A 113,009-nucleotide genomic window follows, 5' to 3' on the forward strand; every position below is an offset into this window, starting at 1 on the left:
CCACCACCGACGCGAACTCAACGAGAATGCCATCGCCCAGCAGCTTGATCAACACACCATGGTGCTCTGCGAGGAGCGGTGCGATGGCATCTTGCTGGATATCCCTCAGCGCATGGAGTGTACCGACCTCGTCCTGTTCGACGAGGTGAGAATAACCGACGACATCGGCCATCAGTATCGCAGCAAGCCGTCGCTCGACGCGCGCTGTTGCCATTGCAAGTGTTCCCCCGATCGAGAGCCGGCACCTTGCCGCAACACACCAAGGCACAAGGGTCGCCCGCTAGTCTGCACTCTAGCACCAGCAGGTTGTAATCGCGAGATTTGTTGATGTGGGGGTGCGCTGCGTGGGCATCGGGTGTGCTCATGCTGCTGCAGCCTGCTGGGCATCTCTCGATGCAGTCACATGTGTCAGTGAATAGAGCCGGAGAAGTCGAGGCCCTGTTCCACCGGTGGAACTCCGACAGAGCAAATCGATAGCCAGAGCAGCGTCAAGCACGCCCCTCGGTCGGAAATAGAGCCTGCGCTCCCGCGCATAATAGCGCAGCGAGGCCGGTCGGGCTGCATTGGGCCACTGCGGAGAGATTGAGAGGCAGTGGCACAGGCACAACAAGGCCTGGTGCCATTGCGGATTTTTTTTGGAGTGGGGGTGCGCCGGCGGACGGGTCCTAGGAGGACGATGCCAACTTGGACGCCGCCCGCTTCTTCTTCGCGGGGGCGGCGGCCGGTGGTGCTTCGGCTTCCTGCTGCAAACGCAGGGCCTTCAGCTTTTCCGTTTTCTTTTCGCGAGCGGCAGTCTCGGCCGTCACAATTGCTCTGGCCGTTGTGTCAGTGGCAGCCGCCTTGTCGCGCGATGAGAGCTTGGCTGGATTGAAGAATTCATTTTTTGAAGTCATCTGCACTCTCTCTATCTAGACGAATCCTGCCAGATGGCAGGTCAGCGCGCCGGGCGTACGGCCTTCTTGGGAGCCGGCAGCAGGCCTTCGCGCTGAAGCTTCTTGCGCGCGAGCTTGCGTTGGCGGCGCACGGCTTCGGCTTTTTCGCGAACGCGCTTCTCGGATGGCTTCTCATAGGCGCTACGCGCCTTGAACTCGCGGAAGAGACCTTCGCGCTGCATCTTCTTCTTCAGAACGCGGAGCGCCTGATCGACATTGTTATCCCTGACGAGAACCTGCAAACTCTTTCCTTTCATGCGGCAATCAGATTGCCAGTTGGGTGACGACGGAGCCGGAGACTATTTCCTGACCCTGATGCTAGAAGACTTGAGCCAAGACCCGGTCTCGACACTCGTCACGGTTTCGTTGTTTGGCACCGATGATGCCGACTGAGTCACGTCGATATCGCTTTCGATAATTCGACGGTCAAAATTTTCGGTCTCGAAGCGGACCCGGTATTGCGCACGGCTGCCATCGAACGGAAGAACGCCCGAAATCGTGCATGTTCTTCCTGCGCTGTCCGTCCGGACGAATCCATCCTTCAGAACGATCTTGTCTCCGACAGCAAATCTGGGACTGCGTGCCATAATGTTTTCACCGAGCCATCGTCGTGGTTTTTGAAAAGCACAAAAGGCCGGGCGTAACCCCGACCTCTTACGTCACTGCCCGCGGCCGCCGGTGAACCCGTGGTCAGCCAAGGCGAATGACAATTATGCCGCGCGCAGATTGTCTGCAGAATTCTTGCCCGACTTCTGGTCGCGGACGAGGTCATAGGTAATCTTCTGACCGTCGGCCAAACCGCGCATACCAGCACGCTCGACCGCCGAAATATGGACGAAAACGTCGGCTGCACCATCATCCGGCTGGATGAAGCCAAAACCCTTGGTGCTGTCGAACCACTTTACGGTACCTGAAGTCATAACGATCGCCTTTCAATGCTCGTTATTACCCGGCGAGTATTCGCTGAGCTTGATCGATTTTGAGAGGAGATCTGACGGAGCGATAGGCTCTTTGACAAAGGTCACAAGCAATAGTCGATACCGTCACTATAACGCAAAAGGCCGCGGATGCAAGGAATGAACCGGAAATAACGGGGATACTCTGGGCAAGCTGGCCCCAGGCCCAAGCGCTTTCCTGGCCAGTTTGCGCGGTAACACGGCGAATGCGCATGGCGACCAATTGAACCGGCACCCAGAATTTTGCCGTCAAACCCGCCAGCCTATATGGACTTTTACCACATGATCTGTTATCCGCACACCAATCGCAAGGCTGCGGCCGCGCGAACGTGTATTTTTTTGCCTCTGGCGCCATGCTGAAACAAGCTTCAACCAAACCAAAGGAACGTGACACTCGTGCAGGTACTTGTCCGCGATAACAATGTTGACCAGGCTCTCCGCGCTCTCAAGAAGAAGATGCAGCGCGAGGGTATTTTCCGCGAAATGAAGATGCGTGACTTCTACGAAAAGCCTTCGGAGAAGCGCGTTCGCGAAAGGGCCGAGGCTGTTCGTCGCGTTCGCAAGTTGGCTCGCAAGCGGGCCCAGCGCGAAGGTGTTGTGGCGCACTAAGCGCTGCGGTCGTTATTTCGACGTTTTCAGATGCATTTTGGCGGGGGCGATCTGGTCGCCACCGCCTTTTTCATTTGCTACTGAAGCTTGCCCGTCCGCGGTTGGAACGGGCTGCACTGGGGGAAAACGAGCCCGCATGGCTGATATCATGTTGAACATCCATTCCTTGCGCCCGCCAAAAATTGCCGTTCTACCGGTATTGGCGTTTGTTGCAGCACTCGGCCTTGCCGGCTGCACCACCAGCAACACCTCCGATGCCGTCATAAGTATCGACAAGGCACAAGGCTCGCAGGAAAACATCGCCTCGCTGACATCGGTGATCAATGCCAATCCGAAAGATCCGGAAGGCTATAACGTGCGCGGTTCGGCCTACGGTCGCGGCGGCGATTTCCGACAGGCGCTGAACGATTTCAACACGGCGATCCAACTCGACCCGAAGTTCTATCAGGCTTACGCCAACCGCGCGTTGGTGTATCGCAACATGGGCCAGCAGCAGCAGGCGGTTCAGGACTACAACGCCGCGCTGCAGATCAATCCCAACTACGACGTCGCCCTTATCGGCCGCGGAAACGTCTACCGCACCGCCGGCCAGGACGATGCCGCCTTGAACGATTTCAACAAGGCGATCCAGAACGGCACGACCGACGGCCGCGCCTATCATAACCGTGGCCTGATCTATCAGAAGCGCAATCAGCAGGACAAGGCGATCGACGACTTCTCGAAGGCGATCTCGCTCGCGCCGAATTCGCCTGAGCCTTACAACGGCCGCGGCATCTCCTATATCGCGCTGAACGATGACGACAACGCCTTTGCCGATTTCAACCATGCAATCGAGCTGAACGGAAACATTGCCGAATCATGGGCCAACCAGGCTCTGGTGTATGAGCGCAAGGGTGACAAGCAGAAGGCCGCCCGCTCCTATCGTCATGCGATCGGCCTGGACGCGAAATACCAGCCGGCGAAAGACGGCCTGGCGCGCGTCGGTGTCCCCACTGCCGGTTAAGAGCAACCGGATGTCAGCCGAGCCGCAGGCACTGTTGTCGTGCGGCTCCGGGATATGTTCGCGAATGCTTACGGCTTGCGGATAGATCACCCGCGATCGGCTATCGTCGCATCCCGCAGGATGGCTTTCCGGTAATCGGCAATGTCGGATAGCAGTGCCTCCACGTCGCCGTCATGCGTTCGGGCGCACCGCTCGCGCCTCTTGCGGAGCTACTCGCGTCATGCGAGATTCTGAACGGTGAGCAGGATCCGCTCCTCGTGCCGTTTCGACCATCCAGATTCGGCCAATTTTTCCAGCGAGCAGAAATATCCAAAATGCCGACAACATGTTTTAGTGTGTTGCAAGCGGGAAAAGCTGCCCCTAACATGGCAGCGCTTCGATAGCAGGCTATCAGGAAATCCGGGAGCGCGTGAGGGCAAGTGCGGTGATCCAGATTTTTGCTTTCGTGTCAGTTGGTTGTAATCGCGCCGGCTTAAGCGGTGGCGCGCGTGTGCGAAACACGCGCCCATGAGGTTTCGGCTGTTCCCGAAGGCATCGATCGGCACCTATCTGATCGCGATGGCGGTGGCGATAGCCCTGCCGATTTTCGCCTTGGTGGCACTTCTGCTGGCGCAGCTCGAGGACAATCAACGGTCCATACTCAAGCGTGAAACAGCGCAGGATGCCACGGCGCTTGCCCGCTCCGTCGATCGCCAGCTTCAGGACATGGCCACAACCTTGAGGTTGCTTTCCACGTCGCCCGAACTGGAAAACAATGACTTTGCTTCCTTCCACGAGCGTACGGCGACGGCTCTGCGGGCAAACACGTTGTACATCATCGCGGTCGATGGGACGGGCCAGCAGCTTGTCAACACCCGAGTCGATTACGGCACCCCTCTGGGCAAGGCGGGAAACATGTCCGCGGTTGAATCGGCATTCCGATCCGGCCGTATTGAGGCATCGGATGTGTTCATGGGCAGGACCAGCGGCGAATGGGTCTACAACGTCACAATGCCACTCGACCTCGTGCGCGTCAAAGCGCTGATCGTGACGCAAAGCGCCAAGGATCTTGTAAGGCTTGTGACGATCGACAGCCTTCCGATGGGCTGGTCGGCGGCCATCATCGACCAGAGCGGCCATGTCGTCGCCTCTGCCGGCGCCACCAGTATCGGATTTGGCGAGGCATTCGATCCGCGCATCCTGCCAACGCTTGTCGATTCGAGCGGTGTCTACGAAAACCGGACGGCTCTTCCCAACGCCATGCTGGGCTACGCGCAGATCCCGGGGTGGTCCTGGAAAGCCGTCATCTGGGGGCCGGTCGCCAATGCGCAGGCATCGATTCTAACAACGTGGCGCTTCCTGATCATCGGCGGCATTGCCCTGATGCTCGTGGCGATCCTCGCGGCCTACGCGGTGGCGCGACAAGTCCGCACCACCATCCGCTCCATTGCGGATATGGCGAACAGGATGGGCGAAGGCCATATCGTTGCCCCGATCGAGACCAGTGTCATCGAGGCTAACCAGGTGGCGGTCGCCCTTTCGAACGCCTCCTTCGACCGCAGCCAGACCGAGGACCGCCTGCATTTCGTCATGAACGAACTGGTACATAGAACCAAGAACCTGCTGACACTCGCACAGGCGATGACGCGTCAGCTCGTAAAGCAGAGCCGAACGGTCGAGGAATTTCAGGCCGCTGTCGCTGACCGGCTAGACGGTTTGTCGCGTTCGATCGATCTTCTGACCAGCGAGCAATGGGCAGGCGCCTCGTTTCGGCGTGTGATCAGCACGCATTTTGAATCCTTCCCTCAGGCGGCCGAGCAGATCGAGATCAGTGGTAACGATTTTACGCTCAAGCCTGATGCCGTTCAGAATCTCGGCCTGGCGCTGCATGAGCTGGCGACCAACTCGGTCAAGTACGGCGCGCTATCGGTGCCGCAAGGCCGCGTGCTCTTCAGTTGGTGCAACGTGCAGGAAGAAGGACACGTCGAGACAATGCTCCGGATCACATGGGAAGAACATGACGGTCCGGCGGTGATAGAACCGCTCCGCGCCGGCTTCGGCACCACCGTGATCAAGTATCATGCCGCAGCGGCCTTCAGCGGAAACGTCCAGGTCGATTTCCGACCCGGCGGGCTCTATTGGGTGCTCACCGCGCCACGTCGGATCCTGGAACGCGCATAGAGCACTGGAACAATCGCAGTGACCGTCCGTTTCGAAAGGTATTCGAAAGGAGAGCACTATGTTCAGGAAAACGATGATCGCCGCGGCAGCGGCAACAACGGCGGCTCTGGCGAGCCCTGTCGGAGCGGCAGACTATATCACGCTCGGCCGACTTGTCTGCGGGTCGGATGGCGGCCAGGGGCTTATCGTGACATCGCAAAAGAATCTGTCCTGCACCTTCACCTCCGCGGCAGGTGGGCCGAAGGTGGTTTACGCCGGGAAGATACAAAAGTTTGGGCTTGATCTTGGCGAGACCGGCAAGAGCGTGATGATCTGGCAGGTGCTGGCAAAGACAGGCACGAATATCCCCGATTACGCGCTGGCCGGCGAATATTACGGCATCGGCGCCGACGCGAGCATTGGCGCGGGTGGTGGGGCCAAAGTCATTGCCGGCGGCACAAACAAATCCTTCATGCTGCAGCCTCTGAACCTGCAGGCCCAGGAGGGCCTCAATCTGGCGGTAGGCGTCGAGAAAATGACGCTGGCGCCGGCCGCGATCTGAGACCAGCTCGCGCCCGACGGAAAAGGCTCGCCTCAGGCGGGCCTTTTCTTTGCGCCATGGAGCCGCTCGATGCGGGCGATCGCCGATACGTCAGTGGTTTATCGCCTTGTTGATTTCTTCCGTTACCTTCTTGGCATCGCCGAGCAGCATCATCGTGCCATCCTTGTAAAACAGCGTGTTGTCGATGCCGGCATAGCCGGAGCCAAGCGATCGCTTCACGAAGATGCAGGTCTTGGCCTTGTCGACGTCGAGGATCGGCATGCCGTAGATCGGCGAGGTCTTGTCGTCGCGCGCCGCCGGGTTGGTGACGTCGTTGGCGCCGATGACGTATGCGACGTCCGCCTGGGCGAACTCCGAGTTGATGTCTTCGAGCTCGAAGACCTCGTCGTAGGGGACGTTCGCCTCGGCCAGCAGGACGTTCATGTGACCCGGCATGCGGCCGGCGACAGGATGGATCGCATATTTCACTTCGACGCCGTTCTTCTTCAGATTGTCGGCCAGTTCGCGAAGCGCGTGCTGCGCCTGCGCAACGGCCATGCCGTAGCCGGGAACGATGATGACCTTCGACGCATTGGCCATCAGATAGGCGGCATCCTCCGCCGAACCCAGCTTCACGGTCTTGTCCGAATTGTCGGCCCCGCCTGAGACCGTCTCGCCGCCGAAGCCGCCGAGGATGACCGAGACGAAGGAGCGGTTCATGCCCTTGCACATGATGTAGGACAGGATCGCGCCGGATGAACCGACCAGGGCGCCGGTGATGATCAGCGCCAGATTGCCGAGCGTGAAGCCGATGCCTGCGGCCGCCCAGCCCGAATAGGAGTTCAGCATCGAGACCACCACCGGCATGTCGGCACCGCCGATCGGCACGATCAGCAACACGCCAAGCACCAGCGACAGGGCGATGATCGCCCAGAAATCGAAGTGGCTTTCAGTCACCGCAAGGCCGATCACAAACAGGACGATCAGCACCAGGAGCGCGGCATTGATGAAGTGCCGGAAGGGCAGCATGATCGGCTTGCCGGACATGCGTCCGTCGAGCTTGAGGAAGGCGATGATCGAACCGGTGAAGGTGAGCGCGCCGATCGCCGCACCTATCGCCATCTCGACACGTGCTTCCGCGTGGATCGAACCGACATTGCCGATGCCAAAGGAAAGCGGCGTGTAGAGAGCCGAGGCCGCGACCAGCACGGCCGCGAGGCCAACCAGCGAATGGAAGCCTGCCACCAGCTGCGGCATCGAGGTCATCGGGATGACACGAGCGATATAGGCGCCCGCACCTCCCCCGATCGCAAGACCGAGGACAATCAGCGCGAAGCCGAAAAGGGATGGCGTGGCCAGCACCAGCGTCGTGAGGATGGCAATCCCCATGCCGACCATGCCGTAGAGGTTGCCCTTGCGGCTGGTGGAGGGATGAGACAGGCCGCGAAGCGCCAGGATGAAGAGCACACCGGAAACAAGATAGAGTAGAGCTGCGATACTGTGCATGCGGTCCTCACCTGTCCTTCTTTTTGTACATCGCCAGCATGCGCTGGGTGACAAGGAAGCCGCCGAATATGTTCACCGACACGAGCACCAGCGCGACGAAGCCAAAGCCGGTTGCCAGGCCGCTCGTGGAGATGCCGACGGCAAGCAGCGCGCCGACGACGATGACCGAGGAAATCGCGTTGGTGACGGCCATCAGCGGCGTATGCAGCGCCGGCGTGACCGACCAGACGACGTAGTACCCGACGAAGATCGCCAGCACGAAGATCGCGAACTGGAAGACGAAGGGATCGATCACGCCGCCTGTCGCAACGCTCGCTGCCTCCGGGGCGTTCGCGGCGGCAGCGACCACGGCACTGACGGCCTGGTCCAGCTGGTCGAGCGCCTTGTCCATTGCTTCACTGGCCATCAGTTGTCCCCCTTGCTGGCGCCGCCGAACGCCGGATGCACGACCGCGCCGGCATGGGTCAGGATCGTCGCCTTGATGAGCTCGTCGTCGAGGTTGACCATGATCGCCTTCGTTTCCTTGTCGATCATGGTCTCCAAAAAGGTGACTATGTTCTTGGCATAAAGCGCAGATGCGCTCGCCGCGATCCGGCCAGCCATATTGGCGAAACCGATCACGCGGACACCATCGACATCGGCCACCTTGCCGGGCTTGACACCCTCGATGTTGCCGCCGCGTTCGACCGCCAGATCTACGGCGACGGCGCCCGGCTTCATCGACTTCAGCATGTCACGCGACACCAGCCTGGGCGCCGGGCGCCCCGGGATCAAGGCCGTGGTGATCACGATGTCCTGCTTGGCGATATGTTCGGCCACAAGTGCCGCCTGCTTGGCTTGATATTCGCCGGACATTTCCTTCGCATAACCGCCCGCGGTCTCGGCCGCCCTGAACTCGTCGTCCTCCACGGCGATGAACTTCGCGCCGAGCGAGGCGACCTGTTCCTTGGCGGCGGGACGAACGTCGGTCGCCGAAACCGCAGCGCCGAGACGCCTTGCGGTGGCAATCGCCTGAAGGCCAGCGACGCCGGCGCCCATCACGAAGACCTTGGCGGCCGGAACGGTGCCGGCGGCTGTCATCATCATAGGCATGGCGCGGTCGTAGACCACGGCCGCCTCGATAACGGCCTGATAACCGGCGAGGTTGGCTTGCGAGGACAGGACGTCCATCGATTGCGCGCGGGTAATGCGCGGCATCAGTTCCATCGCGAAGGTGGATAGACCGGCCTTCGCCATGCCGGCGATCGGCTCGTCGTTCCCATAGGGGTCCATGATGGCGATGACGACGGCGCCGCTCCTGTAGGCTGATATCTCTGCCTCGGTCGGACGCCGCACCTTCAGCACGATATCGGCAGATGCAGCGGCATCGACAGGTCCGATCCGTGCGCCGACCGCCTGGTATTCGCTGTCCGGTATGCGGGAAAGCTTGCCGGCATCCGTCTCGACGATAACGTCGAGACCAAAGCTCCTCATCTTCTTCACGGTTTCAACGGACGCGGCAACGCGCGTCTCGTTTCCCGTGGTTTCCTTGGCCACGAAAACAATATTGCCCAACCGCCCCCTCCTCCGGGTCAGCAAGACCGCAGCAGATCTCCCTGCTCGCTCAAGCGTTCATTCAAAAGCTTTTGAAAACCGTCTTTCGCGTTCGCTCAGCGAAGCAGGACGAGACCGGCGATAAAGATAATGAGGAGAACGACGAGGCCGCCGAGCAGCCCGGCACCGGCGAAGAAACCTGCAGCCATGCCGAACAGCAGCGCCACCAGGAAAAGCGTGCCGTATTTCGCGGCCGCCAGGAACATGTTGTACGTATGTTCATGTTCCTTGTAGTCCATCTGCGCGCCAACTTCGGCAGGCCCGGTGTGGTGCTCGGCCATGATTTTCGTCTCCCTCATAAATGCCCGGCCGGCTTGATATGCGGCCGTTCGACTGCCGTGATTCCCTCGATCCCACGATGGGAATTCCCTCAGGAGGCTTACACAAACGCTGGCAAAAGCGCAATGCACGAGAACGCCGCGGCCCGGCGGCGTTCTCGTGCCAGAATCGGCAATCAGATCAAAGCGGCAGGTCGGTTCCAAGCTGCCCCACGGGCACGAACCGCGCGGTCGGGATGATGGTGAGCGGTGGCAGGGTATCCGACGGATCGCTGCGCGAATACATCATGCGCTGCTCGCTGGCGCTGGAGATGAAGAACGGATAGCGCGTCAGAAGCTTGCGCCCCACCTCGATGACATTGGTTGCCATCAGCGTCAGGTCAAACCCGTAGGTCTCGGTCATTCGGCTTTCGACGACCGTATCCGCATAAAAGACTCGCTTGTAGAAAGCCGCATGCGCTGGGCGTACGTGCTGCATCACACGGTCCGCGCGAAAATGAGCAGCGGCGACGATGTTCGGACGCAGCGTGAGATAGGGAATCCACGGCATCTCGCCACTGAGTTCCGGGTCGACCGCAAATCGGGCTGGGTCGATCAGGCTGAGGCCGGCATCCAGGAATGCATCCATTTCGACCGGAAAAATTCCGCCGGACTGGGAAACGCGGTGATCCGGCGTCACGTGGTGGATGCGAATCGTGCTGACGAGCTGTTCATAATAATACAGCCCGAAAACATAGGCCTGACTGTCGAAATCCTCCTCGTCAATCATGCTTTTGGCGGCAACAGGCAGGACTTCGCGAGCCTTGTAGGCCTTGTAGCGCAGGCGTTCCACCGCTTCCATGTCTTCGCCGTTCTCGATCCGACGGTATTCCACGTGATCCATTATTTCGAGAATTTTAGTGCTGAAATCACTCGTCTTTAAAGGGTTGTCCGCCATTGTTTCCCGGCCCGCTTGTTAACGATTCATTAATCATATGAAACCGGCGGGAGGGCAAGACGATTAGAAAATTTGCCTTGGATTTTAGTTGTTAAGGTTAATGATCGGAAGTTTTCGCAGGGTCGATCGCGGCCCATTGAACGGCAAGTCGACGGCTTGGGAACTACGCAACCTTCGGTCGACGGCGGGGCGGAGTGCGGCCTGCGAGGCTCTGCGACAGGATGGCGATGTTCTGCGACGGTACGGCCGGTGAGAAGACATAGCCCTGCACGAGATCCGTCGCCTTGTACTTGTTGAGAAGGGCCAACTGCTCCATCGTCTCGACGCCTTCGGTCACGATCTTCAGACCGAGCTCGCGCGCAAGGTTGACGGTGCCGCGCAACAGCTTCAGGCGACGTCCGTCCTCGACAATGTTGCGCAGGAACGAACGATCGATCTTGACGATATCGAGCGGCAGCGTGTCGAGGTAACTGAGGCTCGAGAAGCCGGTGCCGAAGTCGTCGATGGCGATCGTGATCCCGCGGGCACGCAGTTCCGCAAGGATTGCGCGCACGGCAGCCGGCTCGTCGATCAGGCAGCTTTCGGTGATTTCCAGATGCAGCCTGGAGGGCGCGAGCCTGGATGCCTGAAGTGCTTCCGACACGACGGCAAGAATGTCCGCATCGCGCAGATCGCGGGCGGAGAGATTGACCGAAACCGCAATGTGCTCGGGCCAGGTCATGCAGTCCGCGCAGGCCTTCATCAGAATGAAGCGGGTGATGTCGGAGATGATCCCCATCTCCTCCGCGAGCCTGATGAAGACATCCGGTGGAATGGCGCCCTTCTCGCGATGAACCCACCGCGACAATGCTTCCGCGCATTCGATCCGCGAGCCGTCGGCCTTGAACATGGGCTGGTAGGCGACGCTCAGGCCCTTGCTGCTTACTGCCTCGCGCAGGTCCGCCTTCAGCTTCTGCTGTTCGATATAGCGGCCATCCATCTCCCGCTCGAAGCCCGAAATGCCGCCGCGCTCCTTGGACTTGCTTTCGGAAAGGGCGAGATCGGCCTTGATGCTCCACTCCTCCATCGCGAAAGCGTCGCTCTCCAGAAGCGCAAAACCCGCGCTCAGCGAAACGAGGAACGTCACGTCGTCTGCTTCGTAGTTGCCCTGTATCGCTTCATGCACGCGGCGGATTTCGGCATCCAGCGCGGTCATGTCTTTCGCATGGGGGAAGAACAGAATGAACTGGTCGCCCATCAACCGGCCGACAATGGCCTTGCCTGCCTCCTCTTCCACTCGCGCGGCAATCGCGCAAAGCAGGCGGTCGCCCGTGATGTGACCGCGCATGTCGTTGACATGCTTGAACTCGTCGATATCGAGGACCATAAAGCCGACCGGGCCGCGTCTCTTTGGATGACGGGTCAGATAGTCCTGAACGAGATGGCTGAAGTAGTCGCGGTTTGGAAGCCCGGTCAGCGAATCGAAACGGACCATGTGCAGGATCTTCTGCTCGGCCTTCACGCGGCTCGATACATCTTCGAAAATCAGCACCGCACCGCCATCTGCACGACGGCTGGCGGAAAACTCGAGCGACAGATCCTCCGGAAAGTGAATGAGCGTTCGCGAGAGTTTCCCTTCGGCCACGTGCGTCATCTGGCGCAAGATCAGCTCCGGCTGGGTCGAATCCATAAAACTGTAGCGCGCGCCGTAGCGCAGCACGGCGCCGAGATCGCGATCCTTGAGCCGCTCGGGATCCCCTATCTTCAGCAGGTCGCACGCCTTGCGATTGATGACCTGGATGCGATTGTCCGGATCGACCATCACCAGCCCGTGCGGCATGTTGTTGAGGGCGGTATCGAAGCGGTCGGCGATCAGCGAGATCTGCCGGTGTGCGATGACATTCTCATAGAGAAACTCGCGCACGCCGTTCGCCATTGCCCGCGTGGTGAGGCCGAAGGGAATCAAGAACGCCGACAACACCGCGCGATAGAGATCCAGCGCCATCAGGCTGCAGATGATCATCGGCAGGCAACAGGCAAGCGTCTGCAGATCTATCGCCTTCTGCGAACCGTAGTTGCGGCCGACGACGGAAACCATGGATGCCATGGTAACTGCGATACAGGCGAGTTCGGCAAACGGGTCCTGCAGCATGAAGATGGCATAGCCGCTGCCGATACCGAGAATCCCGGCCGTGGAGGCCGCTCCAATGACGTAGACCGTTTCCCAGTGTTCGATCCGTTCGCGCGTCAGGTTCCGCTTGTCGACCCTGTCGAACATGCGGAATGTGACCATCCGGCCGGCAAAGACAGCGAGAAAGCAGATCGAGAGAAAAACATAGAACGGAGAACCGGCCTTTGCCGCGACGGCAAGGAAGGCAACCACATGCACGACGACGCCCGCGACGAGAGTCATGCGATTCCCGAAGAGGGAACTGACAAACGACAGATAAACGTCGGTAGGGACCCTTGTCGGGTTATGTGGCTTCATCCATACTTTCCCTGTGCGGCGAAACCTTAACGCCAACCCTTTAAAAATTGATTTCAGGCAAACCATACATTTGGTGTAATTTTCTAAAACCCAGGGATGAATTTGAAGAATTATAAGGGCTTATGCAGCCTGACAGGAAGCCTTTCCTACGTTTTTCGACATCCATGGGTTGTTTCCGGCAGGCAACCGCGAACAGCGGATCGGATAATCTTTACATGTCATAAGGGTCGCAGCGGCATGTCCATGAAGACGATATGCGGCATGAGATCGGCCGGATACTGATGGTAAGGCGAACAGTTGCCAAAGCCGACGGATCGGTAAAGCGAGATCGCTTCGATGAAAAGTGCCGCAGTATCGAGGCGCATCAGTCGAAAGCCGTCGCCGCGCGCGGCATCGATCAATGTCGAGCAAAGGTGTCTTCCGGTGCCGCGCCCATGGCCAGCCTTTCGCACGAACAGCCGCTTCATCTCGCATATCGTATCGGACTGCCTGCGGAAGGCGCCGCATCCGACGACTGCACCATCCGCCAGGGCAAGAAACGCACGCCCGCGCGGCGATCCATATGATGACGAAAGCGCGGCCAACTCCTGTTCAAGCAACTGCGTCCCGAACACAGCGTCGACAAACCAGCCGAGTTCGGAATAACGCTCGCGGGACCACTCCACATATTCGCGAACCATCGACGCGAAATGCCGATAATGCTCATCCGTGGTTACCGAAATAATGGTCACCATTGCTATCCGGCCCCCCTTCGGAGTCTCCACCTGTCCCCCGCATATAAGACTATAATCCAAGGCGGAGCCATTATCCTTTCAATTTGAAAACCCCTAGTCTACACCGGTTGCAAAGCAAAACGCGCCGCAAAGACGCGACAATACGGGGGAAAGGCATGCCGGTATTTCTGACCGTCAGCCGGTTGATCGATGCGGTCAGCCAATTCATGGGCAAGCTGTCCGAATACATGGTGCTGTTCTGCTGCCTGATCAGCGCCGCCAACGCGCTGATCCGATATTCGTTCAACTACAGTTCGAACGGCTGGCTCGAGATCCAATGGTATCTCTTTGCCTTCGTCGTCTTGCTCGGGGCCGCCCATACGCTGCGCATGAACGAACACGTGCGCGTCGACCTGATTTACGGGGCCGTGTCGAACAGGGCGAAGATCTGGATCGACACCGTGGGCCTCGTCGTCTTCCTCATCCCGGCCTGCATCTTCCTGACGTGGCTCTGCTGGCCATTCTTCCTGCTGTCATTCCAGCAGCAGGAAGTATCGGCCAATGCCGGCGGCCTGATCCGCTGGCCCGTCAAGCTCATCCTTCTCCTGGGTTTCGGTCTTCTCACCCTGCAAGGCATCTCGGAGTTGATCAAGCGGATCGCGGCGCTGACCGGCCATATCCAGATCGACTCGACATACGAAAAGCCGCTTCAGTAAGCCGCCCCCGGAGGAAACCCTTTGTTTGATTTCGGTATCATTCCGCCGGCAATGTTCGTGGGCATGGTTATCTTCATGCTCTACGGCTTCCCGGTCGCCTTCTCGCTCGCCGCCGTCGGCCTGTTCTTTGCGATTATTGGCATTGCCACCGGCCATTTCAGCGAAGCCTTCCTGCAAGCCCTGCCGCTGCGGTTCTTCGGCATCGTCTCAAACGATCTGCTGCTTGCCATTCCCTTCTTCACCTTCATGGGCGCGATTCTCGAGCGATGCGGCCTTGCGGAGGATCTGCTCGAAGGAATGGGCAAGCTTTTCGGTCGCATCCCCGGCGGCCTCGCCTATGCGGTCATTCTGGTGGGTGCCGTTCTCGGCGCCATCACCGGCACAGTCGCTGCCTCTGTCATCACCATGGGTGTGATCTCATTGCCGATCATGCTGCGCTACGGCTACAGCCCGAGGCTGGCAACCGGCGTCATCGCTGCCTCGGGCACGATCACCCAGGTCATTCCGCCCTCGCTGGTGCTCGTTGTGCTTGCCGACCAGCTCGGCAAATCGGTCGGGGACATGTACCTCGGCGCGATCGGGCCATCGATCCTGCAGGTCGCGATCTTCATGCTCTACATCCTCACCCTGTCGATCGTGAAGCCGAGCTCGGTGCCGCCGCTGCCCAAGGACGTGCGCGGCGACTTCACCTGGGCGCTTCTGTTCCGGGTACTGGCGGGCATGGTGCCGTCGATCGTGCTGATCTTCCTCGTGCTCGGCACGATCTTCATGGGCCTTGCGACCCCCACGGAGGCTGGCGCGCTGGGCGTCGTCGGCGCCATGGTACTTGCCGCGATGAATCGTCGCCTGACCTGGCCGCTTGTGCAGCAAGCGATGCGCTCGACCATGCACATCACCTCCATGGTGGTGATGATCCTGATCGGCTCGACCTGCTTCAGCCTCGTCTTTCAGGGCATGGATGGATCACGCTGGATCGAGCACATGCTGTCCGGAATTCCCGGCGGCCCGGTCGGCTTCCTGATCTTCGTCAATATCTTCATCTTCGTGCTGGCCTTCTTCCTCGATTTCTTCGAGATCGCCTTCATCGTCATTCCGATGCTGGCGCCGGTGGCATCCGCACTCGGCATCGATCTCATCTGGTTCGGCGTTCTGATCTGCGTCAACATGCAGACGAGCTTCATGCACCCGCCCTTCGGCTTCGCACTGTTCTATCTGCGTTCGATTGCTAGCCGGGACGTCAAGACCTCCGACATCTACATGGGCGCCCTGCCCTGGGTCGGGATGCAGCTGATCCTCGTCGCGATCGTGATCTTCTGGCCGCAATCGGTCACCTACTGGCTCGACAAGGGTCCGCAGGTCGATCCGAACTCAATCAAGATCGAAGTCCCCGGCTTCGGCAACAACGGCTTGTCACTGCCGCCCATGAGCGCGCCGGGCGGTGCCTCGCCGCAAATCCCCGGCCTCACCCTACCGCCGATGAACGGGTTGCCCGAGCAACCGCCCGCGTCGGCACCGCCGGACCTGAGCAAGCCACCGGAGATCAAATAGAAATGCCGAAAAGTCGCCGAGAGACACCTGTGGGCTCGCCGGCTGGCTTCCAGCCAACGCTTCGAGCGGCCACCTCCCCGGTTCGCGAACCTGCGTCCGAAGGCTCCCAAGGTCAATCCGGGCGGCTGTGCATGACCAAGGAACTGTGGCATAACTGAGCCATGGCAATCAATGTCTTGGCGGTCCATCGCGACACGGTCGGGACGGAACAGGCGGCGGGCAATTCGCTTGCGGCCGCCTATTCCGTGGGAGTTCTGTGCTGGCTCCTATCGGCCGGTGTCTACATCGCTGCGAAATGGGTCTCCGCCGAGATGCCGCCCTGGGCGCTCTGCTTCTGGCGCGTCCTGATCGCCTGGGCGATCCTGATGCCGATCGTGCACCGGCATTTCGGCGACATGATCGCTCTGATGCGTACGCGCGGCCTCGAACTGCTCGCCATTGGCGGTATCGGGCTAGCGATCTGCCAAGGCATGATTTTTGTCGGCCTCGAACATGCCGATGCCACCACCGCCGGCATCATCATCGCCTTGATCCCGATTATCACGATGATCCTCGCCCGTTTGATTTTGGCTGAGCCGATGGGACGCTGGCAGGTGATCGGTTCGATCGCGGCCTTTCTCGGGATCGTAGTTATCATCGTCAAGGGAAGCCCGACCGCACTGATGCGTCTCGATCTCAATCCCGGTGAACTGTGGATCGTCGCCGGAGCGTTCTGTTTCGGCCTTTATACGGTGTTGCTCCGCCGGGCAAAATTCGACGCGAACCGCCTTTCGCTCCTGGTGTTGCTGCTCGGTGCGGCGGTGCTGACGGCGCTTCCCTTCTACCCGTTTGAGCTTTTCTCCGACGAGCGCTCGACACTCAACCGCCGTGGGTTGATCGCCCTCGCCTATGTCGCAATCCCAGGCGGAGCGGTTATGTACTACCTCTTCAATCGCAGCATCGAGGCCCTGGGTGCGGGCCGGGCCGGCATGCTGCTGTACGTCCAGACGATCTTTATCGCGGTACTCGCCTATCTGATCCTCGGCGAGCAGCTGCAGACTTATCACCTCGAGGGTGCGGCACTCATCATTGCCGGGTTGCTTCTGACCATTCTGCTGAAGCCGAAGGTGACGGCAAAAGGCTGACGGCGTCTGGGGCTTTCCCGTTGGGTGGCTGGAGCCGGCCGTATCTTCGTCCTGCTGCCGTCACTTTTTCTCGGTCGGGAAAGGCACTCGTCGAGGCCGGGCACGCTGGAGGGTCTGCCGCTTCATCGCGCAACTTGCGTGCATCGTCCGCTTGATTCACGGCGACAAGCTCGCTTCCCTGACGGCCTCTTCAAATGAAATTCGAGCCAGATAGGTGGGTAACCAACTCCGCAAGACGTCGTTGCAGGTTTGCACTGCAGTTCTAAACGCCGGTCCATCGCTCGGCCATTTATTGGCGAGCAATGCGGCCGCTCGTCTCGTCGTCCCGACGAATTCGAGGCCGCCTGATGCGCCCGTCCTCGCAAGCACGCACTCGTTCCACGGTCCAGGGCTGTTCGGCTGATCCATGTCCGCCACCATTCGTAGGGTGGCCGCCTCGGCCACCCGGCTTCGTCGTCGAATTCAGTTGTGCTCTCGCCCTCAATGAGGGGTGGGGTGAGGAGCAGCACGGCACAACGTGCCGGTCGCCCCGCACCCAAGCCGCTTAGATCTTGCCCGCCCGCTGCTGGATCATCATGAAGGTGTCGAAGGTGTATTCCGACAGCTGCATCCAGAGATACGCATCGCGCTTGAACGCCGTCTGGTCCTCGTAGATCTTCTTGAAATACGGATTGGACGCCGAGATCTCGCCGTAGATCGACAGAGATGCCTGGAAGCACGCTTCCATGATCTCCTGGCTGAAGGGACGCAGCGTGGCGCCTTCGGCCACCAACTGCTTCAACGCCGGCGGGTTCTTGATGTCATACTTTGCCAGCATGTTGGTGTTGGCAAAGGCGCAGGCATCGTTCAGCGCTGCCTGGTAGTGTTTCGGCAGGCTGTTCCACTTCTCCAGATTGAAGAAGGCGTGGACGGTTGGGCCACCTTCCCACCAGCCCGGATAGTAATAGTACTTGGCAACCTTGTGAAGCCCGAGCTTCAGGTCGTCATAGGGACCGACGAATTCCGACGCATCGATGGTACCCTTTTCCAGCGCCGGATAGATGTCGCCACCGGCGATCTGCTGCGGGATGACGCCAACCTTGCTGATAACCTGTCCGGCAAGGCCGGCAATGCGCATCTTGACGCCCTTGAGGTCGTCCAGCGTGTTGATTTCCTTGCGGAACCAGCCACCCATCTGAGCGCCGGTGTTGCCAGCCGGCAGACCGTAGATGCCCTGCGTGGCATAGAATTCGTTCATCAGCGTATTGCCGTTGCCCTGGTAGAACCAGGCATTGGTCAGGCGGCCGTTGAGACCGAAGGGGATCGCCGTGCCGATCGCATAGGTCGGATCCTTGCCGACGAAATAATAGGAACAGGTATGCGCTGCCTCGACCGTACCGGCGCTCACCGCGTCTGCGGCCTGCAGGCCCGGAATAATTTCGCCGGCGGCAAAGGGCTGGATGGTGAAATTTCCGTCCGTAGCGGCAGCAATATGCTTGGAGATATCCTCCGCACCGCCATAGATGGTATCGAGGCTCTTCGGAAACGACGACGTCATGCGCCATGCTATCTTCGGATTTTCCTGTGCGATGGCGGGGGCCGCCAACGCCGTTGCCGCAACCGCACCTGCACCTGCAGTTCCTGCCTTCTTTATGAACGAACGACGATCCATCAAAAACCTCCCAATAGATGGCGCTGCGCGGCAAAACCCTCGTCCCTACCCCGCAGATTAGGTGGAGCTAAGCACGCGGACGCACCCGTTTCAAGCGTCATGCCATTAGTCTTTGGCATCAAGACGCCAATATGGTGGCAGGAGCATTTCCATCAAAATCAGCGTCTTAGGGAAGTGGACCCGACCGACGGACAGAACCTCGCCGCAATTCCGCCCACGATTGCACCGAAACGTTGACTTCTAACTCGTTCTGGTCTCTCAGAATAGAAGCTCGCACAGATTTCGGAACAGACATGACAAAGCCGATCGTCGCCATCCCCGCCGATATCCGCGCCTTCGATGGCGCTACCTGGCACGCCGTTCAGCATCAATATCTGCGCGCGGCGCTGAACGCCGCCGGCGTTATGGCCCTTATCGTTCCCGCCTTCGAGGAAGGCTACGATACCGACGCGATCCTCGATCGGGTCGACGGCGTGCTGGTCTCCGGCTCGGCAAGCAACGTGCACCCCGCCTTGTACGGCAACCAGGCAACGGAAGCGGATGGCCCATTCGACGTCGCCCGCGATGCAACCAGCCTGCCGTTGATCCGGCGCGCGATTGACCGTGCGATACCGCTGCTGGCCATTTGCCGCGGCATTCAGGAACTGAACGTTGCGCTCGGCGGCACGCTTGCCAGCGAGATCCAGGAACAGCCCGGCATCTGGGACCACCGCAAGCCCGCCGACGTCGACCGCGACGGAATGTACGCGATCCGGCAGAGCGTCTTCGTCCGGGAGGGCTCCTGCATCGCCGGAATCATCGGCACCGGTGAAGTGCAGGTGAATTCCCTGCACCGCCAGGCGATCGCGCAAACGGCGCCTCGGTTGCAAGTTGAAGCCGTGGCCGAAGACTGGACTGTCGAGGCGGTCTCGGTCATCGACGCCGCCGCTTTCGCTGTCGGCGTGCAATGGCATCCCGAATATTGGGCGGAGACAGACAAGCCTTCCAACCAGATCTTCGCCGCCTTTGGCGATGCGGTCCGCGATTATGCGGCAGGCAGATCGCCGCGGGTCCGGACACAGGCATTTGCCTGACCGATGGCCTGCAATGCGCTTGCATTTTTCGGGGCGATCGCGGATCACTTCGTCATGACGAAATGCGCATGCCGGCCCCGGTTGCCGCGTCACCGATCCCAGGTGTTCGCGGGGTAAAGCCTCGGTTTCCGGCGAAGGAGCGATAGCATGAGCCACACCTTCGCCATCGGCGATATCCACGGCTGTATCGAACCGCTGAACCGCCTGCTTGATCGCATTGACGCCTACGCATCCGGCGGCACCGTCGTCTTTCTTGGCGACTATGTGGACCGGGGGCCAGATAGCCGGGCCGTCGTTGCCAGACTGATCGCCGGTTCGAAGTCACCCGGCTGGCGATGGCTGGCGCTCAAAGGCAACCACGAAGACATGATGGTTCGGGCAAGCAACGGCGAATGCGACGAATCCTGGTGGCTCGAAAACGGCGGAGCCCAGACCCTGCAGTCCTATGGCTCCGAGATACCTGAAGCACATCTGCATTGGGCACGAGATCTTCCGCTCATCCATATAGACGATTACCGGATCTTCGTGCATGCGGGGGTCAGGGAAGGTGTCTATCTTGAGGACCAGAAACCCCGGGATATGATGTGGACGCGCGTAGAGCCGGACCATTCCGGCACCTACTGGGGCAAGCACCTCTGTCATGGGCACACACCCTCGCCCAAGAACCCGGTCACGGTCGGCGACCGCACCAATATCGACAGCGCCTGCGTGTTCGGCGGCAAACTCTCCTGCGCAGTATTCGATGATAGTGTCCCGGGCGGACCGATCGAATTCCTTGAGGTGCGCGCCTAGTCAACGATCGCGCAAGGCGCGGAGGAATTTCATGAACTCACTCTTCGATCTCAAGGGCCGGCGTGCACTGGTTACCGGTTCGACGCAAGGCATCGGCTATGCGATGGCCAAGGGGCTTGCTGAACACGGCGCCTCGATTGTCCTGAACGGCCGCGATCCGGAAAGGCTCGAAGAAGCCGGTGCGCGCCTGCGCGACCTCGGCCATGACGTTTCAACCGCCGCTTTCGATGTTACAGATGCTGCTGCGGTTGCAACGGCCGTCGCGCGGACGGAAGACGATGTCGGGCCGATCGACATCCTCGTCAACAATGCCGGAATGCAGTTCCGCACACCGCTGGAGGATTTTCCGGTCTCGAAGTGGGAGCAACTTCTGGCAACCAACATCACAAGCGTGTTTCTCGTGGGGCAGGCCGTTGCCCGCCACATGATCAAGCGCGGCAAGGGAAAAATCATCAATATTGCCTCGGTGCAGAGCGAGCTCGCCCGCCCCGGCATCGCGCCATACACGGCCACCAAGGGCGCGGTGAAGAACCTGACACGCGGCATGTGTGCCGATTGGGCGAAGCATGGGTTGCAGATAAACGCCATTGCACCGGGGTATTTCAAGACGCCGCTCAACCAGGCGCTCGTCGACAACGCGGATTTTTCGCATTGGCTGGAACAGCGTACGCCCGCCGCCCGCTGGGGCGAAGTGGACGAACTCATCGGCGCAGCCGTTTTCCTTGCGAGCGACGCGTCCTCTTTCGTCAACGGACACACCCTCTACGTGGACGGCGGCATCTCCACCTCGCTTTGATAGTGGTTCGGACCGTCTCGCCGCTCACGAAGAAGGGATTAGCGGATCCTGCACCAGATAGAACTCGGCGACCGGCGTAACGTCGGTGACGAAAAAACCGAATGCGGTCCGATCGAGCGGATCGGCGTGGCCGCTTTCGAAAGCCAGTCTGTCAAAGCTCTCGAAGTGACTTTCGAAACGGGAAAACCGATCGGACGAAATGTAATCCGGATTGGGATTGGTCTGACCGAATGAGAGGCCGTCACCGAAGTCGCTCGGTTTGCCGCGTGTCTCCTGCAGCTCGAATTCGAACCCGATCCAGGCCAATCCGCTCTTGTTCACAGCGATAACCCGCACGTGGAATGCGCCGCCTGGAAACCTCTGCGACTGCTCTGGCCTTGCAGCCCTGATTACCAAAGTGACTGGGGTGGCCAAGTCGAGTTCCTCACTGATCTCGATCGGATCGGCCCGTGTACCGGAGCCTTTGACGGACAGGATGCGGAAACCGCCAAGTTCATCGGAGAAGGAATAATCCCCCGCATACCAGCGCCCATCGTCGGTCAGCCCGGCGCTGATGAGCGACAGAGACAGCAACGCAGCGAATATCCGCAAATGGCGCATCATCGTCGTCGTTCCTCCGCGGCTTCGCGCGAACCTTCCGGTGCATCGATCGTCCGCACGCCGGGAACCATCATTTTCGGCGGATCGAGCTGCCGTTTTGCGCGTTCGCCCTTCACCAACAGATCGCGGATCGGCCAGACAGTCTCCGTTGTGCTCTCTCGCTCCGCTCGTTCTTCTTAATAACTACATGGGCGATCGTTATTGAATCCGAGGGCGCAAGCCGTGTTCAGTTGAAAATTCGGATCCGCTTTATAGCTGGTCGAAGTGCAGCCCGTTGCGATCATTGCAAGGCCGACAAGCGCACCAGCCAGTACAGATGTACGAATATGACGCATTTGAAGGTCTCCTTCGGAGGCTGCGCGATAAGTTGGCGCCGAGCCGAACATACACCGTCCCGATGATCATCGTTCTATGCCTGTTATACCCGACCCAAGGCGATTGCGCACCGGCCTTGATCGGCAGGTACCGTTTACCTTTTCGCACAGGCGGACCACTGGCCGGCGCCGGAAAAGGACAGTGCGCCGTCTTGCCTCAGAAGCCTAGCTCTCAGATGGACCGTGGCTCGGTTGCAGCTCCGGCGGAGTGGCCAGCCTGGCATGCACTGGAGAAATGCCGAACTGTGCTTTGAAGGCCCTGCTGAATGCCGCGTCGGAAAAGTAGCCGACCTGTCGCGCCACGTCGCTGACCCTTGAATCGGCCTGGCGCAACATGCCGAGCGCGAGGGTCAGCCGCCACCGGCTCTGATATGAAAGCGGCGCTTCCTTGACCAACGCGGAGAACCGTTCGGCAAAGCTCGAGCGCGACATGCACGCCACATGCGCAAGCTCGACCACGCTCCAGCGTCGGAACGGCTCGTCGTGAATGGCTTTCAGCGCTCGGCTGATGCGCGGATCGGCCAGCGCCCCCAGCCAGCCGGTATCACCCGCTTTTTCCGTCTGCACCCAGGTGCGCAAGATGCGGATCACCAGCACGTCGATGAGCCGCGAGATCATGATCGACGACCCGGGATGGACCTCCTGCGCCTCGACCATCATGAAATGCGCGAGACCCTCCACCCACCTTGCCGTCTGGCCGCCCGCTTTTGGAATGTGGATCACCGCCGGCAGCGATGAGACGGCCCATGGCATGGACTCGTTCTCGAAATGAAAGGCCCCCGCGATAAGTTTGGTTCGGACACCATCGCCGCCGTGCCGCACGCTCAGGCGCTCGGCCGTAAATTGCTCCTTCATCAGTTCGCTCACCGCCGCCGCGGCTGAACCGCCGCCGTCGTTCAGGAGATGCCCGACGCCGCGCGGCAGCATGACCAGATCACCGGTCACGGCGCGGACCGGTGGCCCGTCAGCGGCCAGAACGGTCAGCTCGCCCTCGAGAACGACAAAAAAATAGGCCGATCCGGGCTCGAAGCGCAACGCCCAAGGGCAGGTCAGCTCCGCCGAGAACACCAGCTCGCCCTCAAGCCTGATCAGCGTCAGCATCTGCGACAAGAGATCGACTCGAGCCGCAAGCATCGCCACATTTCCGGACGATGGAGCATGACTTGCGGGGTTCGGATCATGGCGGGCCATCGCTGAAAATCCTATCTCTAGGGTGTGTTCAGCGAATAAAATGCTGAACATACAGATGCTTATGAACGATTGTCGGATGGCTCTGTCAGAACGGCTGCTTGGCCGGAATATTGCAGATTATCCAAGCCGAAATCAACCCGCTGCCAATACAACCCCATGGAGCCTCAGATGAAAAACCTCTTTTTCTCCGCCCTCATGCTGTCCACCGCCGTTTTCGGTGCTGCGCCAGCTTCCGCCCAGCCGACGCTTCCCGCCGGCGTCGTCAAGAACATCGTGCTGGTTCACGGCGCCTTCGTCGACGAGACCAGCTGGAACGGCGTCGCCGATATTCTCACGGCCAAGGGCTATAACGTGACCGCCGTCAAGAATCCGCTGACCTCGCTTGCCGACGATGTGGCCGCCACGAATGCTGTACTGGATGCGCAGGATGGGCCGACCGTTCTGGTTGGTCATTCCTGGGGTGGCGTGGTGATCGGCGAAGCCGGCGTCAATGCCAAGGTCTCGTCGCTGGTCTATGTCTCGGCCTTCGCGCCTGACAAGGGTGAAACGGTTTCGGCCCTGGCGGCAAGCGGACCGGCGACCGCGGGCGTCAAGGCGATCCGGGCCGACGCCAAGGGCTATCTGACCATCGACCCGGCAGTCTTCCCGGCGGCGGTGGCGCCCGACCTGCCCGAGGATGTCGGGGAGTATCTCGCAGCCCATCAGATGCCGCTCAATCACACCGCCTTCGATGAGGTCACCAAGATCGCCGCATGGCATGTCAAGCCGAGCTGGTACGTCCTTAGTGCACAGGACCAACTCCTTGATCCGCACGCTCAGGCCTTCTTTGCCGAACGGATGAAAGCCAAGGTCACGACCGTCGATGGCAGTCATGCCTCGCTGGCGTCGCACGCCGAAGAGGTGGCTGCGGTCATCGAATCCGCTGCGGGCGCGAAATAGGCCCACCGCATTGCGACGCTGTCGGTTACCGATAGCGTCGTCGGCGTTCCGGCAATTACCGCATCGACCGCAAGACCGGTTCCCCCGGTGCGAAAGCCTTCAATCCCGGACAATAGGTCCTGAGGCTAGCTGCGCATTGCCCATCGAATGCCGGCCACAACGGCAATGGCGAGAACCGGCCAGATCGCCCAGAAGATCCCGTGCCATGACAGAAGGTTGATGCCGACGAATCCCAGTGCGACGACGGCGAGCGAGGCAATGCGTTTGTCGATGCGCGCCTGGCTTCGAGCCCAGCCGATCCCCGAGAGAACCGCAAGCACGAGCAGCGGCCACGCTGCCCAGAACTCCCCTTCCCAGGACAGGGCGTTGATAGCGACAAGGGTAAGCGTAACCACGGCTAGGAGACCAAGTTTCCTGCGCCTGCCCCGGGCAGGTTGCTGCGCGACGCCTGCCACCGCAGCGGCGGCACGCGGCACCTCGGTCGGCGGCGGCGGCAAACCGTCAATGTTCTCGCCGATGCGCACGGCATAGCTCGGCACCGCGTCTGTGACATTCTTTACCGTCAGAGGTCCGAGGAAATCGAAGCTCACGGCTACCTTGTTGCGCACTTGATCGTAGACAGTGTTCGATATGACGACCCCTCCGGCAGGCGCCGACGCCTGCAGCCGCGCCGCAATATTGACGCCGTCGCCATAAATGTCGTCGCCATCGACGATCACATCCCCGAGATTGATCCCGATCCGGAACAGCATGCGCCCATCCGTGGGTCGCGTGGCATTGAGGCCGGCAAGCTCGTTCTGGACGTCCACCGCCGTACGCACCGCCTCGACAACGCTCGGGAACTCGGCGATCAATCCATCGCCCCATGTGTTGATCACCCGTCCGCCATGCGAAGCGATCAGCCGCGACATCGCATCGCGATAGCGCTTCAGCGTCGCAAGCGTGCCCTCCTCGTCGGCTCCCATCAGGCGGGTATAGTCCTGAACATCGGCCGAGAAGATGGTCGTCAGCTTCCGCTGCGTTTCATTCATGATCCCTCGCCCCCGGCCCGAGAACCCATCTGCCTACCAGCAGCAATCTAACGCAGAAATTTCTCCATACGAAAGTTCTGCAATACCTGCCCGCGCTTTTCAACGATCTGGCGCGCCAGGACGACAAAGCCCCGTCCCTCAAAGAACAGCCGGGCGGTCAGGCTCGCGTCGGTCGACAGGCGCGAGAGACCTTTCTCCTTTGCTGCTGCCTCCACCTTGGCCAGAAGCAAAGTGGCGGCGCCGACGCCTTGATGGTCAGGACACACGAACATCATGTCCAGGTTCCCCTTGGGCTCCAGATCAGCGAAGCCCACCGGCCCGGTCTTGTTCTCGACGATCCAGGTCGGCCTGCTCGATCGCCGTGCGGCCCAGGCACGATGGTCCTCGACCGTCGCCCATGCATCCACCTGCGCCGGACTGTAGTCCTTCGATGCAACTTCCCGGATCGCCCTCAGGAAGATCTCGACGGTAGCCTCGGAGTCCGCTGGAGAATACGGCCTGATGGTGAACGCGGTTCTGGAATGCCTGCCATCATCGCTGTTCACGCATCCCTCCGCTCTACGTCTTGACCGGCGTTTCCGGAACTGGCGTCAATGCCCTTCCCTTTGCAAACCATTCTGTGAGGTTATCCACGACGAGGTCCGCCATCGCATTGCGTGTCGGCACCGAGCCCGAGGCGATGTGCGGCAAGAGGACTGCATTCGGCAGCGCCAAAAGCGCTGGCGGGATGTTCGGCTCGTCGTAGAAAACATCGAGGCCCGCGGCGCCGAGGACGCCGGAGGCCAACGCCGCGACAAGCGCATCCTGATCCACCGACCATCCGCGCCCGACGTTGATGAAGACGCCCTCAGGACCCAGTGCCGCGAGAATATCGGCATTGATCGTCTTGTGGGTCTGCGGCGTCTTCGGAACGATGGCGATCAGCGTATCGACGGCTTCGGCGAGATCCTTGAGTGTTGGGTAGTAGTCGTAAGACACATCGGCGTTGCGCGACCGGGTGTGATAACTGACCTTCACCTTAAAGGGTTCCAGCCGCAGGGCGATCTCCTGGCCGATGCGGCCAAGGCCATAGATGCCGACGTGCCGCCCCTTGAGCGAAAACCGCGACAGCGGATAATTCTGCCCCGGCTTCCAGTTACCGGCACGCAGCCAGTTTTCTGCGCGCGGAAGCTCTCGGATCGCGTTGAGAAGCAAACCGATCGCGGTGTCCGCGACTTCGTCGTTGAGCACGTCGGGCGTGTTGGTGACGACGATCCCGGTGGACGCCGCATGCTTGGCATCGACTCCGTCATAGCCTACCCCGAAGCTCGAAATCACCTCGACGTTCGGCAACGCGTCGATCGCCGCCGCGCCAAACCCACCGGAAACCGCTACACCGCGAATACGCCCGGCGGTCTCGGCATCGAGCGTCGAGACGTCGGCCTGGATGACATCGAAGGTTTCCTTCAGGCGCGCGAGAACGCGCTCGTGTATCTTCCCCGGGACGAGAATAGCGATGCGGGACATGGGCATTTCCTCTGTGATCTACAGGCGTGCCCTATAGGGGCTGGTGGATTGGCGGATGCGCATCTCGGGCTTGATGAGATGGATACCGTCGGGCTCGTGACTGCCGGCCAGGCGGTCGAGCAGGGCGCGGGCAGCAAGCCGCCCGACCTCGGCCTGACCGTTCCAGACGGTTGTCAGCGCCGGCATCGAGATCGAGGCTTCCTCGAGGTCATCGTAGCCGGTGACGGAAATATCGGTGCCCGGCACCAGGCCGGCGCGGGCGATGCCATTCATCAGGCCGATCGCCACCAGATCGTTCCAGCACACTGCCGCCGTGGGTTTCTGCGGCAATGACAGGAAATGCACCGCGGCCTCGAAGCCGCCCTGCATCGAGCGCGGGCCGGGAAGGCGCAGCCCCGGATCGACTTCGATCTCTGCCTTGCGCAGTGCGTTTACGTAACCCTGGTAACGATCGCGACCGGTCGAGGTCTGATCGGTCCCGCCGATCATCGCAATGGAACGATGGCCGAGCCCGATCAGGTGATTGGTCGCAAGCGAGATGCCGTAGCTGTCGTCGCCACGAAAGGTCGGCAAGTCCGAGCCCTCCAGCGAGCGCGCGACCAGGATCGCCGGCATGCCGTTATCCTCGGCAAGCTGCATGTCCTCGGGAGGCGTGCCGATTGCCGGCGACATGATAACGCCGTCGCCGCCGAGCTGCAGCAGCGTCTCGATGAACGTCCGCTGCTTTTCGACGGAGTCGTAGTGATTGGACAGAATGAAGGTGTGTCGGCTGCGGTCGAGCTCGCTCTCGATGGCCTTGAGGATTTCCCCGTAGAACGGGTTCATGATGTCGTGCACGACGACGCCGATAATGCCTGATCGGGAGGTCCGAAGGCTGGCGGCGCGGCGATTATAGATATAACCGAGGGCGCGCGCCTGCTCCTTGATCTTGTCACGCGTAGCACCGGCAACGAGCGGGCTGTCGCGTAAGGCCAGGGATACGGTTGCTGTGGAAATACCGAGTGTTTCGGCAATGGTAGAAAGCTTGATCTTCTGAGCCACGTGTCCTCCCCAGGCAACGCGCAGTCTTCACCCGGCCATGGAAAAACCAGACGCATTAAAATGTTTAATTAAAAGATTAAACGCAGGGAGGCAATTCGTAATTTCACAAATCCGTCAGATTTCGTCGGGTTCTTCGAGTTGAATGGCCTCTGCCTGAAGGTTGCCGTCCATCGCCTTCAGCAGGCGGACGAGATTGCGGATTTCCTTTTCTGAAAACTCCTGCGTTGCCAGCCGGTCGCAGGCTGAAGCGGCCATCTCGATCGCCTGGACGCTGCCACGCCCCAATTCGGTGAGATAGACCTTGGTCAGCCGCGCATCGTCGGCATCCGCCTTGCGCTCGAGGAAGCCCTGCGCCTCCATCCGTCCGATGGTGCGGGTCATTGTCGGCGCCTTGACGCCGAGTTTCTGGGCGAGACCGCCGGCGGTCATGCCGTCACTTTCGGCGAGCAGAAGGATCACCCCGTCCTGACCGGCATAGAGGCCGCTCTCGAGAAGGTTGCGCGACAGCACGGTGCGCATGGACCGGGCAGCCTGGATCAAAGCCGGCGAAAGATCGACAACCGTGTATTCGGTGTGGTCCTTCTTCTTGGATTTCTGCTTCTTCCCGTCCTTGCTCTTCTTTCCCATCGCCATCCCTTTGATCTTTAAGCTTTGAGAGCGCTACGTTATGACATTGCGCATGATCTCGTCATAAACAAGGGGCATTAGCCGGATGATTGTGCCTTCACCAGACTTCGAAGACAACGACCCGAGCCTCGTACCCGCCGACCGCAACCGGTGGATCGCCGTCCTGCCGCTCGGCGCCCACGAACAGCACGGTCCGCACCTGCCCTTCGACACCGACACCCTGATAGCCGAAGGCATCGTTGCCCGGCTTAAATCCGCGCTGCCGGCCGGACTGCCTGTGACGTTTCTATCGGCGGAAACGACCGGTTATTCCATCGAGCATATGGACGTGGCAGGCACGCGAACGCTGGGCTTCCACGAGGCCGCCGATCGCTGGTTGGCTATTGCCCAGAGGCTATCCGCGCAGGGCATTCGCAAGCTCGTGTTGCTCAACGCGCACGGCGGCAACTCTCCGCTGATGACCATCGTTGCAACCGAAGCCCGCGTCCGGTTCGACATGCTGGTCGTTGCCACCAGTTGGACCCGATTTGGCCTGCCGCCGGGCATCATCTCGCCAGAGGCCAAGGCAATCGACATCCACGGCGGCGATATCGAGACGTCGGTGATGCTGGCCCTGCATGCCGACAAGGTGGACATGGATAAGGCCGCGAATTTTCCGTCACGGCAATCCGAGTTTGCCGCCCGCTTCACGCACTTGCGTGCCTACGGCCCGCATGCGTTCGGATGGAAGATGTCCGACCTCAACCCCCAGGGTGTCGCAGGCAATGCAGCAGCAGCCACAGCGGCAAAAGGCGAAGCGTTAATCGCCCACTCCGTGAAGGGGCTCGTGGAATTGCTGCAGGATGTGGATGCATTTGATGCATCCGAGCTCGGCCGGAGCGAACCAGGCGCAATGTGATCTTATAACATACAAAACCCTTTGAACTGCCGCGCTCAACTCCTTATATGTGACCGACGAATTTTTGCCCGGGTTCCCCTGGACAAGCCCCCATCCTTCGAGGTTCTCATGACCGACGCAATCGCCACGCAGCAGAAGCCTATCCCCGTTACCGTCCTCACCGGCTACCTCGGTGCCGGCAAGACGACGTTGCTCAACCGCATCCTGTCGGAAAACCACGGCAAGAAATATGCGGTCATCGTCAATGAATTCGGCGAGATCGGCATCGACAACGACCTGATCGTCGAGTCCGACGAAGAGATCTACGAGATGAACAACGGCTGCGTCTGCTGCACCGTGCGCGGTGACCTGATCCGCGTCGTCGAAGGCCTGATGCGGCGCCCGGGCCGTTTCGACGGCATCATTGTCGAAACGACCGGCCTTGCCGATCCTGTGCCGGTCGCCCAGACCTTCTTCATGGATGACGACGTGCGCGCCAAGACAGAGCTGGACGCCGTTGTCGCCCTCGTCGACGCAAAGCACCTGCCGCTGCGCCTGAAGGACAGCCGCGAGGCGGAAGACCAGATCGCCTTCGCCGACGTCGTGCTCATCAACAAGACCGACCTCGTCACGCCTGAAGAGTTGGCGCAGATCGAGGATATCGTCCGTGCCATCAACCCATCGGCCCGCGTCTACAAGACCAGTCGCTCCGGCGTCGATCTTGCCCGGGTGCTCGATCAGGGCGCCTTCAATCTGGAGCGCGCGCTGGAGAACGACCCGCATTTCCTCGATCATGACCATGACGACCATATCTGCGGTCCAGATTGCGATCACGACCACCATCACCACGCACATGGTCACGATCATGACCATGATCATCACGACCATGAGCATGACCACCATCACCACGGCGCCGTGTCGCCGATCCATGACGTGACGGTACAGTCAGTATCGCTGCGCGGCGGCGAGATGAATCCGGAACGTTTCTTCCCCTGGATCCAGAAGATCACCCAGACGCAGGGCCCGAACATCCTACGCCTCAAGGGCATCATCGCGTTCAAGGACGATCCCGAGCGCTATGTCGTTCAGGGCGTGCATATGATCGTCGAAGGCGATCACCAGCGTCCATGGAAAGAGGGCGAGAAGCACGATACGCGCCTCGTCTTCATTGGTCGCGAACTCGACCGAGAAAAGCTTGAGGCATCCTTCAAGGCATGCGAGGCCGCCGCCTGATGCCGACAGTTGCCCCGTTCGATCTCGACGGCCATATCCTGGCCGTCGAATTTTTAGGTGATGTCCCCTTCTTCGCCAATGCCACCGGCAGCTTTCACCGGCTGGACGGCACCGAGAAGGTCACGGAAGCCCATCGGGGCATGATCGCCTGCATTCGAGATCCCTATAGCGAAAGCCTGATTTCAGGCGGAGAAGACGGCAAGGTGCTGCGTGTCTCGGCTGATGGTGGCGTGACCGAGCTTGCCAACGCCCCGCGCAAATGGATTTCCCAACTTGCCGCAGGCCCGCAGGGCGCGGTCGCCTACTCGTATGGCAAGAGCTCCATCGTCCGTCTCGCCGACGGCACGACAAAGGAATTTGCGGAAGAACGCACCGTCGAAGGTCTCGCCTTCGCGCCGAAGGGCATGCGGATCGCCGCCGCCCGTTACAACGGCGTGTCGATGCACTGGGTCGGAACGGATGCAAAGCCGGTCGACCTCGAATGGAAAGGCGCACATACCGGCGTCACGTTCTCGCCGGATGGCAACTTCCTGGTGACGACGATGCAGGAAAACGCCCTGCACGGCTGGAAGCTCGACGCCAAGGCCGGTGCCGACGCCCGCCACATGCGCATGACCGGCTACCCCTCCAAGGTGAAGTCGCTCTCCTGGTCCGCCAAGGGCAAGTGGCTCGCCTCGTCTGGCGCGCCGGCGGCGATCGTCTGGCCGTTCCAGGGGAAGGATGGCCCGATGGGCAAAGCCCCGCTCGAACTCGGCACCCGCGCCAACATCATGGCAACCGCCGTGAAATTCCATCCGGCCGAGGACATCCTCGCCATCGGCTTCATCGACGGCATGATCCTTGCGGTCCGGATCGCGGACAAAAAGGAGGCCCTGCTCCGCCGTCCCGGCAAGGGCGCGATCACGTCGATGAGCTGGAGCAAGAACGGCAAGCTGCTCGCCTTCGCCTCCGAAGCGGGCGATTGCGGGGTCGTCGACATCGCGGCTTAGCCACAACGGACGGCGGGATGCGGCAGCCCGACATCATAAGGCTTGAGATGGAACATATGCGAGACGCCGCAATGCTGCGACGTCTCGCTCTTTGGGCGCGGCTCCCTTGGCTGTCGGACGTTCACACTCCGGAAGAAGACAAGGACTACTGGCGCACGCAGCTCCTGCCCCGCCGCACCATACTCGGCGCTATCTTGGACCACCGGCTCGTCGGTGTTATCGCCTATGGCGAAAACGAAATCGAACAGCTCTATGTCCTCCCCGACTTTCAGGCGAAGGGCATTGGCACGCTGCTCCTTCAGCGGGCTCAGGAAGATATGGACGAGATAACGCTCTGGACGTTTCAAAGGAACGCCACCGCGCGACGCTTCTACGAGCGCCACGGCTTTGTCGCCCAGAAAGAGACGGACGGTGCCCGCAACGAGGAGCGGGAGCCAGATGTTCTCTATCACTGGCGCCGGCTGCCGTAGATGTAACGACATCGCCCGACGCTTGGGCGGCCTTACGCCGCTTGCTCGCGCCCTGACCACGCTTCGACACGGTTCCTGCCCTGGCGTTTGGAATAATAGAGGGCCTCATCGGCTTTCTGCAGAAGCCGCTCGAAACCGCCGTCGTCGGGTGTAGAGATAGCGACGCCGATGCTAAGCGTGGGAATGATCGTCAACCCAGGCACTTGCGATGCGGCCGACGCAAAAGCCAAACGTATGCGTTCCGCGGCGCCCACGGCACCATCGTCTGCTACATCTTTCAGGACCGCCAGGAATTCGTCGCCCCCGAGGCGGGCGAGCAGATCGCCGGGGCGCAGCGCACTCTCCGCCACCTGGACAAGGAGTTTGAGCATCTGGTCGCCGACCACATGGCCATGAAGGTCGTTCAGCTGTTTGAAATGGTCGATGTCGATGGCCAGCAATGCCAGCGATTGCGTCTTCCTCTCCGACAGACGCTGCGCCAGGCCGCCGCGGTTCAGTGCGCCGGTCAGCGAATCGTAGTGCGCCAGGCCAATTAGCTGGTTTCTACTGCGCTCCGCCGCCATTAGCACGATCACCATGCTACGCAGCGCCATGAAGACCACGGCAGTAGCGGCCATCCAGCCATGCGCCATGCTACTTCCGAACGGATTGGGTCCACCGATTTCGCCCGTGGCCGCAAGAAGACCGCGAACGAAAAAGATCGCCGCCGTTGGTACGTAGAGCCATGCGAGAAGGCCGGCTGAGAACAGTTTCTCGCGCCGAAAAATGCCCACGCCCTCTCGCAGGACGGCGAGGTCACAGACACAGCAAACGATGGAAACATAGAGAAGCCGTTCCGACACGGCGCTCGGATCGATCGTGAACATCAAAACGGGTAAGCTGATACAAGCAACGACAAGCGCGCAATAGCGCTTTTCGACCGGGCGGTCCGCAAAGACCCGGACGGCAAAGACCATCAGCACATAGCCCACGATCGTCATGACGTTACCGGCATCCACCGAGATGAAGGAAGGAGCCACCTCTCGCAAGGCGACGCAAAACGAACCGATACCGACTAGGAGATTGCTCGCACCCCACCAGGCCGGCCAGCGTCCGAAACGCCCAGTATGATGGGCCGCCAGGTGAACGCTGCCGAGGACCAGGCATGTCATAGCAGAAACGACGTAAATCGTCCGCAGATCCAGAATCATCACGCCCCTCAAGATAGATGATTCGGGTCATACACCAGGTCGTTTGCAATTTGATTTGGGCAGTGACTAAAATTTTAGGTGCCTATCAAAAGCCCGGGCGGAAGCCATTTCCACCAGTCATTGTCGCACGCACTCGCGCTTCATTTGGCTTCTTCTTTGTGCCTTGGTGAACTTCGCAATCATGCCGGCGGGGCACTTCTTGTCGTTATAGAAAACCGATTCGCCGGGAGCCAGCGTCGACAAGCTCGGCGGCGCGGTGACCACCTTCGTCGCCGCGCCTGCTGACGGGATGTCGAAAGCCACGCAAAGAAACGCAGCCGAAACGAGAATTGCGATCGCACGCGCCATTGGAACACCCATCAATTATAGGTTGCTGATACATTGTGCTACAGGGCGCCAACGCACGCAAGCCGGCGTCGACTGGAATCACCGGTCCAAGCACCTGCCGTTTGAGCTCTGCCTGAGCGATAGGGAAGCTGCATTCATTTCGCTGAACAGCACCAGATACCGCGCTGGAGGAGTCTCCGCGACGGTCTCCGCAAGGTGGGAGCGGGCAGGTGGCTGCATGCCGGGATGGTAGATGTCAGGCGGTTCCGCCTGCCCGATCGCCTCAGGCTTTCCAGCTTGCCCAGATCGGCAGGAGCGTCTCCCGATCTGGTTTCGCGGGACAATCATCCGCCCTGACGGCGTCTGGTTGACCTTCCACGACCGCCATCGAGCGCCGAAATATGAACCGAAGGCGTACCGGTTCATGAACCCGGCTCCCTGCTCGATGACGAGCCAACCATAACAAGCAAAGCGCCAGCGAGGAAAATTTCTGCTGAAATTTTCAGCCAAATGATTGAATTTGTTGCAATTTGATACGAACAAACCATGAAAATCATCCTCACACGCCAACATCTCAGGTGTTGCTAAAATATCATTAATATTTGGTCTCACAGTTTTTTGTTCATCTGGCGTTCAGAAAACTCTTGGGAAAGCCAGTTTTTGAGCCCACATTGAAGGCCTGAGAATAGGAGTGCATGAATGATTCTAAAGGCCACTGCCGCAGCGACTATCTTCGCGGTCTATGCTTTCACGATGTTTTTCATCGCCGCTATACCCGAAAATGTCGTCCAGACTGCTGAGACACACCTGATCGACGCAAGCGTCGTCAAATAACCGGGTACCTAGGGGATAGGCACCGGTAAAACCTGAGGGACTTTTGTCCGCCGGCTCTCCCGGCGCCCATTGGATCTGATTTTCCCAAGATGGAAATGCAAAAAAGCCTCCCCCCTGCGGGGAGAGGCTTTTCCCATCACGCTGCCTTGCGGACCGGCACGCTGGCCAGCGCCCGTCCCGAGGGGACGATCATGCCGGCAGCGCCGTCAAGCCAGCCCTCGACCAGTTCCAGCGCCAGAAAGCGCGAACGTTCGAAGGGACCCGGCATGACGAGATGTTGAGCCTTCTGCGCAAAAAAACCGAAGCGTTCGTAGTAAGAGGCATCGCCGACAAGCAAGATCGCGCCGTGGCCCCGGTTCTTCGCTTCCAGAACGGCGGCGCGCATCAGCGCCGAGCCAACGCCCTTGCCCTCGAAACTGGAATCGACCGCCAGCGGACCGAGCAACAGCGCATTGATCGCCGTCGCGTCCGCATTGACGCCAGCCTCGACGTTCCAGAGACGCACGGTGCCGATGACATGGCCGTCGCGATCGCGCGCGACCAGCGCCAGGCCTTGGGCCGGAACGCGACCGCGCCGGATCTTTTCCGACGACTTCTTGCGGCGGTTCGGACCCATGGCACGGTCGAGCAAATTCTCGCGTGCCACGACATCGCCGGGGTTCTCGGCGTCGATGGTGAAAACAGACGGCGCAAAATATGCGCGGACAGAATCAAGAACAGCGGCCATCTTGGCCTCCCGTACCCAAAACCGTTATGAGCGGCGATTGATATGAATTGTGAAGGTGCCGCCCCGGCTGGCTACGGGGCGAGCTCTCTTAGATAACGTAGGCCTTCAGCGGATCGAAGCCGTTGAAGGCGACCGCCGAGTAGGTGGTCGTGTAGGCGCCGGTGCCTTCGATCAGGATCTCGTCGCCGATCGAAAGGGTGATCGGCAGCGGGTAGAGATTCTTCTCGTAGAGCACGTCGGCCGAATCGCAGGTCGGGCCGGCAATCACGCAAGGCTCCATTTCGTCGCCGTCGCGCTCGGTGCGGATCGGGTAGCGAATGGCTTCGTCCATCGTCTCGGCGAGACCGCCGAACTTGCCGATGTCCAGGAACACCCAGCGGGCATCGTCATTGTCCGACTTCTTCGAGATCAGCACGACTTCCGTCTTGATGACACCGGCATTGCCGACCATGCCGCGGCCCGGCTCGATGATCGTCTTCGGAATCTGGTTGCCGAAATGATCGCGAAGGCTCTGGTAGATCGAACGACCGTAAGCTTCCGCCGACGGAACGTCGCGCAGGTACTTGGTCGGGAAGCCGCCGCCCATGTTGACCATCTGCAGGTGAATGCCCTGCTTGGCCAGCTGAACGAAGACGCGCTTGGCATCGGCAAGAGCCGAATCCCAGGCATCGACCTTGGTCATCTGCGAACCGACGTGGAACGAAACTCCATAGGACTCGAGGCCGAGCTGATGCGCGTAAACGAGAACGTCGACAGCCATCTGCGGCACGCAACCGAACTTGCGCGACAGGGGCCATTCGGCGCCTTCGCCATCGGTCAGGACGCGGCAGAACACGCGGGCGCCGGGAGCGGCACGCGAGATCTTCTCGACTTCCTCGTGGCTGTCGACCGCAAAGAGGCTGACGCCGAGCGCATGCGCGCGGGCAACGTCGCGTTCCTTCTTGATCGTGTTGCCGTAGGAGATACGGGCAGCGGTCGCACCGGCATTCAGCGCCATTTCGATTTCAGCGACACCCGCGCAATCGAAGTTGGAGCCCATGTCGGCGAGCAGCTTGAGGACCTCAGGAGCCGGGTTTGCCTTGACGGCATAGTAGATGGCGCTGTCCGGCATTGCATGACGGAAGGCGGAGAAGTTGTCGCGCACGACGTCGAGGTCAACCACGAGGCAGGGACCATCGGGACGTCGGGTTGCGAGAAAGTCGCGGATGCGCTGGGTGGTCATATCGATTCCCTCTTCCAATTCCAGAGCTCCGGCAAAAACCGGAGGACAAAGGGCAATCAATCACTCGCATAGGAACCAGCCGGTGGAGACCCCGGAACCTTAGCAAGCGCTTGATGGCGCGAATGATGGATCAACGCCGCGTGAGCGACATCAATCCGGCTTTGTCTGCCATGGATTGGAGGGAATTCCCTACCGCACTTCCGGCAATGAAGGTGTGCCTCTTCAGTAACCCCCGCTGATGGAAAGCAGGGAGAGAACAAAAAGGCCCGCACCGTCGTTGCTTCAGGCGTCCTCGCATTTCTCAGAAGGCCGAGATAGCGACTGGAGGGGTTAGTTCCAGGTACCTTACCGTTTCCTCACCAATTAGAGGGACGGCGGACACCCATGGGCACGTGCGACTTTGGGCTGAAAACGAGATAAGAATATTCGCGGTCATAATCAAGAATTTTTTTCTTCGTGGCCAAAAAATAAATTGAACAAGCAGGCCAGATTTGTTCAATATTCCTCAACAGTGGAGGAAAGCCATGGACACCCTGACCCGCATACGCGCCTTCATCGATGTTGTTGAGGCGGAAGGCTTTTCGGCGGCGGCCCGACGCACCGGCCGCTCCAAGGCGCTACTGTCCAAGTATGTGCGCGAGCTGGAAGACGAATTGGGTGCCCTGCTGCTCAACCGCACCACGCGCCAGTTCTCGATGACGGAAGCCGGGCACACCTATTATCGCACTGCTTCAGACATCCTGAAGGAGATCGACAACCTTGCCGACCTGGTGCGCGAGAACAACGCGCAGCTCAAGGGGCGACTGAAAATCTCGGTCCCGCGCACCTTCGTCGATGCAGAGGTCGGCCAGTCGCTGATCGACTTCGCCAGGGAAAATCCCGACCTCGCACTGGAGATCGCCGCCGACGACCGGTTCGTCGATCTGATCGAGGAGGGCTTCGACGTGGCGATCCGCGTCACCAAGCTCGAGGATTCCGGAATGATCGCCCGCAAGATCTCCGATTTCCGCGTCCATATCTGCGCAACGCCGGAATTTTTGGAGCGCCACCCGAACATCGCCCATCCATCCGATATTGCCGACGTGCCCTTCATCATCGACACCAATTCGCGCAGCCAGGGCAGCATCCGATTTTACAATCCGGACAGTACATTCTTCTCGGTCAACGTTTCCGGCCCCATGGAAGTCAACAGCCCGCACGCAACGTTGCGGGCGGCGCTGGCGGGGATCGGCATCGCGCTGATCCCCGATTTCATAGCACGCAAGCCAATCGAGGGCGGTGAACTCGTGACGCTGTTCAACGACTATCTCCCGACCGATCGCGGCATCTATGCCGTCTATCCGCACCGGCGCTATCTGCCCGCAAAGGTGCGGATCTTTGTCGATTACCTCCATAACTGGTTCAAGAAGCACCCCTGATTCAGTTTGTCGCCTTGAGTCCGGTCCCAATTCCGTCCCATTTTCTGGCATGATCACGGCAACCGATTTGGGCAGCGCGGTAAGCGGATACATGAAGACAACGACTTTCCTGATGGCCGGGCTTTTCGCGCTCGCGCCCGCCGCGGCTTTCGCGCATCCGCATATTTTCGTGGAGGCCCGCCTCGAGGTGGTCGCCGGCGACGACGGAAGTATCGCGGAGTTTCGCAACGTCTGGCGCTTCGACGAGGTCTTCACCTCGTCGGTGGTGATGGATTTCGACAAGAACACCGATCTGAAGCTGGAACCGAACGAACTCGCCGAAGTCGGCAAGACAGTGCGGGATTCGCTCGTCGATTACGACTACTACATGAACCTGACCATGAACGGGAAGAACATCACCGTTCAGAAGCCCGACATCATTCACGTCGACTACCGCGACGGCCAGTTGCTGATGTTCTTTGCGGTCAAGCCGGCGGAGCCAATGCCACTCAAGGGCAATCTCACCTTCGGCGTCTATGACCCTACGCTCTACACCTCCGTTGACTTTCCAACCGACAACGAGCTTCTCCTGGTTGGCGACGCTTTCAAGGCCTGCAAGCATCAGGTCGTGCGTCCCGATGCCGACCAGGTGATCTCGCAGAACAAGCAGTCGCTGACAGACGCCTTCTTCAACGACCCGACCGGCACCAACATGTCGAAACTCTTCGCCACCAAGCTGGATGTGACATGCTGAGCCGCCGCCCGTCGCTCGCCATTTCGAGCGCGGTCCTCATGCTGCTTGCCGGCATCGTCGCCGCGCACGCACAATCTCCGCTAGGCATCGGCACAGCGGAACCAAGCTTCCAGCCGACGGGTGGCCCGCTGGCACCGCTACTGCTCTATATCAACCACGAGCAGCAGGCGTTCTATCGCGCCCTGACCGGCGCGCTGAAGGCAATGCGCCACGATCCATGGAATCTGTCGGCACTGATCGGCCTTTCCTTCGCCTATGGCGTCTTCCACGCCGCCGGTCCCGGCCACGGCAAAGCCGTCATATCCTCCTACATGATCGCCAACGAGATCGAGCTGAAACGGGGCGTGGTGATCTCTTTCGTCTCCGCCTTCGTCCAGGGCATGGTCGCCATCGCCCTGGTCGGCGGCGCCTGGGTGATACTGCGTGGCACAGGCATCACGCTGACGGCTGCGACGCAGGCGATGGAGATCGCAAGCTTTCTGATGGTCATGCTCTTCGGCTGCTGGCTTCTGTTTCGCAAGCTACGGGCGATATTCGCCGAGATGCCGCGCCGCGAGGTTATGGCGACCGCATCCGGCCCGGTCAGCATGATGCTTGACTGGAAAGACAACGAGATTCACAGGCAGGACGGCAGCTACGCCTTCGGCGAGGCGCAAGCCCTGCAAGCCGGCCACAGATTCATATCAGGCATGGCCTGCGAAACCTGCGGCAAGTCACACATCCCGGATCCGTCGACGCTTGGCGCGGAAAAATTCAACGTTCGCGAGGCCTGGTCGGCGATTGTCGCCGTGGGACTGCGCCCTTGTTCAGGCGCGCTCCTGGTCATGACCTTCTCGCTGCTGAACGGCCTCTACCTCGGCGGCATCCTCTCGGTGATCGCCATGTCCTTCGGCACGGCAATCACCGTCGCACTACTGGCCACGCTGGCGGTAACCGCCAAGGGGACCGCCATGCGGTTGGCCGGGCGCGGCTCGGCAGCCTCCATCCGGATCGGCAATGCGATCGAGATTCTCGGGGCCGTGCTGGTGATCGCGATGGGCGCTCTGCTGCTCGGGGCATCGCTACAAGGCTAGCGAATGGCTATTTCCCGCGTCGCCGCTGATATCTCGCCCTCAGCCAGAAGACGGCGAAGAAGGCCATGACCAAACACACCCCGACCGCGGTCGCGAGATAGGGCGAGTAGTTGCCCAGCCAAAGGACGACACTCGGCATGAAATAGATGACGAGGCCGGCACAGAGGAGGATGATCGCCGCCGCGATTGCCGGTGAACGGCTTTCCGGTTTGAGCTCCTTCATGCCGGTTGTTCCCTCGAAAGATCGGCACGGATATCTTCAAGCCTGCGCTTCTGCCTTCCATCAGCGTCGAAATTCCCGGCGGAAAGCCAGGTCTCGAAGGCTTCGTTGGTCACCGGCCATTCCGAATCGATGATCGAGAACCATGCCGTGTCACGATTGCGTCCCTTGGAGATCATGTGCTGCCGGAATATGCCTTCGAATTGGAAACCATAGCGGGCGGCAGTGATCTTGCTCGCCTCGTTCAGGTTGTCGCATTTCCACTCGTAGCGCCGATAGCCGAGGTCCTCGAAGATGTGCTTTGCCATCAGGTAGTGGGCCTCGGTCGACAGCGACGATCGCTTCATGGCAGGGCCGTGCGCAACGCCGCCGATCTCGACCGAACCATTGGCAGGATCGGCGCGCATGTAGTTTGCCATGCCGACGACCTTTGCGGTCCCGTTGTCGCGGAAGACATGCGTGAGCCATCCGGACTTTGAGTGAATGCTGTCCAACCAGCCGGAAAAATCGTCGATCCCGGTGAAATCATCCTGCGCGAAATAAAGCAGCAATGCATTGATGCCCATGCCACCGAGTCCGTCCCAAAGATCCTGAAGATGCTGCTCGCGGACATAGGGCTCGACGGTGACAAACCGGCCTTTCAGCGTCACCGGGTGGGGTGCCGGGCACCCCTTGAAATTCGACAGATCGCGCATGCGCTCCTCCACATCAGGAGCCTTGGCTTAGGCCAGCCGCCTTGGAAAGGCAACTGGCCTAATAGATGCCGTCAGAGGCTAACTTTAGCAGAGGAGACCGTAGCCTCGATATGATCGACCAACGGGTCGGGAAGTCCGAGGCGACCGGCCAGAAGATCGAGGTAACCACGCTCGGCCCGTGAATCCGGTTCGATGGTAAGGCGCGAAGCGGTGTAGAGTTCGACACGCTGCTCTTCAGTGACGGCGGCTGCGACGAGAGCATCGATATCGGTTGGCGACGAAAGTTCACGCTCTATAAAAGCCGCGGCCTCGCCGCTGACATCCGCTGCCTTGACCTTGTCGAGAATGAGCGCCCTTTCGCCGGCATCGATATGGCCGTCCGCCTTGGCGGCGGCAATCATCGCCCGGATGAGGACCAGGACGAACTCGTTGCTCTGCGCGGGCGAAGCCGCGCCGAAGCCGGAATCGACAGGCGCCGGCAATACGGCGGTTTCGGGCTGCGGGACATTGGACGGCGTTGTGGGCGTCTGGCCGGCCTGGTAGTTCTTGTAGGCCTGGTAGCCGAGGCCAGCGATCGCCGCAAGCCCGCCAATGGCCAGCGCATTGCCAGCGAGATTGCGACCGGTTTTCGTCCCAAGCAGCGCGGTAGCAAGCGCACCGGCTTTCCAGGGATTGTCCTTGGCCATCTGGACCGCACCGCCCGCCCTGTCGCGGACACTGCCGCCGACCCCCGGTACCTGCGAACCCATGAATTGCTCAAGAAGCTTCTTCGCGTCGAACATCCCTCACCATCTCCCTGTTCTAGAGGCCAGATGGAGATAGGTACTGACGGCAAAAATACCAATGCAGGCGAGAAACCCGCCTGCATCACATAAGAGTTATCTCGACATCAGGCCTTCAGCGCTGCCGCTTCCGCAGCAAGCTTGGTGATGCCGGCCCAGTCACCGGCCGCGACCAGTTCCTTCGGCGCAACCCAAGAGCCCCCGACGCAGATGACGTTCGGCAGCGACAGATAGTCGTTGGCGTTCTTCAGCGAGATGCCGCCGGTCGGGCAGAAAACCGTACCCGCGAACGGCGAGGACAATGCCTTGAGATAGGCGGCACCGCCTGCCTGTTCAGCCGGAAAGAACTTCAGAACCTGATATCCTTCCTCGCGCAAGGCCATCACTTCGCTGGCCGTGGCAGCACCGGGCAGAAGCGGAACGGCGGATTTGCGTGCGGCATCGAGCAATTCCTGCGTCGCACCCGGACTGACGATGAATTTGGAGCCTGCCGCAACCGCCGCGTCCCAATGCGCCACATTGAGGATCGTACCGGCACCGACCTCGGCGCCTTCGACCTCGTCGGCCACCGCGCGTACAGCGTCGAGCGCCGCGGACGTGCGCATGGTGATCTCGATCGCCTTGAGGCCGCCTGCGACAAGAGCGCGCGCGAGCGACACCGCAGACTTGACGTCGTCGACGATCAGGACCGGCACGACGGGCTGGAGTTTCAGGATGGAAAGGAGCTTTTCTGTCTTCTCGCCCATGGCCGCATGGTTCCTTTGAAACGATTGAAATTCGGGTCTGGAGATAGCGCCAAGGGTACACTTTGTCGAGACAAAAGCCATGTTTGGAATAGAATGGGTTTCACCCGCCCATAAATTGCGATAGCGTGCATTGTCGTCACAAAAGGTTCACCGGCATGGCGAAAGAGATCGAGCGGAAGTTTCTTGTACGCAACGATGGCTGGCGCTCCGGGGCCAAGACGAAATCCATTTTCAAGCAAGGATATATAGCGTCGATGGACGACAGATCCGTCCGCGTTCGCGTGCTCGACGAAACGACGGCCCGACTGACGATCAAGATCGGCCGGAGTGCGATGACCCGCGAGGAATTTGAATACGATATTCCGGTTGCCGATGCGGTGCAGCTTTTGGACGACGCCATAGGCATCGTGATCGAAAAGACGCGGTATCGCGTGCCTCATGAGGGCTTCGTGTGGGAGGTCGATGTGTTTTCCGGACAGCACCAGGGATTGGTGATCGCAGAGGTCGAACTGCGCTCGGAGAGCGACAAACCACCCCTGCCGCAGTGGCTCGGCCGCGAGGTAACGGGTGACTTTCGTTATTCAAATCAAGCGCTTGCTACGGAGTTCGAACACGATCGGCATGCCATTTCGCATTCGGCCTGACCGCGACTTCACAGCAGAATTCAAGAAAGCCGCTGGCGGTCAGCTACGGCATGCCATCCGCACGCTTGAGGAGATGCCGGAAGGCAAGCATGAGGCCATCCATGAATTCCGCAAGAGCCTCAAGCGCCTCCGCTCTCTCTATCGTCTCGTCGCCGCGGAAATCCCGGAACTGAGTCGTCGGGAATGCGCGCGGCTTCGTGACGTTGCAAAGTCGCTTTCCGCGATGCGCGATGCGGCAGCGCTGCTGGAGACGACGCGATACCTCAAGCAAAAGGCACGCAGCGCAGACGAGGCCGAGGCTCTTGGCCGCATCGTCTCGGCGCTGGAATGCAGGCGCAATCACATGGCCGAAGCCGAAGCGGATATCGACCGGAGGCTTGCCGATGCGCCCGGCGTCCTGAAGAGCGCCGTCGCGACGCTCGAAGACATCGACTTCCACCGTGGACACCGCCGGCATGCGCGGCTCGTCGCCAAAGGCTGGCGTAAGGCAGCGCGAAAGGCGAAAGAGGCGATCGCGCGCTGCCGGGCGGAGGGTTCCGCCGAGGCTTATCACGCGCTCCGCAAGAGAACGCAGGATTACCGCGCTTACCACATTCTGCTGCGACCGCTCTGGCCAGCGGCGATGGAGGCAAAATACGAGGTCACGAGCAGCCTCATCGACCTGCTGGGCCATATTCACGACCTCGACGTACTCTGCGAACTCGTGGAGGCCGAACCACGACATTTCCCCAATGCCGACGACCTGGCCCATCTGCTCGACTGCATCATCGTCCGCCAACTGGAGGATCGGCGTGCCGCGCTGATGCACGCCGACGAGGTGTTCGGAGACGATCCGGACGAAGAAGCCAGCCGGATCGAAGTGCTTTTCACCGCGATCGCAAGTCGCGGATGAAACGCTGACTCGCTTCGAGCCGGGGGATCCGGGCTGCCAGCATCCACGACGAGGAAACGGGTGCAAGCTTCCGGGATTGCGTAGCGGGCGGAGAGGCTGTATTTCCAGCCGCATGACAGACACGCTGACCCAACCAACGTCCGCGACGAGCCCGTTTCTCGTCGCGGCACTTTACCACTTCGTTTCGGTGCCTCGCTTCGAGAGCTTGCGCGATCCGCTGCAGGCGCTGTGCGAGCAAAACGGCGTCAAGGGCACGCTGCTCGTGGCGCACGAAGGCATCAACGGCACGATCGCCGGTCCGGATACCGGCATCCGGACGGTACTCGCCTTTCTGCGCGCCCAGCCCGAATTTGCTGGTCTGGAGCACAAGGAAAGCCGCGCATCGAAGATGCCGTTCCTGCGCATGAAGGTGAAACTGAAGAAAGAGATCGTCACCATGGGCGTCGAGAACATCGACCCCAACAAGGTGGTCGGTACCTACGTCGCGCCTGGGGATTGGAACGCGCTGATTTCCGATCCCGACACCATCGTCATCGATACCCGCAACGATTACGAAACGGCGATCGGCACTTTCCGAGGGGCGCTCGACCCGAAGACCAAGACCTTCCGCGAGTTCCCGGAGTGGGTGCGCCAGAACACCGGCCTGCACAACAAGCCGAAGATCGCCATGTATTGCACCGGTGGCATCCGCTGCGAAAAGGCGACCGCGTTCATGAAGGATCAGGGCTTCGACGAGGTCTATCACCTCAAGGGCGGCATCCTGAAATATCTCGAGGAAGTGCCGCAGCAAGATAGCCTGTGGGACGGCGCCTGCTTCGTCTTCGACGAGCGGGTCTCCGTCGAACACGGGCTGAAGGAAGGCGAGCACAAGCTTTGCCACGCCTGTCGCAACCCGATTACCGCCGAAGAAATTGCCTCGCCCCATTACGAGGAAGGCGTCTCCTGCAGTCACTGCTATCAGACACGCACGGAAGATGACCGCTTGCGGTACCGCCAGCGGCAGCACCAGATCGCTCTCGCCAAGGCGCGCGGGCAGAAGCACATCGGCACTTAGGCGGCGCTGGTTCGGCGGGTGCTTGCCATGCTGGCCCGCGCCTCCATCACCCGTTGGGTGATCTGATCCGCCGGCATCGGACGCCCGAAGAAATAGCCCTGCAGCGTATCGCAACCAAACAGGCGAACTGCAATCGCCTGCTGCTCGGTCTCGATGCCTTCGGCAGTCACCGGAATATCCAGCGAACGGGCAAGTGCCACGGTTGCCTGCAGCATCTCGCGTTGCCGGTCGCTTTCCAGGATGTCCATCACCAGAGATCGATCGATCTTGATGCGGTCGAAGCCGAACTGGCGAAGATAGCCGATCGACGAAAAGCCCGAGCCGAAATCATCGAGCGCCACCTTGACACCAAGCGCCTTCAGCCGCTCGATGGCCTGTCGTGTCCGCTGCGGGTTTTGGATCATGTACCCTTCCGTGACCTCCAGCGTCACGCGCTTGGCTTCCACCTCGGTCTGCTTCAGCACATAGCGGACATAATCGGCGAAAGCCGGGTTGCGGAACTGTCCCGGCGAAACATTGACCGAGATGCGCAGTTCAGGCCAGAGCTTGGCCGTCTCGCAGGCCTTGCGCAGCACGAACAATCCAAGCGCCTCGATGAGGCCGCTGGTCTCGGCAACAGGAATGAAGACCTCCGGCGAAATCGGCCCATGGCCGGGACGGTTCCAGCGGACCAGCGCCTCGACACCGGTCATCGCGTGCGTAGCCGCATCGATCAGCGGCTGATAGGCAATCGTGAGATCGCCGCCTTCGATTGCCATCCGCAAATCCAGTTCAAGCGCATTGCGCTCTGCCCGGTCTGTGTCCATTGCCGGATCATAGAGTGTCATGCGCGCGCGGCCGGCCTCCTTCGCCTTGTACATGGCAAGGTCGGCACGACGCACCAGTTCCTCGCGATCAACCGCTCCACGCGCCGACATGGCAATGCCGATGCTTGCACCGATCACCACCACGCGGCGGCCGATCTCCAGGGGCTCGGCGAGAAAGTCGAGTATCTGCTCGGAAAGCTGGAGGGCCACCGCCTGCTCGCTGTCCGAGAGGAACACGATGGCGAATTCATCACCGCCGATGCGGGCAAGAACGGCGTCGCTCGGAATGAGCACCTGGAGGCCCGCCGCGACAGCCCGGATCAGCTGGTCGCCGGTTCCATGGCCATAGGCGTCATTGACTTCCTTGAATCCATCGAGGTCGAGGTAGAGAATGAGGACGTTGCGCTGCGTTTGTGCGGCTTCGGAAACGAAACCGTCGACGGCAACGCCGAGACCATCCCTGTTCAGGAGCCCACTCAACCGATCACGATGCGCTTCTTCGCGGGCATTGACTTCCTCGGCCTTGAGGCGCTGGCCAGTCAGCCAGCCAATGATCAGCAGCACGACGAAGAACAGTCCGACAAGGCCGATGGCCTGGACGACCATCGGGCGGACCTCGCCATAGCCGATATCGCCGGGAGCGCGCGACACCCAGATCAGCTTGCCGAGGGAGGTGCCACGCGCATCGCTGATCCCCACCGAAAAGGCGGCGGCCCGATCCGCTGCAACCAACTGCAGACCGTCGATGACATAGATGGTGCCCAGTTCGCTGATTTTCGAAGCGTTGAGATGGCGCGCAAAGATGAGATAGCGATGCTTGCCAGGCGGCACATCCAGAACGCCAGACTTTTTTCGGACCAGCGCTGCACCGACCATGGCAATTCCGGACTTCGTGGCAACGAAACCGGTTGCCTCCGGTATATCCTGCGGGCCAGCGATCTTCGCCTTGTTGAAGAGCGTCCCGAGCGCCGGAGAAAAGAAATCGTCGAGCGCGCCAACCATCGGCTTGCCGTCGCGATAGGCCATGATCGCTTTCATGTCATCGTCGACGACGATCGCCATGTCGAACAGCGAGCTGTTGACGGACATATCGCCGTAGTTGCTGATCGTCCACCCCATGCCGTCGGCGGCGTAGACATTCGTCGCAGCGTCATCCCAGGCCGCATAGTCGTTGAGTGTCGCGCCCAACTGTGCTTCGAAGGTCTTCAGCGCGCCAGACATCGTCTCACGCGAGCGCTCGTCGTCAAGCACGTTCGACTTTTCGGCAACGCGCCCGAGCGCGGTAAGCACCATGATCGTGACAACCGCCACGACGACCGCGAAGGAAAAAAGCACGCCGACAACCGTCACGTGGCGACCAACGCCTGCGACTTTTTTCCTACCCCTAGAAATTGCAGTCATGCACCACTCCCCGATCGACGGAGTGTGCATGCCAAGGGTTCAAAAAACGGTTAAAACGTCGATATAACGATTAATCATCGTCAATTTTTTGCGACGCGCCCAATCCAGATAGGCCAGGCTCTGGCCTATCTGTTTTCACAGGGAAATTTGGGCGCGACCGTCGCGAACGAAACTCCCGAATGAAGCCGCTCGAACCCGCGTCCTCAGGCGACCTTGTGATTGCCCTTCGGGAACTGATCGGCAAGCTCGGCGTACCATTTGCCACTCTTCTTGAGCGTGCGTACCTGCGTCTCGTAGTCAACGTGAACGAGGCCGAAGCGCATGCGGTAGCCTTCCGCCCATTCGAAATTGTCCATCAGGCTCCAGGCGAAATAACCGCGCATCGGATAGCCGTCCTTGATGAGGTCGGCGACGATCGCGAGGTGATCGCTGTAGTAGTCGAGGCGCGGCTGGTCGTCGACCACGCCGTTGACGATGTCCATGTTGTAGCAGGCGCCGTTCTCGGTGATGTAGCAATCCGGCAATTCGTAGCGCCGGTAGAGATCCTCGACCAGCAGCTTCAGGCCCCGCGCATAGACTTCCCAGCCGATGTCCGTCTTCACGTCGCTTGCAGGCGCGGCTTCCACCGTCCACGGGAAGTCGCCGGTCCTCTCGGAGTCGTCGTGGACGCGCTCGGGTTTGTAGTAGTTGAGACCCCACCAGTCGAGTTTCTGGCTTATGATCTTCAGGTCTCCGTCTTCGATGACCGGCATGCGGTCGCCGAGCGCTTCGACAAATTCCTTGGGGTATTCACCCTTGAAGACCGGATCGAAGAACGCGCCATTGTGGAACTGGTGCGCGCGCTCTCCGGCGGCCTTGTCGGCGGCGCTGTCGGAACCCGGAATGATCGACGAGGCGTTGAGAACGAGGCCGACCGGCACGTTCGGCGCTTCAGAGCGGATCGCCTCGACGCCGAGGCCGTGGGCGAGGTTCATGTAGTGCATGGCATGGAGTGCTGCCTGCATGTTGCGCTCGCCCGGCGCGTGGATGCCGTAGAGATGGCTGAGCCAGACGATGCACCAAGGCTCGTTGAAGGTCGCGACGCTGTCGAGGCGGTCGCCGAGGCGGGCCATCACGGTCTTGGCATAGCGCTGGTAGGCATAGGCCGTCGAGCGCGCCGTCCAGCCGCCCTCGCCCATCAGCGTCAGCGGCAGGTCCCAGTGATAGAGCGTCGCGAAGGTCTTGATGCCCCGCGCCTTGCACCCGTCGACGAGCCGATCGTAGAAGTCGAGGCCGGCCTCGTTCACCGGACCCGTACCGTCGGGAATGATGCGCGGCCAGGCGATAGAGAAACGGTAGGCCTCGACGCCCATCGACTTGATGAGATCGAGATCCTGATCGAGGCGATTGTAGTGATCACACGCAACGTCGCCGTTGTCTCGATTGTGGACCCTTCCCGGCATGTTGCTGAAGGCATCCCAGATGGACGGCTTGCGGCCATCTGCCTTGCTGGCGCCTTCGATCTGGAAGGCGGCGGTGGCCACACCAAAGGTGAAATCGCCGGGAAAGCGGGCGGCAAGAGTCTTCGGATCGATCATCTGGAATCCCATCTATTGTGGTTTCGGAGGCGGTTTAGCCAAGCAAGTCGCGATTGTACAGTCTCGAAGTGACATGACTGCAACGTTGCAGTCATCTGCGGCTCGACGACAGTGGCTTGCATTACCGTCCATTTCGCGAAACAAACGCCCGATGAGCATTCCGACAACTCATCCGTTCGCCTTCGACCCGACCTACGGCATGAAGCTCGGGCAGCTGCTGGCAATCGTGCCTCCGGAAGCGCCACCGGGCTTCGACGATTTCTGGAAGAAGCGATATCGCCGGGCGATCGCCATAGACCCCGGGCCGGTGCTGACCAGAAGCAGGCTCCACCATCCAACCTGGCAGGTCCTCGACATCGTCTACACCTCCACCGATGGGCTCCGGATCGGCGGCTGGCTGCTTTTGCCGCACGACAGGCCGGTGCGCCGCGGACTGGTCGTCGGACACGGCTATGGCGGGCGGGAAGTGCCGGAGTTCGATCTGCCGGTGGAAGAAACAGCCATCCTCTTCCTGTGCTCCCGCGGCATGTCGCTGAGTGCCCACCCGCCGATTCCGCCGGATGCTCCCGGACATGTACTCTACGACATCGACAAGCCCGACGACTATGTCATCGGCGGCTGCGTCGACGATGTCTGGCTTGGCGTCTCGACGCTTCTGGCGCTGTATCCCTGGATTGCTGGCCGCATCGGCTATATCGGCGCAAGCTTCGGCGGCGGCCTCGGCGCGTTGGCGATCCCCTTCGACGAGCGCATCGACCGCGGCCACCTCATCGTCCCGACCTTCGGTGACCGAAAGCAGTGGCTGAGCCTGCCGACGGTCGGCAGCGCCGATTCCGTCCAGACCTATCAGAAGACCCATCCTGACGTGCTTGAGCACCTGCGCCTGTACGATGCAGCGACTGCCGCCACAAGGATCATGGTGCCGATGCTGGTCGCCGCCGCACTCTTCGACCCCGCGGTGGCACCACCCTGCCAGTTCGCCGTGGCAAACGCCGTGCCGGCGTCAAAAGACAACGAGATCTTCGTGCTCGATGCCGGCCACTTCGATTATCCCGGCATGATGGAGCAGAACTATGCCCTGCGCGAGAAACTTCGCGCGTTTATGCGGCTGTTGTAACAGGACAACGCAACACGCCGCTCTCCCCGTGCGGGGAGACAGATAACGCTCATGTCAGAAGTCGTGAATTGCCATTGCCGCAACCGCGGCTAAACGCTGAAGGTAGTCTTCCTCACGAAAGGTCTGCCATGTTCGCTTCGATCAGCTCCCTGCAACCGCATCTTCTCAGCCTGCTGCGCATCGTCTCGTCGCTCGTGCTCTTCAGCTACGGCACGCAGAAGATCCTGCACTTCCCCGCCGCCGAGCGCGTGCCCGATGTCGGTTCGCTCTCTTGGTCCGCCGGGCTGCTTGAGCTTGTGCTTGGTTTTCTCGTGCTGATCGGCTTCCAGACGCGCGCTGCGGCCTTCGTGCTGTCAGGCTTGATGGCCTTTGCCTATTTCATCGGCCACGCATCGAAAAGCTTATATCCCGCCCAGAACGGTGGCGTCGCCGCCATTCTGTTCTGCTTCGTCTTCCTCTACATCGTCGCCGCCGGTGCCGGACCATTCAGCGTCGATGCCTTGACGAAGCGCAAGCAGGCGACGGCCTGACCGATGCCGGTTCGAAGCGGCGCACTGCCGCTTCGGCCACGCGAGGAACACTTATGGGTTCTGTTTCGCGTCCTTGAGCTTCACCGCCATGGAGACCGTGCCGCGCACGATGATGTCATTGCGCGCGCCATCGCCACGCGGGTAGCGATTGAGATCGGCGTTGCTCGTAAGATTGGTGATCTGGCAGCTCTCGGCCAGAGTTTGCAGGATGAGCTCGCACTGTCCACCCGCCATCAGGTAGAAACCCTTTTGCGCAGCGTTGATCTGCTCAGCGGTATCCTTGTCCGCTTCGACAGGTACGGCGAGCGACATCGTCGCCTGCACGTTGACCATTCCTGGCATACGCTGGCCGGCATAGAAATTCGGCATGCGGTTGGGCGCGTCCTGCGACAGCGCCGGAAACGCAGCAAGCGCGAAGCCGCAGGTCAGCACTCGGGCAGAAGTTTTCATCGAACGTCTCCCCATTTTGTTACGCTCGTTTCTGCCACAGCATTGTTAAACGACAATGAGCGCACTCCCTAACATTGTAGGAAATGCGCCCATTAGTTGTATTGATCATCTGGGATTGCGAGGATCAGACCTTGACCCAGGCGCCGTTCTTCTTCGAGGACGCGACGCAGGCCTCGACGAATGCAACGCCCTTCACACCGTCATCAACCGTCGGATAGACCACAGCCTTGTCGACCGCCTTGCCCTTCTTGTGGGCATTGATGGCGTGGGCCGCCTCCGTGTAGATGGTCGCAAAGGCTTCGAGGTAGCCTTCCGGATGGCCGGACGGGATGCGCGAGACGCGCGCGGCAGCCGGACCGGAGCCCGCACCGTTGCGGGTGATCAGCCGCTTGGACTCGCCAAATGGCGTGTACCAGAGATAGTTCGGATCGGCCTGCACCCATTCAAGACCACCCTTCGTTCCATAGACACGGACCTTCAGGCCGTTCTCGTGGCCGGGCGCTACCTGGCTGCACCAGAGCATGCCCTTGGCCGGCTTCTCGCTGCCCTTCGCCTTGAAGCGCAACATCACGTGGGCGTTGTCGTCAAGGCGACGACCTTCGACAAAACTGTCGAGATCGGCGGCGAGGCTGTCGAGTTCCAGGCCGGAGACAAACGAAGCGAGGTTGTAGGCATGTGTGCCAATGTCGCCCGTCGAGCCGCCCGCACCCGACTGCGCCGGGTCGGTGCGCCAGACGGCCTGCTTGGCACCGGTCTGCTCAACGGCTTCCGTCAGCCAGTCCTGCGGATACTCCGCCTGCACGACGCGGATATCGCCCAACTCGCCATTAGCGATCATCTCGCGCGCCTGGCGGACCATAGGATAGCCGGTGTAGTTGTGCGTCAGGATGAACAGCGCGCCGCTCTCGTCGGCAACCTTCTTCAGCTTCTTGGCGTCGGCAAGGTTCGAGGTCAGCGGCTTGTCGCAGATGACGTGGATGCCACGCCGCAGGAACTCCTTGGCGGCGTCGTAGTGCACATGGTTCGGCGTGACGATCGAGACAGCCTCGATGCCGTTCTTCAGCTTCGCCTCGCGGATCGCCATCTCGCGATAGCTGGAATAGGTGCGCGACGGATCAAGGCCGAGATCACGGCCGGATGCCATTGCTTTCTCATGCGTCGACGACAGCGCGCCGGCAATGAGGTCATACTGATCGTCGATACGGGCGGCTATGCGGTGCACCGCACCGATGAAAGCGCCGGCGCCCCCCCCGACCATGCCAAGACGGATGCGCGGCTCGCGCGTCTGTTCCGTTGATGCTTCGATTGCCATTGATTCCTCCTGATCATTCTTCCCATGGGAAACATAAGTCCCCTCTGCCCTGCCGGGCATCTCCCCCACAAGGAGGGAGACGATTCGCGGCGGCGCCGCAAGCAAGCCCCTCCCCGTGCGGGGAGGAGTTGGGGAGCGGCATTTCTTGCTTAGAGCCCCAGCATGCGGCGGTTGGCCGCCTGGTCTGTGCCACTGCCGGCGAAGTCGTCGAACGCCTTCTCCGTGACGCGGATGATGTGCGCCTTGACGAACTCGGCACCTTCGCGCGCGCCGTCTTCCGGATGCTTCAGCGCGCATTCCCACTCGACCACGGCCCAGCCGTCGAAATTGTTGGCGGTCATCTTCGAGAACACCGCGCCGAAGTCGACCTGGCCATCGCCAAGCGACCGGAACCGACCGGCCCGATCGACCCAACCCTGGTAGCCGCCATAGACGCCCTGACGTCCGGTCGGGTTGAACTCGGCATCCTTGACGTGGAACATCTTGATCCGGTCTTTGTAGATGTCGATGTTGTCGAGATAATCGAGGCACTGCAGAACGTAGTGCGACGGATCGTAGAGCATGTTGGCGCGCGGATGGTTGCCGACGCGCTCGAGGAACATCTCGAAGGTGATGCCGTCATGCAGGTCTTCGCCCGGGTGGATTTCGTAGCAGACGTCGACGCCATTTGCGTCGGCATGGTCGAGGATGGGCTTCCAGCGACGGGCCAGTTCGTCGAACGCGGCCTCGACCAGACCAGCCGGGCGCTGCGGCCACGGATAGACAAACGGCCAGGCGAGAGCACCGGAGAACGTTGCATGGGCCTTGATGCCGAGATGCTTCGACGCCGTCAGCGCCATCTTCACCTGCTCGACCGCCCATTCCTGGCGAGCCTTCGGGTTGCCGCGCACCTCGGGTGCCGCAAAACCGTCAAATGCTTCATCATAAGCCGGGTGCACGGCCACCAGCTGTCCCTGCAGATGGGTGGAAAGCTCGGTCACCTCGACGCCGTTCTGGCGCGCCACGCCAGCAAATTCGTCGCAGTAGTCCTTCGACGAAGCCGCCTTCTTGAGATCGATGAGCTGGCCGGCCCAGGTCGGAACCTGCACGCCCTTGTAGCCGATGTCGGCTGCCCATTTGGTGATCGAATCCCAAGAGTTGAAAGGCGCCGTGTCGCCAGCGAACTGCCCGAGGAACAAGCCTGGGCCCTTGATCGTTTTCATGTCAATTCCTCCCTGAATGATGACCGTAAACGTTTATGGAAGTGTTCTAGCACGCAAATTTCTATCGGCAAGCCGATCCAAGAACATATTTCGCATTTGCCAATAGGTCAGAAATCGAAACGCTACCGACTTAATCATGGCATGCCCTCAGCTGCAAGATGTACGTACCGCAATTGTACAGGACCGATCGCCCTGCTGCCTGTCGCAAGCTGCCGCCGACAGCAGGCTTCCGACCGTGCCCGAACCCGTTTCGATGGACTTCCCACCATCCCGTGTTACTCTCTTTTACCACGGAGGTTGGCGCATGACGCGGCGACTGGCAGCAATACTGGATGCGGATGTCGTCGGCTTCTCCCGGCTGATGGGTCTCGACGAAGCAGGAACCTTCGCGACGTTGAAGGCGCATAACGCCGAAATCATCGTGCCCGCCATAACGCAGCATCACGGGCGGGTCGTCAAATTTCTGGGCGACGAGACCTTGGCGGAATTTGGGAGCGTCGTCGATGCGTTGAGCTGCGGCATCGAAATCCAGAATGCCCTCGTCCTTCGCAACGCCAGCGCTCCTCCGGAGCATCGCATGATCTGGCGCATCGGTATCCACATCGACGACATCCTGGCGGAGGACAATGACATCTTCGGCGATGGCGTGAACATCGCCGCGCGCTTGCAAGCGCTCGCGCCGCCCGGCGGTATCTGCGTCTCGCAGCAGGTTTGCGACCAGATCGGCACGAAGCTGGAATTCCATGCCACGGACTTCGGCAATCGCAGGCTCAAGAACATCGATCATCCGGTGCGGATTTGGCATTGGCTCCCCGCAGGGCAAGAGGAGATCGCCCCGGAGGCGCCATCCATCGCCTCGGTGCCGATGCAGAAGCGCCCTTCGATCGCGGTCCTGCCGTTCGCCAACATGTCGAGCGTGGAGGGGCAGGAGCACTTTTCGGACGGTTTTACCGACGAACTCATCGCAACCCTGGCGCGCTGCCGCTGGTTGCTCGTTGCCGCCCGCAACTCGTCCTTCAGCTTCAAGGGCCGCGCCATCGATGCACGCAGGGTCGCCGAGGACCTCAGTGTGAAATATGTGCTGGAGGGCAGCGTCAGGCGATCGGACACCAAGATTCGTATCACGGCGCAACTGTTGAACGGCAGCGATGGCACGCTGCTGTGGGCGGAGCGCTACGACCGCACGCTGGCCGACATCTTCGAGGTCCAGGACGAGATCGCTTCCGAGATCACCGGGACGATCGAGCCCGAACTCGGTGCGATCGAATTCGCGGCGCTGCGGGGGAGCCCGCCACACGACATGACCGCATGGGAGATCTACCTCAAAGGCCTCTGGCACCTCTACCTTTTCACCCGCGACAATCTTGAAACCGCAAAGGACCTTTTCGAGCAGGCGATCGAAATTGACCCCACCTTTGCCCAGGCTCAGGCGCGATTGGCCTATGTGCACATTCAACTTGGCTGGTACGGCCCGCTGGAGGAACGGGAAGAGCGCATATGCAATGCGATAGACCTGGCGGAACGGGCGATCGTGCTGGACCAAAAGGAACCGGCAGCGCATCTGGCGCTTGGCAGGGGACTTGCACTTGACGGAGCGACGCAGGCCGGAATTGCCCATCTGCGCAATGCCGTCAAATTGGACTCCAGCTTCGCACAGGCGCATTTCGCGCTCGGTCAGGCTCTCTGCTACGCTGATCGGCCGGAGGAAGGAATACCGGAAATCCGGGAAGCGTTTCGGCTGAGCCCTCGCGATCCACATCTTTGGACATTCCATAACATGCTCGCTATCGCGCACTATCAATTGAACAGCATGGATGAAGCGGCCGAGGCCGCATACACCTCGTTGCGCTCCCCAAACGTCACTTTCTGGCCGGCCATGGCGCTTGCGGCGGTACTCGGCCGGCAGGAAAAAATCGCCGAGGCACGGGAGGCGGTCATGAAGCTTCATCGCTTCCGTCCCGGAATGACCCAAGCTGACGCGCGACGGGAATTCTATTTCGGTGAAAATGCCGTGATGGGCGAGGCCTTCATCGACCAGTTCATCGCCGACCTCGAAAGCGCCGGTTTGCCGGAATGACCGGCAGAAAAAGCGCCCGTCCGAATAGACGGGCGCCATTGGATCGTGAGGATCAGAACGGCGAGTCCGGGAAGTAGAAGTCCTTCGCGTTATCCTTTGTCACCAGCGTAGCGTCGAGGATATAGGTGCCGCGAACCGGAACCTGATCGTAAAGCGAAGCGGCCGTCAGTTCCATTGCCGTGCCAACCATTGCCGGCGGATAGAGAACGTCGACCGGGATCAGCTTGTCGCCGTCCATGACCTTCTTGACCATGTCCTTCGAGCCGGCGCCGGCCACGACGTACTGGATATCGGTGCGCTTGGCCTGTTCGATCGCCTGCAACACGCCGACGGCCATGTCGTCGTCCTGGCACCATACCACGTCGATCTTCGGGTACTTGGTCAGGTAGTCCTGCATTACCTTGAAGGCATCGTCGCGGTTCCAGTTCCCGAACTGTCGGTCGAGAACCTTGACGTTGGAGCCGGCGATACCCTTGTCGAAGCCGTCCTGGCGCTGCTGATCGATCGGAATCGGCAGACCGCGGATAACGACGACCTGTGCGTCTGGCGTCGTGTCCTTGATGTATTTGCCGGCAACTTCGCCGAGCGCAGGATTGTTGCCGGCGATGTAGATGTCGCGGACGGAATCGTCGTTGGTGCTCGGTGCGCGGTCGACCAGCGCGACAAAGGTGCCCTTGTCCTTGACTTCCTTGATGGCGTTGACCAGCGGATCCGGATCCGACGGCAGGATGACGAGGGCGTCGATGCCCTGTGTCGCAAGATCCTGTACCGCATTCGCCTGGCTTGCCGCATCCGGCGAAGTCTTGACGATAACGGTCAGGTCAGGGTGCTCGGCCATCAGCAGCTTGGCAACGCGCTCGGCATGGAACACCACGCCGGAGGTCCAGCCGTGGTCGGCGGCCGGAATGGAAACGCCGATCGTCTTCTTGTCCTGCGCATGGGCGACGCCGGCGAGCAAGGCCGCCGTCACGATCGCTAAGCTGAACATTGTCTTACGCATGTTATTCTCCTCCCAGTGAACTTCAGGGCTTGCAAACCTTCCGATCGGGCGCCCCGTGGACCCAATCAATTCCTTACCTGCGCGCCAGCGACCGCTGGACGAGCATGGCGATGATGATGATGGAGCCCTGGATGGCGCCGATCAGATACTCGCTGATGAAATTCGACAACAGCATGATGTTGCCGACGAGTTCGAGAATGAAAGCGCCGCAGATCGTGCCCCAGACGCGGCCGGCACCACCCTTGAGCGCCGTGCCGCCGACAACGACCGCAGTGATCGCCTGCAGTTCCCACAGAATGCCGGTGGTCGCAGAGGTCGAGCCGAGGCGCGGCACATAGAGTAGCACGGCGATGGCGACGCAAAGCCCCTGGATGACGAAGGCGATGGTACGCACGCGGTTGACCGCGATCCCGGAGTAACGGGCAACATCGCTGTTCGAGCCCACGGCAACGACATGGCGACCGTAGCGGGTGCGATAGAGAATGAACGCGGCAACGGCGGTGACGGCCAGGATCACGACGATCGGCACCGGCACGCCGGCGATAGAGCCGAAATAGACCGGACGATAGAGCGACTGCTGCTCGGCGGAACGCAGTGTGATCGCCCCGCCCTGCGACAGCCATGTCGTCAGGCCGCGATAGATGCCCATCGTACCGAGCGTCGCGATAAACGGCTCGATCTTGCCCAACGTCGTGATCAGGCCGTTCGCGAGGCCGCAAAGCGCGCCGGCAACGATCGTGAAGACCACGGCCACGGCCAGCATCAGAGCCGGATTGGCGATTACTCCTGAATTCATCAGCAGAATCATCAGGCTTGCGACGAACGCCACCATCGAACCGACCGAAAGATCAAGGTCGCCGGACGAGATCACAAACGTCGCGCCGACGGCGATAATGGCGATGAAGGCGCTGCGGGTGGCGACGTTTGCAAGGTTGGTGATGCCGATGAAATTTGGATTCACCAGTGCGCCGACCACCAGCAGCAGCGCGAGAGCGGCGAAGGGCGCAACAGCCCGCAGGTCGATATCCCGCCAGGAGCGCCGTCTGATTTCCCTGGTCTCCTCGTTCACACTCATCTCCAAACCAACCTCCCGTCCCTGCTGGGCATTCTGTCTGTCGTGCCGCCTGAAGCGGCCGCTTGTCGCCGCCTCAGGCGGCTTTCTTCTTCAGGCCGGCCGCATAGCGCATGATCTCCTGTTCGGAGATCTCGTCGCCCTCGAGCACGCCGACGATCCGCCCCTCGCGCATCACCGCCACCCGCGTACACAGGCCTATGACCTCCGGCATTTCGGATGAAACGACGACGATCGCCCGGCCGTCGCGGGCCAGCGCCGAGATGAAATGATAGATCTGCTGCTTGGTGCCGACGTCGATGCCACGCGTCGGCTCGTCAATGATGATGATCTCCGGCTCGGTCTCCATGACCTTGGCGAGAAGCAGCTTCTGCTGGTTTCCGCCCGACATTCGGCCGGCGACGATATTGCTGTCGCGAACGCGGATATCGAAGCGCCGCCGCGCCTTTGCGAGCGCCGCCGCCTCGCTGCCGGGGCTGAGATAGCCGTGCCGCGAATGTTGCTCGAGCGACTGCAGTGTCAGGTTCGCCACCATATTCGATCCAAGCAGCAGGCCCTTCGACTTGCGGTCCTTGGTCATATAGGCGAGCCCGCAGCGGTTTGCCGCATGCACGTCGCCGGACGCGACGGCCTCTCCCTTGATGACCACTTCACCCGATGCGCGCGTCCGCAGACCGGCAATCGCTTCCATCAATTCGGTACGACCGGATCCGATCATGCCAGAGAAGCCGATGATCTCGCCCTTGCGGACCTCGAAGCTAGCATCCTGGACATAGCCCGTCGAAACGGAATCGACGCGCAATACGACTTCCTCGTCGACATCGGGCTCGACCTTGGTCGGATAAAGACTGGAGAGCTCACGCCCGACCATCAACTGGGCAATCGATTCACCGTCGAGGATCGATGTCGGCGAGGTCTTCACCCACTGCCCATCCCGAAGCACCGTCACGCGATCGGTGAGTTCCATGACTTCGTCGAGCTTGTGCGAGACAAAGACGAAACTCGTGCCTTTGTCCCGCAGTTTGCGGACCTGCTTGAACAGAAAATTGGTTTCCTCGCGCGACAGCACCGCCGTGGGCTCATCCATGAAAACCACCCGCGCGTCGCGGCTGATCGCCTTGGCGATCTCGACCATCTGCTTGTCTGCGATGGAGAGCGTGCTGATCAGAGCATTTTCATCGACATGCGAACCGAGCAGGTCGAGCGCCTTGCGCGCCTCGCCGCGCATGTACTTGCGGTCAAGGACGCCGAAACGCGTGACCTCACGCCCGAGGAACAGGCTCTCGGTGACAGTCAGGTGTTCGGCAAGATTGAATTCCTGGTGGATGATGACGATGCCGAGCGCTTCCGCCGCACCATTCGCGGGGAGCGTCACAGGCTTGCCGTCGAGAAGGATTTCGCCCGATGTCGGCTGCTCGAAGCCGGACATGACCTTGACCAGTGTCGACTTGCCTGCACCGTTCTCGCCCATGAGAGCATGTATCTCACCGGCGCGAAGGTCGAAATTGACGCTGAAAAGCACCTGCACCCCATTGAAGGATTTGCAGATGCGCTTGGCCGACAATACCACCGGCGCTGCCTCGACAGGCTCCACAGTCATGACATCCTCCATGCGGACTCCCATCCGCTTGGGTGGTATGTAAACCTTTACATACGGCATGTAAAGGTTTACATCGTGGCTTTACACAGATCTGCCTGGTTCCACCTTTGACGTGCCATTCAGTCTGTGTAGTGTCGCCGCGAATGCAGCCCCAAGGCAAGAACGCAGTGTCGAATTCCTCGCCCGCTACCATCGAAGACGTTGCCCGGATCGCCGAGGTTTCCATCGCGACCGTATCGCGGGCGATCCATACGCCGGAGAAAGTCGCGAACTCCACGCGTCTCAAGGTGAATCAGGCAATCGCCATCACCGGCTATACGACCAACGCCATGGCCCGCAGCCTTCGGCTTGGCCGATCCAACATGATCCTGGTCGTGGCACCCGACATCGGCGACCCCAATTTCTCGAACATTCTCGTCGGCCTCGAAAACGAAGCCCGTTCCCACGGCTACGGCATCCTCATCGGCCATACTCAAAATGATGCCCAGCGCGGTCTCGAATATCTCAAGTTTCTCAATTCCAACCAGGCCGCAGGACTGATCCTCTTCACCGGCATCCTACCCTTCGGCCACCAGACCATGACGGCCAGACTGCCGCCAAGCGTGGGCGTTTTCGAGCCGGTTTTCAATGGCGGCATTCCCTACGTCGGCGTCGACGATACCGAGGGCGCGCGCAAGGTGGTCGACCTGCTGCTTGCTGAAGGCCACCGGAAGATTGCCTTCATCGGAGATTCCCGAACCCGCCTCGCCTATTCGAGACGTCGTCAGGGTTACGATGAAGGCCTTGATGCGGCCGGCGTTGCTCCGAGCCAGCGCATTGTCCTGGAGGGTGAAGGAACGCTGGAAAGCGGTCGCCATGCCGTCGAGCAGCTGTTCATGCGCGACACCCTGCCGACCGCCTTCATGTGCGTCAACGACCAGACAGCCATCGGCGTGATGATCGGCCTCGGCGCGAGAGGCTACGACATCCCGAAAGACTTCTCGGTGACCGGATTCGACGACGTGCCGCAAGCCGTGTTCATGTCGCCTCCGCTGACAACCATCCGTCAGCCGCGAACAGCGATCGGCAAACAGGCCATGTCTCTTCTGTTGGAGTTTCTGTCCGACGGCCAACCCACCGAGACCGAAATCCTGCTGCGCCCCGACCTTGTGGTTCGCAATTCGGTATCCGCGCCTTCGCGCAAGTGGGACAAGCGTTGATTTGAAAGCTGCAGTGCAGCCGTTCGTGGCCGGGCACCCGTTTGGCGCGATCGGCTTCGGACACTTTTCCACCACCGGATTTGGCGTGACGGCGCGTATCAGCCGGCATACTGCCCCGAACCTCCATCCGTACTGCCGGGTTTGACATCCGGCATCGCTGCGGCGATCAATACGCGATACGGGGCTGGAGAATTTGCAATGTGGGAATTTGCCTCCGATTGGTCCGGAGCGTTATTGATCGCTCCGCGGCTGCTGGCTGCTGCCTTTCTGGGCGCGCTGGTCGGCATCGAACGCCAGTGGCGACAAAGATATACTGGCTTGACCACCCACGCGCTTGTCTCGCTTGGAGCAGCCATCTACACGTCACTCCCCGCACTTCTGCACGACATTCCCGATGTCAGGATGGGTGGCCAGGTCGTCACCGGTATCGGTTTCCTCGGCGCTGGCCTGATCATGCGCGACGGAACGAATGTGCGCGGCCTCAGCACCGCCGCCACGGTCTGGGCAACCGGTGCGATCGGCGTTCTTGCCGGTTACGCAATGCTGATCGAGGCCATCGAGGCGACGATCCTCATCATCGCGATAAATGTCGGACTTCCCCGACTAGGCATCTACATCAGCTCGCTGGCGCCAGCCCACGACGCCATCGAGCGCTTTTATGTCATCGAATTGAAATGCGCCGCACACGATGAAGCAACGGTACGTACCCAGCTGCTGCAAGCGTTGAGCCCCAGCAAACTTCGTCTCCACTCCATGGAAAGCCACGCGGTCGACGATACCGGTTCGGCGGAGGTGAAGGCCGTCGTCTTCAGCACGCGTGAAGAAGACAAGCTGATAGAGCAGCTGATCGGCCAGCTGAGCCTTGCTCCCCATATCTTCTCCAGCAGCTGGACCTCTACCGCGCCGCCGGAATAGGCATCTTGTTCCGCCTGAAGGATATTGTCTCGCATCAGGGGCCGAAGCAGCTCCTTCCCCCGGCAGCCTGCAGGCGTTCCTGCAGCCAGAATCCAAACAGCCGGAAAGCATCCGCTCCCCGGCTCTCTTTTGTTCAATCAGACAGGCATCAGACGTAACGGTTGACGACGTTCTCCAGCAGTTCCTGCTGGCCGGACTTCGGCTGTGGGTTGACGTCCTGGCTTTCCACCCGGGCCGCAATCTGTTCGAGCGAGTATTCGCCGCGCAGCATCTTCTGGCTCTCGGCCGAGTCCCAGCCCGCATAGCGGTTCGCCAGCGGCTGCGACAGCGCCTTTTCCTCGATCATCTTCGCCGCTGCCTTAAGGCCGCGGGCGCAGCAATCCATGCCGCCGATGTGGCCGATCAGGAGATCTGCCGGATCGAGCGACTGGCGGCGCAGCTTCGAATCGAAGTTGGTGCCGCCGGAGGTGAAGCCGCCGCCCGCCAGGACCTGGTAATAGGCCAGCGCCATCTCAGGCACGTTGTTCGGGAACTGGTCGGTGTCCCAGCCGGACTGGTAGTCGTTGCGGTTCATGTCGATCGAACCGAAGATGCCGAGCGCATTGGCAAGCGCCAACTCGTGTTCGAAGGAATGGCCGGCAAGGATCGCGTGACCCTGCTCGATGTTGACCTTCACTTCGTTTTCGAGACCGTTCTTCTTCAGGAAGCCGTAAACGGTCGCAACGTCGTAGTCGTATTGGTGCTTGGTCGGCTCCTGCGGCTTCGGCTCGATCAGGATCGCGCCCTTGAAACCGATCTTGTGCTTGTACTCGACCACGAGGTTGAGGAAGCGGCCCATCTGGTCGAGTTCGCGCTTCAGGTCGGTGTTGAGCAGTGTCTCATAGCCTTCGCGGCCGCCCCAGAGAACATAGTTCTCGCCGCCGAGCTTCTGCGTGGCGTCCAGGCAGGTCTTCACCGTCGCTGCCGAGAATGCAAAGACGTCCGGATCCGGATTGGTTGCGGCACCCGACATGAAGCGGCGGTTGGAGAACAGGTTCGCTGTGCCCCAGAGCAGTTTGGTGCCGGTTGCGGCCTGCTTTTCAGCGAAATAATCGACGATCTCGTTGAGGTTCTTGGTGTTCTCGGCAAAGTTCTTGCCTTCCGGCCGCACGTCGGCGTCGTGGAAGCAGTAGTAGGGTGCGCCGAGCAGCGAGAAGAATTCGAAGGCAACGTCAGCCTTCAGCTTCGCAGCCTTCATTGTGTCCTCGAACCAGGGGCGCTGGAACGTCTGGCCGCCGAAGGGGTCACCGCCCGGCCATGTGAAGGTGTGCCAGTAGGCAACGGCAAAACGCAGGTGGTCTTCCATCCGCTTGCCCATGACGATCTCGTCGGGCTGGTAATGACGGAAGGCCAGCGGGTTGGTGCTGTCCGGGCCTTCATACTTTATCTTCTGGATGTCGCCGAAAAATCCGGTGCTCATTGTACTGTCTCCTTGGGTTCGACTCTATTGTTCTTGCCGCGAGCGTCCCTCTCCCTGTCAGGGCGAGGGACAGCCCAATCCTAATGTGCCAGCGACTTGATCGCAGGGTAGAGCGCACGGTAACGCGAGTAGGCATCCCCGTAGGCACCGCTCAGAGCCGTCACAGGCTCGATCGTGCCGGCCGTTTTCGGTGGCGTGCAGACGGCAACGGGATCGGCTCCCGTCGCGGCGATCAGGCCGAGGCGGGCGGCACCGAAGGCGGCACCGAAATCGCCGTCCGCCGGCAGATCGACGGGAACGCCAAGCGCCGTCGCGATCGAGGCCAACCAGTAACGCGAGCGTGAGCCACCGCCGATGGCTGTCACGCGGCTGATATCGGTGCCTGCGGAACGCAGCGCTTCAAGATTGTCGCGAATGGCGAAGGACACGCCTTCCAGAACGGCCTGGGTGAGCACAACACGGCTGCTCTCATGTCCGAGACCAATGAAGGCGCCGCGTACTGTGGCATCGTTGTGCGGCGTGCGCTCCCCCGAGAGGTAAGGCAGGAAGGTAACGCCGGAAGGTACGTTCAGCGTTTCGCCGAGTTCGGAGGTGAGATCCGAAGCCGATTTGCCGGTGACACCGGAATGCCAGTTCAGCGCATCGGTCGCCGAGAGGATGACACCCATCTGGTGCCAGGTATTTGGCAGCGCGTGGCAGAACGCGTGGACGGCGCTTTCCGGCTTCGGCAGGTAGGCGGCGTTGGCGGCAAAGAGCACGCCCGAAGTGCCGAGCGAGACAAAGGCGGCGCCATCGCGGACCGTGCCCATGCCGCAGGCGGAAGCGGCATTGTCCCCAGCCCCGCCGGCAACGACAGCATCGCCTGCGATGCCCCACTTGGCGGCAAGTTCGCCGCGCAGCTTGCCGCCTTGCTCGGTGCCTTCGATGAGTGTCGGCATCTGCTTCTCGTCAAGGCCGGTCGCAGCGAGGAGTTCCGATGACCACTTGCGCTTGCCGGTGTCGAGCCACGAGGTGCCGGCGGAGTCCGACATTTCGGAGATATGTTCGCCGGTCAGCCAGAGCCTCAGGTAGTCCTTCGGCAACAGAACCTTCGCCACCTTGGCGAAAATCGCCGGCTCGTGCTTGGCAACCCAGGCCAGCTTCGGCGCCGTGAAGCCGGGGAAAACGATGTTGCCGGTTAGCTTGCGGAATTTGGGATCTGCGTCGAGCGCTGCAGCCTCGACGTGGCTGCGCGTGTCGTTCCAGAGAATGCAGGGACGCAGCACCTTGTCATCGGCATCCAGCAGCGTCGCGCCGTGCATCTGGCCGGACAGTCCAATACCCCTTACCGCTTCAAGTTCCTTCGGATGCTTGGCCTTTAGCCCGGCCACGGCCTCTTCGGTGGCACGCAGCCAATGCGACGGCTCCTGTTCCGACCAGCCGGAATGCGGACGCGAGACGTCGAGCGAACCATTGGCCGAGCCGATGATCTTCTGATAGCCGTCGATCAGCATGGCTTTGACGCCGGAGGTTCCGAGATCGAGACCCAGATACATGTCATTCTCCCTTTGCCGTTACGGCAGATTGTCTTTTAGGAATATATCGAGACGGATACGCTCCTGCCCGTCGATGACGGCGAGCCCGTCCGCCTTCGCCTTGAGAACGCGGATCGCGCTGCGTACCTCATGCCCGGCATCCTGATTGAGGATTGCGTCGATCGTACCGTCGATAAGCGCGGCGCGCGTATGTGCCGTCAGTTCATGCGCCACGACGGTCAGCGAACGATCGGCCGCCCTTGCCTTCAGTGCCTTGATAAGACCGCGGTTACCCGCACCCAGGCTATAGACGCCGACGATCCCGCCCTTCTTCGAGAGCGCATCGGCCACCAGCATGTACGCCATTTCCGGATCGTCGCGTCCCTCCAGCACCGGCAGGATGGAAAGCGATGGAAACTCCCTGGCAATAACCGCTGCAAACCCCTCGAGGCGTTCGCGATGATCCCGAACCAGCATTGAGCCGGCGAGAACAGCAACGTCCCCCTCGGCGCCGCCAAGAAATCGCCCGAGAAGCCGCGCGGCTGTGCGTCCGGCCGCGATGTTGTCGACGCCCGCATAGTGATGACGCCGCGAGCCGGTGAGATCCGATACCAGCGTCACGACCGGGATACCGTTCTCGACCAGTTTATCGACGGCCTCGCGCACTTCCGGCGCATCCGTTGCCACCAGCGCGATCCCCGAGGGACGCTCCTCGCCGAGCATTTCGAGCGCGGCGACAAGTGCATCCGGATCAAAGGCAGGGATTTCGATCGTGCGGATCTCCGTCCGATCAACCGGCGCGCGGGCGACGGCGGCGCGCACTTCGGCGTTCAGCCCGTGCATGAAGGAATTGTCACTGGCGGGAAGAATGAAGACAAACGGGTAGGTGCGCCCTTTCGCGAGATTGGCGGCGGCGACATCGCGCACATAACCAATCTCGCGAATGGCGTTTTCGACCTTCTCCCGCGTCACATGGCGCACGCCCGGACGCTGGTTCAGCACCCGGTCGACGGTCGCAAGGCTGACGCCCGCGGCAGCGGCGATATCGTGAACTGTAGGCCTCATGACTCCTCCTGCCGAGACCTTTAACTCCAAATTTGATGTACGTAAATCAAAATTTGCGAACAGATATTTTTTGTCGGGGAATCCATATTGCTTTTTGTGATGTCCGACTATCCCCGGCTTGAATCGCGCCGCCGTTCCTCACGGTCTCGCAACATCTTCGGTGGGCACAACTGCCACGTCAAGCTCGAAGCGAGCGGGTGCACTACCCGGTAACCAACTGGACTCTATACGGCGGACAATCCGCGGCGAATGAATTCTCGGGGAAACAACCCATCGCCATCGCGGCGGGCGGGGCGACCTTCGATGTCTCGCAGAGCCTAGTGGCCACCGCCTCCACCGCCGCCCTGCGGAGCGGGTTTGTCGATCAGGACGATGCCGAAGATCATCGCGAGGAAGAGCACGGTCAGCATCAGGAAGATATCGCTGAACGACAGGACCATCGCCTGCTTGGTCACCAATCCGACCATCTGCTTGATCGCAACCGCGGCACCGTCCATGCCATAGGCGTTGTAGTTCGACGTCATGTTTTTCATCTGATCCAACGCCACCGGATTGCCCCAGTCGAGGCCCTCGCGAATCCGCTGGTAATGCACGTCCTGCCTGTTGGTCAGCACCGTATTTATCACAGCGAGACCAACCGCTCCGCCGAGGTTACGCGTCAGGTTGAACAGGCCGGAAGCACCCCGCATACGCGCCGGCGGCATCGTGCCGAGCGCGATGTTGTTGATCGGCACCATGCACATCATCAGGCCGAAGCCACGGAGGATCTGCGGAATGAACAACTCGCGAAAATCCCAGTCGGTGGTCACGCCGGTCATGAGATACGTGCCGGCGGCAAAGCTGGCGAAGCCGAGTGCCATCATCAATCGCAGATCCATCTTCGTCGACAGCTTGCCGGCGATTGGCGCGGTGAAGAACATGGCAAGACCGGAGACGAACATAGTCTCGCCGATCATCAGCGAATCATAGCCGCGGATGCGCCCGAGGTAGACCGGATAGATATAGGTCAGCCCGTAGAGACCGATACCCATGACAAAGGAAAACAGGGAGCCCACCGCGAAGTTGCGGTTGGAGAACGCCCTCAGATCAACGACGGGGAAATCGACCTTGAAAGCACGATAGAAGAATACGACGCAGCCGATAGCCGAGGCGACCGCACCGATGACGATGTTCCTGTCGTTGAACCAGTCATTGGAATTGCCTTCTTCCAGCACGTATTCCAGCGCGCCCAGAAACACGCCCATCGAGAACAGGCCCCACCAGTCGAACTTCTTGATCAACGAGAATTCCGGCTTGTCAAAATCGATGAAATTCCAGGCCACGATGGTGACGATGATGCCCGGGATGATGTTGACCAGAAACAGCCAGTGCCAGGAGAAGGCATGGCTGAGATAGCCGCCGACGGTCGGGCCGATCGTCGGCGCGAGCGTGGCGATCAAACCGATAATCGGCGATACGATGCTGCGCTTGGAGGGCGGGAAGATCGTGAAGGCAGCCGCGAAGACCGACGGAATCATCCCACCGCCGATGAAGCCCTGGATCGCACGGTAGACGATCATCTGGTCGATGTTCGTCGCGGTCGCACAGAGCGCGCTGGCCATGGTGAAGCCTGCAGCCGAGACCGCAAAGAGATAGCGGGTCGAAACGATGCGGGCGAGCGTGCCCGACAGCGGAATCATGATGACTTCCGCAATCAGGTACGAGGTCTGGACCCAGCCGATTTCGTCCGTGCCGGCGCTGAGACCGGCCTGGATTTCGGCAAGCGATGCAGACACGATCTGAATGTCGAGGATCGACATGAACATACCGAGCACCATCGCAATGAACGCAATGAGCTTGCGGGGATCCATGTGGTCCGCAGCCGGATTGGCCGGAACGGTTCCAACTGTTGCGCTCGCGGCCATGGGGCTACCTCGTCAGGCTATTACTTGGCCGCATCCGGTGCAGTGCGCGTGTCGACATCGACAACGACGCTGAGACCGGCGCGCAGGCGACCGCTGTCGAGAACATCCTGCGGCAGGGCAATGCGGACCGGAACGCGCTGGATGATCTTCGTGAAGTTACCCGTCGCATTCTCCGGCGGCAGCAGCGAGAACACGGATCCGGATGCCGGGGCAATCGACTCGACGGTACCGACGATCGGATGATCGTCATAGGCATCGACGTGGACGGTCACCTTGGAGCCCGGAACGAGATGCTGGATCTGCGTTTCCTTGAAGTTCGCGTCGATATAGAGCTGGCGTACCGGCACGAGCGCCATCAGGCGCTGGCCGGGCGATACGAGATCGCCTTCCTGCACAGAACGGTTGCCGACGACACCGTCATAAGGTGCCTTAAGAACGGTGAATGAAAGATCGCGGGCAGCCTTGTCGCGGGCAAGCTCCAACTGGCGGATCGTACCCTCGGCCTCCCGGCGCTGCGCATGCATAAGCGTGATGTTCGCCTCGGCAGAAGCAATGGCGGCGTCGCCCCCAACTAGGTTGGCACGTGCCTGATCGAGCGCAATGTTGGCGCTGTCGAGAGAGGCCGTTGTGCCGACCGATTTTGCCTGGAGGTCGCTGGCGCGTGACTGCGTGATCTCGGCACCGCGAACGGTCGCTTGCAGTGCGACCTTCTGGGCCTTTGCCTGATCGAGGCTTGCCTGGCCGCCGGCGATCTGCGCGTCGATGCGCTGCAACGACAGCCTCTCTGTGTCGAGAGATGCTTCAGCCTGTTCGAGCGCGATCTTGTAGTCTCCGTCGTCGAGTGTCGCGAGAACGTCGCCTGCCTTGATCTGCTGGTTTGCAACAACATTGACCTTGGCGACGTAGCCGGTGACCTTCGGTGAGATCGTGGCGATATCGCCCTCGACATAGGCGTCGTCGGTAGAGACCATGAAGCGGCCCGTCGTCCACCAGTCGTAGCCATACCAGCCCGCACCGGCCAGAAGGGCAAGCCCGATGACCGGCATTGCCAGGCCACGCTTCTTCTTCTTCTCGCCTGGCACGGCCTGCGTATCGGCGGGCGCCTGCGGAGCCTTGGTGGCTTCGGCCGTGGTGACTGCTGCTTCCTGAGCCTTATCCTCGGTGTCGGCGGGTTCGGTGACGATTCGGGCGACATTGGCTTTTTGGCTGGACGACATGGGCGACTACCGGTAAAACGAGTGAAACCAATCGAACTGAACGGTTCGGTTTAGTTGACATAAAGCCTTTTTACGTTCATATCAAGACTTATCGAACCGCCCGGTTCGATTTTGTTAACGAAACATTCGTTGCTACGAATATGGTTAAGGAGCGATGACAGAGCTTTCCCACACGGACACAGACGAATCCCCCTCGACCGGCGGCAGATGGGCCGCTGGCGAAGACCCTGCGAAGCGCAAGCAGATTCTCGACGGTGCCCGACGCGTTTTCATGAAACTCGGCTTCGACGCCGCGAGCATGAACGATGTAACGCGCGACGCCGGAGTGTCAAAGGGGACGCTGTATGTCTATTTCGCCAACAAGGAAGAGCTCTTCACCGCGATGATCGAGAGCGAGCGCGCGGCTTTTGTAGCCTCGATGCGCACTGCTCTCGCCGAGCACGGCGATATTGAGAGCGGCCTGCACGATTTCGGGACCAGCTTCGTCATGCACCTGACCGACGAAAAGGTCATCAGCGCCATGCGCACGGTACTCGGCGTTCGTGATCGGATGCCGGCTCTCTGCCAGCGCTTCTTCAACGGGCCGGAAAACCTGAGAACGATCCTGTGCGACTATCTCGCGCGCTACGTCGAGGCCGGAAGGCTTGAGATTAGCGACATCGATCTCGCGGCTGGGCAGTTTCTCGACCTGTGCAGCGGTGGCTTCTTCAAGTTTCGGCTGTTCGGCAGCATGGAGCATGCTCCACCGCGGCATGAAATCGAGCGCGTCATCAATGGTGCCATCCGCGTTTTCATGGCTGCTTACGGCGCAAATCCGCGCCGCTAACCGAAATTGTGCGTCCGCCCTTTGATTTCCTCGCACGGCGCACCAAAATCCCGCAATAGCGATCAAACCCCGTTTGCGGCTATTCCCTATGAAGGGAGCCGCAGCCAAGGGAATGAAAATGAGCGCCATCGGACGGGCAGTCTGGTTCATCGAAAGCCATTTCGGCGATGATATCTCACTTGAGGAGATATCTGACGTCGCCGGACTTTCGCGCTACCACCTGTCTCGTGTCTTCGGCCTCGTGACCGGCCATTCGATCAGCAGCTATATCCGCGCCCGCCGCCTGAGCGGCGCAGCACTTGCGCTGGTCGGCTCACCGAACATCCTCGAGGTTGCCCTCGACGCGGGCTACGGCTCGCACGAGGCCTTCACCCGTGCCTTTCGCGACCAGTTCGGCGTGACGCCGGATGCTGTCCGCAAGCAAGGGCACACGCGCAACCTCGTACTTCTGGAGCCGATCAGAATGGACCCCGCTCGCCTCACCGAACTTGAACCGCCCCGTTTCGAAGCCCTGCCGCCGATGCTCTTTGCCGGCCTTCAGGAAATCTACCCCTATGGCGGCAACGCCGCGATCCCGTCGCTTTGGCAGAAGTTCAACGCCTACGACGGCAGCATCCCGCGACAGAGCGGCAACGCTGCGTATGGTATCTGCACCCATATACCGGGCGAAGCGGAGAAGTTTCGCTACATGGCCGCTGTTGTCGTCAGCGACGTCAGCGACCTGCTGGACGGCTTTGCAACGCTGAAGATCGCCGGTCAGCGCTACGCCGTCTTCGCCCACCGGGGCCACGTCTCGGGAATACCCGCGACGATGCATCAGATATTCGGGACATGGTTGCCCGGCTCCGGCATCGAATTTGCCGACATGCCAGACATGTTCGAGCGCTACGACGAGCGTTTCGACCCCTATACGGGCATGGGTCTCACGGAAATCTGGATTCCGATCAAGGAATAAAAGCCTTTCGGCTTTCGTATACCCCCTTGCGCGCTTGCCAAGGCAGGCAGCGTCCTTACATTGCGAGCGTCCGTTCATGTGGCGCAAGGGGATATACGCCGATGCAAGACATCATGATGCTCGTTCAGGATCCAGCCGCCTGGGTGGCGCTCGTTACCTTGGTGGTGATGGAAGTGGTCCTCGGGATCGACAACCTCATCTTCATTTCCATTCTGACAAACAAGCTGCCGCCGGAGCATCGCGAGAAGGCCCGCAAAGTGGGCATCGGCCTAGCGCTTGTCATGCGCCTGGCACTGCTTGGCACTCTCGCCTGGATCGTCAAGCTGACGACACCGGTCTTCGAACTGTTTGGCCATGGCTTCTCGTGGAAGGACATGATCCTCATCGCCGGCGGACTCTTCCTGCTCTGGAAGGCGACCAAGGAAATCCACCACAACGTCGATCCCGCCGATCACGATGAGGATTTCATCGCCAGTTCGGCCACGACTGGCTTTGCCGCCGCGATCGGCCAGATCCTGTTGCTCGACCTAGTGTTTTCCGTCGACAGCATCATCACCGCCGTCGGCATGACGCCACACCTGCCGATCATGGTCGTCGCCGTCGTGGCCGCCGTCACCGTCATGCTGCTGGCAGCAACGCCGCTTGCAAACTTCATCGAGAGAAATCCGTCCATCGTCATGCTGGCACTGGCCTTCCTGATGATGATCGGTACGACGCTGATCGCCGAAGGCATGGGTTTCCATGTGCCGAAGGGCTACGTCTACGCAGCCATGGCCTTCTCGGCTCTGGTCGAAGTGCTCAACATGTTCGCCCGCAACGCGCGCAAGAGAAAGAAGGCTGGCGTCCATTAGGCCAGAGCCACAGAGGGGCGCCGCCGAGCGGTCGCGCCCCTAGAGCATGTCCCCAAGGCTCCAGTGGTTGGCCCATCGCGCGTCGATCTCGTCCTCGACATTCTGATAGCGGATGTCGGTGGAAAGCCTGATCCTGTCGTCGGCGCTCTGGTTCGTAGTCGAAGCATGAATCATGTAGGGACTGTGAAGGACGACATCGCCGGCCTCGTAGTCGGCGATCAGCCAGCGCTTGTCGAAACGCTCCGCCATGTCGGGCAGGTCCTTCGAGACCCAGCCGCCCTTCGTCATATTCCGATTGAATGCGCTGATCCGCTCGTCCGGTGTCAGCGCAGCGCTTTTCGCCTGAAACTCGGCCTCCATCCGCGCGCCGACGGCATGCGACCCCTCGAGATAGACCAGCCCGCCCATCTCGACAGGCGTGTCGCCAAGCGGGATCCAGGCCGTCACGATCCGGCTGGTGCCGCCGCGCAGATAGACGAGATCGTAGTGCGCCGGGGTGACGGTCACGGTTCCCGGCTGCGTGAAGCGCATGATCTTGCGCTTGTGCAAATAGGAAATGCCCGAAAGGAACTCATCCATGAAGCGTGCCAGCCGCGGCTGTGCGCAAAATCCCTCGAAGGCAACCGAGCGAACGAGCGACATCAGGATGCGATCCACCAACGCTTTTTTCAAATTACCCTTGGAAGACAACCCAATTGCCGGATCCGATCCGTTTTCTATGAGCCCGGCGGCAGCAAGATGCGAAAACACCCAGCCGCGAAACTCGACGACGTCGCTGCGCTTCACGAATCCGTTCAGCCAGACGTAGCCGTGCTCTTCATAGCGGGCGCGGATTGCCTCCAGGCCGATTTCCGGATCGGTGGGAAGCAATGGACCCATCCGGTTTGCCGCCGCCGACAGAAGCTTTCCGTTGGCAACGAGACCGATGCGCGGCATCTTGGCCTGCGGAGCAGAACTTGACATTTCGATCACTCCTGAAGCGAATGTAATGTCAGTAATCTACCTATAGCGGGCACTCCGCCATGGATGAAAAATATAGCTGGACTTTTCGCTCATGATTGATGCGCCTATCGCACTGTATCGATCGCCAACCGTCGGCAATTCCGCACTCTCCATCACCGGCTTTGGACGACAGCGCATTGGCATGCGGATCAAAGACCGGCGGCTGCCGGCACATGCCGTCGTGCTGGTCGAGAAAGGACGCGGAACGCTGCACACGGAGCGGGCAGGGACGCGGGAAGTCGTCGGTCCAGCCCTGTTCTGGCTGCTTGCCGGCACAGCGCATAGTTACGGGCCGCTGCAAGGCGAGAGCTGGGAAGAGCGCTGGGCGCTCTTCACCGGCTCGTTTGTCGCCGAGTTCGTCCGCCAGAAGCTGATTGTGGAGGCAGCGCCATTGGTACCGTTGCACAATCCTCGCGACGTACAGCACCTCTTCGGCGCGCTTCAATCCGAGTTCGCCGCCGGCGATCCGCTCAACCTCGCCTCGTCGGCGGCGACGCTGCACCGTATCGCCGTCGAAACCGCCCGGCAGGCAAAGTCGCCGCACGACAAACGGGCCTCTACCACCATCGAACGAGTGATCGAAGCGCTGGAGCAGCGTGCTTTCCTGCAGATCGACATGAACGCGCTGGCAGACGAGTTCGCGTTGTCGCCGGCAACGCTGCGCAGGCACTTCGTCGCGACGGTCGGCATGTCACCAAAGGCATTTCAGCTGCGTCTTCGCATCGATCAGGCAAAGCAGTTGCTGGCGACGACGACCCTGACGATCGAAGCGATATCGGCAGCCGTCGGCATCGACGATGCCTTTTACTTCTCAAGACTGTTTCAAGACAGGGAGCGGTGCTCGCCGAGCGAATTCCGCCGCCGCCACCGCCGTCTGTAGGCCGGCCGCAGGCAGTCAGCCGGCCGCAAGCTCCCGGTCGATCGCCGACACGAGCCGCTGATCATCCGCAGTCACATCCGGCGCAAAGCGCGCAACCACCTGGCCGTTGCGACCGATCAGGAATTTCTCGAAGTTCCACAGGATGTCAGTATCGCTGCCCTGCTCGCCGTGACTACGCAACCTCTCGCGCATCGGCCCATCACCGGTCGTGGGAACCCCCGCCGTCGTCAACCCCTGGTATAGCGGATGCTGGTCGGCGCCCTTGACGGAAATCTTCGAAAAGATCGGGAATTTCACATCGTAGGTCAGCGTGCAAAATTCGACGATCTCGGCGTCGGTTCCCGGCTCTTGGCCTTTGAAATTGTTGGCAGGAAAAGCCGCGATGACAAAGCCGCGCTCGCGCTTGTCCTCATAGAGCTTTTCGAGGCCGTCATATTGCACGGTCAAACCGCATTTCGACGCGACATTGACGACAAGCATGACCTTGCCACGATATTCGCCCAACGTCGTCTCACGGCCGTCGGCCAGCCTCACGGGCACTTTCAAAAGATCGGTCATTGCCATTCTCCAACATATGATCGCGACGCGGAAGCTACACTCGTGCCCTCGTTTGTCCAGATCGATCGCGCTGTTCCGGCAGAAATCTCTCGAGCCAGCCAAAGGGTTGCTTGCGGCGATCCGGGCGCCAGGCAGCGCCGCAATGCCGTCGGCTCGTCGCGCCGCGACCGGCATTCCGGTTATGCGGCGCGACGTGGCTCGCGACGATCAGCGCACGGTGGTCGTCGGCCAGTCTATGAGGTCGGCTTTCGAGCCGGCCAATGAGCCCTGGCTGCCGGCAACGAGATCGTATGGAAATCCAAGCGGGATCGCACTGGTCGCATCCAGCCGCTCGATCTGCGCCGTCGTCAGCCGAACGTCGAGTGACGCGAGATTATCGGCAAGCTGTGTCGGCGTGCGCGGCCCGATGATCGGTAGCGGGCCCTTCTGCAGCACCCAGGCAATTGCGACCTGACCGGCGGGGACACCGATTTCCTCACCGATCGCGAGCACTGCATCGACTGTCGCAGTTTTTCGAGCGTCGCTCTCGCCGTGAATGACGACACCGAGACCCTGTTGCCGCCCGGTCTCGCCCTTGCGATACTTGCCGGTCAGCAAACCGCCGCCGAGCGGCGACCAACTGACCGTCCCGAGGCCAAATGCCGCCGCCATGGGCAGAAACTCGCGCTCGACGGTGCGTTCGACAAGGCTGTACTCGATCTGCAATGCCGAGAGCGGTGCCCAGCCCCGCAGTTCGGCAAGCGTCGCGCCTGTCGCTACCCGCCAAGCCGGGAAATCGGACAGGCCGGCATAAAGGATCTTGCCGGAGCGGACGAGATCGTCGAAGCCGCGCATGATTTCGTCTATCGGCGTGACAGAATCGGGCATATGCGCCCAGAAAAGATCGATGCGGTCGGTGCCGAGCCGCTTGAGGCTGGCTTCGACCGACTGGACCATTGCCTTGCGGCTATTGCCAGTGTGCTGCAAACCCGCGCCATGGCGATCGCCAAGCGAGAACTTGGTGGCGACAACGACGTCGTCGCGATCACTAGCGATGAACTCGCCGAGCATCGTTTCGGACTGCCCGAACTGGTATTGGTCTGCGGTATCGAAAAAGTTGCCGCCGGCGTTGCGATAGCCGTCAAAGACGACCTTCGCCTCATCGCGGCTTGAGCCATATCCCCAGCCCGTTCCGAAGTTACCTGTGCCGAGTGCCAACGTAGAGACGCGAAGCCCTGTTCTGCCAAAGATTCTGTAGCGCATTGTCATCATCCTATCGTTTCTGAGCTCATTTTTAAATGACGACCGTCATTCATTTGCATTTAAATGACGGACGTCATATGATTTGTCAAGACCAATCGATGAGGATGAACCATGCGCCCTACAAAGGAGCAGGCAAAGGAAAACCGCCAGCGGATCGTCAACACCGCCGCTAGGCTGTTTCGCGAAAAGGGAATTCATGCCGTTGGCGTCGACGAAGTGATGAAAGGAGCGGGCCTCACGCACGGCGGCTTCTATGGTCATTTCAAATCGAAGAATGATCTGGCAGCAGAAGCGCTGAGCCACGCCATGCTTGAGAGCCTGCGCTCTGAACCGGAGTTCGAATCCTTCGCCGATTTCGCCAAGTCCTATCTGTCGAAGGCGCATCGCGACGCGCCCGATAACGGCTGCACCGTCGCCTCACTTGGCCCGGAGCTTTCCCGGCTGCCCAAGGGTCAGCGCGGTGTGATCTCCGACTATATCCGCACGCTCATCGAACAGGTCGAGATGCTGCAGGCCAAGGCCGGAAACAAGAAGGATCGCGGCAAGGCCATTGCCGATCTGTCCAGCCTCGTCGGCGCCCTCGTCACAGCCCGGGCCGTGGACGACGAAGCGCTGTCCGACGAGATTTTGGCGGAAACCATCAGGGAAGTCTCATCTGGGCGCTAGGGAAATCCATCGTTGGATCCGTTGAGCGGGAATCTCAGGGAGGATTTTCAACCACCGCCTCGCGCTCATGCAGGCTGCCGCAAGCAATTCGACGCACTGCCGGGCAATTGCGTCGGTGGCGAAGAATCTCAAGCCGCGCTGTGTGCGTCCGACACGTCCGCTATCTAGGAAGCAACTGGTTCGGTTGGCGCATTTACGCTTTCTAGGCATTGATTAGCCGACCGAGTGGCACAGTTATGCGGCACGGCTGGAGTTTTCCGCGCCGCTCAGTCTCAGTTTTCGGGAAAGCATGACAACCCAACAGATTCTCGCTTTCGGCGTCATCGGCCTGATGATGGCAGTCTTCATCTGGGACCGGTTTCGCTACGATCTCGTTGCCTGTTGTGCACTGGTGCTGGCCGTCGCCGTCGGTCTCGTTCCCTTCGACAAGGCTTTCTCCGGATTTAGCGACGATATCGTCGTAATCGTCGGTAGCGCGCTCGTGGTCAGCGCCGGCGTCGCGCGATCAGGAATCGTCGATAGCGCGATCAAGCGGTTCTTTCCCAACCTCGACACGCTGCATACTCAACTGGCCCTGCTGCTTGTCGTCGTCGCCGTCCTCTCAGCCTTCATCAAGAACATTGGCGCGCTGGCGATCATGATCCCCGTCGCCTTCCAGTTTGCCAGGAAGAGCGGCAAGTCGCCGTCGCTCTATCTCATGCCGATGAGCTTCGCCGCCCTTCTCGGCGGCCTGATGACCCAGATCGGCACGTCGCCCAATATCGTCGTCTCCCGCCTGCGTGGCGAAATAACTGGCACGCCCTTCACAATGTTCGACTTTACGCCCGTCGGCGCGACGCTGACACTGGTCGGCGTGGCCTTCCTGATCTTCTTCCATTGGCTCGTCCCCGAGCGACGCAACGAAAATCCGTCCCTGGAAGAAGCGCTCGACGCCAAGGCCTATTTCTCCGAAGCAACCGTCGTGGAAGGATCCGGCATCGAGGGCAAAGCGCTGAACGAGCTGCTGAAACTCGGCGATGATGATGCGGTCGCCACCGCGATCCTGCGCGGCCATACCCGCCTGTCGCCGTTTCCCGATGTCGAGTTGAAGAGCGGCGATACGGTTCTGCTCGAAGGCAGCCCGGATGCGCTTGACCGGATTGTCTCCAACGCGAAGCTGAAGCTGGCGGGCAAGCCTATTGCCAACCCGACCGAGCGTAGCGACGTCATCTCGATCGAGGCCGTCGTCACATCGGAATCGCAGCTGATCGGCTGGTCGGCCCGAGAGCTCTCGCTATCCAATCGCCGCAGCGTCAATCTGCTCGCCGTTTCCCGGCACGGCCATCGGCTGAGCGAGCGACTGAGCGAGATCAGGCTCCGCGCCGGCGACGTGCTGGTTCTACAGGGCAGCCGCCGGACCTTGCCGGGCTTCCTGCAGGAGTTCACCTGCCTGCCGCTGGCCCAGCGCGAAATCCTCCTCGGCACGCCACGTCGGGCCTACCTGCCGCTGCTGATCCTCCTTGCTGCGATGGCGGTCACGGCCGCCGGCCTCGCGCCCGTTTCCGTCGCTTTCTTTTGCGCGGCGCTTGCCATGGTGGTTTTCCGGGTGATCCCGCTGGTCGACGTCTACAAGTCCCTCGACGCGCCGATCCTGATCATGCTGGCGGCTCTGATCCCGGTGTCCGACACGTTGCGCACGACCGGCGGCAGCGAGCTGATCGCTGGCTGGCTAGGCCATCTCGCTGCCCAGATGCCGCACTACGGCGCGCTTGCGCTGATCCTGGTGACGGCGATGGCGGTGACGCCGTTTCTCAACAATGCTGCAACGGTGCTGGTCATGGCGCCGATCGCCGCAAGCTTTGCCCACACGCTCGGCTACAAGCCGGATGCCTTCCTGATGGCGGTCGCTATCGGCGCCGGCTGTGATTTCCTGACGCCGATCGGTCACCAGTGCAACACGCTGGTGTTCGGCCCGGGCGGCTACCGCTTCAGCGATTACCCGCGTCTCGGCCTGCCGCTCTCGTTCCTGATCATTCTCGTCAGCGTGCCGCTGCTGCTCTACGTCTGGCCCGTCACCTGACGGCATTTTCCTTGACGAGCGCAATCGAATATGGCCTTAAAGCCAGCCAAATGGACAATTGGCGGAGGTGGCACGCAAAATGCCCTTTTCCGGCCGGTTTCCTGATCCAGTTATCTGCATTCTTTCCGGCCGAGCGTCGCTTTCTCTGGGAAAGCCGTCCGGCATTCATTTGACGGGCACATAAAATGACAGCTTCCGGCGTCCGCGTCCGCATTGCTCCCTCGCCGACCGGCGAGCCGCATGTCGGCACCGCTTATATCGCACTCTTCAACTACCTCTTCGCCAAGAAGCACGGCGGCGAGTTCATCCTGCGCATCGAGGATACCGATGCGACGCGCTCGACGCCGGAGTTCGAGACAAAGGTGCTGGACGCGCTGAAGTGGTGCGGTCTGACATGGTCGGAAGGCCCGGATATCGGCGGCCCCTACGGCCCCTATCGCCAGAGCGACCGCAAGGACATGTACCAGCCCTACGCCCAGCAGTTGCTCGACAAGGGCCATGGCTTCCGGTGTTTCTGCACGCCGGAGCGCCTGACCGAAATGCGCGAAGCACAGCGCGCCGCCGGCAAGCCGCCGAAGTATGACGGTCTCTGCCTGAAATACACAGCCGAGGAAGTCTCCGCCAAGATGGCATCAGGCGAAAGCTCGGTCATCCGCATGAAGATCCCGACCGAAGGCTCCTGTGACTTCACTGATGGTGTCTACGGCGACGTGTCGATCCCGTGGGATTCCGTCGATATGCAGGTGCTGATCAAGGGTGACGGCATGCCGACCTATCACATGGCCAACGTCATTGACGACCATCTGATGAAGATCACCCATGTGGCGCGCGGCGAGGAGTGGCTGGCCTCCGTGCCGAAGCACATCCTGCTTTATCGCTACTTCGAGTGGGAACAGCCTGTCTTCATGCATCTCTCCCTGATGAGGAATGCCGACAAGTCGAAGCTGTCGAAGCGCAAGAACCCGACCTCGATCTCCTACTATACGGCGCTCGGCTATATCCCCGAAGCGCTGATGAACTTCCTCGGCCTGTTCTTCGTGCAGATCGCCGAAGGCGAGGAACTACTCGATATCGACGAACTCGCCGGCAAGTTCGATCCCGAAAACCTATCCAAGGCCGGTGCAATCTTCGACATCCAGAAGCTCGACTGGCTGAACGGCCGCTGGATCCGCGAAAAGATGTCGGAAGAGGAGTTCCAGAGCCGCGTCCTGACTTGGGCGATGGAAAACGACCGCCTGAAGGCAGGGCTTGCCTTGTCACAGTCGCGCATCTCGAAGCTCGGCGAACTGCCAGATCTGATGGGCTTCCTGCTGAAATCCGATCTCAACCTCGACCCGTCGGCCTTCGCCAAGATCAAGTCGCCGCCGGAAGAGATCCTCGAGATCCTCAATACCGTGCAGCCGGATCTGGAGAAGATCCTCGAGTGGAACGTCGAATCCATCGAAGCCGAACTGCGCGCCATCGGCGACCGCATGGGCAAGAAGCTCAAGGTCATCGTCGCGCCGCTTTTCGTTGCCGTCTCCGGTTCGTCGCGCTCGCTGCCGCTGTTTGACTCGATGGCGATCCTCGGCCGCTCGGTCGTGCGCCAGCGGCTGAAGCTGGCCGCGCAGACGGTTGCTTCGCTCGTCGGCCCGAAGAACTGAATCGGATAGAGAACAATGACCGAAAAGACCGAAACAGCGGCCCTCTCCTCCGACGCGACGGAAGTCCGTGCCCAGAAGCTGAAGCTGCTGCGCGAACAGATCGGTGACGTCTATCCGGCGCATTTCCACCGGACGATGACGAACGCCGAACTGATCGAAAAGTACAAGGATCTCGAATCCGACGTCGAGACGCAGGACATCGTCACCGTTGCCGGCCGCGTCTATTCCTCGCGCAACTCCGGCATGTTCATGGACATCCATGATGCCGGTGGCAAGATCCAGATCTTCAGCCACAAGGACGTGACACCCGAGGAAGCCCGCAACATGCTGGCGATGATCGACATTGGCGACATCATCGGCGTCACCGGCACGGTGCGTCGCACCAAGCGCGGAGAGTTGTCGATCAACGCCCGCGAAATCACCATGCTGACCAAGTCGCTGCTCCCCATGCCGGAGAAGTGGCACGGCATTTCCGATATCGAGATCCGCTATCGCAAGCGCCACCTCGACATCATGACCAACGTGGAATCGAAGCTCCGCTTCCAGCAGCGCTCGAAGATCGTTTCCGGCATCCGCCGCTTCATGGAAAACGACGGCTTCATGGAAGTCGAGACACCGATGCTGCATTCGGTCTATGGCGGCGCCACGGCCGAGCCCTTCAAGACCCACCACAATACGCTGAAGCTTGACATGTACCTGCGCATCGCGCCGGAACTGTTCCTGAAGCGCACGCTCGTCTCCGGCCTCACCGACAAGGTGTTCGAGATCAACCGCAACTTCCGCAACGAAGGCGTCTCCACAAGGCACAATCCTGAATTCACGATGATGGAGTGCTACTGGGCATACGCCGACTACGAGGACATCATGGACCTCGTAGAGCGCTTGTTCTCGACGCTCGCCATGTCGATCCACGGCACCACCGAGTTCGCCTTCGGCGACAAGGAAATCTCCTTCAAGGGGCCGTTCAAGCGGGTGCCTATGCCTGACGCCGTCAAGGACGCGACGGGCATCGACTTTCTTGCCATGAAGACCGACGAAGAAGCCCGCACCGCCGCCAAGGCCGCCGGTTTCGCAGTCGAGAAGGACTGGACCTGGGGCGAATGCCTCGCCTTCATCTTCGAGGAGAAGGTCGAAGGCACGCTGATCCAGCCGAGCCATGTCACGCATTTTCCGAAGGACATCTCGCCCTTCGCCAAGGAAGTGCCGGGCGAACCGCGGCTCGTCGAGCGTTTCGAGACCTATTGCAACGCCTGGGAACTCGGCAATGCCTTCTCCGAACTGAACGACCCGGAAGAGCAGCGCAAGCGCATGGTCGAACAGCTGGAGCAGGCGCATGCTCGCGGCGAAAAGGAAAAGCAGCTGGACGACGAATTTCTCGATGCCATCGACCAGGGCATGCCGCCCGCCGGCGGTCTCGGTATCGGCGTCGACCGCCTGATCATGCTCTTGACCAACGCCCCTTCGATCCGCGACATCATCCTCTTCCCGGCCCGCCGCGCCAAGGCGGACTGAGGCAGGTCAAAGACATGCAAAAGGCGGCGGCCCGAAAGGGCACGCCGCCTGTTTATACCACCGGTCTCAGTGACCTGCAGCGGGAGCAGCCGCAGCTGGCGGCTCTTCTGCCGGCGCCGCACCGTGGCCACCCGCTTCCGCAGGCTTTTCTTTCTTGGCTGACGGCTTGCCCGACTTGCTTTCGCCGCCTTTGGTTGCAGCGACCGCAATAGGGTCGATGCAGTCGGAATAGTCCTTGAAGGATGCGTTCAGCGTGCTGATCTCGTCCTCGGGCAGATCGACGCGCTCACCGAAGAAGAGGCCATTTGGCGCAGCCTCGCCATCGTAGTAGCGCGCGGAATAGGTCTTGCCGTTCAGGGTCTCGACGATCGGATCGGGATGCGGAATGTAGACCACATCAGCACCGATCGCCCGCCCCCTGATGTCGGAACGCAACGTCGGCCCGTTGGCGTCGAGAACGACAACCTGCACGAGATCCGGCTTCTGCGCCTCATAGACCGCCTTGGCGACCCTCAGCGCGGTCTTGACGCGCGTCACGCCGTCGGTCGGCTCCGTCTTGATGTACTTCCGGATCCAGATCCGGTCCTGCTTCTTGATGGTAACGAGGTTGACGTCCGTGCATGCGGTTCCGTTCACGGTCTCCAACGAGGGGCCGAGGATATTGTCCTTGCCGATATACAGTGCTGCACCGCCGGAAATGCCCGCGAGAAGGGCAATTCCGCCGATGATCAACACCAATTTCCGGGAAGGCCGGAAGATGCGCAGTAAGGCCTTCACGCCAACTGCTCCGCCATTAACAAACTCCAACGCAATACAAGTGGTCCTAACGCTAAAGAAATGACGTTTCGGAATGCTTAAATGAGGAGACCAACTTTGTGCCAGTAGGGGATTAGCACCAAAAAAGGTCCAGGCTTTTCGTGTGCTTGCCATCACTCGCCTGGCCATGCTCTAACACCGCATGGCCTTCACGCTTCGCCAGATTCAATATTTCATTGCCGTCGCCGAACAGGGTTCGATCACACGGGCTGCACAAAACCTTTCGATCTCGCAATCCTCGGTTACGGAGGCATTGAAGGAGCTGGAAACGGATCTGGGCGTCGAGCTTTTCGACCGCCACCCGCGTGGCCTGACGATCACCCATAATGGCCATCAATTCCTACGCCACGCGACGAAAATCCTCGCCAGCGTTTCTGACGCGCGCGGCAGTTTTTCCGGCAAACAGAGCGAGCTTTCCGGAAAGCTGAACATCGGTGTCACCTCGCTGGTTGCAGGCTATGTCTTGTCCGACTTGCTCGCCCGCTACCGCCGTGCATGCCCGGGTGTCGAAGTCAGCGCCACCGAGGACAACGGCGGCTATCTCGAGCACCTTCTTGTCGGCGGCGAACTCGATGTCGCCGTCATGGTCATTTCCAACCTGCGCGACCGGATGGCGCTGCAGGCTGAAATCCTGGAGACCTCGCCCTACCGCCTGTGGTTGCCGATGGGGCACCCGCTCGTTTCCGCCGACATTATCTCGGTCGCCGATATCGCGCGCGAGCCGCTGATCATGCTTACGGTCGATGAAATCGAGGAAAACACCGGCAAGCTCTTGTCGGCACTGGGCGCGCGCCCGCATGTTGCCTTCCGCACGCGCTCCGTGGAAGCCGTGCGCAGCCTCGTCGCGACAGGTGCCGGCGTGGCGCTGTTGCCCGACCTTGTCTACCGTCCATGGTCGCTGGAAGGCGACCGTATCGAAAGCCGCGATGTCTCTGGCTCGCTGCCGGTCGTGCAGGTCGGCATGGTCTGGCGAAAGGGGTCCAGCCTGCCGCAGGCGGCGCGTGATTTTGTAGGCATCGCCGAAGCGCTGCGTTCGGGTCGCGCGAGGTAATGCGATATCGGAAAAATTGATATCGACGTTCTGATAAATGAATTTGCGAAACCTAATTTTTCAGCGCACCTTTTCTGCCGGGAACAAAACGCCACAAAAGTGGCATCCAACCGGGAGACAGATGATGAAGCACCTTCTGAAATCGTGCACGGTTGCGCTCGCGAGCTTGAGCTTCGTGACGCAGGTTGCAGCCGCCGAACCGCTGAAGGCCCTGGGCAAGGGCGAAGGTGCGGTCAGCATCGTCGCCTGGGCGGGCTATATCGAGCGTGGCGAAACCGACAAAAACTATGACTGGGTCACCGCTTTCGAAAAGCAAACCGGCTGCAAGGTCTCGGTGAAAACCGCCGCGACCTCCGACGAAATGGTTTCGCTGATGAACGAAGGCGGCTTCGATCTGGTCACCGCCTCGGGCGACGCCTCGCTTCGCCTCATCGCCGGCAAGCGTGTCCAGCCGATCAACACCGACCTGATCCCGAGCTTCAAGAACGTTGATCCGCGCCTGCAGAATGCTCCCTGGTACACGGTAAACGACGTTCACTACGGCGTGCCATATCTCTGGGGGCCGAACGTTCTGATGTATAACACCGATGCGTTCAAGGATAAGGCACCGACCAGCTGGAAGGTCGTGTTCGAGGAGGAAACCCTTCCCGACGGCAAGTCCAACAAGGGTCGCGTACAGGCCTATGACGGCCCGATTTATGTCGCCGATGCCGCCCTCTACCTGATGGCCCACAAGCCGGAACTCGGCATCAAGGATCCCTACGAACTGAACGAAGACCAGTACAAGGCGGCCCTTGACGTGCTGCGCGGCCAGCGCTCGCTCGTATCCCGTTATTGGCATGATGCGATGATCCAGATCGATGACTTCAAGAACGAAGGGGTCGTTGCCTCCGGTTCATGGCCTTTCCAGGTCAACCTGATGCAGGCCGACAAGCAGAAGATTGCCTCGACTTTCCCTGAAGAGGGCGTCACCGGCTGGTCTGATACCACCATGCTGCACGCAGACAGCGAGCATCCGAACTGCGCCTATATGTGGATGGAGCACTCCCTTTCCGCCAAAGTCCAGGGCGACGCTGCCGCCTGGTTCGGCGCGGTCCCCTCGGTTCCGGCTGCCTGCAAGGGCAACGAACTGATGACCGACCAGGGTTGTGCAACCAACGGCTACGATCATTTCGACAAGATCAAGTTCTGGAAGACACCGACCGCGAAGTGCACATCGCAGGGCGAATGCGTTCCGTATCATCGCTGGGTTTCCGACTATATCGGTGTGATCGGCGGGCGTTAACGGCTTCTATGCCCTCCCGGCGCGGGAGGGAGCTTAAAGGCGGGGCCTCTTAAAAGGCCCCCTCAACCCTTCCTGAAGTGAAGGGAAATTCATCCGGGAATTCCGTACCCAATCTCTGCACTGTTCAGAGATGCTTTTTGCATGCTTAGGAGCCCAAAATGACACCCGCCGTCCGTTTCCAACAGGTCTCGCGCCATTTCGGCCCGGTTCGCGCCGTCGATAGCGTCGATCTCGAGATCGCACCCGGCGAGTTCTTCGCGATGCTCGGCCCGTCCGGTTCCGGCAAGACCACCTGCCTGCGCCTCATCGCCGGCTTCGAGCAGCCGACCGCGGGCCATATCGAGATCTTCGGCGAGACCGCCGAGGGCATTCCGCCCTATCGCCGCAACGTCAATACCGTCTTCCAGGACTATGCCCTCTTCCCGCATCTCAACATCCTCGACAACGTCGCTTACGGGCTGATGGTCAAGGGCGTCGGCAAGGCCGAGCGTACGAGGGCGGCAGAACAATCGCTCGATCTGGTGAAACTCCCCGGCTATGGCGCCCGCAAGCCCGGCCAGCTCTCGGGCGGCCAACGGCAACGCGTGGCACTTGCCCGGGCTCTGATCAACAAGCCGAAAGTGCTCCTCCTCGACGAGCCGCTCGGCGCACTCGATCTGAAGCTGCGCGAGCAGATGCAGGAAGAGCTGAAGGGCTTGCAACGCGCGCTTGGTATCACCTTCATCTTCGTCACCCACGACCAGGGAGAGGCGCTGTCGATGGCTGACCGCGTCGCCGTCTTCAACGATGGCGGCATCGTCCAGGAAGGCACGCCGCAGGATATATACAACAGGCCGAAGACCCGCTTTGTCGCCGATTTCGTAGGCTCCTCCAACGTCATCGCCCCCGACCTGATGGGTTTGCTTGGCGGCGAAAAGCGCTGGGCAAGCCTGCGTCCGGAAGCCATCCGCCTGTCCCGCGACGGCATCGAATCCAGGGTCGAGAATGCCAGCTTCCTCGGTGCCGCCACCCGCCTCACTGTCGATGTCCGCGGCACGCGCCTGCACGTCATGATGCCGGCCGGCGCCGATGTGCCCGATGTCGGCGCCAATGTCCGCCTCGCATGGCAGCCGCTCGACATCCACTACATGGATGGCACCGCATGACCACGCTGGTGCTTGCCAATCCAGATATGCCAACCTCGATCCTGCCCGGCCGCGGCGGTTTATTCGGCGGCCTTTCCGACGCCTTCTGGCGACACCCGAAGCTGTTGTTGTTGCTGATGCTGGCGCCGCCGCTGCTCTGGCTCGGCGTCATCTATATCGGCTCGCTGCTGGCGCTTCTGCTTCAGAGCTTCTTCTCGATCGACGATTTCTCCGGGTTGGTGAACTACGAATTCACGCTGGCGACCTATGCACAGCTGCTCAGCCCCACCAATTTCGACATCATCCTGCGCACCATCCTGATGGCGGCGATGGTGACGCTGGCCTCGGCCGTCGTCGCGTTCCCGATTGCCTATTACGCGGCGCGTTACGCCAAGGGAAAATGGAAGGCACTGTTCTATCTCGGCGTCATGCTGCCGCTGTGGTCGAGCTATCTCGTCAAGATCTACGCCTGGAAACTGATCCTAGCCAAGGAAGGCATCCTCACCTGGATCTTCGCCAAGCTGCATCTCTCCTGGCTGCTCGACGGCGTCCTCTCGTTGCCCATCGTCGGTGGCAACTCGCTGTCGGTGAGCTACATCGGCACCTTCCTGGTCTTCGTCTATGTCTGGCTGCCCTACATGATCCTGCCGACACAAGCAGCGCTCGAGCGCGTGCAGGGCAACCTGATCGAGGCCTCGTCTGATCTCGGCGCCACGCCGAGCCAGACCTTCCGCACCGTGCTGTTTCCGTTGGCGCTGCCCGGCATCGTCGCCGGTTCGATCTTCACCTTCTCGCTGACGCTCGGTGACTACATCATCCCCCAGATCATCGGCTCATCACGCCTATTCATCGGCCAGGCGGTCTACGCCCAGCAGGGCACGGCCGGCAACGTCCCGCTCGCCGCCGCCTTCTCCGTCGTCCCGATCGCCATCATGGCCATCTATCTCTGGCTGGCCAAGAAACAGGGAGCCTTCGATGCGCTCTGATAGTGGCCAACGCTCGCCGCTGCTGTTGAAGATCGCCGCCGCCGGCGGGCTGCTGTTCCTGCATCTGCCGATTCTGCTGATCTTCGTCTATGCCTTTACCACCGAGGAGAAGAGTTACCAGTGGCCGCCGCCCGGGCTGACGCTGCAATGGTTCACTGTGGCCTGGAACCGGCCGGATGTCTGGGCCGCACTCGGCCTCTCCGTGCAGGTCGCCAGCATTGCGACCGCAATCGCCTTGGTACTCGGCACGCTCTGCGCCGCCGCCGTCAGCCAGACGAAGTTCTTCGGCCGCGAGGCGATCTCGCTGCTCGTCATCCTGCCGATCGCGCTGCCCGGCATCATTACCGGCATCGCGCTGCGCTCCGCCTTTAGCCTGTTCGACATTCCGTTCTCGGTCTGGACGATCGTGCTCGGCCATGCCACCTTCTGCGTCGTCGTCGTCTATAACAATGCCGTCGCCCGCTTCCGCCGCACGCAGGGGTCGCTGATCGAGGCGTCGATGGATCTCGGCGCAGATGGCTTCCAGACATTCCGCCACGTCATCCTGCCGAATATCGGCACGGCACTTCTGGCCGGCGGCATGCTGGCCTTCGCGCTGTCCTTCGACGAGGTCATCGTCACCACCTTCACCGGCGGCCAGCAATCGACCCTGCCGATCTGGATGCTCGAAGAACTCATCCGCCCGCGCCAGCGTCCGGTCACCAATGTGGTTGCCATGGTCGTCGTGCTCGTCACCTTCCTGCCGATCCTCGCAGCCTACTACCTCACCCGTGACGGCGATCAGGTCGCCGGCGGCGGAAAATAGCCTGGGCGGGATGCCCCATCCCGCTCCACAAAAGACAAGGGAGAACATCATGGACACCGCGATGCTGATTGGATCCCGCTTCGAAGCGGGCACAGAGATCGAAGAAAACATCCTCAACCCGAAGACCGGCGAGACGGTGCTTAACCTGCCCGAGGCCTCGCTGGGCCAGATCGACGCCGCCGTCGAGGCTGCCGAAAAGGCCTTCACCGGCTGGTCGCAGACGACGCCCGGCGAGCGCTCCGGCTATCTCCTGAAGATCGCCGATGCCATCGAGAAGGACGCACTCGGCTTCGCAACTCTGGAAGCGCTGAACTGCGGCAAGCCGATCAACGCCGTGCTGAATGACGAGATCCCGGCGATCGTCGATTGCTATCGCTTCTTCGCTGGTGCCGTGCGCAACCTGCATGGGCCGGTTGCCGGCGAATACCTTCCCGGCCACACCTCGATGATCCGCCGCGACGCCATCGGCATCGTCGGTTCGATTGCGCCGTGGAATTATCCACTGATGATGATGGCCTGGAAGCTGGCGCCGGCCATAGCCGGCGGCAACACGGTGGTCTTCAAGCCCTCCGAGCAGACGCCGCTGACGGCACTGAAGATGGCGAAGCTGCTTGCAGAAATCCTGCCCGAGGGCGTCGTCAACGTCATCTTGGGCCGCGGCGAAAGCGTCGGCAATGCGCTGATCAACCACCCGAAGATCGGTATGCTGTCGATCACCGGCGACGTCGCCACCGGCAAAAAAGTGCTCCAGGCCGCCGCCAAGACCGTTAAGCGCACCCATCTGGAGCTCGGCGGCAAGGCGCCGGTCATCATCTTCGACGACGCCGATATCGATGCCGTGGTTTCCGGCATCCGCACCTTCGGTTATTACAACGCCGGTCAGGACTGCACCGCCGCCTGCCGCATCTATACCGACGCCAAGGTCTACGACAAGTTCGTCGCCGATCTCTCGTCGGCCGTCTCCTCGATCAAGTTCAATCTTGCGGACGACACCGAAAACGAGATCGGCCCGCTGATCTCCAAGCGCCAGCGCGACCGCGTCGAAAGCTTCGTGGCGCGCGCCTCCGAGCACAAGCACATGGAGATCACCACCGGCGGCAAGGTTTCCGGCGACAAGGGATTCTTCTACGCCCCGACGGTCATTGCAGGCGCCACGCAGGACGACGAGATCGTCCGCCGCGAGGTCTTCGGTCCCGTCGTTTCGGTCACCCGCTTCACCGATGTCGAGGATGCCGTCAGCTGGGCCAACGACAGCGATTACGGCCTAGCCTCATCGGTCTGGACCAAGGATATCAACCGAGGCATGAAGACGGCGGCCCGCCTGCAATATGGCTGCACCTGGATCAACACCCACTTCATGCTGACCAACGAAATGCCGCATGGCGGACTGAAACAGTCAGGCTACGGCAAGGACATGTCGGTCTACGCGCTGGAGGATTACACCGCCGTTCGCCATGTGATGATCAATCACGGCTGACTCAGCCGCCGCCTCAAAATCCAACGCCGCCATGGCCGCCAGCGGCGGCGTTTCGGATCCTCGGGAAATACTCGCTCGGAAGAGCCTCTTAGGCACGGCTGATGGAACAAATTCCGCCGTGCCGCGTCATCCTGCTGTCGATCCAAGAGGAAAATTCAATGCTGAAATGGGCTCTCATATTCTTTGTCATTTCGCTGATCGCCGGCTTCTTCGGCTTTTCGGGCGTTTCCGCCGCCACAGCGACGATTGCGCGCCTTCTCTTTGGCATCGCACTGGTGATCTTCCTGATCTTCCTCGTCCTGGCATTAATGGCCGGCCAGGCGGTTCTTTAGGTCACCTGCGTTCCGCCGAAAACATCAGCACGGAATACTCGAATGGCTCGCCCGCGCGCATACCGCTAAAGCAGGCTCGCCCCGACATTGATGGCGAGCGCCAGGATCGTCGTGTTGAACAGGAATGACAGCACCGAATGCAGCAGCGTCAGCTTGCGCATGGTTGTCGTGGTCGTCGCGACATCGGCGGTCTGCGATGCGACGCCGATGGTGAATGAGTAGTAGAGAAAGTCCCAGTATGCCGGTTCCTCCACCGCATCGGGAAACTTCAGCCCCTCGCCCTTGCCCTCTCCTGCGTAGAAGCGGTGAGCGTAATGCACCGTGAAAAGCGTGTGGAGAAACACCCAGGAAATCAATATCGTGACAAACGCCGCGAAAGCTCTTGCGACCGCAGTGCTTGGCGTCGCGTCCTTTACCGAATGCAGTTCGAGGCCGATACCAGCAATACTCGCGAGGGCAGCGGCGATCGACAGGAACAGCAGGAGCGAATCGGAAAAATCAAGATCCGCCGACCGCTTTCGGATCGTCTCCACAGTTGCCCGCAACATCCGCCTCCATGTGGCGGCGATGAAGATGACCGCAGCGACGTTCCAGCCCGCGAGCAGGTTGCGAGCGTTGAAGTCTCGTGTCGTAAGCAGCAGGAAGACCAGAAGTCCTGTCAGTGTAGCGACCACAAAGATCGACTGCTTGCGTACCATCAGTACGAGGCGGTTTCGCGAGCGTTTTATTTGGTCTGCCATTGCTTGCTCCGCCAATCCCGGATTGCTTTTGGTATCAGCTTGATACCGGCAAGAGCAATATAGCGTTAGCCTGTCCAGCCACCATCGACGACGTGGATCTGCCCGGTGGTGAATCCGGCTTCGTCACCGGCAAGGTAGGTGACCAGCGCAGCGATCTCCTCTGCCGTCGCGATGCGGCCCATCGGCTGGCGACCGATGAAATCCTTCAGCGCTTTCTCGTAGTCTCCGGTGGCACGCAGGCGGTCATGCAGCGACGGACTATCAACAGTACCCGGGCAGATCGCGTTGGCACGAATGCCCTTTGCGACGAAATCGGAGGCAATCGACTTGGTGAGGCCGATCACAGCCGCCTTGGAAGCGCTGTAGGCGAAGCGGTTGGGAACGCCCTTCACGCTGGACGCGACCGAGGCCATGTTGACGATAGAGCCCTTCCCCTTTTCCAGCATGCCGGGCAGGAAGGTGCGGCAGGTCGTGTACATCGCCTTGGCATTGAGATTTAACGAGAACTCCCAGTCCTTTTCGTCGCACTCCAGGATCGTTCCTGAATGGACGAAGCCGGCACAGTTGAAGAGCACGTCTATTGGGCCGATTTCCGCGGCAAAGGCGCGAACGGCATCACCATTGAGCACGTCAAGCACATGCTTCTCTGCACCCTCGAGCGTGGAAAGCGTCTTTTCGTTGATGTCGGTGGCATAGACATGGGCGCCGAGCGAGATGAACCGCTCCGCACTGGCGCGGCCAATCCCCTGCCCGGCCGCCGTGATAACCACCTTCTTGCCTTCCAAACCGTGGCTCATAACCTCTCCCATGCTGTATGGCGCGCTTGCGGCGCATTCATTCATATGCAAACATTATATTCATTATTCAGTCAATCACATTGTCCGAAGCCGGGATCTGATGCAGCACACGGGAGGGCTGACCAGGGTCCGGCCACTGACAGAACGCCGCGTCGAGACCGCCGTTTGGCAAACCGAACAAACGGCGTATCTTGCGCAGCACCGCAGGGAGGAATCGCATGTTATTCGACACACATCTGCACATCGTTGACAGGGTGAGCCTCGACTACCCCTGGCTCTCCGACGCGGGTGCGCTCGATCGCGACAGCCTCTACGAGGAATATTCGCGCGATGCGCTGCGATGTGGCATCTCCAACGTCTTGCACATGGAGGTCGACGTCGCACCAGGGCGAATCGACGACGAGACCAGCTACGTCTTGCAAATCAGTGAGCGCCCAGGCAGCCTCGTTCGAGGCGCGATCGCGGCCTGCAGGCCGGAAGATGAACGTTTCGCCGCCTATCTGGAGCGATGCCTTGCCGATCCCTTCGTCAAGGGCCTTCGGCGCGTATTGCACGTGGTTCCCGACGATACCTCCGAGCGGTCGCTCTTCCGCGAAAACATCAAGCGCCTTGCAGGAACGCCGCTGACCTTCGATCTCTGCGTATTTCCGCATCAGTTCGAGCGCATCCTGACACTCGTTGACCTCAATCCGGACGTCCGCTTCATCCTCGATCATTGCGCCAATCCGCCGATCCGGAACGGCATGAGCGCCGTCTGGCACAAGGGCATCACCGAGTTCGCGCGACGCCCTAACGTGACTGCAAAAATCTCCGGCGTCATCGCCTATGGCGATCTGGACGGCTGGTCGGTTCAGAGCCTGCGGCCCTATGTCGAGCATACAATCGAAAGCTTCGGCTGGGACCGCGTCGTGTGGGGCAGCGACTGGCCGGTTTGTACCCTGGGTGGTGGGCTGACGCCATGGGTCGCGGCAACCCATGCACTGACGGCGGGCTGCAGCGCCGAAGAGCGCGACAAGCTCTACCAGGCCAATGCCAAACGCATCTGGTCGGTCTGAAAAGCGAAGGGGCGGCGCCATCGGCACCGCCCCTCGCTATTTCGGATGCTCGGTGGCCTCAGGCAGCCGCGAGCTGCAGTTCCTTCTGAACCATGGTGCGAAGGATACCCAGATCCTTGGCGAAAGCGCGGATGCCCTCGGCGAGCTTCTCGGTCGCCATGGCATCTTCGTTCATCATCCAGCGGAAGGTCTTTTCATCGACGTTGATCTTCGTAGCAGGCTTGGTGATCTCCGGCGACAGCTTGCGCTCGAGCTTCCCTTGATCCTTGGCCAGTTCATCGAGCAGGTTCGGCGCAATCGTCAGGCGATCACAACCAGCCAGTGCTTCGATTTCGCCGGCGCTACGGAACGATGCACCCATGACGATCGTCTTGATGCCGTTGGCCTTGTAGTAATTGTAGATATCGCGAACGGAGAGGACGCCCGGATCTTCCTCAGGCGCGAATTCCTTGCCGGTCGACTTCTTGTACCAGTCGAGGATCCGGCCGACGAAAGGCGAGATCAGGAATGCCTTGGCGTCAGCGCAGGCAATCGCCTGGGCCTTCGAGAACAGAAGCGTCAGATTGCAATCGATGCCTTCCTTCTGCAGCACTTCGGCAGCGCGAATGCCTTCCCAGGTGGAGGCGAGCTTGATCAGGATACGATCCTTCTCGATGCCGCGTTCCTTGTAGCGGGCGATGATGCCATGTGCCTTGTCGATCGACGCCTTGGTGTCGAAGGACAGGTCGGCATCGACTTCGGTCGAGACGCGGCCGGGAACCAGCTTCGAAAGGGCTGCACCGACGGAGATGGCGAGACGGTCGGCAACGGCCGACGAAACGGCTTCGGGAGAACCGCCCTGCTTCTTGCCCCAGGCAACGGCTTCCTTGATCGAGTCGGCGAACATCGGCGTGCCGAGTGCCTTCAGAACGATGCTCGGGTTGGTCGTGCAATCGACCGGCTTCAGGCGGGCAACAGCTTCGATGTCGCCGGTATCGGCAACGACCGTGGTAATTTCGCGGAGTTGGTCAAGCTTGGATGTCATGATCGATAGTCCTTTTGACTTGAGCTGCGATCGGTGCGAATTCCGCCCCGGAAACAAGGTAATCCACGGACCGGTGGTCCGCATACTGCGCATGAAATTCGTCGTTTCCTATCTCGGCTGCGGAACAAGAAACCGCGTGTGGGCACTTTAGCCTGCCGCGCCACGCCTGTTGTGGCCTTCCGCGTGTCCGCGCATTACCTCCCCGGATCGATAGAACGACTTCCTGCAAAGACTATCGCTATTCCGGCTTCGACATGTCAAGGACATTTGTGCATTTCAATTGACATAAGTGTCACAGTCGTCATTATCGCCGGGACAGAGGTCATGCCTGGATCGAAGATAGATCTAGGGCGCAATTCGCGTCGGAGGAGATGTGGTCAAGCTTAAACGCGGCACGCACACCGCTTATTCCGAAGCCTCCTCCCTCAGACTGCGCGCAGCCTGGCTCTACTACAATCAGGGACTGACACAGAAGGATGTCGCCGAGCAGCTTGGCATCAGTCGAACCACCGTCATTCGCCTGCTCGACGAGGCGATGAAACGAAGCGAAGTCCAGATCTGGATCAACGATTCGATCGGCGATTGTGTCGAGCTTTCCGTCAAGCTGGAGCGCGCCTATGGCCTTGACGAGGCGATCGTCGTGCCCGCACCGGCAAGTTGCGATCCCAATGCGCTGGCAAAGAGTGTCGGCCTGGCCCTCGGCCAGTTCTTGTCCGAGGCCATCCCCGACAACTACACAATCGGCGTCGGCTGGGGCCGGACGATGACGGCATCCCTGTCCAGCTTCCGACCGCCGCGCCGCGACAACTGCAAGGTCGTGTCCCTGCTCGGCGGTATCGTTGCCGTCCACCAGACCAATCCGCTCGACTACACCTGGCGGCTGGCCAGCCATCTTGGCGCCGAGTGCTACATGTTCCTGGCACCGCTGCTGGTAGACTCGACGGAAACGAAGCGCAATCTGGTCGAAAAATGCGGACTGGATGCGATCTACCGGTTGGCCGAGACGCTCGACCTCGCCATCGTCAGCTGCGGCGACATCGGTCCGCACTCGACGTCCCTATCGGAAGGCTGGATATCTAAAACCGAACTGCAGGAACTGATCGACGCCGGCTGCGTCTGCGACACCATGTTCAACTTCCTCGACAAGGACGGCAACACGGTCGACCACTCGATCAACAGCCGCGTCATGTCGGTCGATCTCGACACGCTTAGGAAGGCCAAGCACATCGTTCTGTCATCGGGCGGCGCACACCGCGCCGTCGCCATCCGCGCCACGATCAAGCGCATCGGCTGCAACACGCTGATCACCGACGAAAGCGCGGCCAAGGCTCTGCTGGAGCTGGCGGAAGCCACAACGTGAAAGCTTCGAGAGCCGCTAGGCGTGCGCCGATTCCCAGCCGAGCATCGCCCGCTTGCGGGTGAGCCCCCAGTGATAGCCCGTCAGTGCACCGCTCTTGCCGAGCGCGCGATGGCACGGAACCACGAACGAGATCGGGTTGGCGCCGACGGCGGCACCTACCGCGCGCATCGCCGTCGGCTTCCCGATATCGTTTGCAATGTCGCTATAAGTCACCGCGGTTCCGAACGGGATCTTCAGCAGGCTTTCCCACACGCGAACCTGGAAATCGGTGCCGATCAGCACGACACGCAGCGGCTGGTCCTCGGTCCATTTGCCCGGCTCGAAGATGCGCTCGGCGTAGGGCATCGTCGCCTGCCGATCCGCGACATACTCCGCATTCGGCCAGCGGCAGGTCATGTCGTCGAGGCAGGCCGCTTCGTCGTCGATATCGCCGAAGGCAAGGCCGGCAAGGCCACGATCGGTCACCATCACCAGCGCGATGCCGAAGGGTGACGGATGAAAGCCGTAGCGGATGGTCAGCCCGCCGCCGCGTGCCTTCCATTCGCCGGGCGACATCGCCTCGTGGGTGACAAACAGGTCGTGCAGGCGGCTCGGACCGGACAGGCCGACCTCAATCGAAGTCTCCAGCAGCGGCAGTTCCTCCTTGCGCAACAAGCGCTTGGCGTGGTCGAGCGTCACGGCCTGAAGGAAAGCCTTGGGCGAAAGACCGGCCCAACGCGTGAAGGTTTTCTGCAATTGCGTCGGCGATTGATGGAGGCGCGCGGCGATCGCCTCCAGCGACGGCTGGTCACGATAATCCTCGGTGATCAGCTCGATCACCTGGCGGACGGTCTCGTAGTCGGAACCACCCGGTGTGATGTCCTGGGTCATGTTGGCTATCATGTTCATGATCTTTCTCCTTGTACCAAGGAGATAGTCAAGTGCCCGCAGTCAAACCACCCGATTCTTGCACAACGATCATATCCGCTGCTTGACCGTCGCCAGGGCGCCCTTGAAGGCCTTGGCGAAGCTTTCGCGGTCGTCCGGATTGAGGAAGGAGCCGATGTCCGTCCGTTGCCCTTGTCCCGAGATGTGCATCGACAGGATGCCAATCTCCTGATGACGGCGCACGAAGAAGCGCGTCCAGAATGGATTGAAATGATGCTCGACCATCCGGCCGGAAGGCGCGAACTTGCGTACGGAAATATCGGTGCGCGAGACCGTAACTTCCTCGCGCGCCCGCCCAGATCGGTAGTTCAGCAAGAAGGCGCCATAGAGCAGCAGAAAATCCAGCCCGAAGAAAAAGCCGATGGGCCAGGCGCCGGTAGATATGAAGAACGCCCCGTACGTCATGCACACGCCGCCCGTCAGCAGCAGAAGCACCTTGAAACCCTTTCGGCCAAGCGACCGATAGGGAAAGAGTTCCGCTGCGAAAACAGGCTTCTCCCCGGCGCTGTCGGCGTTGCTTTCCATCATGGCTGGCGAGTATAGATTGGCCATGCCCAATCCGAAACTCAAATCCGCAACCACATCGTCGCAGAATTCGAAGGTGACCGTTCGCCGAGAAAAACCGGTAACGTTCCGCTCTGCCTATACCCAAGCGGAACGGGAGGAAATCTTCCGGCGCTTCTCGATCCAGCGGCCGGAGCCGAAAGGCGAGTTGGAACACACCAACCCCTTCACCCTCGTCGTCGCCGTGGCGCTATCGGCGCAGGCAACGGATGCAGGCGTCAACAAGGCGACGCGGGCGCTGTTCAAGGTGGCCGATACGCCGGAGAAGATGCTGGCGCTCGGCGAGGAAACGGTACGCGACAACATCAAGACGATCGGCCTCTATCGCAACAAGGCGAAAAACGTCATCGCGCTGTCCCGAATGCTGGTCGATGTCTTCGGCGGTGTTGTGCCGCGGACCCGCGACGAATTAGTGATGCTTCCCGGTGTCGGCCGCAAGACGGCAAACGTGGTGCTATCGATGGCCTTCGGCCAAGCAACGATAGCAGTCGACACCCACATCTTACGCATCGCCAACCGTATCAGGCTCGCGCCAGGTAAGACGCCCGACGAAGTGGAGAAACGCCTGCTGAAGGTGATCCCCACGCACTACCTCTATCATGCCCACCACTGGCTGATCCTGCATGGCCGCTACACCTGCAAGGCACGCCGTCCCGAATGTGAGCGCTGCGTCATTGCCGACATCTGCAGGTCGCCGGAAAAGACCTGCGACATCCCGGCGCCACTGGTCGAACTACCGCCGCAGATGATCGGCGAGGCCGTCGAGTAGGGCGGCGATTGCCCGCTCATAGTCTGCCCGCCTCCCGCCGGCAGCAATGGCGATAGCCGCGCGGTCGAAGGCAGCGGAAAGCAAATCAGTCACGGGGCGGAGCATCGGGTCGGCGCCGGGAAGAAACGCTGCCAGCCCGCGATGCAGGGTGGCCTCGGCGTTTTCTTCATCGATACTCCCAGCCTCCAGCTGGCCCAGCACAGCCGGCGCCTCGAGAAGCAACAGTTTCGTTCGCCCACTTTCGGCCATGGCGTCGAAATAGGCACTGGCACCGTCAAGCAGCGCCTGCCGGGGAGTCGCCGAACCGCTGGAGCGGGCGTCGATGGCTTCCGCGACTGCCACGGCCTCTCGCTCGACCACCGCACGGAACAAGGCCTTTTTGTCCTCGAAATGATGGTAGAGAGCGCCGCGGGTGACGCCGGCCGTCGCAACAATATCGGGCGTTCCGGTATCTGCGTATCCCATTTCGACGAACAACTTCCGCGCCGCATCGATCAATGCCTGCTTCGTCTGCTCTGTGCGCTCCCGGTTGCTTCGGCTCATGGTTCTCTCTTTACATACATACTGCACGTATGATAATTATTTGAAACATGCAAACTGTATGTAATTTTCGAACGGAGGCAAGATGAAATCGACAAGCTATTACCCCGTCATCATGACAGGCGATGTGGTCGGTACGGCGGCCTTCTATTGCGCATACTTCCGTTTTGAGCCGTTGTTCACGAGCGATTGGTATGTCCATCTGCGGTCAAAGGAAGACGAGCATGTCACTCTGGCGGTGCTGGATGGCAGCCACGAGACCATCCCAACCGTCGCGCGCGGCAAGGTCTCCGGCCTGCTGCTGAACTTCGAGGTCGAGGATGTCGACGGCATCTACGACGATTGCCGGCGCGAAGGACTGCCGATTCTCAAGAAAATCTGCGACGAGGATTTCGGGCAACGCCACTTCATCACCGCCGACCCCAACGGCGTTTTGATCGACATCATCAGGCCGATCCCGCCGAGCCCGGAGTATGCCGCGATGTATGACGGCTCGGCATTGCCGGCGTGAGCGTCAAACGCGAACGCCGAGTTCCTTCCTCGACAGCAACTTGTGCAGGTGAACCATCATGCCCGCGGCAAAAAGCGGCGTCAGCAGATTGACGATCGGAACCGCCAGGAAAGCGGCAATGACGAGTCCCGCCAGAAATACCGTGGATGCGTGTTTGGCACGAAACAGCCGCGCCTCGTCCGGCGTACGAAAGCGCATCGCGGCAAACTCGAAGAATTCCCGCCCGAGCAGGTAGCCATTCACCACGAAGAACGCGATCAGATTGACGCCGGGCACGAAAAGCAAGGCGAGTGCGATGATATTTCCGGCGATGACGACGCCCAGAAACTTCACCGAACTCAACAATGCGGGCCCAAGCGGCATGGCGTTGCCTGCCACGTCGTCGGGGTAATCGCGCCTCTCAACCACGTCGGCCACGTCATCGAGAAACAGACCGGCGATCAGGGCTGTCACCGGCGAAAGAAGCAGCGCCAACCCGAGGGCAAGCCCGATAGCAGCGGCAATCGCCAGCACGAAGCCAAGCCAGCCGGCCCAGTCCGGCATCGCCGGAAGGAACGCGGCGACCCATGGAAACACGACCGATATAAAGATGCTGCGCAGCGCCAGCCAGAGGCCGATAAGAACGAGTAGTGTCAGGCCCAGCACCTTCCAGAAGACCGAGCGCGTTTCCGGCGCGAAAAGATTGGCGGCAGACAGGCGGGCGGCTTGGAAGATCATCTGGCGTCTCCGGTTGTATCAACCATGTAGGAATCGGACGAATGAACGGCAAGGCTGAAATAAAGCGCCGGAATGAACGCAAATCTTGTCGCAAAATTTATATTAATATATAGTCATCTATCATCTGAAATTGCTTGAGCCTGAGACGCAGCTTGTGGATTAGTTGCGAACGGCACGATTGCCCTCGCGCATCTCATAAATGCTTCCGGGAAGATCAGGACGGCTGCCGTGGAAGACTTCGTTCACAAGCTCCGCCAATACGCCAAGTCTGGCACTCCGGCTGAGCGGCGCATCGCCAAATATTTCGCGGAACACTTGAACGATTTGCCGTTCGAGACCGCTGCATCAGTCGCCGATCGACTGGATCTTAGCCCGATGACGGTGGGACGCTTTTTGCGCGCGCTCGGCTACCAGGGCCTGGATAGCGTCAAGATCCACATACGCGACACGACGACGATTTCGCCGACTCAACTGCAGGCGTCGCTGACCGAACTGCAAACCGATGCGTCGGCCGGCAAGCCATTGGCTGTGCTTGTCTCGGAGCAGATCCAGGCGCTTCACTACATCTATCATCTGACCGGCCAGCAGCAATGGAAAGAGGCCGTCTCGATGATCGGCGCAGCCCGGGAAGTTTATATTGCCACACATGCACGGATGTCCGGCTTTGCATCACACTTCGGTCAACGGTTGACCGAAGCCCGCGATGGCGTGCAGGCGCTGGATGGTACCGGGAGCCGCTTTGCCGAGCTTTTCGCTCGGATTGACGGCAACGACGCGCTTCTCATTGTCGTCGATTGTCGTCGTTTCGGAAAGGCCCGCCTGCTGGTGCGTACCGCACGGCGTTATGGATACAAGGTCCTCCTGATCACGGCTCAGGGCTCGAACTGGATTCCGGACCAGGCCAACCTCGCTCTGACCTTGCCACCGCCTCGCACGGCGGATGACGACAACTTGCCATCGCTGGTGGCCCTGCTCGACTGCCTCGCAAAGGCCGTCATCGCCGACGCAGGCGAGGAAGCCGTTGCCCGCGGCCGGCGTATGGCCGAATTTGGTGGCATCATGGGCGAAAGCGGCACGCGATAGAGCTACTCCATCGCTTCCAGTTCCGCGCGATGACGATACATCGCTAGCAGCCGACGGTACTCCCGGTCGTAGAGTGGCTGCTTGGCGACATCGGGTGATCGTTCCTCGCCGCCAGGATACATGGCAGTGCCGGCCGCCGCGAGATCACTGTACAAACCGCAGGCCACCGATGCCGCCATCGCGGTGCCAAGAAGCACCGCTTCATTCATTTTGGGCACGACAACCTTGCAGCCGGTAGCATCCGAATAGAGCTCCATCAGCACCGGATTTTTCACATGCCCGCCGGCGACATGAAGCGTGTCGGGCGCATAGCCATATGCCTTCATTTGCTGGAGGATGTGGCGGATGCCGAGTGCGATCGCTACCGCAGTGCGCCAGTAAAGCGCGCAAAGCCCATCGAAGGACGTGTCGAGAGTGAGGCCGCTGACGGCGCCGACCGCATGAGGATCGGCGAGCGGCGATCGATTGCCGTGAAAATCCGGCAGCACAAAGAGGCGAGCACCGAATGCGGCGCCCTCTTCAGTGCGCAGCTGTGCGATGCGCGAGACGATCTTCTGATGCAGTACCGCCGTCGGCTCGCCACCGGCTGCATGCATGCGAACAATGTGATCGAGCAGCGCGCCAGTCGCGGACTGGCCCGCTTCGACGAGCCATGAACCGGGAAACACGGTCTCATAGTAAGGCCCCCACATGCCGTGGCTAGGCCTTCGCTCCCGCGAGAACGAGACGATGCAGCTGGACGTGCCGGCAATAAGCGCCAGCTGGCGCTCCAGGAGATCGGGATCGTGCGCATTGCCACCAAGCGTGCCGAGCGCACCGGCATAGGCATCGACCATACCCGCCGACACATGGCATTCGGTCGTCAGGCCGAGCGCCGATGCCGCTTCCTGCGTCAGCGTTCCGACGCTTTGACCGACCGGAACCGACTCGGCCGGCAGACTGCCGCGCTCGAGCAGATCGGACAGACCGATCCGCTCGAGAAAGTCATGCTGCCACCCGTTCTCGAGATGCGCGAGATAATTCCACTTCGCCGTCAACGTGCAACGCGACCGCGCCAGCGACCCCGTTGCCTTCCAGGTCATGAAATCCGACAAGTCGAACAGATAACCGGTATTGGTCCAGGTGCCGGGTAGCTTCCGCTTCAGCCACATCAGCTTCGGCATTTCCATCTCCGGCGACATGAAATGCCCCGAATGCTCAAGGACCGCATGTCCGGTCGCGGTGCAGAAGTCGGCTTCCCTCAGTGCGCGATGATCGAGCCAGACAATCGTGTCGAAGCGTCGTTCTCCGCCTGTTGAAACGCTGATCTGCCCGCCATCGATATCGCGGACCACGAGGGAACAGGTCGCATCGAACCCGATCGCACCGACCGATGCGGGCGGCGCGCCGGATTGCTCCATGGCTTTGCGCACCGCGATGCAGACGGCGGACCATATGTCTTCGGAATCGTGCTCGGCATGGTTTTCACGCGGCCGGTTCATGATGATCGGGTGCTCGGCCTTGCCCAGCAGCAGGCCACGGGCGTCGAAAACGCCGGCGCGCGCACTGCCCGTGCCGATATCGACCGCGACCACATGCTGAGGCATTAAAGGTGCATCCCGTCCTGATTATGTTTTCGGACAAGGTGTATCAAATCCGGCATCGCGTCAAACACCGCCTCGGGCGATAACCGGTCAAGTTCAGCACGATAGCCGGGGAAATTGGCGTGCGAGCCGCCCGTGAAGGCAAACACCGTCATCCCGGCCGCCTTGGCGGCTTCGATGCCGGCTGGACTGTCTTCAATGACCACGCAATTGACTGGATCGACATGCATTTCGCGTGCCGCATGCAGGAAGAGATCCGGTGCCGGCTTGCCATGCCTGACCATCGTCGCGCTGAAAATATTCGGCAGCCGGTCGATCAGGCCGGTGACCGTCAGCGACAGCCGGATACGTTCGACCTGACTGGAGGAGGCCACGCAACAAGGAATGTCAAGCTCGTCGATGGTTGCCGCAATGCCGTCGATCGCCTTCAACTCCTTGCGAAAACGGGCGTACAGATCGGTGCGGATCTGTTCGAGGAACGCATCGCCGGGATGAACCTTGTATTCGTTTTTCATCGTATCGATAACGGTTGCAAGGCTGCGTCCGAGGAAGCGTCCATAGACCTCATCCTCGGTGATCGGCACTCCGAGATCGTTCATCGCCTTGACGAGGACGCTGACCGAAATTGGCTCGCTGTCGACCAGAACGCCGTCGCAATCGAAAATGACCAGCCGTGTTTCAGCGTCAGCCATGGGAGACCCAATCAAAGTGTGATGCGCGCCGCGCGCCGCGTGCAGCGGCACCCGCGCCGCAATTCCATCCTTACACCGCGAGCTTGTCGTCGAGATAGATCTGCAGGGTCTCGCGTGTGCCCTTTTCCCACAGAGTTTTCAGGGCGTGCGAGAAGCGTTTCCGGAAGAGCTCAGACTTCGCCACCTCTCCAAAAATGTCGTCGAAAGCGAGGAAGGCCATTGGATCGGCCTTGGCTTTCAGCGCCGCGGCATGCAAGCGGTCGGCGCTGGCATCGTTGAAGACGATGTCCTTGCCGCTGTCGGTCTTCCCGGCGAAATAGCGGCACCACAGTGCCGAGACCAACGCGAGGCCGACGACGTCCCGACCCTTGTTCAGATTGTCGAGCGTCGAAGGAAGAATGAATTTCGGTTGGCGGTTGGAGCCGTCCTGCGCCAGACGCGGGATGGTGTCGGCGATCTTCGGATTGAGAAGCCGATGCTCGATCAGCGCGAAATAGTCCGTCAGCGAGGTATTCGGAACCGGCGGAACGATCGGGATGATCTCATCCTTTTCAAGCTTTGCGAGGAAGGCCCGGATCAACGGGTCTTCCATCGCGCCATGGACGAAGTGGATATCCATCAACGCGGCCGGATAGGCGATTGCCGCATGGCCGCCGTTCAGGATGCGGATTTTCATGTGCTCATAGGGCGTCACGTCGGGAACGAAGGTCACGCCAACATTTTCCAGTGCCGGCCGGCCGGCTGTGAACTTGTCTTCCAGCACCCACTGCTTGAACTCTTCGCAATAGACCGGCCAATTGTCCTCGATGTCGAATGCATCCTTCAGCAGGTCGATCTCGCGTTGACCCGTCGCCGGTGTGATTCGGTCAACCATTGCGTTCGGGAAGGCGACATTGGCCTTGATCCAGTCGGCAAAGGCGGGATCTGAAAGGTTCGCCGTACCGACGACGGCATTCGCGGTCACGATGCCGTTGTGCGGAATGTTGTCGCACGACATCACGGTGAAAGGCACAAGGCCTTTGTCCTTGCGGGCTTTGAGGCCGGCGACGATCAGGCCGAACACCGTCTTCGGATCCGACGGGTTCCGACCGTCGGCTGCGATCGCGGGGTGCGACGGGTTGAATCTGCCCGAGGCATCAATGAAATAGCCACCCTCGGTGATCGTCATCGAAACGATACGGATCGTGGGATCGGCGAGTTGGGCGATGATCGTCTTGGAATCGCCAACCGGCAGAATGTCGATCATCGGCGCGGTAACGCGCGCCGCTGTCTTGTTGTTGTCCTGCTCGACAACCGTTGTCAGGAAGTCCTGGGCAGCGAGCTTCTCGCGCATGGCCGCATCGGATGGCAGGATGCCGGCGCCAATGATCGCCCAGTCGTAGGCCTGACCCTTGTTGAAAAGATCGTCGAGATAGATCGCCTGGTGGGCGCGGTGGAAATTCCCCACGCCGAAGTGCACGATACCCGCCGTCAGCGACGCACGCTGATAGGCCGGTATGGCGGCCGTCTTTGCCGCTTCGGAAAGCGTTGCCAGCGATAGTTTGCACGTCATGTCTCAGTCCTCTTGAAGGTCTCGAGGCCACCATGCAGCCCCGGTTTCGCGGCGCCGGGCACTGTTGTCCGGTGCACACTTGTCGTCCCAGCCCGCCGACCCGCGGCTCAGATGGCGAGGCCGTTTTCGCCAAACTTGTGAATGCGCGTCCTGTCCGGTGTCAGATAGACGGTGTCGCCCGCCCGTGCCGGGAAATTGCCGTCGCCCCGGGCCGTCATCTGGCCCAGTCCCTCGACGTCAACGTGCAGGAAGGTGTCCGAGCCAAGGTGCTCGGCGACAATCACCCTGCCCTTCCAGTCCCCGCTTTCGGTCGAAAGCAGCAAATGTTCGGGCCGAACTCCGATCGTGTGAGCACCTTGGGCGGCCGCAGTCTGGCCGGTGATGAAGTTCATCTTCGGCGAACCGATGAAGCCAGCAACGAACAGATTGCACGGCTTGCTGTAAAGCTCCAAAGGCGAGCCAACCTGCTCGACATTGCCCCGGTTCAGCACCACGATCTTGTCGGCCATCGTCATGGCCTCGACCTGGTCGTGGGTGACGTAGATCATCGTCGTTTTCAACTGCTGGTGCAGTTCGCTGATCTCAAGGCGCATGTTGACGCGGAGCGCGGCATCGAGGTTGGACAACGGCTCGTCGAACAGGAACGCCGAAGGCTTGCGCACAATGGCGCGGCCGATGGCGACGCGCTGGCGCTGGCCGCCCGAAAGCTGGCGCGGCTTGCGTTCCAGATAGTCTGTGAGGTTGAGTACCCGTGCCGCGTCGTTTACCTTGCGGTCGATCTCCGCCTTGTCCATGCCAGCCATCTTCAGCGGGAAGGCAATATTGTTGCGCACGCTCATATGCGGGTAGAGCGCATAGGATTGGAACACCATCGCCAGCCCTCGCTCGGACGGGATCGTCTCGGTGGCATTCTTGCCATCGATGACGATTTTGCCGCCGGTGACATCCTCGAGCCCGGCAATCAGTCGGAGCAGTGTGGACTTGCCACAACCCGACGGGCCAACGAAGACGACGAACTCGCCATCCTTGATCTCGAGGTCGATCGAAGGGATGACCTTGGCTTCGCCGAAGACCTTCGAAACTTTCTGAAGGGTAATGCTGCCCATGTTTCTCTCCCTTGTTTCTTATTTCACCGCGCCGAAAGTCAGGCCGCGGACGAGTTGTTTTTGGCTGAACCAGCCGAGGATCAGGATCGGGGCAATCGCCATGGTCGATGCTGCGGAAAGCTTGGCGTAAAACAGGCCTTCGGGGCTGGAATAAGAGGCAATGAAGGCCGTCAGCGGTGCTGCTTTTGAAGCGGTCAAGTTCAGCGTCCAGAAGGCCTCGTTCCATGCCAGGATGACGTTGAGAAGAAGCGTCGACGCAATACCCGGCACCGCCATCGGCGTCAGCACGTAGATGATTTCCTTGGCAAGCGAGGCGCCATCCATGCGGGCCGCTTCAAGGATCTCGCCAGGGATTTCCTTGAAGTAGGTATAGAGCATCCAGACGATGATCGGCAGGTTGATCAGCGTCAGGACGATCACCAGTCCCAGGCGGCTGTCCAGCAGGCCCGTGTTGCGGAACATCAGGTAGATCGGGATCAGCGCGCCGACCGGCGGCATCATCTTTGTCGACAGCATCCACATCAACACGTCCTTGGTCCGCTTGGTCGGCGAAAACGCCATGGCCCAAGCGGCCGGGATGGCGATAATCAGTCCGATCAGCGTCGAGCCGAACGAGATGATCACCGAGTTCATGAAGTGGCTCAGGTAGTTCGACCGCGACTGCACCTCCGCGTAGTTCTCCGTCGTCCAATGAAAGAAGAGGAACTGCGGTGGAGAGGCGATAGCATCGGCCTCCGTCTTGAAGCTCGTCAGGAACGTCCAAAGGATCGGAAAGAAGATCAGGATGCCGATCGTCCAGGCGATGGCGGTCATCACCACCTTGCGCTGGGTTGTGACTTTTCTAGCCATCTCAAGCCTCCAGATTCTTGCCGACAAGGCGGACAAGGAAGATCGCGACGATATTGGCAAGGATGACAGCGACGATACCACCCGCCGAAGCGCCGCCGATATCGAACTGCAGAAGCGCCTGCACATAGACCAGGTAGGTGAGGTTCGTGCTCTGCGTGCCGGGGCCGCCATTCGTGGTGACCAGGATTTCGGCAAACACGGAGAGCAGGAAGATCGTCTGGATCAGGATCACCACGGTGATGGCGCGCGCCATGTGCGGCAGGATGATGTAGATGAACTTCGAGATCGGGCCGGCGCCGTCCATCTCGGCGGCTTCCTTCTGCTCTTCGTCGAGCGACTGCAGCGCCGTGAGCATGATGAGTGTCGCAAAGGGCAACCATTGCCAGGCAACGATCAGGATGATCGAGAACAGGGGCGCATTTGCAAGCCAGTCAAAAGGCTGCAGACCGACCGCCTTGGCAAGATGCGCGAAGAGCCCGTTGACCGGGTTCATGAACATGTTTTTCCAGACGAGTGCGGCAACTGTCGGCATCACGAAGAAGGGTGCGATCACCAATATGCGCACGATCCCCTGACCATAGATGTCCTGGTCGAGCAGCAGCGCAAAAAGAATGCCGCCCACAACGGTGATCAGCAGAACGCCGAGCACCAGCAACAGCGTATTGATCAACGCCGCGAAGAATGCCGGATCCGTCAGGAAATACTGGTAGTTCAGGAAGCCGACGAAGGTTTCCATTCCCGGGTTGAGGAGATTGTAGTTCAGCAGCGAGAAATAGATCGTCATCGCGAGCGGGACGATCATCCACAGGAAGAGAAGCACAACGGACGGTGCGATCATCATTCGCGCTGCGGAGCGGGTGTGTAACGTTGCCATGGCGACGACCGATCATGTCAGGAGGGGTGAACGGCTGCAGGGCAGCTAAGCAAAAAAGAGGGCCGCCGACGCAATTCGGGCAAATCGGCGACCCAGATGGGCGGAGAGGTCAAACGCCCCGCCTTCTCAGGAGGTTATCACTTGATGTAGCCAGCCTTCGTCATTTCGCGGGTGGTCAGCTGCTGTGCGCTCTGCAGAGCCTGGTCGACCGAGACCTGGCCGGCAAGAGCTGCTGCGAACTGCTGGCCGACCGCCGTGCCGATGCCTTGGAATTCAGGAATGGCGACGAACTGGACACCGACATAGGGGACCGGCTTGACGGTCGGCTTGGTTGGATCCGCCGCGTTGATGCTCTCAAGTGTCATCTTCGCGAACGGTGCTGCCTTCTCGTACTCGGCGTTCGCATAAAGCGAAGAGCGAGTACCCGGAGGTGCATTCAGCCAGCCTTCCTTTTCGGCGACGAGGTTGGTGTAGTCCTTGCTCGTTGCCCAGGCGACGAACTTTTCAGCCGCTTCGACCTTCTGCGAGCCCGCCGGGATGGCGAGGTTCCAGGCCCAAAGCCAGTTGCCGCGCTTGCCGAGGCCTTTGTCCGGAGCCAGAGCGAAACCGACCTTGTCGGCGACGGTCGATTCCTTCGGGTTGCTGACGAAGGACGCAGCAACCGTCGCATCGATCCACATACCGCACTTACCCGTCTGGAAGAGCGCCAGGTTTTCGTTGAAGCCGTTTGACGAGGCACCGGGAGGGCCGGCTTCCTTCATCAGGTTGACGTAGAAGTTCAGTGTGTCCTTCCACTCCGGCTGATCGAACTGCGGCTTCCACTGTTCGTCGAACCAACGGGCGCCGAAGGAGTTCGACATAGCCGTCAGGAAGGCCATGTTCTCACCCCAGCCGGCCTTGCCGCGCAGGCAGATACCGTAGATTTCCTTGTCCTTGTTGGTGATCTTCTTCGCGGCGTCCGCGATGAAATCCCAGGTCGGTGCATCAGGCATCTTAAGGCCGGCAGCGTCGAACAGGTCCTTGCGGTACATGACCATCGAGCTTTCGCCGTAGAACGGCGCGGCATAGAGCTTGCCGTCCGTGGTCAGACCGCTGCGAATTGCCGGCAGCAGATCATCCGGATCGTAGTTGGCGCCAAGATTGTCGAGTGGCAGAAGCCAACCCTGCTTCGCCCAGATCGGAACTTCATAGGTACCGATGGTAAGCACGTCGTACTGGCCGCCCTTGGTCGCGATATCAGTCGTGACCTTCTGGCGCAGGACGTTCTCTTCGAGCGTTACCCACTCGAGATCAATACCTGGGTTCTTGGCCTTGAAGTCATCCGTCAGCTTCTGCATTCGGATCATGTCGCCGTTGTTCACGGTCGCGATTGTCAGCGTTTCGGCCGAAGCCATGCCGGCAAACGCCAGTGCCGAGCAGGCGCCCAGCAGAAAAGTTCTCAATGTCATATCTTCCTCCCAGAAGATGGATTGCGAGCATTCGCTTTGCTCATGGGCAATTACTCATCCTGGCGCAACAAAAGTCAATCACCAATCGTTGCTGCGACAGCGAAGAAAACAGCCATCAATTTGATTTCAAAAGAAAATATTTTTGCTCACGGCTTGAGCAAAAATTCAGCCGCTTCCTCGTCGGTGATCAGAGCGTTGATTTGATGTCCCGTCAAAGCAGCCTTGATCGCCTTGAATTTACGCTTTCCCTTGGCGATTCCGATCACCGTGGATGATTCGCGCGGGGGGATGGACGCAGAGGCGACACGCTCGTTGATCGGATTGTCGAGAAGCCGGCCTTCGCTGTCGAAAACCCATCCGCAGATCTCGCCGACGGCGCCGTTGCGCATCAACTCCATCATCTCGTCTTTCTCGAGGAATCCATCGACGCACAGAGGGCCATCGATGCCGAGTTCGCCGATACCGACGAAGGTGACATCGGCCTGAGCGCTCATTTCCAGCGTTGCGCGCACCAACTGCTGACCGTGCAGCGTCTCCCGTTCGTCGGCCGAGGTTACCAGAACCGGCAACGGCATCGGAAAATGCCGGGCCTTCACCGCATCCGCCATGCTGAAGATGACGTTGTAGTACGCTGCCGAGCCATCCGGCGCGATATTGCCGGTCAGCGATACGATGCGGTGGTTGGGACATTCGATTTTGGGAAGCTGGTCGACCGCCGCCTTCAGCGTCCGCCCCGTGCCGACCGCAACCACGATCGGGTCCGAGCGCTTCAGCCATCGCTCAATCTCGGCGGCCGCCGCCTCGGCGATGCCCACCGTCATCGAACCCGAGCCCGGATCACTCGGCACGACCTCCACGTGTTTCAGATTGAACTTCTTTCGCACGGCATTGGCTAGCTCGAGACAAGCGGCGATCGGATGGTCGAGCCGGACCTTGATCAGCCGCTCGGCGACGGCAAGCGAGACCAGTCGCTGAGCCGATTGTCGCGAAATTCCCATCGAGGCAGCAATCTCGTCCTGCGTTCGCCCAGCAACGTAGTAGAGCCAGCCGGCGCGCGCCGCGTCATCCAGTCGTCCCGGGGTCTCGGATCTCTTCACCATTAAAAGCTACCGTGCATGCTGGACCGGCGACCTGCCGGAGAAGTGACGTTCGGGTTCAAGTTGCGCCAGATGAAAACAGAATTCGGGCAAATGTCGAGTGCATTGAGAAAATGCACAATCGATTTTGAACGGTTGATGTTGGGGGAGAGCGTCATCGCACTGCCATCTTTGGCGAGGAAGCCTTGCTTGACCGAAGGTCCGGCCGCGCGCTAACTGTCGTTGAGGGAAAAACTGTGCGAATTCTGCTGGTTGAAGATGACAAGATGATCGGTGAGGCGGTGCGCGACCATGTCAAAGCCGCCAATCACGCCGTGGACTGGGTCCGTAATCTCGCCGACGCCGATGCAGCGGCCCGGCCGATCGACTACGGACTGATCCTCCTCGACTTGCAGCTTCCGGATGGGAGCGGCATCGACTTCCTTCGTCGTCTTCGCGCCCGCGACGCAAAAACGCCGGTGATTATCCTGACGGCTCGCGACCAGATCTCCGACCGCATCGAAGGTCTCAATGCCGGCGCGGACGACTATCTGGTGAAACCCTTCAATCTCGGCGAACTGGAAGCCCGCATCATGGCGGTGGCGCGCCGCTATGATGCCAACCCGCATCCTGTCCTGCGCATCTCGGACATCGAGATCGACCGCCCCTTGCACAAGCTCTCGGTGGCCGGAGAAACAATCATCCTGACGAGCCGCGAATGGGCGGTGCTCGACCTGTTGACAGCTCGTCCCGGCGCGATTGTTCCCAAGCTCCGCATCGAGGAAGCTCTCTACGCATTCGGCTCGGAGATCGAAAGCAACACCGTCGAAGTCTACGTCAGCCGATTGCGCAAGAAAATCGGCAAGGACCGAATCCGCACGGCGCGCGGCATCGGCTACACACTCGGATGAGGAAGAAATACGAGCGCAGCATCACCCGCCCGTTGATCCTCGCGCTGACGACGGTGATGGTCGTCTTCTGGCTCGCGGCGATCGGCCTCAGCTTCCGCGTGATGCAGCATGAATTCGCCGAAATTTTTGATAGTGCCCAGCAGGAAACGACACAGCGCCTGCTCGCTCTGATCCTGGACGATCTCAATCAAAGCACGGAAACCGACCCGCGCAGCGTTGCCATCCTAAATACGGCGGCGAGCCGCGAGTACCTGACATACCAGGTGCGCGATGCATCGGGACGGGTGGTGCTGCGCTCGAACGATGCTGCGGCCGAGCCCTTCGATGCACCGCTGGTGACCGGATTCCATGACACGCCCAATGCACGAATCTATACCGAAATGACGGCCGACGGCTCTCTGTTCCTACAGGTTGCCGATCGCTTCACCAACCGCCGCGAGGCTGTCCGCGAAAGCGCCGTGACACTGCTCATCCCTCTGATCGCACTGATCCCGGTGAGCATTTTTGCAATCTGGTTCCTCGTGGGACGTGCGCTCAAGCCAATCGATACGCTGCGGCAGGACATCGGGGCGAAGGACAGCGGCAACATGGCCGCCGTAAAGGGCAGCGATCTGCCCAGAGAACTGAAGCCGATCGCTCACTCCGTCAATCTCCTGCTCAGTCGTCTGCGCGCAGCACTCGAGGCGGAGCGCGAGTTCACTGCCAATAGCGCTCACGAACTCAGGACACCGATCGCCGGCGCACTTGCGCAGACCCAACGGCTTGCCGAGGAGCTTCCGCCTGGTATCGCGCGGACGCGGGCCGATCAGGTCGAGACTTCGCTCGTCAATCTCGGACGGCTGACCGAAAAACTGCTGCAACTCTCGCGTGCCGAAGCCGGCATCGGCGGCAGCGCGACGGCTGCCGACCTCCGTCCCGTCCTCGACATGATTGTCGCGGACTTTCAGCGCGACAGCCGTACACAAGGCAGACTGCTTTACTCCGCCAGACCGGGCGCGACGCTGATCCGCAACGCCGACATGGACGGTTTCGGCATTGTCACCCGCAATCTCATCGAAAACGCGCTGGTCCACGGCGACCCCGGCCTGCCGGTGACCGTCACGCTGGAAAGCGACGGCATCATTCGCATCATCAATGACGGGCCGGCGGTTCGCGAGATGGATATTGCCGCGCTCAAGAAGCGTTTTCGCCGGGGCGAGACCAGCGCCTCGGGCTCCGGACTGGGACTTGCGATCGCCGACCGTATCGTCTCGCAGATGGGCGGCACTCTGGAATTGCTGTCGCCGGCGAGTGGCGAGGCAACCGGCTTCGAGGCAAGAATAAGCCTGCCGGGCTGAGCCAGGAAATTGGCTTGCAAATTGGGCGGAACGGTGCGAGCAGACGCAGGGTCCATCGAACCGGTAGAAACCGAATGATCATCTCTTTCGACATCGGCGGCTCCGCCATCAAGGGTGGCGTGGCTCGCTCGGAAGCCGACATCACACCACTTGGCCGCCGCCCTACGCCAAGGGACGACTTCGACGCCTTTGTCGCAACGCTTCGCGATTTCATCGCCGAGGCTGGTCAACAACCGACCCGCCTTGCCTTCTCGATTGCCGGTGTCGTCGATCCCGACACGCAGCGGCTGACCTGCGCCAACATTCCTTGCATCCACGGTCGCAATCTCGCCGCGGACCTCGAAGCGGCACTCGGCCTACCAGTTCTCATTGCCAACGACGCCGATTGCTTCGCCATAGCGGAAGCGGGCCTGGGCGCTGGTCGCGGTCATCGCATCGTCCTCGGCGCCATCCTCGGCACCGGCGTCGGTGGCGGTCTTGTCGCGGATGGCCGACTGATCAACGAAGCGGGCGGCTTTGCCGGCGAATGGGGGCATGGGCCGATCCTCGCTTCGCATGCCGGGAACCCGCCCGTCGAGATCCCTGCCTACCCTTGTGGCTGTGGCCAGAAAGGCTGCGTCGACACCGTCGGTGGCGCCCGCGGCCTCGAACGCCTGCACAAGACCCTGCACAATCTGGATTTTTCCAGCGAGGAGATCATCGATGACTGGCTCAAGGGCGAGCCGCGAGCCGCGCGCACCATCGACGTCTTCATTGATCTCGTCGCCTCGCCCCTCGCACTGACGATCAACATCACGGGCGCGACCATTGTTCCGGTCGGCGGTGGTCTCTCCAACGTCGAACCGCTGCTTGCCGAACTCGACAGGGCTGTCAGGCAGCGGATCCTGCGCAAATTCGAGCGTCCGCTCGTCGTTTGCAGCGAATGCCGCGTTGAGCCGGGCCTGATTGGTGCAGCACTGCTGGGACTGAAGGCAGAGGCAGCCTGAGTCTCACCCAGTGACGAAAATGGCGCGATTTGCACCGCGCCATTTCCCATTTTCATTCGGCAGCCTGGGCCGGCGGATAGCGGTCGTCGGCGTCCTCGTCGTCGACGCTTGCCCGACCGGCATCGTCTTCGCCTTTCGCCTTCGGCTCCTTGCCGAAGAACAGAGCGTAGGCTGCCGGCAGAACCAGGATGGTCAGCACCGTCGCGACCAGGATGCCACCCATCATCGCGTAGGCGAGCGGCCCCCAGAAGACGCCGCGCGAGATCGGGATCAGCGCCAGCACCGCCGTCAGCGCCGTCAGCATGATCGGCCGGAAGCGCCGCACGGCGGCGCCGATGATCGCTTCCTGTCGGTCCATCCCCGCCTTGATATCCTGATCGATTTGGTCAACGAGGATGATCGAGTTGCGAATGATGATGCCGAGCAGGGCAATGACCCCGAGGATGGCGACAAATCCGAACGGTGCACCGCTGATCAGCAGCGCCGCAGCCGCCCCGATAATGCCGAGCGGGCCCGTTGCCAGAACCAGCATGGCCTTGCCGAAGTGCTGCAGCTGCGCCATCAGAAGCAGCACGATGACGACCAGCATGATCGGCGCCTTGGCGGCGATCGACGCCTGGCTCTCGGCCGCGTCCTCCGCCCCACCCTGGATCTCGATCTTGTAGCCGGCGGGCAGGCTGTCACGCAGTGGCTTCATGTCCGCATACATCTTCATGGCAACATCGTTGGGCTGCACGTCGTCAGGCAGCGTCGCGCGCACCGTGATCGTCGGCAGACGATCACGCCGCCACTCGATACCCTGCTCCAGCACCGGCACCACCTTGGCAACCTGCGAGACCGGAACGAAGCCGCCGAAGTCCGTCGGGACATAGACGGAGTTCACGGCGGACAACAGCGAACGGCTGGCATCCGGCTCGCGCGCGACGATCGACACCGTCTCCTCGCCGTCCCGGAAGTCGTCGAGCGGCGCACCGGACACGGCGGTCTGCAGCATCTGGCGGACGCGCTGAGAGGTGACGCCGAGCGCGCGGGCACGGTCCTGGTCGATCACCAGCTTCATCGCAGGCACCGGCTCCAGCCAGTCGTCGTGAATTGCGCCGAGCTGCGGATTGGCCTGGAACTTTGCCTTCACCTCGTCGGCGATCTTCCGCACCTCCTGGCGGTCCGGCCCCATGATCCGCATCTGCACCGGCCAGCCCGTCGGCGGGCCGAGGAAGAGACGATCGACCTTGCCGCGGATATCAGGGAAATCTTCCGCAAGAATTGCGCGCAACTTGACGATCATCCGCTCGCGGGCCGGCTCGTCATTCGCCATGACCAGAAGCTGTGCGAAATTCGGATTGCGAAGCTGCTGATCGAGCGGCAGGAAGAAGCGCGGTGCGCCCTCGCCGATATAGGTGGCGACGAACTTCTTGTCCTTGTCGTCCATTATCTTGGCTTCCAGCGCCTTCGCCTGTATCTCGACCTCCTTGATGCTGGTGCCTTCCGGCAGCCAGAGATCGACGAGGATTTCGGGGCGCGACGATTGCGGGAAGAAGTTCTGCGGGATGAACTGGAAGGCCCAGAGGCTGGTCGCAAAGGTCATCAGCGTCATGGCAATGACGATGATGCGATGGCGCACGGCCCAGCCGACCGTTGCCCGAAGACGTCGATAGAAGCGCGTATCGAAGACATCGTGATGCTCGCCCGCATGGTGGCGCTGCTTCAGGATCATGTAGCCAAGCCAAGGCGTGAAGTAGACCGCGACGAACCACGATACGACCAGCGCAATGCCGACGACGTAGAACAGCGAACGCACATATTCGCCGGCGGTCGATGCCGCGAAACCGACAGGAATGAAGCCCGCCGTGGTGATCAGCGTACCGGTCAGCATCGGGAAAGCGGTCGAGGAATAGGCGAAGCTCGCCGCGTCGATCTTGACGAGCCCCTCCTCCAGCTTTCGTTCCATTAATTCGACGACAATCATGGCGTCGTCGACCAGGAGGCCCAGCGCAATGATCAGGGCGCCGAGCGAGATGCGCTGCAGATCGATGCCGAGTTCGTACATGATGGCGAAGGTCGCAGCCAACACCAGCGGAATGGCGATCGCAATCACCAGGCCAGAGCGCCAGCCGATCGACAGGAACGAAACGATCAGCACGATCACCAACGCTTCGCCGAGCGCATGCATGAACTCGCTGACAGCATCGGTCACGACATCCGGCTGGTTGGA

General features: G+C 60.6%; 111 protein-coding genes (2 of these 111 cut by a window edge). 50 read left to right on the forward strand and 61 right to left on the reverse strand.

The features are described from left to right. From ASC90_RS22395 to ASC90_RS22415, 4 genes are all read right to left on the reverse strand, one after another. Positions 1-214, reverse strand: partial view of an adenylate/guanylate cyclase domain-containing protein gene (locus ASC90_RS22395; protein WP_056545422.1) — the beginning only. Its footprint begins 1,661 nt before the window's first position; the window shows 214 of its 1,875 coding nt (coding positions 1-214); it begins with the start codon at positions 212-214; its stop codon lies beyond the left edge, outside the window. 451 nt (positions 215-665) lie between these two features. Next, complete coding sequence (locus ASC90_RS22400) at positions 666-893, reverse strand: hypothetical protein (protein WP_056545424.1); 228 nt, start codon at positions 891-893, stop codon at positions 666-668. Positions 894-934: 41 nt separating this feature from the next. Then, entirely contained in the window at positions 935-1,174 is a 240-nt protein-coding gene (gene rpsU / locus ASC90_RS22405) for a 30S ribosomal protein S21 (protein WP_007527643.1), read from the reverse strand. A 468-nt stretch (positions 1,175-1,642) separates the two neighbouring features. Continuing rightward, the gene (locus ASC90_RS22415; protein WP_056545428.1) at positions 1,643-1,852 is read right to left on the reverse strand and encodes a cold-shock protein; all 210 of its coding nucleotides are present in this window, start codon (positions 1,850-1,852) and stop codon (positions 1,643-1,645) included. Positions 1,853-2,284: 432 nt separating this feature from the next. Between ASC90_RS22415 and rpsU (ASC90_RS22420) the strand changes: the two genes are divergently transcribed. The 4 genes from rpsU (ASC90_RS22420) (at position 2,285) to ASC90_RS22435 (ending at position 6,201) form a co-directional block, all read left to right on the forward strand. After that, positions 2,285-2,497 carry a 30S ribosomal protein S21 gene (gene rpsU, locus ASC90_RS22420; protein ID WP_056545430.1) on the forward strand — a complete coding sequence of 71 codons (213 nt, stop codon included), beginning with the start codon at positions 2,285-2,287 and terminating at the stop codon, positions 2,495-2,497. A 136-nt stretch (positions 2,498-2,633) separates the two neighbouring features. Beyond that, on the forward strand, positions 2,634-3,500 hold the full coding sequence (locus ASC90_RS22425) for a tetratricopeptide repeat protein (protein WP_056545432.1): 867 nt from the start codon (positions 2,634-2,636) through the stop codon (positions 3,498-3,500). A 507-nt stretch (positions 3,501-4,007) separates the two neighbouring features. Then, positions 4,008-5,660 (forward strand): sensor histidine kinase, encoded by a 1,653-nt coding sequence (locus ASC90_RS22430; RefSeq protein ID WP_056545434.1) that lies wholly within the window; start codon positions 4,008-4,010, stop codon positions 5,658-5,660. A 58-nt stretch (positions 5,661-5,718) separates the two neighbouring features. Continuing rightward, positions 5,719-6,201, forward strand: coding sequence for a DUF992 domain-containing protein (locus tag ASC90_RS22435; protein ID WP_056545436.1), 483 nt, complete (start codon positions 5,719-5,721; stop codon positions 6,199-6,201). Between the two features lie 90 nt (positions 6,202-6,291). Here ASC90_RS22435 and ASC90_RS22440 read toward each other — a convergent pair whose 3' ends face one another. The 7 genes from ASC90_RS22440 to ASC90_RS22470 all read right to left on the reverse strand — a co-directional run bounded on the left by ASC90_RS22440 (position 6,292) and on the right by ASC90_RS22470 (position 13,695). Next, the gene (locus ASC90_RS22440; RefSeq protein WP_056545438.1) at positions 6,292-7,686 is read right to left on the reverse strand and encodes an NAD(P)(+) transhydrogenase (Re/Si-specific) subunit beta; all 1,395 of its coding nucleotides are present in this window, start codon (positions 7,684-7,686) and stop codon (positions 6,292-6,294) included. Between the two features lie 7 nt (positions 7,687-7,693). Continuing rightward, positions 7,694-8,092: a proton-translocating transhydrogenase family protein gene (locus ASC90_RS22445; protein ID WP_056545440.1), complete on the reverse strand. Its 399-nt coding sequence runs from the start codon at positions 8,090-8,092 to the stop codon at positions 7,694-7,696. After that, positions 8,092-9,240 carry a Re/Si-specific NAD(P)(+) transhydrogenase subunit alpha gene (locus tag ASC90_RS22450; protein WP_056545442.1) on the reverse strand — a complete coding sequence of 383 codons (1,149 nt, stop codon included), beginning with the start codon at positions 9,238-9,240 and terminating at the stop codon, positions 8,092-8,094. The genes ASC90_RS22445 and ASC90_RS22450 overlap by 1 nt, the downstream gene beginning before the upstream one ends. Positions 9,241-9,335: 95 nt before the next feature. Next, positions 9,336-9,560 (reverse strand): aa3-type cytochrome c oxidase subunit IV, encoded by a 225-nt coding sequence (locus tag ASC90_RS22455; protein ID WP_056545444.1) that lies wholly within the window; start codon positions 9,558-9,560, stop codon positions 9,336-9,338. A 178-nt stretch (positions 9,561-9,738) separates the two neighbouring features. Continuing rightward, complete coding sequence (locus ASC90_RS22460; protein ID WP_056545446.1) at positions 9,739-10,494, reverse strand: hypothetical protein; 756 nt, start codon at positions 10,492-10,494, stop codon at positions 9,739-9,741. Between the two features lie 163 nt (positions 10,495-10,657). Next, on the reverse strand, positions 10,658-12,961 hold the full coding sequence (locus tag ASC90_RS22465; RefSeq protein ID WP_056545448.1) for an EAL domain-containing protein: 2,304 nt from the start codon (positions 12,959-12,961) through the stop codon (positions 10,658-10,660). A gap of 218 nt (positions 12,962-13,179) precedes the next feature. After that, entirely contained in the window at positions 13,180-13,695 is a 516-nt protein-coding gene (locus tag ASC90_RS22470; RefSeq protein ID WP_056545449.1) for a GNAT family N-acetyltransferase, read from the reverse strand. Positions 13,696-13,850: 155 nt separating this feature from the next. Here ASC90_RS22470 and ASC90_RS22475 point away from each other — a divergent pair, with 155 nt between their 5' ends. The 3 genes from ASC90_RS22475 (at position 13,851) to ASC90_RS22485 (ending at position 17,062) form a co-directional block, all read left to right on the forward strand. Then, positions 13,851-14,390, forward strand: coding sequence for a TRAP transporter small permease subunit (locus ASC90_RS22475; RefSeq protein ID WP_056545451.1), 540 nt, complete (start codon positions 13,851-13,853; stop codon positions 14,388-14,390). Between the two features lie 21 nt (positions 14,391-14,411). After that, a complete protein-coding gene (locus ASC90_RS22480; protein ID WP_056545453.1) occupies positions 14,412-15,938 on the forward strand; it encodes a TRAP transporter large permease subunit in 1,527 nt (508 codons plus the stop codon). A gap of 161 nt (positions 15,939-16,099) precedes the next feature. Further along, the gene (locus ASC90_RS22485; protein WP_056545454.1) at positions 16,100-17,062 is read left to right on the forward strand and encodes a DMT family transporter; all 963 of its coding nucleotides are present in this window, start codon (positions 16,100-16,102) and stop codon (positions 17,060-17,062) included. A 156-nt stretch (positions 17,063-17,218) separates the two neighbouring features. On the opposite strand, the gene ASC90_RS28495 is transcribed toward ASC90_RS22485, so the two are convergent. Both ASC90_RS28495 and ASC90_RS22490 read right to left on the reverse strand, forming a co-directional pair. Next, positions 17,219-17,482: a DUF982 domain-containing protein gene (locus ASC90_RS28495; RefSeq protein ID WP_082520025.1), complete on the reverse strand. Its 264-nt coding sequence runs from the start codon at positions 17,480-17,482 to the stop codon at positions 17,219-17,221. Positions 17,483-17,606: 124 nt separating this feature from the next. Then, positions 17,607-18,713: a TRAP transporter substrate-binding protein gene (locus ASC90_RS22490; protein WP_056545456.1), complete on the reverse strand. Its 1,107-nt coding sequence runs from the start codon at positions 18,711-18,713 to the stop codon at positions 17,607-17,609. Between the two features lie 293 nt (positions 18,714-19,006). Between ASC90_RS22490 and ASC90_RS22495 the strand changes: the two genes are divergently transcribed. The 3 genes from ASC90_RS22495 (at position 19,007) to ASC90_RS22505 (ending at position 21,374) form a co-directional block, all read left to right on the forward strand. Beyond that, positions 19,007-19,786, forward strand: coding sequence for a gamma-glutamyl-gamma-aminobutyrate hydrolase family protein (locus ASC90_RS22495; protein WP_056545458.1), 780 nt, complete (start codon positions 19,007-19,009; stop codon positions 19,784-19,786). Between the two features lie 147 nt (positions 19,787-19,933). Further along, complete coding sequence (locus tag ASC90_RS22500; protein WP_056545460.1) at positions 19,934-20,578, forward strand: metallophosphoesterase family protein; 645 nt, start codon at positions 19,934-19,936, stop codon at positions 20,576-20,578. Between the two features lie 31 nt (positions 20,579-20,609). Beyond that, complete coding sequence (locus ASC90_RS22505) at positions 20,610-21,374, forward strand: SDR family oxidoreductase (RefSeq protein WP_056545462.1); 765 nt, start codon at positions 20,610-20,612, stop codon at positions 21,372-21,374. Between the two features lie 24 nt (positions 21,375-21,398). Here ASC90_RS22505 and ASC90_RS22510 read toward each other — a convergent pair whose 3' ends face one another. Both ASC90_RS22510 and ASC90_RS22515 read right to left on the reverse strand, forming a co-directional pair. Further along, positions 21,399-21,977, reverse strand: coding sequence for a hypothetical protein (locus tag ASC90_RS22510; RefSeq protein WP_056545464.1), 579 nt, complete (start codon positions 21,975-21,977; stop codon positions 21,399-21,401). 536 nt (positions 21,978-22,513) lie between these two features. Beyond that, complete coding sequence (locus ASC90_RS22515; RefSeq protein WP_056545466.1) at positions 22,514-23,539, reverse strand: AraC family transcriptional regulator; 1,026 nt, start codon at positions 23,537-23,539, stop codon at positions 22,514-22,516. 168 nt (positions 23,540-23,707) lie between these two features. Here ASC90_RS22515 and ASC90_RS22520 point away from each other — a divergent pair, with 168 nt between their 5' ends. Beyond that, complete coding sequence (locus ASC90_RS22520) at positions 23,708-24,478, forward strand: alpha/beta hydrolase (protein WP_056545467.1); 771 nt, start codon at positions 23,708-23,710, stop codon at positions 24,476-24,478. Positions 24,479-24,603: 125 nt separating this feature from the next. On the opposite strand, the gene ASC90_RS22525 is transcribed toward ASC90_RS22520, so the two are convergent. From ASC90_RS22525 to ASC90_RS22545, 5 genes are all read right to left on the reverse strand, one after another. Continuing rightward, on the reverse strand, positions 24,604-25,509 hold the full coding sequence (locus tag ASC90_RS22525) for an adenylate/guanylate cyclase domain-containing protein (RefSeq protein ID WP_056545469.1): 906 nt from the start codon (positions 25,507-25,509) through the stop codon (positions 24,604-24,606). A gap of 47 nt (positions 25,510-25,556) precedes the next feature. Beyond that, on the reverse strand, positions 25,557-26,054 hold the full coding sequence (locus ASC90_RS22530; protein ID WP_244480435.1) for a GNAT family N-acetyltransferase: 498 nt from the start codon (positions 26,052-26,054) through the stop codon (positions 25,557-25,559). Positions 26,055-26,067: 13 nt separating this feature from the next. Next, positions 26,068-27,015, reverse strand: a complete 948-nt coding sequence (locus tag ASC90_RS22535; RefSeq protein ID WP_056545471.1) for a 2-hydroxyacid dehydrogenase — start codon at positions 27,013-27,015, stop codon at positions 26,068-26,070. An 18-nt stretch (positions 27,016-27,033) separates the two neighbouring features. Beyond that, positions 27,034-28,056 (reverse strand): LacI family DNA-binding transcriptional regulator, encoded by a 1,023-nt coding sequence (locus ASC90_RS22540; RefSeq protein WP_056545473.1) that lies wholly within the window; start codon positions 28,054-28,056, stop codon positions 27,034-27,036. 114 nt (positions 28,057-28,170) lie between these two features. Next, entirely contained in the window at positions 28,171-28,683 is a 513-nt protein-coding gene (locus ASC90_RS22545) for a MarR family transcriptional regulator (protein WP_056545474.1), read from the reverse strand. Positions 28,684-28,768: 85 nt separating this feature from the next. On the opposite strand from ASC90_RS22545, the gene ASC90_RS22550 reads away from it, so the two are divergent. From ASC90_RS22550 to ASC90_RS22565, 4 genes are all read left to right on the forward strand, one after another. Then, positions 28,769-29,581, forward strand: coding sequence for a creatininase family protein (locus ASC90_RS22550; protein ID WP_056545476.1), 813 nt, complete (start codon positions 28,769-28,771; stop codon positions 29,579-29,581). 108 nt (positions 29,582-29,689) lie between these two features. Further along, positions 29,690-30,793 carry a GTP-binding protein gene (locus tag ASC90_RS22555; RefSeq protein ID WP_056545478.1) on the forward strand — a complete coding sequence of 368 codons (1,104 nt, stop codon included), beginning with the start codon at positions 29,690-29,692 and terminating at the stop codon, positions 30,791-30,793. Beyond that, a complete protein-coding gene (locus ASC90_RS22560) occupies positions 30,793-31,782 on the forward strand; it encodes a WD40 repeat domain-containing protein (RefSeq protein ID WP_056545787.1) in 990 nt (329 codons plus the stop codon). The genes ASC90_RS22555 and ASC90_RS22560 overlap by 1 nt, the downstream gene beginning before the upstream one ends. Positions 31,783-31,799: 17 nt before the next feature. Next, positions 31,800-32,252, forward strand: a complete 453-nt coding sequence (locus tag ASC90_RS22565; RefSeq protein ID WP_056545480.1) for a GNAT family N-acetyltransferase — start codon at positions 31,800-31,802, stop codon at positions 32,250-32,252. Between the two features lie 32 nt (positions 32,253-32,284). Here the strand turns inward: ASC90_RS22565 and ASC90_RS22570 are convergent, their stop codons facing one another. Next, on the reverse strand, positions 32,285-33,442 hold the full coding sequence (locus ASC90_RS22570) for a GGDEF domain-containing protein (RefSeq protein ID WP_056545483.1): 1,158 nt from the start codon (positions 33,440-33,442) through the stop codon (positions 32,285-32,287). A 117-nt stretch (positions 33,443-33,559) separates the two neighbouring features. Then, positions 33,560-33,790, reverse strand: coding sequence for a DUF6719 family protein (locus tag ASC90_RS22575; RefSeq protein ID WP_056545485.1), 231 nt, complete (start codon positions 33,788-33,790; stop codon positions 33,560-33,562). Between the two features lie 678 nt (positions 33,791-34,468). Between ASC90_RS22575 and ASC90_RS30310 the strand changes: the two genes are divergently transcribed. Then, positions 34,469-34,603 carry a hypothetical protein gene (locus ASC90_RS30310; protein WP_280138340.1) on the forward strand — a complete coding sequence of 45 codons (135 nt, stop codon included), beginning with the start codon at positions 34,469-34,471 and terminating at the stop codon, positions 34,601-34,603. A 136-nt stretch (positions 34,604-34,739) separates the two neighbouring features. Here ASC90_RS30310 and ASC90_RS22580 read toward each other — a convergent pair whose 3' ends face one another. Together ASC90_RS22580 and odc2 are read right to left on the reverse strand one after the other, a co-directional pair. Beyond that, complete coding sequence (locus tag ASC90_RS22580; protein ID WP_056545487.1) at positions 34,740-35,330, reverse strand: N-acetyltransferase; 591 nt, start codon at positions 35,328-35,330, stop codon at positions 34,740-34,742. 88 nt (positions 35,331-35,418) lie between these two features. Beyond that, entirely contained in the window at positions 35,419-36,552 is a 1,134-nt protein-coding gene (gene odc2, locus ASC90_RS22585; RefSeq protein WP_056545489.1) for an ornithine/lysine decarboxylase, read from the reverse strand. Between the two features lie 524 nt (positions 36,553-37,076). Between odc2 and ASC90_RS22590 the strand changes: the two genes are divergently transcribed. The 3 genes from ASC90_RS22590 (at position 37,077) to ASC90_RS22600 (ending at position 39,776) form a co-directional block, all read left to right on the forward strand. Then, complete coding sequence (locus ASC90_RS22590) at positions 37,077-37,970, forward strand: LysR family transcriptional regulator (RefSeq protein WP_056545490.1); 894 nt, start codon at positions 37,077-37,079, stop codon at positions 37,968-37,970. A 91-nt stretch (positions 37,971-38,061) separates the two neighbouring features. After that, positions 38,062-38,703 carry a DUF1007 family protein gene (locus ASC90_RS22595; protein ID WP_056545790.1) on the forward strand — a complete coding sequence of 214 codons (642 nt, stop codon included), beginning with the start codon at positions 38,062-38,064 and terminating at the stop codon, positions 38,701-38,703. Then, entirely contained in the window at positions 38,697-39,776 is a 1,080-nt protein-coding gene (locus ASC90_RS22600; RefSeq protein ID WP_056545491.1) for a nickel/cobalt transporter, read from the forward strand. The genes ASC90_RS22595 and ASC90_RS22600 overlap by 7 nt, the downstream gene beginning before the upstream one ends. A 7-nt stretch (positions 39,777-39,783) precedes the next feature. Here the strand turns inward: ASC90_RS22600 and ASC90_RS22605 are convergent, their stop codons facing one another. From ASC90_RS22605 to ASC90_RS22620, 4 genes are all read right to left on the reverse strand, one after another. Continuing rightward, the gene (locus tag ASC90_RS22605) at positions 39,784-39,999 is read right to left on the reverse strand and encodes a hypothetical protein (RefSeq protein ID WP_056545492.1); all 216 of its coding nucleotides are present in this window, start codon (positions 39,997-39,999) and stop codon (positions 39,784-39,786) included. After that, positions 39,996-40,691 (reverse strand): GNAT family protein, encoded by a 696-nt coding sequence (locus tag ASC90_RS22610; RefSeq protein WP_056545493.1) that lies wholly within the window; start codon positions 40,689-40,691, stop codon positions 39,996-39,998. The genes ASC90_RS22605 and ASC90_RS22610 overlap by 4 nt, the downstream gene beginning before the upstream one ends. A gap of 71 nt (positions 40,692-40,762) precedes the next feature. Then, positions 40,763-41,473, reverse strand: coding sequence for a tellurite resistance TerB family protein (locus ASC90_RS22615; protein ID WP_056545494.1), 711 nt, complete (start codon positions 41,471-41,473; stop codon positions 40,763-40,765). A 107-nt stretch (positions 41,474-41,580) separates the two neighbouring features. Beyond that, positions 41,581-42,219, reverse strand: coding sequence for a 2-dehydro-3-deoxy-phosphogluconate aldolase (locus tag ASC90_RS22620; protein ID WP_056545496.1), 639 nt, complete (start codon positions 42,217-42,219; stop codon positions 41,581-41,583). 155 nt (positions 42,220-42,374) lie between these two features. On the opposite strand from ASC90_RS22620, the gene ASC90_RS22625 reads away from it, so the two are divergent. From ASC90_RS22625 to ASC90_RS22635, 3 genes are all read left to right on the forward strand, one after another. Beyond that, positions 42,375-42,863 (forward strand): CYTH domain-containing protein, encoded by a 489-nt coding sequence (locus tag ASC90_RS22625; protein WP_056545498.1) that lies wholly within the window; start codon positions 42,375-42,377, stop codon positions 42,861-42,863. Further along, a complete protein-coding gene (locus ASC90_RS22630; RefSeq protein WP_056545500.1) occupies positions 42,841-43,755 on the forward strand; it encodes a CHAD domain-containing protein in 915 nt (304 codons plus the stop codon). The genes ASC90_RS22625 and ASC90_RS22630 overlap by 23 nt, the downstream gene beginning before the upstream one ends. Positions 43,756-43,867: 112 nt before the next feature. Next, positions 43,868-44,809: a rhodanese-related sulfurtransferase gene (locus ASC90_RS22635; protein ID WP_056545502.1), complete on the forward strand. Its 942-nt coding sequence runs from the start codon at positions 43,868-43,870 to the stop codon at positions 44,807-44,809. Here ASC90_RS22635 and ASC90_RS22640 read toward each other — a convergent pair. Together ASC90_RS22640 and ASC90_RS22645 are read right to left on the reverse strand one after the other, a co-directional pair. Continuing rightward, positions 44,806-47,016, reverse strand: coding sequence for an EAL domain-containing protein (locus ASC90_RS22640; RefSeq protein WP_056545508.1), 2,211 nt, complete (start codon positions 47,014-47,016; stop codon positions 44,806-44,808). The two genes, ASC90_RS22635 and ASC90_RS22640, sit on opposite strands and share 4 nt — an antisense overlap. A 203-nt stretch (positions 47,017-47,219) precedes the next feature. After that, positions 47,220-48,593 carry a GH1 family beta-glucosidase gene (locus tag ASC90_RS22645; protein ID WP_056545792.1) on the reverse strand — a complete coding sequence of 458 codons (1,374 nt, stop codon included), beginning with the start codon at positions 48,591-48,593 and terminating at the stop codon, positions 47,220-47,222. A gap of 151 nt (positions 48,594-48,744) precedes the next feature. On the opposite strand from ASC90_RS22645, the gene ASC90_RS22650 reads away from it, so the two are divergent. Both ASC90_RS22650 and ASC90_RS22655 read left to right on the forward strand, forming a co-directional pair. Next, positions 48,745-49,710 carry an acetylxylan esterase gene (locus ASC90_RS22650; protein ID WP_056545509.1) on the forward strand — a complete coding sequence of 322 codons (966 nt, stop codon included), beginning with the start codon at positions 48,745-48,747 and terminating at the stop codon, positions 49,708-49,710. A 128-nt stretch (positions 49,711-49,838) separates the two neighbouring features. Then, the gene (locus ASC90_RS22655) at positions 49,839-50,240 is read left to right on the forward strand and encodes a DoxX family protein (protein ID WP_056545510.1); all 402 of its coding nucleotides are present in this window, start codon (positions 49,839-49,841) and stop codon (positions 50,238-50,240) included. A 51-nt stretch (positions 50,241-50,291) separates the two neighbouring features. On the opposite strand, the gene ASC90_RS22660 is transcribed toward ASC90_RS22655, so the two are convergent. The 3 genes from ASC90_RS22660 to ASC90_RS22670 form a co-directional block, all read right to left on the reverse strand. Next, positions 50,292-50,690, reverse strand: coding sequence for a hypothetical protein (locus tag ASC90_RS22660; RefSeq protein ID WP_056545511.1), 399 nt, complete (start codon positions 50,688-50,690; stop codon positions 50,292-50,294). A 124-nt stretch (positions 50,691-50,814) separates the two neighbouring features. Further along, positions 50,815-52,002, reverse strand: coding sequence for a Gfo/Idh/MocA family oxidoreductase (locus tag ASC90_RS22665; protein WP_056545516.1), 1,188 nt, complete (start codon positions 52,000-52,002; stop codon positions 50,815-50,817). A 149-nt stretch (positions 52,003-52,151) separates the two neighbouring features. After that, positions 52,152-53,204 (reverse strand): sugar phosphate isomerase/epimerase, encoded by a 1,053-nt coding sequence (locus tag ASC90_RS22670; RefSeq protein ID WP_056545517.1) that lies wholly within the window; start codon positions 53,202-53,204, stop codon positions 52,152-52,154. 304 nt (positions 53,205-53,508) lie between these two features. Between ASC90_RS22670 and ASC90_RS22675 the strand changes: the two genes are divergently transcribed. Beyond that, on the forward strand, positions 53,509-55,281 hold the full coding sequence (locus ASC90_RS22675) for an adenylate/guanylate cyclase domain-containing protein (RefSeq protein ID WP_056545518.1): 1,773 nt from the start codon (positions 53,509-53,511) through the stop codon (positions 55,279-55,281). Positions 55,282-55,333: 52 nt separating this feature from the next. Here ASC90_RS22675 and ASC90_RS22680 read toward each other — a convergent pair whose 3' ends face one another. From ASC90_RS22680 to ASC90_RS22690, 3 genes are all read right to left on the reverse strand, one after another. After that, positions 55,334-56,281 (reverse strand): substrate-binding domain-containing protein, encoded by a 948-nt coding sequence (locus tag ASC90_RS22680; RefSeq protein ID WP_056545519.1) that lies wholly within the window; start codon positions 56,279-56,281, stop codon positions 55,334-55,336. 73 nt (positions 56,282-56,354) lie between these two features. Continuing rightward, entirely contained in the window at positions 56,355-57,356 is a 1,002-nt protein-coding gene (locus tag ASC90_RS22685; RefSeq protein ID WP_056545520.1) for an ABC transporter permease, read from the reverse strand. Between the two features lie 73 nt (positions 57,357-57,429). Next, positions 57,430-58,953 (reverse strand): sugar ABC transporter ATP-binding protein, encoded by a 1,524-nt coding sequence (locus ASC90_RS22690; RefSeq protein WP_056545794.1) that lies wholly within the window; start codon positions 58,951-58,953, stop codon positions 57,430-57,432. 167 nt (positions 58,954-59,120) lie between these two features. Here ASC90_RS22690 and ASC90_RS22695 point away from each other — a divergent pair, with 167 nt between their 5' ends. Together ASC90_RS22695 and ASC90_RS22700 are read left to right on the forward strand one after the other, a co-directional pair. Further along, a complete protein-coding gene (locus tag ASC90_RS22695) occupies positions 59,121-60,152 on the forward strand; it encodes a LacI family DNA-binding transcriptional regulator (RefSeq protein WP_056545521.1) in 1,032 nt (343 codons plus the stop codon). A 198-nt stretch (positions 60,153-60,350) separates the two neighbouring features. Beyond that, positions 60,351-61,067 (forward strand): MgtC/SapB family protein, encoded by a 717-nt coding sequence (locus ASC90_RS22700; protein WP_056545522.1) that lies wholly within the window; start codon positions 60,351-60,353, stop codon positions 61,065-61,067. Between the two features lie 148 nt (positions 61,068-61,215). Here ASC90_RS22700 and xylA read toward each other — a convergent pair whose 3' ends face one another. From xylA to ASC90_RS22725, 5 genes are all read right to left on the reverse strand, one after another. After that, entirely contained in the window at positions 61,216-62,526 is a 1,311-nt protein-coding gene (gene xylA, locus ASC90_RS22705; RefSeq protein ID WP_056545524.1) for a xylose isomerase, read from the reverse strand. Positions 62,527-62,606: 80 nt separating this feature from the next. Then, positions 62,607-64,061, reverse strand: coding sequence for a xylulokinase (gene xylB, locus ASC90_RS22710; protein ID WP_056545525.1), 1,455 nt, complete (start codon positions 64,059-64,061; stop codon positions 62,607-62,609). An 18-nt stretch (positions 64,062-64,079) separates the two neighbouring features. After that, the gene (locus ASC90_RS22715) at positions 64,080-65,105 is read right to left on the reverse strand and encodes a LacI family DNA-binding transcriptional regulator (protein WP_056545527.1); all 1,026 of its coding nucleotides are present in this window, start codon (positions 65,103-65,105) and stop codon (positions 64,080-64,082) included. A gap of 317 nt (positions 65,106-65,422) precedes the next feature. Further along, a complete protein-coding gene (locus tag ASC90_RS22720; RefSeq protein WP_056545529.1) occupies positions 65,423-67,009 on the reverse strand; it encodes a DHA2 family efflux MFS transporter permease subunit in 1,587 nt (528 codons plus the stop codon). A 20-nt stretch (positions 67,010-67,029) separates the two neighbouring features. Next, positions 67,030-68,226 (reverse strand): HlyD family secretion protein, encoded by a 1,197-nt coding sequence (locus tag ASC90_RS22725; RefSeq protein ID WP_056545531.1) that lies wholly within the window; start codon positions 68,224-68,226, stop codon positions 67,030-67,032. 154 nt (positions 68,227-68,380) lie between these two features. On the opposite strand from ASC90_RS22725, the gene ASC90_RS22730 reads away from it, so the two are divergent. From ASC90_RS22730 to ASC90_RS22740, 3 genes are all read left to right on the forward strand, one after another. After that, the gene (locus ASC90_RS22730; RefSeq protein ID WP_056545533.1) at positions 68,381-69,052 is read left to right on the forward strand and encodes a TetR/AcrR family transcriptional regulator; all 672 of its coding nucleotides are present in this window, start codon (positions 68,381-68,383) and stop codon (positions 69,050-69,052) included. A 118-nt stretch (positions 69,053-69,170) separates the two neighbouring features. Continuing rightward, on the forward strand, positions 69,171-70,007 hold the full coding sequence (locus tag ASC90_RS22735) for an AraC family transcriptional regulator (protein ID WP_056545796.1): 837 nt from the start codon (positions 69,171-69,173) through the stop codon (positions 70,005-70,007). A gap of 101 nt (positions 70,008-70,108) precedes the next feature. Then, positions 70,109-70,858: a TerC family protein gene (locus ASC90_RS22740; RefSeq protein ID WP_056545535.1), complete on the forward strand. Its 750-nt coding sequence runs from the start codon at positions 70,109-70,111 to the stop codon at positions 70,856-70,858. 39 nt (positions 70,859-70,897) lie between these two features. On the opposite strand, the gene ASC90_RS22745 is transcribed toward ASC90_RS22740, so the two are convergent. Beyond that, on the reverse strand, positions 70,898-71,827 hold the full coding sequence (locus ASC90_RS22745; protein ID WP_056545798.1) for a phytanoyl-CoA dioxygenase family protein: 930 nt from the start codon (positions 71,825-71,827) through the stop codon (positions 70,898-70,900). Positions 71,828-71,912: 85 nt separating this feature from the next. On the opposite strand from ASC90_RS22745, the gene ASC90_RS22750 reads away from it, so the two are divergent. Further along, positions 71,913-72,740, forward strand: a complete 828-nt coding sequence (locus ASC90_RS22750) for an AraC family transcriptional regulator (RefSeq protein WP_056545537.1) — start codon at positions 71,913-71,915, stop codon at positions 72,738-72,740. Positions 72,741-72,755: 15 nt separating this feature from the next. On the opposite strand, the gene ASC90_RS22755 is transcribed toward ASC90_RS22750, so the two are convergent. Both ASC90_RS22755 and ASC90_RS22760 read right to left on the reverse strand, forming a co-directional pair. Further along, positions 72,756-73,298 (reverse strand): glutathione peroxidase, encoded by a 543-nt coding sequence (locus ASC90_RS22755; protein WP_056545539.1) that lies wholly within the window; start codon positions 73,296-73,298, stop codon positions 72,756-72,758. Positions 73,299-73,505: 207 nt separating this feature from the next. Beyond that, positions 73,506-74,540, reverse strand: coding sequence for an aldo/keto reductase (locus ASC90_RS22760; protein ID WP_056545541.1), 1,035 nt, complete (start codon positions 74,538-74,540; stop codon positions 73,506-73,508). Between the two features lie 111 nt (positions 74,541-74,651). Here ASC90_RS22760 and ASC90_RS22765 point away from each other — a divergent pair, with 111 nt between their 5' ends. From ASC90_RS22765 to lysS, 4 genes are all read left to right on the forward strand, one after another. Further along, a complete protein-coding gene (locus tag ASC90_RS22765; protein WP_056545543.1) occupies positions 74,652-75,206 on the forward strand; it encodes a TetR family transcriptional regulator in 555 nt (184 codons plus the stop codon). 289 nt (positions 75,207-75,495) lie between these two features. Next, a complete protein-coding gene (locus ASC90_RS22770; protein ID WP_056545544.1) occupies positions 75,496-77,265 on the forward strand; it encodes an SLC13 family permease in 1,770 nt (589 codons plus the stop codon). A gap of 185 nt (positions 77,266-77,450) precedes the next feature. Beyond that, positions 77,451-78,908 carry a glutamate--tRNA ligase gene (gene gltX / locus ASC90_RS22775; protein ID WP_056545545.1) on the forward strand — a complete coding sequence of 486 codons (1,458 nt, stop codon included), beginning with the start codon at positions 77,451-77,453 and terminating at the stop codon, positions 78,906-78,908. A 15-nt stretch (positions 78,909-78,923) separates the two neighbouring features. After that, complete coding sequence (gene lysS / locus ASC90_RS22780; protein WP_056545547.1) at positions 78,924-80,420, forward strand: lysine--tRNA ligase; 1,497 nt, start codon at positions 78,924-78,926, stop codon at positions 80,418-80,420. Between the two features lie 66 nt (positions 80,421-80,486). On the opposite strand, the gene ASC90_RS22785 is transcribed toward lysS, so the two are convergent. After that, positions 80,487-81,197 carry a hypothetical protein gene (locus ASC90_RS22785; RefSeq protein ID WP_056545550.1) on the reverse strand — a complete coding sequence of 237 codons (711 nt, stop codon included), beginning with the start codon at positions 81,195-81,197 and terminating at the stop codon, positions 80,487-80,489. Between the two features lie 181 nt (positions 81,198-81,378). Between ASC90_RS22785 and ASC90_RS22790 the strand changes: the two genes are divergently transcribed. From ASC90_RS22790 to ASC90_RS22820, 7 genes are all read left to right on the forward strand, one after another. Beyond that, entirely contained in the window at positions 81,379-82,287 is a 909-nt protein-coding gene (locus ASC90_RS22790; protein WP_056545551.1) for a LysR substrate-binding domain-containing protein, read from the forward strand. Positions 82,288-82,411: 124 nt separating this feature from the next. Then, a complete protein-coding gene (locus tag ASC90_RS22795) occupies positions 82,412-83,572 on the forward strand; it encodes an ABC transporter substrate-binding protein (RefSeq protein ID WP_056545800.1) in 1,161 nt (386 codons plus the stop codon). Positions 83,573-83,730: 158 nt separating this feature from the next. Beyond that, positions 83,731-84,717, forward strand: a complete 987-nt coding sequence (locus ASC90_RS22800; protein ID WP_056545553.1) for an ABC transporter ATP-binding protein — start codon at positions 83,731-83,733, stop codon at positions 84,715-84,717. Further along, complete coding sequence (locus ASC90_RS22805) at positions 84,714-85,682, forward strand: ABC transporter permease (protein ID WP_056545563.1); 969 nt, start codon at positions 84,714-84,716, stop codon at positions 85,680-85,682. Before ASC90_RS22800 ends, ASC90_RS22805 begins: the two co-directional genes overlap by 4 nt. Beyond that, entirely contained in the window at positions 85,672-86,487 is an 816-nt protein-coding gene (locus ASC90_RS22810; protein WP_056545564.1) for an ABC transporter permease, read from the forward strand. The genes ASC90_RS22805 and ASC90_RS22810 overlap by 11 nt, the downstream gene beginning before the upstream one ends. Before the next feature lie 49 nt (positions 86,488-86,536). Further along, a complete protein-coding gene (locus tag ASC90_RS22815) occupies positions 86,537-87,964 on the forward strand; it encodes a gamma-aminobutyraldehyde dehydrogenase (protein ID WP_056545565.1) in 1,428 nt (475 codons plus the stop codon). A gap of 158 nt (positions 87,965-88,122) precedes the next feature. Beyond that, the gene (locus ASC90_RS22820; RefSeq protein ID WP_082520026.1) at positions 88,123-88,296 is read left to right on the forward strand and encodes a DUF1328 domain-containing protein; all 174 of its coding nucleotides are present in this window, start codon (positions 88,123-88,125) and stop codon (positions 88,294-88,296) included. A gap of 65 nt (positions 88,297-88,361) precedes the next feature. On the opposite strand, the gene ASC90_RS22825 is transcribed toward ASC90_RS22820, so the two are convergent. Next, positions 88,362-89,036 carry a DUF1345 domain-containing protein gene (locus ASC90_RS22825; protein WP_056545567.1) on the reverse strand — a complete coding sequence of 225 codons (675 nt, stop codon included), beginning with the start codon at positions 89,034-89,036 and terminating at the stop codon, positions 88,362-88,364. 65 nt (positions 89,037-89,101) lie between these two features. Then, entirely contained in the window at positions 89,102-89,833 is a 732-nt protein-coding gene (locus tag ASC90_RS22830) for an SDR family oxidoreductase (protein ID WP_056545568.1), read from the reverse strand. Positions 89,834-90,051: 218 nt separating this feature from the next. Here ASC90_RS22830 and ASC90_RS22835 point away from each other — a divergent pair, with 218 nt between their 5' ends. Further along, positions 90,052-90,888, forward strand: a complete 837-nt coding sequence (locus tag ASC90_RS22835; RefSeq protein ID WP_056545569.1) for an amidohydrolase — start codon at positions 90,052-90,054, stop codon at positions 90,886-90,888. A gap of 58 nt (positions 90,889-90,946) precedes the next feature. On the opposite strand, the gene tal is transcribed toward ASC90_RS22835, so the two are convergent. After that, positions 90,947-91,912, reverse strand: coding sequence for a transaldolase (gene tal / locus ASC90_RS22840; protein ID WP_056545803.1), 966 nt, complete (start codon positions 91,910-91,912; stop codon positions 90,947-90,949). Between the two features lie 373 nt (positions 91,913-92,285). Here tal and ASC90_RS22845 point away from each other — a divergent pair, with 373 nt between their 5' ends. Beyond that, positions 92,286-93,272: a sugar-binding transcriptional regulator gene (locus tag ASC90_RS22845; protein WP_056545570.1), complete on the forward strand. Its 987-nt coding sequence runs from the start codon at positions 92,286-92,288 to the stop codon at positions 93,270-93,272. A gap of 15 nt (positions 93,273-93,287) precedes the next feature. Here ASC90_RS22845 and ASC90_RS22850 read toward each other — a convergent pair whose 3' ends face one another. Together ASC90_RS22850 and ASC90_RS22855 are read right to left on the reverse strand one after the other, a co-directional pair. Further along, complete coding sequence (locus tag ASC90_RS22850) at positions 93,288-94,160, reverse strand: bifunctional helix-turn-helix domain-containing protein/methylated-DNA--[protein]-cysteine S-methyltransferase (protein WP_056545572.1); 873 nt, start codon at positions 94,158-94,160, stop codon at positions 93,288-93,290. A gap of 69 nt (positions 94,161-94,229) precedes the next feature. Next, positions 94,230-94,727 (reverse strand): DUF2244 domain-containing protein, encoded by a 498-nt coding sequence (locus ASC90_RS22855; RefSeq protein ID WP_056545805.1) that lies wholly within the window; start codon positions 94,725-94,727, stop codon positions 94,230-94,232. Between the two features lie 22 nt (positions 94,728-94,749). Here ASC90_RS22855 and nth point away from each other — a divergent pair, with 22 nt between their 5' ends. Further along, complete coding sequence (nth, locus tag ASC90_RS22860) at positions 94,750-95,532, forward strand: endonuclease III (RefSeq protein WP_056545573.1); 783 nt, start codon at positions 94,750-94,752, stop codon at positions 95,530-95,532. On the opposite strand, the gene ASC90_RS22865 is transcribed toward nth, so the two are convergent. Further along, positions 95,497-96,075, reverse strand: coding sequence for a TetR family transcriptional regulator (locus tag ASC90_RS22865; protein ID WP_056545575.1), 579 nt, complete (start codon positions 96,073-96,075; stop codon positions 95,497-95,499). The two genes, nth and ASC90_RS22865, sit on opposite strands and share 36 nt — an antisense overlap. Before the next feature lie 82 nt (positions 96,076-96,157). Here ASC90_RS22865 and ASC90_RS22870 point away from each other — a divergent pair, with 82 nt between their 5' ends. Further along, positions 96,158-96,583 (forward strand): VOC family protein, encoded by a 426-nt coding sequence (locus ASC90_RS22870; protein WP_056545577.1) that lies wholly within the window; start codon positions 96,158-96,160, stop codon positions 96,581-96,583. 3 nt (positions 96,584-96,586) lie between these two features. On the opposite strand, the gene ASC90_RS22875 is transcribed toward ASC90_RS22870, so the two are convergent. Then, positions 96,587-97,300, reverse strand: a complete 714-nt coding sequence (locus ASC90_RS22875) for a sulfate transporter family protein (RefSeq protein WP_056545582.1) — start codon at positions 97,298-97,300, stop codon at positions 96,587-96,589. Between the two features lie 228 nt (positions 97,301-97,528). On the opposite strand from ASC90_RS22875, the gene ASC90_RS22880 reads away from it, so the two are divergent. Then, positions 97,529-98,383, forward strand: a complete 855-nt coding sequence (locus ASC90_RS22880; RefSeq protein ID WP_056545584.1) for a MurR/RpiR family transcriptional regulator — start codon at positions 97,529-97,531, stop codon at positions 98,381-98,383. Positions 98,384-98,385: 2 nt separating this feature from the next. Here ASC90_RS22880 and ASC90_RS22885 read toward each other — a convergent pair whose 3' ends face one another. The 8 genes from ASC90_RS22885 to ASC90_RS22920 all read right to left on the reverse strand — a co-directional run bounded on the left by ASC90_RS22885 (position 98,386) and on the right by ASC90_RS22920 (position 107,587). Continuing rightward, on the reverse strand, positions 98,386-99,969 hold the full coding sequence (locus tag ASC90_RS22885; RefSeq protein WP_056545589.1) for an FGGY-family carbohydrate kinase: 1,584 nt from the start codon (positions 99,967-99,969) through the stop codon (positions 98,386-98,388). Next, positions 99,969-100,658 carry an HAD family hydrolase gene (locus tag ASC90_RS22890; protein WP_056545590.1) on the reverse strand — a complete coding sequence of 230 codons (690 nt, stop codon included), beginning with the start codon at positions 100,656-100,658 and terminating at the stop codon, positions 99,969-99,971. The genes ASC90_RS22885 and ASC90_RS22890 overlap by 1 nt, the downstream gene beginning before the upstream one ends. A gap of 70 nt (positions 100,659-100,728) precedes the next feature. Then, positions 100,729-102,210, reverse strand: coding sequence for a mannitol dehydrogenase family protein (locus tag ASC90_RS22895; protein ID WP_056545591.1), 1,482 nt, complete (start codon positions 102,208-102,210; stop codon positions 100,729-100,731). Between the two features lie 107 nt (positions 102,211-102,317). Further along, the gene (locus ASC90_RS22900; RefSeq protein WP_056545592.1) at positions 102,318-103,316 is read right to left on the reverse strand and encodes an ABC transporter ATP-binding protein; all 999 of its coding nucleotides are present in this window, start codon (positions 103,314-103,316) and stop codon (positions 102,318-102,320) included. Positions 103,317-103,334: 18 nt separating this feature from the next. Then, positions 103,335-104,165 carry a carbohydrate ABC transporter permease gene (locus ASC90_RS22905; protein WP_056545593.1) on the reverse strand — a complete coding sequence of 277 codons (831 nt, stop codon included), beginning with the start codon at positions 104,163-104,165 and terminating at the stop codon, positions 103,335-103,337. Position 104,166: 1 nt separating this feature from the next. Continuing rightward, entirely contained in the window at positions 104,167-105,039 is an 873-nt protein-coding gene (locus ASC90_RS22910; RefSeq protein ID WP_056545594.1) for a sugar ABC transporter permease, read from the reverse strand. A 137-nt stretch (positions 105,040-105,176) separates the two neighbouring features. Next, complete coding sequence (locus ASC90_RS22915; protein ID WP_056545595.1) at positions 105,177-106,487, reverse strand: sugar ABC transporter substrate-binding protein; 1,311 nt, start codon at positions 106,485-106,487, stop codon at positions 105,177-105,179. A gap of 146 nt (positions 106,488-106,633) precedes the next feature. Further along, a complete protein-coding gene (locus tag ASC90_RS22920) occupies positions 106,634-107,587 on the reverse strand; it encodes a sugar-binding transcriptional regulator (RefSeq protein WP_056545596.1) in 954 nt (317 codons plus the stop codon). A 233-nt stretch (positions 107,588-107,820) separates the two neighbouring features. Here ASC90_RS22920 and ASC90_RS22925 point away from each other — a divergent pair, with 233 nt between their 5' ends. The 3 genes from ASC90_RS22925 (at position 107,821) to ASC90_RS22935 (ending at position 110,797) form a co-directional block, all read left to right on the forward strand. Beyond that, on the forward strand, positions 107,821-108,474 hold the full coding sequence (locus ASC90_RS22925; RefSeq protein ID WP_056545597.1) for a response regulator transcription factor: 654 nt from the start codon (positions 107,821-107,823) through the stop codon (positions 108,472-108,474). After that, positions 108,471-109,811: a HAMP domain-containing sensor histidine kinase gene (locus tag ASC90_RS22930; protein WP_056545598.1), complete on the forward strand. Its 1,341-nt coding sequence runs from the start codon at positions 108,471-108,473 to the stop codon at positions 109,809-109,811. Before ASC90_RS22925 ends, ASC90_RS22930 begins: the two co-directional genes overlap by 4 nt. A 74-nt stretch (positions 109,812-109,885) precedes the next feature. Further along, on the forward strand, positions 109,886-110,797 hold the full coding sequence (locus ASC90_RS22935) for an ROK family protein (RefSeq protein ID WP_056545599.1): 912 nt from the start codon (positions 109,886-109,888) through the stop codon (positions 110,795-110,797). Positions 110,798-110,849: 52 nt separating this feature from the next. On the opposite strand, the gene ASC90_RS22940 is transcribed toward ASC90_RS22935, so the two are convergent. Beyond that, positions 110,850-113,009, reverse strand: partial view of an efflux RND transporter permease subunit gene (locus ASC90_RS22940; RefSeq protein WP_056545600.1) — the 3' portion only. 990 nt of this gene lie beyond the right edge of the window; the window shows 2,160 of its 3,150 coding nt (coding positions 991-3,150); the start codon falls outside the window, past its right edge; its stop codon occupies positions 110,850-110,852.

This window comes from Rhizobium sp. Root1220, from assembly GCF_001426265.1.
In the GTDB taxonomy this organism is placed as follows: Bacteria; Pseudomonadota; Alphaproteobacteria; order Rhizobiales; family Rhizobiaceae; genus Rhizobium.

Bases quoted from the DNA above. Each gene is read 5' to 3' on its own strand.
- ASC90_RS22400 (WP_056545424.1), bottom strand. From the start codon at position 893: ATGACTTCAAAAAATGAATTCTTCAATCCAGCCAAGCTCTCATCGCGC.
- ASC90_RS22415 (WP_056545428.1), bottom strand. From the start codon at position 1,852: ATGACTTCAGGTACCGTAAAGTGGTTCGACAGCACCAAGGGTTTTGGC.
- ASC90_RS22425 (WP_056545432.1), top strand. From the start codon at position 2,634: ATGGCTGATATCATGTTGAACATCCATTCCTTGCGCCCGCCAAAAATT.
- ASC90_RS22430 (WP_056545434.1), top strand. From the start codon at position 4,008: ATGAGGTTTCGGCTGTTCCCGAAGGCATCGATCGGCACCTATCTGATC.
- ASC90_RS22435 (WP_056545436.1), top strand. From the start codon at position 5,719: ATGTTCAGGAAAACGATGATCGCCGCGGCAGCGGCAACAACGGCGGCT.
- ASC90_RS22440 (WP_056545438.1), bottom strand. From the start codon at position 7,686: ATGCACAGTATCGCAGCTCTACTCTATCTTGTTTCCGGTGTGCTCTTC.
- ASC90_RS22445 (WP_056545440.1), bottom strand. From the start codon at position 8,092: ATGGCCAGTGAAGCAATGGACAAGGCGCTCGACCAGCTGGACCAGGCC.
- ASC90_RS22455 (WP_056545444.1), bottom strand. From the start codon at position 9,560: ATGGCCGAGCACCACACCGGGCCTGCCGAAGTTGGCGCGCAGATGGAC.
- ASC90_RS22460 (WP_056545446.1), bottom strand. From the start codon at position 10,494: ATGGCGGACAACCCTTTAAAGACGAGTGATTTCAGCACTAAAATTCTC.
- ASC90_RS22465 (WP_056545448.1), bottom strand. From the start codon at position 12,961: ATGAAGCCACATAACCCGACAAGGGTCCCTACCGACGTTTATCTGTCG.
- ASC90_RS22470 (WP_056545449.1), bottom strand. From the start codon at position 13,695: ATGGTGACCATTATTTCGGTAACCACGGATGAGCATTATCGGCATTTC.
- ASC90_RS22475 (WP_056545451.1), top strand. From the start codon at position 13,851: ATGCCGGTATTTCTGACCGTCAGCCGGTTGATCGATGCGGTCAGCCAA.
- ASC90_RS22485 (WP_056545454.1), top strand. From the start codon at position 16,100: ATGGCAATCAATGTCTTGGCGGTCCATCGCGACACGGTCGGGACGGAA.
- ASC90_RS28495 (WP_082520025.1), bottom strand. From the start codon at position 17,482: ATGGTGGCGGACATGGATCAGCCGAACAGCCCTGGACCGTGGAACGAG.
- ASC90_RS22490 (WP_056545456.1), bottom strand. From the start codon at position 18,713: ATGGATCGTCGTTCGTTCATAAAGAAGGCAGGAACTGCAGGTGCAGGT.
- ASC90_RS22495 (WP_056545458.1), top strand. From the start codon at position 19,007: ATGACAAAGCCGATCGTCGCCATCCCCGCCGATATCCGCGCCTTCGAT.
- ASC90_RS22500 (WP_056545460.1), top strand. From the start codon at position 19,934: ATGAGCCACACCTTCGCCATCGGCGATATCCACGGCTGTATCGAACCG.
- ASC90_RS22505 (WP_056545462.1), top strand. From the start codon at position 20,610: ATGAACTCACTCTTCGATCTCAAGGGCCGGCGTGCACTGGTTACCGGT.
- ASC90_RS22510 (WP_056545464.1), bottom strand. From the start codon at position 21,977: ATGATGCGCCATTTGCGGATATTCGCTGCGTTGCTGTCTCTGTCGCTC.
- ASC90_RS22515 (WP_056545466.1), bottom strand. From the start codon at position 23,539: ATGGCCCGCCATGATCCGAACCCCGCAAGTCATGCTCCATCGTCCGGA.
- ASC90_RS22520 (WP_056545467.1), top strand. From the start codon at position 23,708: ATGAAAAACCTCTTTTTCTCCGCCCTCATGCTGTCCACCGCCGTTTTC.
- ASC90_RS22525 (WP_056545469.1), bottom strand. From the start codon at position 25,509: ATGAATGAAACGCAGCGGAAGCTGACGACCATCTTCTCGGCCGATGTT.
- ASC90_RS22535 (WP_056545471.1), bottom strand. From the start codon at position 27,015: ATGTCCCGCATCGCTATTCTCGTCCCGGGGAAGATACACGAGCGCGTT.
- ASC90_RS22545 (WP_056545474.1), bottom strand. From the start codon at position 28,683: ATGGGAAAGAAGAGCAAGGACGGGAAGAAGCAGAAATCCAAGAAGAAG.
- ASC90_RS22550 (WP_056545476.1), top strand. From the start codon at position 28,769: ATGATTGTGCCTTCACCAGACTTCGAAGACAACGACCCGAGCCTCGTA.
- ASC90_RS22555 (WP_056545478.1), top strand. From the start codon at position 29,690: ATGACCGACGCAATCGCCACGCAGCAGAAGCCTATCCCCGTTACCGTC.
- ASC90_RS22560 (WP_056545787.1), top strand. From the start codon at position 30,793: ATGCCGACAGTTGCCCCGTTCGATCTCGACGGCCATATCCTGGCCGTC.
- ASC90_RS22565 (WP_056545480.1), top strand. From the start codon at position 31,800: ATGCGGCAGCCCGACATCATAAGGCTTGAGATGGAACATATGCGAGAC.
- ASC90_RS22570 (WP_056545483.1), bottom strand. From the start codon at position 33,442: ATGATTCTGGATCTGCGGACGATTTACGTCGTTTCTGCTATGACATGC.
- ASC90_RS22575 (WP_056545485.1), bottom strand. From the start codon at position 33,790: ATGGCGCGTGCGATCGCAATTCTCGTTTCGGCTGCGTTTCTTTGCGTG.
- ASC90_RS30310 (WP_280138340.1), top strand. From the start codon at position 34,469: ATGATTCTAAAGGCCACTGCCGCAGCGACTATCTTCGCGGTCTATGCT.
- ASC90_RS22580 (WP_056545487.1), bottom strand. From the start codon at position 35,330: ATGGCCGCTGTTCTTGATTCTGTCCGCGCATATTTTGCGCCGTCTGTT.
- odc2 (WP_056545489.1), bottom strand. From the start codon at position 36,552: ATGACCACCCAGCGCATCCGCGACTTTCTCGCAACCCGACGTCCCGAT.
- ASC90_RS22590 (WP_056545490.1), top strand. From the start codon at position 37,077: ATGGACACCCTGACCCGCATACGCGCCTTCATCGATGTTGTTGAGGCG.
- ASC90_RS22595 (WP_056545790.1), top strand. From the start codon at position 38,062: ATGAAGACAACGACTTTCCTGATGGCCGGGCTTTTCGCGCTCGCGCCC.
- ASC90_RS22600 (WP_056545491.1), top strand. From the start codon at position 38,697: ATGCTGAGCCGCCGCCCGTCGCTCGCCATTTCGAGCGCGGTCCTCATG.
- ASC90_RS22605 (WP_056545492.1), bottom strand. From the start codon at position 39,999: ATGAAGGAGCTCAAACCGGAAAGCCGTTCACCGGCAATCGCGGCGGCG.
- ASC90_RS22610 (WP_056545493.1), bottom strand. From the start codon at position 40,691: ATGCGCGATCTGTCGAATTTCAAGGGGTGCCCGGCACCCCACCCGGTG.
- ASC90_RS22615 (WP_056545494.1), bottom strand. From the start codon at position 41,473: ATGTTCGACGCGAAGAAGCTTCTTGAGCAATTCATGGGTTCGCAGGTA.
- ASC90_RS22620 (WP_056545496.1), bottom strand. From the start codon at position 42,219: ATGGGCGAGAAGACAGAAAAGCTCCTTTCCATCCTGAAACTCCAGCCC.
- ASC90_RS22625 (WP_056545498.1), top strand. From the start codon at position 42,375: ATGGCGAAAGAGATCGAGCGGAAGTTTCTTGTACGCAACGATGGCTGG.
- ASC90_RS22630 (WP_056545500.1), top strand. From the start codon at position 42,841: ATGCCATTTCGCATTCGGCCTGACCGCGACTTCACAGCAGAATTCAAG.
- ASC90_RS22635 (WP_056545502.1), top strand. From the start codon at position 43,868: ATGACAGACACGCTGACCCAACCAACGTCCGCGACGAGCCCGTTTCTC.
- ASC90_RS22640 (WP_056545508.1), bottom strand. From the start codon at position 47,016: ATGACTGCAATTTCTAGGGGTAGGAAAAAAGTCGCAGGCGTTGGTCGC.
- ASC90_RS22645 (WP_056545792.1), bottom strand. From the start codon at position 48,593: ATGATCGATCCGAAGACTCTTGCCGCCCGCTTTCCCGGCGATTTCACC.
- ASC90_RS22650 (WP_056545509.1), top strand. From the start codon at position 48,745: ATGAGCATTCCGACAACTCATCCGTTCGCCTTCGACCCGACCTACGGC.
- ASC90_RS22655 (WP_056545510.1), top strand. From the start codon at position 49,839: ATGTTCGCTTCGATCAGCTCCCTGCAACCGCATCTTCTCAGCCTGCTG.
- ASC90_RS22660 (WP_056545511.1), bottom strand. From the start codon at position 50,690: ATGAAAACTTCTGCCCGAGTGCTGACCTGCGGCTTCGCGCTTGCTGCG.
- ASC90_RS22665 (WP_056545516.1), bottom strand. From the start codon at position 52,002: ATGGCAATCGAAGCATCAACGGAACAGACGCGCGAGCCGCGCATCCGT.
- ASC90_RS22670 (WP_056545517.1), bottom strand. From the start codon at position 53,204: ATGAAAACGATCAAGGGCCCAGGCTTGTTCCTCGGGCAGTTCGCTGGC.
- ASC90_RS22675 (WP_056545518.1), top strand. From the start codon at position 53,509: ATGACGCGGCGACTGGCAGCAATACTGGATGCGGATGTCGTCGGCTTC.
- ASC90_RS22680 (WP_056545519.1), bottom strand. From the start codon at position 56,281: ATGCGTAAGACAATGTTCAGCTTAGCGATCGTGACGGCGGCCTTGCTC.
- ASC90_RS22685 (WP_056545520.1), bottom strand. From the start codon at position 57,356: ATGAGTGTGAACGAGGAGACCAGGGAAATCAGACGGCGCTCCTGGCGG.
- ASC90_RS22690 (WP_056545794.1), bottom strand. From the start codon at position 58,953: ATGACTGTGGAGCCTGTCGAGGCAGCGCCGGTGGTATTGTCGGCCAAG.
- ASC90_RS22700 (WP_056545522.1), top strand. From the start codon at position 60,351: ATGTGGGAATTTGCCTCCGATTGGTCCGGAGCGTTATTGATCGCTCCG.
- xylA (WP_056545524.1), bottom strand. From the start codon at position 62,526: ATGAGCACCGGATTTTTCGGCGACATCCAGAAGATAAAGTATGAAGGC.
- xylB (WP_056545525.1), bottom strand. From the start codon at position 64,061: ATGTATCTGGGTCTCGATCTCGGAACCTCCGGCGTCAAAGCCATGCTG.
- ASC90_RS22715 (WP_056545527.1), bottom strand. From the start codon at position 65,105: ATGAGGCCTACAGTTCACGATATCGCCGCTGCCGCGGGCGTCAGCCTT.
- ASC90_RS22720 (WP_056545529.1), bottom strand. From the start codon at position 67,009: ATGGCCGCGAGCGCAACAGTTGGAACCGTTCCGGCCAATCCGGCTGCG.
- ASC90_RS22725 (WP_056545531.1), bottom strand. From the start codon at position 68,226: ATGTCGTCCAGCCAAAAAGCCAATGTCGCCCGAATCGTCACCGAACCC.
- ASC90_RS22730 (WP_056545533.1), top strand. From the start codon at position 68,381: ATGACAGAGCTTTCCCACACGGACACAGACGAATCCCCCTCGACCGGC.
- ASC90_RS22735 (WP_056545796.1), top strand. From the start codon at position 69,171: ATGAGCGCCATCGGACGGGCAGTCTGGTTCATCGAAAGCCATTTCGGC.
- ASC90_RS22740 (WP_056545535.1), top strand. From the start codon at position 70,109: ATGCAAGACATCATGATGCTCGTTCAGGATCCAGCCGCCTGGGTGGCG.
- ASC90_RS22750 (WP_056545537.1), top strand. From the start codon at position 71,913: ATGATTGATGCGCCTATCGCACTGTATCGATCGCCAACCGTCGGCAAT.
- ASC90_RS22755 (WP_056545539.1), bottom strand. From the start codon at position 73,298: ATGACCGATCTTTTGAAAGTGCCCGTGAGGCTGGCCGACGGCCGTGAG.
- ASC90_RS22760 (WP_056545541.1), bottom strand. From the start codon at position 74,540: ATGCGCTACAGAATCTTTGGCAGAACAGGGCTTCGCGTCTCTACGTTG.
- ASC90_RS22765 (WP_056545543.1), top strand. From the start codon at position 74,652: ATGCGCCCTACAAAGGAGCAGGCAAAGGAAAACCGCCAGCGGATCGTC.
- ASC90_RS22770 (WP_056545544.1), top strand. From the start codon at position 75,496: ATGACAACCCAACAGATTCTCGCTTTCGGCGTCATCGGCCTGATGATG.
- gltX (WP_056545545.1), top strand. From the start codon at position 77,451: ATGACAGCTTCCGGCGTCCGCGTCCGCATTGCTCCCTCGCCGACCGGC.
- lysS (WP_056545547.1), top strand. From the start codon at position 78,924: ATGACCGAAAAGACCGAAACAGCGGCCCTCTCCTCCGACGCGACGGAA.
- ASC90_RS22790 (WP_056545551.1), top strand. From the start codon at position 81,379: ATGGCCTTCACGCTTCGCCAGATTCAATATTTCATTGCCGTCGCCGAA.
- ASC90_RS22795 (WP_056545800.1), top strand. From the start codon at position 82,412: ATGAAGCACCTTCTGAAATCGTGCACGGTTGCGCTCGCGAGCTTGAGC.
- ASC90_RS22800 (WP_056545553.1), top strand. From the start codon at position 83,731: ATGACACCCGCCGTCCGTTTCCAACAGGTCTCGCGCCATTTCGGCCCG.
- ASC90_RS22805 (WP_056545563.1), top strand. From the start codon at position 84,714: ATGACCACGCTGGTGCTTGCCAATCCAGATATGCCAACCTCGATCCTG.
- ASC90_RS22810 (WP_056545564.1), top strand. From the start codon at position 85,672: ATGCGCTCTGATAGTGGCCAACGCTCGCCGCTGCTGTTGAAGATCGCC.
- ASC90_RS22815 (WP_056545565.1), top strand. From the start codon at position 86,537: ATGGACACCGCGATGCTGATTGGATCCCGCTTCGAAGCGGGCACAGAG.
- ASC90_RS22820 (WP_082520026.1), top strand. From the start codon at position 88,123: ATGCTGAAATGGGCTCTCATATTCTTTGTCATTTCGCTGATCGCCGGC.
- ASC90_RS22825 (WP_056545567.1), bottom strand. From the start codon at position 89,036: ATGGCAGACCAAATAAAACGCTCGCGAAACCGCCTCGTACTGATGGTA.
- ASC90_RS22830 (WP_056545568.1), bottom strand. From the start codon at position 89,833: ATGAGCCACGGTTTGGAAGGCAAGAAGGTGGTTATCACGGCGGCCGGG.
- ASC90_RS22835 (WP_056545569.1), top strand. From the start codon at position 90,052: ATGTTATTCGACACACATCTGCACATCGTTGACAGGGTGAGCCTCGAC.
- tal (WP_056545803.1), bottom strand. From the start codon at position 91,912: ATGACATCCAAGCTTGACCAACTCCGCGAAATTACCACGGTCGTTGCC.
- ASC90_RS22850 (WP_056545572.1), bottom strand. From the start codon at position 94,160: ATGAACATGATAGCCAACATGACCCAGGACATCACACCGGGTGGTTCC.
- ASC90_RS22855 (WP_056545805.1), bottom strand. From the start codon at position 94,727: ATGATGGAAAGCAACGCCGACAGCGCCGGGGAGAAGCCTGTTTTCGCA.
- nth (WP_056545573.1), top strand. From the start codon at position 94,750: ATGCCCAATCCGAAACTCAAATCCGCAACCACATCGTCGCAGAATTCG.
- ASC90_RS22865 (WP_056545575.1), bottom strand. From the start codon at position 96,075: ATGAGCCGAAGCAACCGGGAGCGCACAGAGCAGACGAAGCAGGCATTG.
- ASC90_RS22870 (WP_056545577.1), top strand. From the start codon at position 96,158: ATGAAATCGACAAGCTATTACCCCGTCATCATGACAGGCGATGTGGTC.
- ASC90_RS22875 (WP_056545582.1), bottom strand. From the start codon at position 97,300: ATGATCTTCCAAGCCGCCCGCCTGTCTGCCGCCAATCTTTTCGCGCCG.
- ASC90_RS22885 (WP_056545589.1), bottom strand. From the start codon at position 99,969: ATGCCTCAGCATGTGGTCGCGGTCGATATCGGCACGGGCAGTGCGCGC.
- ASC90_RS22890 (WP_056545590.1), bottom strand. From the start codon at position 100,658: ATGGCTGACGCTGAAACACGGCTGGTCATTTTCGATTGCGACGGCGTT.
- ASC90_RS22895 (WP_056545591.1), bottom strand. From the start codon at position 102,210: ATGACGTGCAAACTATCGCTGGCAACGCTTTCCGAAGCGGCAAAGACG.
- ASC90_RS22900 (WP_056545592.1), bottom strand. From the start codon at position 103,316: ATGGGCAGCATTACCCTTCAGAAAGTTTCGAAGGTCTTCGGCGAAGCC.
- ASC90_RS22905 (WP_056545593.1), bottom strand. From the start codon at position 104,165: ATGGCTAGAAAAGTCACAACCCAGCGCAAGGTGGTGATGACCGCCATC.
- ASC90_RS22910 (WP_056545594.1), bottom strand. From the start codon at position 105,039: ATGGCAACGTTACACACCCGCTCCGCAGCGCGAATGATGATCGCACCG.
- ASC90_RS22915 (WP_056545595.1), bottom strand. From the start codon at position 106,487: ATGACATTGAGAACTTTTCTGCTGGGCGCCTGCTCGGCACTGGCGTTT.
- ASC90_RS22920 (WP_056545596.1), bottom strand. From the start codon at position 107,587: ATGGTGAAGAGATCCGAGACCCCGGGACGACTGGATGACGCGGCGCGC.
- ASC90_RS22930 (WP_056545598.1), top strand. From the start codon at position 108,471: ATGAGGAAGAAATACGAGCGCAGCATCACCCGCCCGTTGATCCTCGCG.
- ASC90_RS22935 (WP_056545599.1), top strand. From the start codon at position 109,886: ATGATCATCTCTTTCGACATCGGCGGCTCCGCCATCAAGGGTGGCGTG.